At 63.9% G+C, this 110,201-nt stretch carries 110 protein-coding genes (2 of these 110 running past the window's edge); 45 read left to right on the top strand and 65 right to left on the bottom strand.

Features of this window, described 5'->3' with window-relative positions:
- Positions 1–718: the 3' portion of a geranylgeranyl diphosphate reductase gene (locus tag DSHI_RS17855; RefSeq protein ID WP_012180184.1), read on the top strand. It extends 467 nt beyond the left edge of the window; the window shows 718 of its 1,185 coding nt (coding positions 468–1,185); its start codon lies off the left edge, out of view; it ends in the stop codon at positions 716–718.
- On the top strand, positions 715–1,245 hold the full coding sequence (gene idi, locus DSHI_RS17850; protein WP_012180183.1) for an isopentenyl-diphosphate Delta-isomerase: 531 nt from the start codon (positions 715–717) through the stop codon (positions 1,243–1,245). The genes DSHI_RS17855 and idi overlap by 4 nt, the downstream gene beginning before the upstream one ends.
- 113 nt (positions 1,246–1,358) lie before the next feature.
- On the opposite strand, the gene dxs is transcribed toward idi, so the two are convergent.
- From dxs to DSHI_RS17785, 13 genes are all read right to left on the bottom strand, one after another.
- The gene (gene dxs / locus DSHI_RS17845; protein ID WP_044029151.1) at positions 1,359–3,287 is read right to left on the bottom strand and encodes a 1-deoxy-D-xylulose-5-phosphate synthase; all 1,929 of its coding nucleotides are present in this window, start codon (positions 3,285–3,287) and stop codon (positions 1,359–1,361) included.
- Between the two features lie 180 nt (positions 3,288–3,467).
- Positions 3,468–4,550 (bottom strand): photosynthetic reaction center cytochrome PufC, encoded by a 1,083-nt coding sequence (gene pufC / locus DSHI_RS17840; protein ID WP_012180181.1) that lies wholly within the window; start codon positions 4,548–4,550, stop codon positions 3,468–3,470.
- A complete protein-coding gene (pufM, locus tag DSHI_RS17835) occupies positions 4,550–5,542 on the bottom strand; it encodes a photosynthetic reaction center subunit M (protein ID WP_012180180.1) in 993 nt (330 codons plus the stop codon). Before pufM ends, pufC begins: the two co-directional genes overlap by 1 nt.
- Positions 5,543–5,545: 3 nt before the next feature.
- Entirely contained in the window at positions 5,546–6,385 is an 840-nt protein-coding gene (gene pufL / locus DSHI_RS17830; protein ID WP_012180179.1) for a photosynthetic reaction center subunit L, read from the bottom strand.
- A gap of 148 nt (positions 6,386–6,533) precedes the next feature.
- Positions 6,534–6,695 (bottom strand): light-harvesting antenna LH1, alpha subunit, encoded by a 162-nt coding sequence (gene pufA, locus DSHI_RS17825; RefSeq protein WP_012180178.1) that lies wholly within the window; start codon positions 6,693–6,695, stop codon positions 6,534–6,536.
- 13 nt (positions 6,696–6,708) lie between these two features.
- Entirely contained in the window at positions 6,709–6,858 is a 150-nt protein-coding gene (gene pufB, locus DSHI_RS17820; protein WP_012180177.1) for a light-harvesting antenna LH1, beta subunit, read from the bottom strand.
- A gap of 123 nt (positions 6,859–6,981) precedes the next feature.
- Positions 6,982–7,206, bottom strand: a complete 225-nt coding sequence (gene pufQ, locus DSHI_RS17815) for a cytochrome PufQ (protein WP_012180176.1) — start codon at positions 7,204–7,206, stop codon at positions 6,982–6,984.
- 18 nt (positions 7,207–7,224) lie between these two features.
- Positions 7,225–8,691, bottom strand: a complete 1,467-nt coding sequence (bchZ, locus tag DSHI_RS17810; RefSeq protein WP_012180175.1) for a chlorophyllide a reductase subunit Z — start codon at positions 8,689–8,691, stop codon at positions 7,225–7,227.
- Between the two features lie 217 nt (positions 8,692–8,908).
- Complete coding sequence (bchY, locus tag DSHI_RS17805) at positions 8,909–10,408, bottom strand: chlorophyllide a reductase subunit Y (RefSeq protein WP_044029148.1); 1,500 nt, start codon at positions 10,406–10,408, stop codon at positions 8,909–8,911.
- A gap of 140 nt (positions 10,409–10,548) precedes the next feature.
- Complete coding sequence (locus DSHI_RS17800; RefSeq protein ID WP_012180173.1) at positions 10,549–11,556, bottom strand: chlorophyllide a reductase iron protein subunit X; 1,008 nt, start codon at positions 11,554–11,556, stop codon at positions 10,549–10,551.
- The gene (gene bchC / locus DSHI_RS17795) at positions 11,553–12,491 is read right to left on the bottom strand and encodes a chlorophyll synthesis pathway protein BchC (protein WP_012180172.1); all 939 of its coding nucleotides are present in this window, start codon (positions 12,489–12,491) and stop codon (positions 11,553–11,555) included. Before bchC ends, DSHI_RS17800 begins: the two co-directional genes overlap by 4 nt.
- 123 nt (positions 12,492–12,614) lie before the next feature.
- Complete coding sequence (locus tag DSHI_RS17790) at positions 12,615–13,739, bottom strand: methyltransferase (RefSeq protein WP_157865435.1); 1,125 nt, start codon at positions 13,737–13,739, stop codon at positions 12,615–12,617.
- A 9-nt stretch (positions 13,740–13,748) separates the two neighbouring features.
- A complete protein-coding gene (locus tag DSHI_RS17785) occupies positions 13,749–14,627 on the bottom strand; it encodes a polyprenyl synthetase family protein (RefSeq protein WP_012180170.1) in 879 nt (292 codons plus the stop codon).
- A gap of 113 nt (positions 14,628–14,740) precedes the next feature.
- Between DSHI_RS17785 and crtD the strand changes: the two genes are divergently transcribed.
- Genes crtD through DSHI_RS17770 form a run of 3 tightly spaced genes read left to right on the top strand, consistent with a single transcriptional unit; the run spans position 14,741 to position 17,349 of the window.
- Complete coding sequence (crtD, locus tag DSHI_RS17780; protein ID WP_044029145.1) at positions 14,741–16,324, top strand: 1-hydroxycarotenoid 3,4-desaturase CrtD; 1,584 nt, start codon at positions 14,741–14,743, stop codon at positions 16,322–16,324.
- Entirely contained in the window at positions 16,279–17,151 is an 873-nt protein-coding gene (crtC, locus tag DSHI_RS17775) for a carotenoid 1,2-hydratase (RefSeq protein ID WP_044029143.1), read from the top strand. Before crtD ends, crtC begins: the two co-directional genes overlap by 46 nt.
- A 12-nt stretch (positions 17,152–17,163) precedes the next feature.
- A complete protein-coding gene (locus DSHI_RS17770) occupies positions 17,164–17,349 on the top strand; it encodes a PLD nuclease N-terminal domain-containing protein (protein WP_012180167.1) in 186 nt (61 codons plus the stop codon).
- Here DSHI_RS17770 and tspO read toward each other — a convergent pair.
- From tspO to DSHI_RS17755, 3 genes are read right to left on the bottom strand one after another with little or no spacing between them, the layout of a single operon-like run.
- Positions 17,346–17,828 carry a tryptophan-rich sensory protein TspO gene (tspO, locus tag DSHI_RS17765; RefSeq protein WP_012180166.1) on the bottom strand — a complete coding sequence of 161 codons (483 nt, stop codon included), beginning with the start codon at positions 17,826–17,828 and terminating at the stop codon, positions 17,346–17,348. The two genes, DSHI_RS17770 and tspO, sit on opposite strands and share 4 nt — an antisense overlap.
- Positions 17,829–17,834: 6 nt before the next feature.
- On the bottom strand, positions 17,835–18,920 hold the full coding sequence (gene crtB / locus DSHI_RS17760) for a 15-cis-phytoene synthase (protein ID WP_012180165.1): 1,086 nt from the start codon (positions 18,918–18,920) through the stop codon (positions 17,835–17,837).
- Positions 18,917–20,491 (bottom strand): phytoene desaturase, encoded by a 1,575-nt coding sequence (locus tag DSHI_RS17755; protein ID WP_012180164.1) that lies wholly within the window; start codon positions 20,489–20,491, stop codon positions 18,917–18,919. Before DSHI_RS17755 ends, crtB begins: the two co-directional genes overlap by 4 nt.
- A 115-nt stretch (positions 20,492–20,606) precedes the next feature.
- Between DSHI_RS17755 and grxC the strand changes: the two genes are divergently transcribed.
- The 3 genes from grxC to DSHI_RS17740 are packed head-to-tail and all read left to right on the top strand — an operon-like array spanning position 20,607 to position 22,146.
- A complete protein-coding gene (gene grxC / locus DSHI_RS17750) occupies positions 20,607–20,864 on the top strand; it encodes a glutaredoxin 3 (RefSeq protein WP_012180163.1) in 258 nt (85 codons plus the stop codon).
- Positions 20,864–21,697, top strand: a complete 834-nt coding sequence (locus DSHI_RS17745; protein WP_012180162.1) for a carbon-nitrogen hydrolase family protein — start codon at positions 20,864–20,866, stop codon at positions 21,695–21,697. Before grxC ends, DSHI_RS17745 begins: the two co-directional genes overlap by 1 nt.
- On the top strand, positions 21,694–22,146 hold the full coding sequence (locus DSHI_RS17740; protein ID WP_012180161.1) for a MarR family winged helix-turn-helix transcriptional regulator: 453 nt from the start codon (positions 21,694–21,696) through the stop codon (positions 22,144–22,146). The genes DSHI_RS17745 and DSHI_RS17740 overlap by 4 nt, the downstream gene beginning before the upstream one ends.
- Here DSHI_RS17740 and bchO read toward each other — a convergent pair.
- The 5 genes from bchO to DSHI_RS17715 are packed head-to-tail and all read right to left on the bottom strand — an operon-like array spanning position 22,143 to position 27,355.
- The gene (gene bchO / locus DSHI_RS17735) at positions 22,143–23,051 is read right to left on the bottom strand and encodes an alpha/beta fold hydrolase BchO (RefSeq protein ID WP_012180160.1); all 909 of its coding nucleotides are present in this window, start codon (positions 23,049–23,051) and stop codon (positions 22,143–22,145) included. The two genes, DSHI_RS17740 and bchO, sit on opposite strands and share 4 nt — an antisense overlap.
- Positions 23,048–24,751: a magnesium chelatase subunit D gene (locus DSHI_RS17730; protein ID WP_050757914.1), complete on the bottom strand. Its 1,704-nt coding sequence runs from the start codon at positions 24,749–24,751 to the stop codon at positions 23,048–23,050. The genes bchO and DSHI_RS17730 overlap by 4 nt, the downstream gene beginning before the upstream one ends.
- Positions 24,752–24,777: 26 nt before the next feature.
- On the bottom strand, positions 24,778–25,782 hold the full coding sequence (gene bchI / locus DSHI_RS17725) for a magnesium chelatase ATPase subunit I (RefSeq protein WP_012180158.1): 1,005 nt from the start codon (positions 25,780–25,782) through the stop codon (positions 24,778–24,780).
- Positions 25,779–26,525, bottom strand: coding sequence for a spheroidene monooxygenase (gene crtA / locus DSHI_RS17720; RefSeq protein WP_012180157.1), 747 nt, complete (start codon positions 26,523–26,525; stop codon positions 25,779–25,781). Before crtA ends, bchI begins: the two co-directional genes overlap by 4 nt.
- A 53-nt stretch (positions 26,526–26,578) precedes the next feature.
- The gene (locus tag DSHI_RS17715) at positions 26,579–27,355 is read right to left on the bottom strand and encodes a double zinc ribbon domain-containing protein (protein ID WP_012180156.1); all 777 of its coding nucleotides are present in this window, start codon (positions 27,353–27,355) and stop codon (positions 26,579–26,581) included.
- A 30-nt stretch (positions 27,356–27,385) separates the two neighbouring features.
- On the opposite strand from DSHI_RS17715, the gene DSHI_RS17710 reads away from it, so the two are divergent.
- Together DSHI_RS17710 and hemH are read left to right on the top strand one after the other, a co-directional pair.
- A complete protein-coding gene (locus DSHI_RS17710) occupies positions 27,386–28,255 on the top strand; it encodes a methyltransferase domain-containing protein (RefSeq protein WP_012180155.1) in 870 nt (289 codons plus the stop codon).
- Positions 28,248–29,336, top strand: coding sequence for a ferrochelatase (gene hemH, locus DSHI_RS17705; RefSeq protein WP_012180154.1), 1,089 nt, complete (start codon positions 28,248–28,250; stop codon positions 29,334–29,336). Before DSHI_RS17710 ends, hemH begins: the two co-directional genes overlap by 8 nt.
- A 113-nt stretch (positions 29,337–29,449) precedes the next feature.
- On the opposite strand, the gene DSHI_RS22640 is transcribed toward hemH, so the two are convergent.
- Both DSHI_RS22640 and DSHI_RS17695 read right to left on the bottom strand, forming a co-directional pair.
- Positions 29,450–29,626, bottom strand: coding sequence for a hypothetical protein (locus tag DSHI_RS22640; RefSeq protein ID WP_044028134.1), 177 nt, complete (start codon positions 29,624–29,626; stop codon positions 29,450–29,452).
- A gap of 379 nt (positions 29,627–30,005) precedes the next feature.
- The gene (locus tag DSHI_RS17695; protein ID WP_012180153.1) at positions 30,006–30,608 is read right to left on the bottom strand and encodes a L,D-transpeptidase; all 603 of its coding nucleotides are present in this window, start codon (positions 30,606–30,608) and stop codon (positions 30,006–30,008) included.
- A gap of 168 nt (positions 30,609–30,776) precedes the next feature.
- Between DSHI_RS17695 and dalA the strand changes: the two genes are divergently transcribed.
- Positions 30,777–31,307, top strand: a complete 531-nt coding sequence (dalA, locus tag DSHI_RS17690) for a divisome-associated lipoprotein DalA (protein WP_012180152.1) — start codon at positions 30,777–30,779, stop codon at positions 31,305–31,307.
- 4 nt (positions 31,308–31,311) lie between these two features.
- On the opposite strand, the gene DSHI_RS17685 is transcribed toward dalA, so the two are convergent.
- The 8 genes from DSHI_RS17685 to hslO all read right to left on the bottom strand — a co-directional run bounded on the left by DSHI_RS17685 (position 31,312) and on the right by hslO (position 40,454).
- Complete coding sequence (locus DSHI_RS17685; protein ID WP_012180151.1) at positions 31,312–31,812, bottom strand: L,D-transpeptidase family protein; 501 nt, start codon at positions 31,810–31,812, stop codon at positions 31,312–31,314.
- Between the two features lie 76 nt (positions 31,813–31,888).
- Positions 31,889–32,677: an ion transporter gene (locus tag DSHI_RS17680; protein ID WP_012180150.1), complete on the bottom strand. Its 789-nt coding sequence runs from the start codon at positions 32,675–32,677 to the stop codon at positions 31,889–31,891.
- A gap of 16 nt (positions 32,678–32,693) precedes the next feature.
- Positions 32,694–33,938: a class I SAM-dependent RNA methyltransferase gene (locus DSHI_RS17675; protein WP_012180149.1), complete on the bottom strand. Its 1,245-nt coding sequence runs from the start codon at positions 33,936–33,938 to the stop codon at positions 32,694–32,696.
- A gap of 40 nt (positions 33,939–33,978) precedes the next feature.
- Positions 33,979–35,823, bottom strand: a complete 1,845-nt coding sequence (locus tag DSHI_RS17670; RefSeq protein ID WP_012180148.1) for an ABC transporter ATP-binding protein — start codon at positions 35,821–35,823, stop codon at positions 33,979–33,981.
- The gene (locus DSHI_RS17665; RefSeq protein WP_012180147.1) at positions 35,820–37,664 is read right to left on the bottom strand and encodes an ABC transporter ATP-binding protein; all 1,845 of its coding nucleotides are present in this window, start codon (positions 37,662–37,664) and stop codon (positions 35,820–35,822) included. The genes DSHI_RS17670 and DSHI_RS17665 overlap by 4 nt, the downstream gene beginning before the upstream one ends.
- 60 nt (positions 37,665–37,724) lie before the next feature.
- Complete coding sequence (locus tag DSHI_RS17660) at positions 37,725–38,873, bottom strand: CCA tRNA nucleotidyltransferase (protein ID WP_012180146.1); 1,149 nt, start codon at positions 38,871–38,873, stop codon at positions 37,725–37,727.
- Entirely contained in the window at positions 38,870–39,469 is a 600-nt protein-coding gene (locus DSHI_RS17655) for a CoA pyrophosphatase (protein WP_012180145.1), read from the bottom strand. Before DSHI_RS17655 ends, DSHI_RS17660 begins: the two co-directional genes overlap by 4 nt.
- Positions 39,456–40,454, bottom strand: coding sequence for an Hsp33 family molecular chaperone HslO (gene hslO / locus DSHI_RS17650; RefSeq protein WP_012180144.1), 999 nt, complete (start codon positions 40,452–40,454; stop codon positions 39,456–39,458). The genes DSHI_RS17655 and hslO overlap by 14 nt, the downstream gene beginning before the upstream one ends.
- A 99-nt stretch (positions 40,455–40,553) precedes the next feature.
- Here hslO and DSHI_RS17645 point away from each other — a divergent pair, with 99 nt between their 5' ends.
- The gene (locus DSHI_RS17645) at positions 40,554–41,006 is read left to right on the top strand and encodes an NUDIX hydrolase (RefSeq protein ID WP_012180143.1); all 453 of its coding nucleotides are present in this window, start codon (positions 40,554–40,556) and stop codon (positions 41,004–41,006) included.
- A 28-nt stretch (positions 41,007–41,034) separates the two neighbouring features.
- Here the strand turns inward: DSHI_RS17645 and DSHI_RS17640 are convergent, their stop codons facing one another.
- A complete protein-coding gene (locus DSHI_RS17640; protein ID WP_245533028.1) occupies positions 41,035–42,291 on the bottom strand; it encodes a PP2C family protein-serine/threonine phosphatase in 1,257 nt (418 codons plus the stop codon).
- A 167-nt stretch (positions 42,292–42,458) separates the two neighbouring features.
- On the opposite strand from DSHI_RS17640, the gene DSHI_RS17635 reads away from it, so the two are divergent.
- Complete coding sequence (locus DSHI_RS17635; protein ID WP_012180141.1) at positions 42,459–42,791, top strand: Hpt domain-containing protein; 333 nt, start codon at positions 42,459–42,461, stop codon at positions 42,789–42,791.
- A gap of 30 nt (positions 42,792–42,821) precedes the next feature.
- Here DSHI_RS17635 and modC read toward each other — a convergent pair whose 3' ends face one another.
- From modC to DSHI_RS17615, 4 genes are read right to left on the bottom strand one after another with little or no spacing between them, the layout of a single operon-like run.
- A complete protein-coding gene (modC, locus tag DSHI_RS17630) occupies positions 42,822–43,904 on the bottom strand; it encodes a molybdenum ABC transporter ATP-binding protein (RefSeq protein WP_012180140.1) in 1,083 nt (360 codons plus the stop codon).
- Positions 43,901–44,599 carry a molybdate ABC transporter permease subunit gene (gene modB, locus DSHI_RS17625; RefSeq protein WP_012180139.1) on the bottom strand — a complete coding sequence of 233 codons (699 nt, stop codon included), beginning with the start codon at positions 44,597–44,599 and terminating at the stop codon, positions 43,901–43,903. Before modB ends, modC begins: the two co-directional genes overlap by 4 nt.
- Entirely contained in the window at positions 44,592–45,344 is a 753-nt protein-coding gene (gene modA / locus DSHI_RS17620) for a molybdate ABC transporter substrate-binding protein (protein ID WP_012180138.1), read from the bottom strand. The genes modB and modA overlap by 8 nt, the downstream gene beginning before the upstream one ends.
- A complete protein-coding gene (locus tag DSHI_RS17615) occupies positions 45,337–45,690 on the bottom strand; it encodes a winged helix-turn-helix domain-containing protein (RefSeq protein ID WP_012180137.1) in 354 nt (117 codons plus the stop codon). Before DSHI_RS17615 ends, modA begins: the two co-directional genes overlap by 8 nt.
- Positions 45,691–45,846: 156 nt before the next feature.
- Between DSHI_RS17615 and pobA the strand changes: the two genes are divergently transcribed.
- Genes pobA through DSHI_RS17590 form a run of 5 tightly spaced genes read left to right on the top strand, consistent with a single transcriptional unit; the run spans position 45,847 to position 49,612 of the window.
- Positions 45,847–47,016 (top strand): 4-hydroxybenzoate 3-monooxygenase, encoded by a 1,170-nt coding sequence (gene pobA / locus DSHI_RS17610; protein ID WP_012180136.1) that lies wholly within the window; start codon positions 45,847–45,849, stop codon positions 47,014–47,016.
- 9 nt (positions 47,017–47,025) lie between these two features.
- Entirely contained in the window at positions 47,026–47,412 is a 387-nt protein-coding gene (gene pcaC / locus DSHI_RS17605; protein WP_012180135.1) for a 4-carboxymuconolactone decarboxylase, read from the top strand.
- Positions 47,409–48,146 (top strand): protocatechuate 3,4-dioxygenase subunit beta, encoded by a 738-nt coding sequence (gene pcaH / locus DSHI_RS17600; RefSeq protein ID WP_012180134.1) that lies wholly within the window; start codon positions 47,409–47,411, stop codon positions 48,144–48,146. The genes pcaC and pcaH overlap by 4 nt, the downstream gene beginning before the upstream one ends.
- Positions 48,147–48,148: 2 nt before the next feature.
- Positions 48,149–48,763, top strand: a complete 615-nt coding sequence (gene pcaG, locus DSHI_RS17595; protein WP_012180133.1) for a protocatechuate 3,4-dioxygenase subunit alpha — start codon at positions 48,149–48,151, stop codon at positions 48,761–48,763.
- A 9-nt stretch (positions 48,764–48,772) separates the two neighbouring features.
- Positions 48,773–49,612 carry a 3-oxoadipate:acetyl-CoA acetyltransferase gene (locus DSHI_RS17590; RefSeq protein WP_012180132.1) on the top strand — a complete coding sequence of 280 codons (840 nt, stop codon included), beginning with the start codon at positions 48,773–48,775 and terminating at the stop codon, positions 49,610–49,612.
- Here DSHI_RS17590 and DSHI_RS17585 read toward each other — a convergent pair.
- Positions 49,609–50,655 (bottom strand): 3-carboxy-cis,cis-muconate cycloisomerase, encoded by a 1,047-nt coding sequence (locus tag DSHI_RS17585; protein ID WP_012180131.1) that lies wholly within the window; start codon positions 50,653–50,655, stop codon positions 49,609–49,611. The genes DSHI_RS17590 and DSHI_RS17585 overlap by 4 nt on opposite strands.
- Entirely contained in the window at positions 50,655–51,896 is a 1,242-nt protein-coding gene (ilvA, locus tag DSHI_RS17580; RefSeq protein ID WP_012180130.1) for a threonine ammonia-lyase IlvA, read from the bottom strand. Before ilvA ends, DSHI_RS17585 begins: the two co-directional genes overlap by 1 nt.
- Positions 51,897–52,003: 107 nt before the next feature.
- Here ilvA and DSHI_RS17575 point away from each other — a divergent pair, with 107 nt between their 5' ends.
- The 3 genes from DSHI_RS17575 to DSHI_RS17565 all read left to right on the top strand — a co-directional run bounded on the left by DSHI_RS17575 (position 52,004) and on the right by DSHI_RS17565 (position 55,378).
- Positions 52,004–53,224 (top strand): argininosuccinate synthase, encoded by a 1,221-nt coding sequence (locus DSHI_RS17575; protein WP_012180129.1) that lies wholly within the window; start codon positions 52,004–52,006, stop codon positions 53,222–53,224.
- Positions 53,225–53,302: 78 nt separating this feature from the next.
- Complete coding sequence (locus tag DSHI_RS17570; RefSeq protein WP_012180128.1) at positions 53,303–54,340, top strand: YjgN family protein; 1,038 nt, start codon at positions 53,303–53,305, stop codon at positions 54,338–54,340.
- Positions 54,341–54,346: 6 nt separating this feature from the next.
- Entirely contained in the window at positions 54,347–55,378 is a 1,032-nt protein-coding gene (locus DSHI_RS17565; RefSeq protein ID WP_012180127.1) for a M48 family metallopeptidase, read from the top strand.
- On the opposite strand, the gene DSHI_RS17560 is transcribed toward DSHI_RS17565, so the two are convergent.
- Positions 55,375–56,088, bottom strand: coding sequence for a sulfotransferase-like domain-containing protein (locus DSHI_RS17560; protein ID WP_012180126.1), 714 nt, complete (start codon positions 56,086–56,088; stop codon positions 55,375–55,377). The two genes, DSHI_RS17565 and DSHI_RS17560, sit on opposite strands and share 4 nt — an antisense overlap.
- Positions 56,089–56,296: 208 nt before the next feature.
- Between DSHI_RS17560 and msrA the strand changes: the two genes are divergently transcribed.
- On the top strand, positions 56,297–56,977 hold the full coding sequence (gene msrA, locus DSHI_RS17555; RefSeq protein WP_012180125.1) for a peptide-methionine (S)-S-oxide reductase MsrA: 681 nt from the start codon (positions 56,297–56,299) through the stop codon (positions 56,975–56,977).
- Between the two features lie 131 nt (positions 56,978–57,108).
- Here msrA and DSHI_RS17550 read toward each other — a convergent pair whose 3' ends face one another.
- Positions 57,109–59,367, bottom strand: coding sequence for an NADP-dependent malic enzyme (locus tag DSHI_RS17550; protein ID WP_012180124.1), 2,259 nt, complete (start codon positions 59,365–59,367; stop codon positions 57,109–57,111).
- Between the two features lie 132 nt (positions 59,368–59,499).
- Between DSHI_RS17550 and mutS the strand changes: the two genes are divergently transcribed.
- Positions 59,500–62,133 carry a DNA mismatch repair protein MutS gene (gene mutS, locus DSHI_RS17545; protein WP_012180123.1) on the top strand — a complete coding sequence of 878 codons (2,634 nt, stop codon included), beginning with the start codon at positions 59,500–59,502 and terminating at the stop codon, positions 62,131–62,133.
- 33 nt (positions 62,134–62,166) lie between these two features.
- On the opposite strand, the gene DSHI_RS17540 is transcribed toward mutS, so the two are convergent.
- Positions 62,167–62,760: a nucleotide exchange factor GrpE gene (locus tag DSHI_RS17540; protein WP_012180122.1), complete on the bottom strand. Its 594-nt coding sequence runs from the start codon at positions 62,758–62,760 to the stop codon at positions 62,167–62,169.
- Positions 62,761–62,772: 12 nt separating this feature from the next.
- The gene (hrcA, locus tag DSHI_RS17535) at positions 62,773–63,837 is read right to left on the bottom strand and encodes a heat-inducible transcriptional repressor HrcA (RefSeq protein WP_012180121.1); all 1,065 of its coding nucleotides are present in this window, start codon (positions 63,835–63,837) and stop codon (positions 62,773–62,775) included.
- A gap of 135 nt (positions 63,838–63,972) precedes the next feature.
- On the opposite strand from hrcA, the gene rph reads away from it, so the two are divergent.
- The 5 genes from rph to DSHI_RS21885 are packed head-to-tail and all read left to right on the top strand — an operon-like array spanning position 63,973 to position 67,193.
- The gene (gene rph / locus DSHI_RS17530; protein WP_012180120.1) at positions 63,973–64,686 is read left to right on the top strand and encodes a ribonuclease PH; all 714 of its coding nucleotides are present in this window, start codon (positions 63,973–63,975) and stop codon (positions 64,684–64,686) included.
- Entirely contained in the window at positions 64,686–65,300 is a 615-nt protein-coding gene (gene rdgB, locus DSHI_RS17525) for an RdgB/HAM1 family non-canonical purine NTP pyrophosphatase (protein WP_012180119.1), read from the top strand. The genes rph and rdgB overlap by 1 nt, the downstream gene beginning before the upstream one ends.
- Positions 65,300–65,677 (top strand): RidA family protein, encoded by a 378-nt coding sequence (locus tag DSHI_RS17520; protein ID WP_012180118.1) that lies wholly within the window; start codon positions 65,300–65,302, stop codon positions 65,675–65,677. Before rdgB ends, DSHI_RS17520 begins: the two co-directional genes overlap by 1 nt.
- Before the next feature lie 2 nt (positions 65,678–65,679).
- Positions 65,680–66,843, top strand: a complete 1,164-nt coding sequence (gene hemW, locus DSHI_RS17515; RefSeq protein WP_012180117.1) for a radical SAM family heme chaperone HemW — start codon at positions 65,680–65,682, stop codon at positions 66,841–66,843.
- On the top strand, positions 66,840–67,193 hold the full coding sequence (locus tag DSHI_RS21885) for a YbaN family protein (protein ID WP_012180116.1): 354 nt from the start codon (positions 66,840–66,842) through the stop codon (positions 67,191–67,193). The genes hemW and DSHI_RS21885 overlap by 4 nt, the downstream gene beginning before the upstream one ends.
- Here the strand turns inward: DSHI_RS21885 and DSHI_RS17510 are convergent.
- The 7 genes from DSHI_RS17510 to hemJ form a co-directional block, all read right to left on the bottom strand.
- The gene (locus tag DSHI_RS17510) at positions 67,190–68,089 is read right to left on the bottom strand and encodes a ParB/RepB/Spo0J family partition protein (RefSeq protein ID WP_012180115.1); all 900 of its coding nucleotides are present in this window, start codon (positions 68,087–68,089) and stop codon (positions 67,190–67,192) included. The two genes, DSHI_RS21885 and DSHI_RS17510, sit on opposite strands and share 4 nt — an antisense overlap.
- 17 nt (positions 68,090–68,106) lie before the next feature.
- Positions 68,107–68,913: a ParA family protein gene (locus DSHI_RS17505; protein WP_012180114.1), complete on the bottom strand. Its 807-nt coding sequence runs from the start codon at positions 68,911–68,913 to the stop codon at positions 68,107–68,109.
- On the bottom strand, positions 68,906–69,493 hold the full coding sequence (gene rsmG / locus DSHI_RS21880) for a 16S rRNA (guanine(527)-N(7))-methyltransferase RsmG (RefSeq protein WP_012180113.1): 588 nt from the start codon (positions 69,491–69,493) through the stop codon (positions 68,906–68,908). Before rsmG ends, DSHI_RS17505 begins: the two co-directional genes overlap by 8 nt.
- Before the next feature lie 10 nt (positions 69,494–69,503).
- A complete protein-coding gene (gene mnmG / locus DSHI_RS17500) occupies positions 69,504–71,363 on the bottom strand; it encodes a tRNA uridine-5-carboxymethylaminomethyl(34) synthesis enzyme MnmG (RefSeq protein WP_012180112.1) in 1,860 nt (619 codons plus the stop codon).
- A gap of 12 nt (positions 71,364–71,375) precedes the next feature.
- Positions 71,376–72,665, bottom strand: a complete 1,290-nt coding sequence (mnmE, locus tag DSHI_RS21875) for a tRNA uridine-5-carboxymethylaminomethyl(34) synthesis GTPase MnmE (protein ID WP_012180111.1) — start codon at positions 72,663–72,665, stop codon at positions 71,376–71,378.
- Between the two features lie 20 nt (positions 72,666–72,685).
- Complete coding sequence (rho, locus tag DSHI_RS17485; RefSeq protein ID WP_012180110.1) at positions 72,686–73,957, bottom strand: transcription termination factor Rho; 1,272 nt, start codon at positions 73,955–73,957, stop codon at positions 72,686–72,688.
- Positions 73,958–74,073: 116 nt separating this feature from the next.
- Entirely contained in the window at positions 74,074–74,511 is a 438-nt protein-coding gene (gene hemJ, locus DSHI_RS17480) for a protoporphyrinogen oxidase HemJ (RefSeq protein WP_012180109.1), read from the bottom strand.
- A 382-nt stretch (positions 74,512–74,893) separates the two neighbouring features.
- Here hemJ and DSHI_RS17475 point away from each other — a divergent pair, with 382 nt between their 5' ends.
- From DSHI_RS17475 to dnaQ, 4 genes are read left to right on the top strand one after another with little or no spacing between them, the layout of a single operon-like run.
- Positions 74,894–75,490 (top strand): Maf family protein, encoded by a 597-nt coding sequence (locus DSHI_RS17475; protein ID WP_012180108.1) that lies wholly within the window; start codon positions 74,894–74,896, stop codon positions 75,488–75,490.
- Entirely contained in the window at positions 75,487–76,323 is an 837-nt protein-coding gene (locus DSHI_RS17470; RefSeq protein ID WP_012180107.1) for a shikimate dehydrogenase, read from the top strand. The genes DSHI_RS17475 and DSHI_RS17470 overlap by 4 nt, the downstream gene beginning before the upstream one ends.
- Entirely contained in the window at positions 76,320–76,916 is a 597-nt protein-coding gene (coaE, locus tag DSHI_RS17465; RefSeq protein ID WP_012180106.1) for a dephospho-CoA kinase, read from the top strand. Before DSHI_RS17470 ends, coaE begins: the two co-directional genes overlap by 4 nt.
- Positions 76,909–77,601 carry a DNA polymerase III subunit epsilon gene (dnaQ, locus tag DSHI_RS17460; protein WP_012180105.1) on the top strand — a complete coding sequence of 231 codons (693 nt, stop codon included), beginning with the start codon at positions 76,909–76,911 and terminating at the stop codon, positions 77,599–77,601. The genes coaE and dnaQ overlap by 8 nt, the downstream gene beginning before the upstream one ends.
- 4 nt (positions 77,602–77,605) lie before the next feature.
- On the opposite strand, the gene secB is transcribed toward dnaQ, so the two are convergent.
- A complete protein-coding gene (gene secB / locus DSHI_RS17455) occupies positions 77,606–78,124 on the bottom strand; it encodes a protein-export chaperone SecB (RefSeq protein ID WP_012180104.1) in 519 nt (172 codons plus the stop codon).
- 57 nt (positions 78,125–78,181) lie between these two features.
- Complete coding sequence (locus tag DSHI_RS17450) at positions 78,182–78,673, bottom strand: FxsA family protein (protein WP_012180103.1); 492 nt, start codon at positions 78,671–78,673, stop codon at positions 78,182–78,184.
- A 106-nt stretch (positions 78,674–78,779) separates the two neighbouring features.
- On the opposite strand from DSHI_RS17450, the gene DSHI_RS17445 reads away from it, so the two are divergent.
- From DSHI_RS17445 to DSHI_RS17435, 3 genes are read left to right on the top strand one after another with little or no spacing between them, the layout of a single operon-like run.
- On the top strand, positions 78,780–79,445 hold the full coding sequence (locus DSHI_RS17445; protein WP_012180102.1) for a Tim44/TimA family putative adaptor protein: 666 nt from the start codon (positions 78,780–78,782) through the stop codon (positions 79,443–79,445).
- A complete protein-coding gene (gene mltA, locus DSHI_RS17440) occupies positions 79,442–80,470 on the top strand; it encodes a murein transglycosylase A (protein WP_012180101.1) in 1,029 nt (342 codons plus the stop codon). Before DSHI_RS17445 ends, mltA begins: the two co-directional genes overlap by 4 nt.
- A gap of 1 nt (position 80,471) precedes the next feature.
- Complete coding sequence (locus DSHI_RS17435; protein WP_012180100.1) at positions 80,472–81,065, top strand: Smr/MutS family protein; 594 nt, start codon at positions 80,472–80,474, stop codon at positions 81,063–81,065.
- Here DSHI_RS17435 and DSHI_RS17430 read toward each other — a convergent pair.
- From DSHI_RS17430 to regB, 11 genes are all read right to left on the bottom strand, one after another.
- On the bottom strand, positions 81,062–82,267 hold the full coding sequence (locus DSHI_RS17430) for an MFS transporter (RefSeq protein ID WP_012180099.1): 1,206 nt from the start codon (positions 82,265–82,267) through the stop codon (positions 81,062–81,064). The genes DSHI_RS17435 and DSHI_RS17430 overlap by 4 nt on opposite strands.
- Positions 82,268–82,304: 37 nt before the next feature.
- Positions 82,305–83,618, bottom strand: coding sequence for an ATP-dependent protease ATPase subunit HslU (gene hslU / locus DSHI_RS17425; protein ID WP_012180098.1), 1,314 nt, complete (start codon positions 83,616–83,618; stop codon positions 82,305–82,307).
- A 68-nt stretch (positions 83,619–83,686) separates the two neighbouring features.
- Positions 83,687–84,244, bottom strand: coding sequence for an ATP-dependent protease subunit HslV (gene hslV, locus DSHI_RS17420; RefSeq protein WP_012180097.1), 558 nt, complete (start codon positions 84,242–84,244; stop codon positions 83,687–83,689).
- Positions 84,245–84,350: 106 nt separating this feature from the next.
- Entirely contained in the window at positions 84,351–84,671 is a 321-nt protein-coding gene (gene trxA, locus DSHI_RS17415; protein WP_012180096.1) for a thioredoxin, read from the bottom strand.
- A gap of 65 nt (positions 84,672–84,736) precedes the next feature.
- On the bottom strand, positions 84,737–88,114 hold the full coding sequence (gene addA, locus DSHI_RS17410; RefSeq protein WP_012180095.1) for a double-strand break repair helicase AddA: 3,378 nt from the start codon (positions 88,112–88,114) through the stop codon (positions 84,737–84,739).
- Positions 88,111–91,077 carry a double-strand break repair protein AddB gene (addB, locus tag DSHI_RS17405; RefSeq protein ID WP_012180094.1) on the bottom strand — a complete coding sequence of 989 codons (2,967 nt, stop codon included), beginning with the start codon at positions 91,075–91,077 and terminating at the stop codon, positions 88,111–88,113. Before addB ends, addA begins: the two co-directional genes overlap by 4 nt.
- Positions 91,074–91,757 carry a nucleotidyltransferase family protein gene (locus tag DSHI_RS17400; protein ID WP_012180093.1) on the bottom strand — a complete coding sequence of 228 codons (684 nt, stop codon included), beginning with the start codon at positions 91,755–91,757 and terminating at the stop codon, positions 91,074–91,076. The genes addB and DSHI_RS17400 overlap by 4 nt, the downstream gene beginning before the upstream one ends.
- Positions 91,742–92,740, bottom strand: a complete 999-nt coding sequence (locus DSHI_RS17395) for an aminoglycoside phosphotransferase family protein (RefSeq protein ID WP_012180092.1) — start codon at positions 92,738–92,740, stop codon at positions 91,742–91,744. The genes DSHI_RS17400 and DSHI_RS17395 overlap by 16 nt, the downstream gene beginning before the upstream one ends.
- On the bottom strand, positions 92,737–93,234 hold the full coding sequence (gene tsaE, locus DSHI_RS17390) for a tRNA (adenosine(37)-N6)-threonylcarbamoyltransferase complex ATPase subunit type 1 TsaE (protein WP_012180091.1): 498 nt from the start codon (positions 93,232–93,234) through the stop codon (positions 92,737–92,739). Before tsaE ends, DSHI_RS17395 begins: the two co-directional genes overlap by 4 nt.
- A gap of 59 nt (positions 93,235–93,293) precedes the next feature.
- Positions 93,294–94,598 (bottom strand): PAS-domain containing protein, encoded by a 1,305-nt coding sequence (locus tag DSHI_RS17385; protein WP_012180090.1) that lies wholly within the window; start codon positions 94,596–94,598, stop codon positions 93,294–93,296.
- A 54-nt stretch (positions 94,599–94,652) separates the two neighbouring features.
- Complete coding sequence (gene regB / locus DSHI_RS17380; protein WP_012180089.1) at positions 94,653–96,044, bottom strand: sensor histidine kinase RegB; 1,392 nt, start codon at positions 96,042–96,044, stop codon at positions 94,653–94,655.
- Positions 96,045–96,146: 102 nt separating this feature from the next.
- Between regB and DSHI_RS17375 the strand changes: the two genes are divergently transcribed.
- Positions 96,147–96,767 carry an SCO family protein gene (locus DSHI_RS17375; protein WP_012180088.1) on the top strand — a complete coding sequence of 207 codons (621 nt, stop codon included), beginning with the start codon at positions 96,147–96,149 and terminating at the stop codon, positions 96,765–96,767.
- Between the two features lie 83 nt (positions 96,768–96,850).
- Complete coding sequence (locus DSHI_RS17370; protein ID WP_012180087.1) at positions 96,851–97,405, top strand: ActR/PrrA/RegA family redox response regulator transcription factor; 555 nt, start codon at positions 96,851–96,853, stop codon at positions 97,403–97,405.
- A gap of 116 nt (positions 97,406–97,521) precedes the next feature.
- On the opposite strand, the gene DSHI_RS17365 is transcribed toward DSHI_RS17370, so the two are convergent.
- Complete coding sequence (locus DSHI_RS17365) at positions 97,522–98,130, bottom strand: HD domain-containing protein (RefSeq protein WP_012180086.1); 609 nt, start codon at positions 98,128–98,130, stop codon at positions 97,522–97,524.
- Positions 98,131–98,387: 257 nt separating this feature from the next.
- On the opposite strand from DSHI_RS17365, the gene DSHI_RS17360 reads away from it, so the two are divergent.
- Positions 98,388–98,660, top strand: coding sequence for a hypothetical protein (locus DSHI_RS17360; RefSeq protein ID WP_245533026.1), 273 nt, complete (start codon positions 98,388–98,390; stop codon positions 98,658–98,660).
- A gap of 12 nt (positions 98,661–98,672) precedes the next feature.
- Here DSHI_RS17360 and DSHI_RS21870 read toward each other — a convergent pair whose 3' ends face one another.
- Positions 98,673–99,653 (bottom strand): glycosyltransferase family 8 protein, encoded by a 981-nt coding sequence (locus tag DSHI_RS21870; protein WP_044028122.1) that lies wholly within the window; start codon positions 99,651–99,653, stop codon positions 98,673–98,675.
- Between the two features lie 171 nt (positions 99,654–99,824).
- Here DSHI_RS21870 and ahcY point away from each other — a divergent pair, with 171 nt between their 5' ends.
- The 6 genes from ahcY (at position 99,825) to DSHI_RS21510 (ending at position 106,755) form a co-directional block, all read left to right on the top strand.
- A complete protein-coding gene (gene ahcY, locus DSHI_RS17350) occupies positions 99,825–101,213 on the top strand; it encodes an adenosylhomocysteinase (protein ID WP_012180083.1) in 1,389 nt (462 codons plus the stop codon).
- A gap of 212 nt (positions 101,214–101,425) precedes the next feature.
- The gene (locus tag DSHI_RS17345; RefSeq protein WP_012180082.1) at positions 101,426–101,767 is read left to right on the top strand and encodes a DUF2853 family protein; all 342 of its coding nucleotides are present in this window, start codon (positions 101,426–101,428) and stop codon (positions 101,765–101,767) included.
- Positions 101,768–102,207: 440 nt separating this feature from the next.
- Complete coding sequence (locus DSHI_RS17340) at positions 102,208–104,097, top strand: hypothetical protein (RefSeq protein ID WP_157865356.1); 1,890 nt, start codon at positions 102,208–102,210, stop codon at positions 104,095–104,097.
- Positions 104,097–104,672 (top strand): RNA polymerase sigma factor, encoded by a 576-nt coding sequence (locus DSHI_RS17335; protein ID WP_012180080.1) that lies wholly within the window; start codon positions 104,097–104,099, stop codon positions 104,670–104,672. Before DSHI_RS17340 ends, DSHI_RS17335 begins: the two co-directional genes overlap by 1 nt.
- Positions 104,672–105,268 carry a hypothetical protein gene (locus DSHI_RS17330; RefSeq protein ID WP_012180079.1) on the top strand — a complete coding sequence of 199 codons (597 nt, stop codon included), beginning with the start codon at positions 104,672–104,674 and terminating at the stop codon, positions 105,266–105,268. Before DSHI_RS17335 ends, DSHI_RS17330 begins: the two co-directional genes overlap by 1 nt.
- Positions 105,265–106,755 carry a S8 family serine peptidase gene (locus DSHI_RS21510; RefSeq protein ID WP_012180078.1) on the top strand — a complete coding sequence of 497 codons (1,491 nt, stop codon included), beginning with the start codon at positions 105,265–105,267 and terminating at the stop codon, positions 106,753–106,755. Before DSHI_RS17330 ends, DSHI_RS21510 begins: the two co-directional genes overlap by 4 nt.
- A 588-nt stretch (positions 106,756–107,343) precedes the next feature.
- Here the strand turns inward: DSHI_RS21510 and glpK are convergent.
- Complete coding sequence (glpK, locus tag DSHI_RS17320; protein ID WP_044028119.1) at positions 107,344–108,834, bottom strand: glycerol kinase GlpK; 1,491 nt, start codon at positions 108,832–108,834, stop codon at positions 107,344–107,346.
- 126 nt (positions 108,835–108,960) lie between these two features.
- Between glpK and DSHI_RS17315 the strand changes: the two genes are divergently transcribed.
- Positions 108,961–110,201 carry the 5' portion of an amidase gene (locus DSHI_RS17315; protein ID WP_012180076.1) on the top strand. It continues 85 nt past the right edge of the window, so the window shows 1,241 of its 1,326 coding nt (coding positions 1–1,241); its start codon is at positions 108,961–108,963; the stop codon falls past the right edge of the window.

Below are 110,201 nucleotides of genomic sequence, written 5' to 3'. Positions count from 1 at the left end.
CGAAGTGCCCGGCGGCAGCACCATCCCCTATGTCATCGCCTATCACGAGATCATCAAGGCGCCCGAGGGCGTGTCCGACAAATACGATCCGACCCGCTGCGACGTGATCTATGACGGCGTGGTCTCGCCGGATTTCTACGGCTGGGTTTTCCCGCACGGCAAATCCGCCAGTGTGGGCATGGGCACGGGCGTGGACGGCACCGACCTGAAGGCGGCAACCAAGCTCCTGCGCGACAGCGCGGGCCTGAGCGAATGCGAGACAATCCGCAAGGAGGGCGCGCCGATCCCCCTGAAACCGCTGGACAAATGGGACAATGGCCGGGACCTGGTTCTGGCCGGGGACGCCGCGGGCGTGGTCGCACCCTCCTCCGGGGAAGGGATCTATTACGCCATGGCCGGGGGTCGGGTCGCGGGCGAAGCCGCGCTCGAATGCCTGCGCACCGGGCAGGTCAAGGCGCTGGCCAAGGCCCGCAAACGCTTCCTCAAGGAGCATGGGACAGTTTTTCGCGTTCTGGGCGCGATGCAGGACGCCTATTATCGGTCGGATGAGCGACGGGAGCGGTTCGTGTCGCTCTGCCATGACGTCGATGTGCAGCGACTGACCTTCGAGGCCTACATGAACAAGAAACTGGTGCGGGCGCGCCCGATGGCGCACCTGAAGATCGGGGTGAAGAACCTCGCCCATCTCAGCGGGCTGATCTCGCCGGTGCGGGTATGAAGGATCTCGTCCCTGCCTGGATCGACGGCGCCCTCAGGCCCGTCGGCAAACTGGAGGCCCATCAAAGGGGCCTGCGGCACAAGGCCGTGTCGGTCTTCGTCATGCGAGGGCCGGAGACCCTGATCCAGAGGCGCGCGCTGGACAAGTACCACACGCCCGGGCTCTGGGCGAACACCTGCTGCACCCATCCCCTGTGGGACGAGAGCCCGGCCGATTGCGCCGTGCGCCGCCTGCGCGAAGAGTTGGGCATCACCGGGCTCTACCCTGCCCATCGCGACCGGATCGAGTACCGGGCCGATGTGGGCAACGGGCTGATCGAGCACGAGGTGGTGGACCTGTTCATCGCCGAGGCGCCCGCAAACCTGAAGGTCGCGCCCAATCCCGAGGAAGTGGCCGAGGTGAAATGGGTCGACCTTTACGAGTTGAATGCCCAGGTCAAGCGGCGGCCGGAGCGGTACACGCCCTGGCTGCGCATCTATCTCGCGGAACATTCGGAGCGGATTTTCGGCACGGTCGCCACGAGCTGACCTGGTCGCCCCCCGGCTGAGACCGAAAGCCCGGTGCGTCTTGCGACACACCGGGCTGATTTTTGCCTTCGGCGAGGATATTTGGAGACTTGAGCTTGAGGGGGACGCGCCCCTCAGGCCGTCGTCGCCTCCAGCAGCGCGGTCTCCGCCCCCATCAGGTGCAGCACCTGCCCCGCGATGTGACGCGCGGTGAGCCCCGCATCGTGGTACATATCCGCCGGGCTTGCCTGGTCGATGAAACGGTCCGGCAGGGTCATGGTGCGGATCTTGAGGGTCCCGTCGAGCCGCCCGGTCCGGGCCAGCCAGTGCAGGACCATGGCCCCGAAGCCGCCCTCGGCCCCCTGTTCGACGGTGATGAGCGCCTCGTGATTGGCGGTCAGCTGCGCGATCAGGTCGGTATCCAGCGGCTTGGCGAACCGCGCATCGGCGATGGTGACACCGATGCCGCGCGCCTCCAGATCCTCGGCGGCCTTGAGGCATTCCGACAGATGCGCGCCGAGCGACAGGATCGCGACCGACCCGCCCTCGCGGATGATGCGGCCCTTGCCGATCTCCAGCAGGCTGCCGCGCTCCGGCATCTCGATGCCCACGCCTTCGCCCCGCGGGTAGCGGAAGGCGATCGGCCCGTCGTCATAGGCCGCCGCGGTGGCGACCATATGCACAAGCTCCGCCTCGTCGGCGGCGGCCATGACGGTCATGTTGGGCAGGTTGGACAGATACGCGATGTCATAGGCGCCCGCATGGGTCGGCCCATCGGCCCCCACCAGCCCGGCGCGGTCGATGGCGAACCGCACCGGCAGTTTTTGCAGCGCCACGTCATGGACCACCTGGTCATAGCCGCGCTGCAGAAAACTGGAATAGATCGCGCAGAAGGGCTTCATCCCGCCCGCCGCAAGTCCGGCGGCGAAGGTCACCGCGTGCTGTTCGGCGATGCCCACATCGAAGACCCGCCCCGGAAACCGCTTGCCCATGATGTTGACGCCCGTGCCCCCGGGCATGGCGGCGGTCACCGCGCAGATGCGCGAGTCGCGCTCGGCCTCCGCCGTCAGGGTCGCGCCGAACACCTTGGTATAGGCCGGCGCGTTGGGGGCGGATTTCTGCTGCTTGCCCGTAGCCACGTCGAATTTGGCGACCCCGTGGTAGCAATCGTCGGACAGCTCGGCAGGGGAGTAGCCCTTGCCCTTGACGGTGCAGGCATGGATCAGGACCGGCCCGCTGGCCTTGGCCCGTGCGGCGCGCAGGACCTGCAACAGCTGCGGGATGTCATGCCCGTCGATCGGGCCGATATAGTCGAAGCCCAGCTCCTCGAACAGGGTCGCGGAGGAGCCATGCTCCCCGGTCACCAGGTTGCGCGCACGCTGCGCCCCTTCGCGCAAGGGGCCGGGCAGGCTGCGTTCCACGCCCTCGGCCAGTTCCTTCAAGGCATAGAGCGGGCCAGACGAGGCCAGATCGCTGAGATAGGTGGACATCGCGCCCGTGGGCGGGGCGATGGACATCTCGTTGTCGTTCAGGATCACGAAGAGGCGGCGCTTCTCGGAGCCCGCGTTGTTCATCGCCTCGTAGGCCATGCCGGCGCTGATCGAGCCGTCGCCGATCACCGCGATGGCGTCGCCGGTGGGCCCGCCCAGGTCGCGCGCCGTGGCAAAGCCCAGCGCGGCGGAAATCGACGTCGACGAATGGGCCGCGCCGAACGGGTCATAGATGCTCTCGCTGCGCTTGGTGAAGCCCGACAGGCCCCCCTTCTGGCGCAGGGTGCGGATGCGGTCGCGGCGCTCGGTCAGCACCTTGTGGGGATAGCATTGGTGGCCCACGTCCCAGACGAGCTTGTCGAAGGGCGTGTTGAACACTGCGTGGATCGCCACGGTCAGCTCGACCACGCCGAGCGAGGAGCCGAGATGCCCGCCCGTCTCGGACACGGCGGAGATCACTTCGGCGCGCAGTTCGGTGGCCAGGGTGGCAAGCTCCCGGTCGGTCAGCGCCTTGAGATCGGCGGGACAGGCGACGCGGTCGAGTGTCGGGGTTTTCGGGCGGGGGTTGGTCATGGTGGTCTCCTCCATCGCGGTCTGGTGCGAAATGCGGGCCCGGGGCACGCGCCGATCCCGTGTCGCGCTCATGCCGGTCAAGCGGCGCGAGGGGGTCGGGATGGACCGGCGGCAAGCCTGCGGGTCCGGAGCCCGGGCCCCCGCAGCAAGGCGGGGACCCGGAGGGGGAAGGCCAGTGGCCTAGTCGTAGAAGGGCCCTTCGGTCGTGGCCAGTTCCGGCCAGTCCGCGACCACGTTGAGCCCCTGCAGCGGCTGCTGGTAGCCCTTGTGGCAGGTCTTGCAGGCCAGCTTCGGCACGTCATTATAGACCGGGCCGAGCCGTTCGGGCGGCAGATGCGCCTCGCCGATGGGCACGATCCACTCGTTGTTCAACTCCTGCACCATCGAGATCCCGAGCATCGCGGTCGCCCATTGGGGCGTGTGCTGCGCGGGGTCATAGAAGGCCCGACTGTTGTGACAGAACACGCAGTTCCGACCCAGCGAGTTGGAGAAGTAGTTCATCAGGCTGTAGGTCCGCTCGGTGTTCTGCCAGGTGGGATCCCCCGGCAGGGTCTCGACCCGGGACTCCAGGTCGTGGACCGCGATCTGCTCGTAGTTGAGCAGGTACTGGTAGAGCGCGTCCGAAGGCAGCGAGGTGAACTGCGACAGCGAGGTCGCCCGGTTCTGCACCGAGGCCCAGCCGGAGGTGTTCTCCGTCACGGGATCGATACGGTACCAGACCTCGGACGGAACAGCCTGCCCGCGATGGCAGGTGAAGCATGTCACGCCGACCTCCGCATTGGCATAGACGTGGCCCGCCCATTCCTCGTTGATGGTCTGGTTCATCTGGATCATGTTGATCGCCACCTTGGACTGGTAGTGATCGGGATCCTCCAGCAGATCGGGAATACCGGTCCAGCTGCGCATCGCCGCGAGCAGACGGTCGTAGTTCTCGACCGTCAGATCGGCGAGCACCGGATCGACATTCTCATAGGCCTCGCCCGCCGTCTGCGCGCCCTCTTCCGGGATCACCGGGTCGGACGTGCTGGCGAGGAAGACCTCGATCGTGGGGTCGGGCGTGTCCAGGTCGCTGACGAACTCGGGCACACTCATGCCCGTGCCCCGCGGCCCGGTCTGCATGCTGTCGGTGGCCAGGGGTTGTCCCCAGCTCACCAGCAGCGCGGCTGCGAAGACGGCGCCACCCGCCACACCGACGACGATCGCCGGCTTGTAGATGTCCGTGGGATTCTTCGAATTCCACTCATCGAACCATTTGGGTAGCATCAGTTGCCCTCCTCTCGGCCAAGGAAGCCATCGTAGGTGGTGTAGGCTTCATACCCGTAGTCCTGGGTGTAATCGGGCGCGAAGTTGTGCTCGACGGCCCAGAGGAACCAGTTGTCCACCACGGTGCCGGTCAGCAGGATCCCTATCCCGCCGGTGATCGGCGTGAGCACGGCGAACCACCAGGCCCAGCGGTGAATACCCTCCATCGTGGCGTTGAAACCCATGGTCCAGCGCCAGAAGAGGCCCGCACGTTCCGAAGCGGTGCCGCGGTCATAGATCTGCTCCAGCTCCCGGTCGCCGCCGAAGCGGGTCACGGCGAGGATCGTGGCCCCGTGCATCGCGAACAACAGAACCGAACCGTAGAGGAACACGATCGAAAGCGCGTGGAACGGGTTGTAGTAGAGGTTGCCGTAGCGGATCGAGAAGGCCGTGGTCCAATCGAGGTGCGGGAAGATGCCGTAAGGCACAGCCTCGGACCAGGAGCCCATCAGGATGGGACGGAAGAGACCCAGCACGAGGAAGAGCCAGATGGCGGCGGCAAAGGCCCAGGCCACGTGCTTGCCCATCTTGTGCATCTCGGCCAGCTGATAGGACCGCAACCACCAGGAGATCACCGACACGAGCAGGAAGAAGCTCGCGATGATGAACCAGCCGCCGTCATCGAGCGGCGGCATGCGCAGCCCGTATTCCGGCGAGGGCGGCTCGAGGGCCAGCCAGAACAGCTGCCGGATGAATTCCGGAATGCTGTAGCCGACCTGGCTGAGCATGTTGAAGCCCACGATATTGAACCAGAGCGTGCCGGTCACGAGGCTGATGATGCCGAACCACCCCAGGTAGATCGGGCCCAGCTGGGCGTTGCCGATCCAACCGATGAGCTGGGAGAAACCGGTCCCCGTCGTGCGCTCCTCGGTGAGGTTGTTCTCGTTGTCCACGCCGAGCTCTGCCGGGCCCTGAACTTGGACTTGTGTGAATATGTTCTGATACTCAGGCATGGCTTACAATCCCACTTGGCTTGGCCAGATCGGCATTTCGAGCCACCAGTTCCACCATTCGGGCCATCCCTTGGTCCAGACCGGACCGGAGATGATGATGCAGACGGCGGACCAGAAGCCGGCGTTCAGCGCCAGGAGCAGACCCACGCGGTGGATGCCCAGGGTACCGATCGAGTAGCCGATGAAATCCCGGAAGAAGGTGTCTTCGTTGTCCGGACCCTTCACTTCCTCTCCCTTGGGCGGGTTTGCGGCGGACAGAACCAGCGCCCCGTGGAGAGCCAGCGCCAGGGTCGTGGTGAAGAAGAACGTCACCGCGATCATGTGGGCCGGGTTGTAGTGGAAGTGCAGGTAGGCGTATCCGGTGTTGGACACCCAGTCGAGGTGGCTCCAGATCCCGTAGGGGAATCCGTGCCCCCAGGCGCCCATCAGCAGCGGCCGGAAGACCACCAGCGTCACATAGGCGAAGATCGCCACGCTGAAAGCGAAGGGCACATGGTACCCCATGCCCAGCTTGCGGCAGATCTCGACCTCGCGCAGCGCCCAGCTGACGAAGGCGCCGATGGCGCAAATGGTGATGATCTGCCAAAGCCCGCCCTCCATGAGCGGTGCCATCCCGAGCCCGTAGCTCAGGTCCGGGGGCGCGATGTTGATGAGCCAGGGATTGAATGTCCCCTGCTGGGATGCGCCCCAGAAGATCAATATGGTGCCTAACAAGGCAAAGAAGGCGGTCGTAACCCCGAAGAAGCCCACGTAGAAAGGGCCCACCCAGAAGTCGAACAGATCGCCGCCGATCAGCGTCCCTCCACGGACGCGATACTTTCTCTCGAAGCTGAGCAAAGCCATCGTCTGTCTCCGCAAGTGGCGGCGGTACGTTTGTCGAGACCAGCCGTCAGTTGTCATGTTTGTGTTGGTACGCTGCGGCCGATCCGGGTGTCCGCCCGCAGCAGGGGTCGTAGGCCTGGTCCGGTCCCCGCATCACGCGGGGGACCGATCACATGGCAGCGTTTGCAGCCGCCAGTTCAAACCAGTTGAAGTGCTCGGTGCTGAGCAGGACGAGGTGAATCATCGCCGCCAGCAAGAAGAGGAACACGCCCTGGGCCACGAACACGCGGCGAGGGTCGAAGATCAGCCAGATCTTGTAGAATTTAGACATGTTTCAGTGCTCCTCAGAACCAAGGACGCCAGATGAACGTGGCGAGGTGAGCGACGACGGCGACGGCCGAAAACAGCCAGAGCCCGCTCATGTAAACCGAATGCAGCTCTTGAGCCTGCTCATCGGTAAGACCTGTGAAGGACAGGTCGGATTTATCAGCCATGTGCATTCCTCCGGAAAGTTATGCTGATACCGCGAACCCCGCGGCCGGGCCCCGACAAGGGCTCATCCCCTGCCGGCAATCCAACTCCCCACACGGGGGAGCCGAAATTCGGGATCTTTCCGCTCAGGCGGCGAAGATCATGGGCGTGATGATCCGGGCCTGGGACCAGGCGCGGGCGATCGGCCCTTTTTTCTGGAAGCTGCCGCTCTTGACCGTGGCCAGAAGCCAGCTCAGCGCCGCGACCGGCACGGCCGCGATGAAGATGATCGCGAAATACGTGTAGAACTCGGCCTTCGGCATCTTGTGGGCCCTGTGGGTCACGGGGCCGTTCGTTGTCTGATCTGCCATGATCATCGCTCCCTTTTTTTAATGCGTTTCTTCGAAACCTGCGGGTTGCAGGGTCCGGACTGTTTCGATCACGACCCGCTCGTCACCCTGTTCCAGCGCGGCCTTTTCGGCGGCATCGCGCAGGGTCTTGGCGGCGGAAATGCGGGTCAGAATGGGGTGTTCGGCGACGATCCGGTCCAGGAGCCGCTGGGCATCGTCGTCCCAGGGGAAATCGCGCCGGAGCGTGGTGGGGGTCGCCGCCGCACTGTCCATCTCGCTGCCCAAAGGCAGGATATGGAAAAGCGCGTCGAAGAGGGCGTTGCAGACCTCCTGGACCAGGTAGGTCGCGCCCGCATAGCCCATCATCGGCGTGCCCGTGGCGCGCCGGATGGCGGCACCGGGGAAGCTGGCCGGGATGAAGGCCGGTTTCGGGCCGAACCCGCTGGCCATCTCCGCGAGGTACATCTTCTCGTTGATCGACCCCATCAGCACCAGCGGGCGCTTGGTGTGGATCATCTGGCGGACCTCGTCATTGTCGGTCTTCTTGCCCGCCACCCGACCCACCGCGAAGGCGCAGGGCAGGCCCATGTCGACCTCGAGGAAGTTGCGGATGCCGCGGGCATAGGTCTCGTTCGCGACGATCCCGAAGGAGGCGGTCGCGAAGAAATCCTGGGTGACCGAGCGCCACAGATCCCAGACCGGCTTGATCGTGGAATGCTTCTCCGTGGCGATGAACGGCTCCGGGTCGAGACCCAGCAACTCCCCGAGTTTGCGCAGGAATTTCGTGGTGCTCTCGATGCCGATGGGGGCTTGCAGATAGGGCTTGTTCAGCACTTCGCAGAGCCCGCGCCCGAATTCGCGATACATGCAGATGTTCACATCCGCATTCACCAGGTTGCGCATCTCGGCGAGGTGCGCGCCCAGCGGGTGCACCATGTTGACCTCGGCGCCGATGCCTTCGACCAGGCGCCGGATCTCGGCGAGGTCGGAGGGCATGTTGAACGTGCCGTACATCGGCCCGAGGATGTTCACGCGGGGTTTCGCGCCCTCTTCGCGCTTCTTCTCGGGGGGCATCCGGCCCTTGGTCATGCCGAACTCGGTGAAGATCCAGGTCATCGCCCGGTCGGCGGCTTCCCATTGATCCTCGTCGATGGTGCGCGGCAAGAACCGTTGAATATTGGTGCCTTGCGGGGTCACGCCGCCGCCGATCATCTCGGCGATGGAGCCGGTGACAACAACCGCCGGCAGGGCCGGGTCGAGGGTCTTCCAGGCGCGCTTCATCGCGCCTTCGGTCCCGTCGCGGCCCAGCTCTTCCTCGGCCAGACCGGTGGTCACGATGGGCAACTCATGGGGCGGGAGGGCGTCGGTATAGTGCAGCACGGAGGTCACGGGCAGGTTCTCGCAGCCCACCGGGCCGTCGATCACCACCTGCAATCCCTTGACGGCGGTGAAGGCGTAAACCGCGCCCCAATACCCGCCCGCGCGGTCATGATCCTGGATCAGCATGGAACACCTCCAATCCGGGGAAGACAGGCGTCGGCAAAGCGTCGGACATCTGTCGGGCAGATGTCGGGCAAGTGTCGGGCACCTCCGCGCGCTGCGGTAACGCCCTGTTCACCAAGCTGCGACTTCTTTTGTGCAAAAATACTCCGGGGGAGGCCGAAGGCCGGGGGCAGAGCCCCCACCGAGTCGTGCCGCAGGCGCGAAACCTCGAAACGGGAAATCAACATTTCACACCCCCGTTCGCCGCGACGCGGGCCTTCTCGGCGCGCTCCAGCTTCTTGAGGTTCGTGGCGCGGAAGTCTTCGCGCACGTTCGGGTCGCCTTCCCACACGCCGGCGGTGTCGCCGTGGCCGACGCCTTCGAAGAATTCGCGCATATGGGTCATGCGGTCCTTGTTCGCCATGGCCGCGTTCACGACCTGCGCCAGGGAGCCCGCGCCCATCACGCCCATCAGGGGACGCGCGGAGATCAGGTTGGTGAAATAGAGGCTGGGAATGCCCAGCTCCTTGCCCTTCTGCACCACCGGGGTGGTGCCGATGGCGAGGTCGGGCTTGATCGCCTCCATGGCGGCGCAGTCGTCCTCCAGCGAGGCGCGGAACTTTACCTTGACGCCGCGGGCCTCCAGCCACTCGCGGTCCGGGTCGGACCACTTGGTGCGCGGGCAGGCCGAGCCGACATAGGGCACGTTCGCCCCGGATTCGATCAAGAGACGCGCCACCAGGAGCTCGGAGCCTTCATACCCCGAGAGCGTGATGGTGCCGTCGATGGGTGCGGCGGAAAGCGCGCCCTTGATCGCCGGGAGGAATGTGTTTTGCGCCTCGGCGATCTTGTCGGCGGAGATGCCGAAACTGTCGCCGATGGCAGCCAGCCAGGCGGCCGTGCCGTCATGGCCCACGGGGGCCGAGCCGACGATGGACCGTCCGGCGGCTTCGAACTCACGGACAGCGGCCGTGTAGAACGGGTGGATCGCGGCGGCCGTGCCGCAATCCAGTGCAGCATATAGCTCGCGCCACTCACGACAGGGAACGACCGGACCTGCCGCCAGACCGAGTGGCGCGAGCATTTGGCCAATCCCGATGGGATCAGCCGGGAACATCTCACCAAGCAGAGCTACGGTAGGACGATCCGTCTTGCCCGACGCAGGCGCCTGGACGGGGCCTGCCTCGATCTCTGCGCGGGCGTAATTCAGCATTGCGCCCGCGAGTATGTCTTTGGCTTCGGCATGGGTCGGCACCCCGAAACCGGGCACGTCGATGCCCACGATGCGCACGCCGTTGATCTCCGAAGGCAGCAGCCGCAGCGGCACCCCCGAAGCCGTCGGAACACAGAGGTTCGTGACGACGATGGCATCATATTGCTCCGGGTCGGCCATCTTGTGGACGGCCTCCCGGATGTCCTCGAACAACTTGCCGGTCACAAGCGTCTCGGAATTGAAGGGAACGTAGCCGACCGAGCGGCGCGCTCCGTAGAAATGGGACACGAAGGTCAGGCCATAGACGCAGCAGGCCGAGCCCGAGAGCATCGTGCCGACCCGGCGCATCCGCAGGCCCACGCGCAGCGACCCGAAGGCCGGGCACATGCTCTGCGGTTTGTCATGGGGGCCTTGCGGGTAGTCGGCGGCGTACTGGTCGAGGATCTCGCCCATGCCCGACGCGCGCGCAGCGGCCTCCATCTGCTCGCCCGGGGCGTGGCATCCCATGCCGTCGGGCTTGACGTTCATGCCGGCGGGGACCGGGTCGCGGTCCGCGCCTTCGTTGATTTCGACCTGGTCGGCGTCGTCGTAACGGGTCTCGCCGGTGGTGATCATGCTGCGGGGGTCATCCATGGGAACCTCCCCGCGCAGGTGTGGTGATTGCGCGCTCAGACATCGTCATAGACCACTTCGAGGGACTCGATGGGCTTGGCGTTCTTGCCGCGCATGTCTTCCATGGTGGCCGGTTCCAGCACCACGTCGCCGCCGGTGTCCTTGCTGTCGAAGAGCGCGAGCAGCTGGTCCTGATTGAGGGCCGCCGGGCGCATGGGCGGGGCTTCGGCGACATTGTCGCCCAGCGCGGCGAAGAGCTCGCCCCATTCGCTCTGGGCGGTGCCGACGATCTGGTAATTCGCGGATTTCTTGCGCAGGTCGTCGTTCTGCGGGATCGCCGCGAGGATCGGGATGTCGACGGATTTGGCGAAGGCCGCGGCCTCCCCGGTGCCGTCATCCTTGTTGATCACGAGGCCCGCGACACCGACATTTCCGCCGAGCTTGCGGAAGTATTCCACCGCCGAGCAGACGTTGTTGGCGACATAGAGCGACTGCAGGTCGTTGGAGGCTACGAGTATAACTTTCTGGGCCATATCCCGAGCGATAGGCAGGCCGAAACCGCCGCAGACCACATCGCCGAGGAAATCCAGGAGCACATAGTCAAAGTCCCAATCGTGGAACCCGAGTTTTTCCAGCAGTTCAAAGCCATGGATGATCCCCCGTCCGCCGCAGCCGCGACCCACCTCGGGCCCGCCGAGTTCCATTGCGAAGACGCCGCCGCGCTTGAAGCAGACATCGCCGATGGCGACTTCCTCGCCGGCGAGTTTCTTCTGGGTCGAGGTCTCGATGATTGTCGGGCACGCCTTGCCGCCGAACAGCAGCGAGGTCGTGTCGGATTTCGGGTCGCAGCCGATGAGCAGCACGCGCTTGCCCTGTTCGGCCATCATGTGGCTGAGATTGGCGAGCGTGAAGCTCTTGCCGATGCCGCCCTTGCCGTAGATCGCGATGATCTGGGTCTTCTTGGTCGGCTCGCCCTGGGGGACTTCCAGTGTGGGTTCTTCGGCGGCCTCGTCACGAAGGCGCTGGTCATAGTCGGATTTCAGGTTCGGGACATCGAGTGTCATGCGGTCGCGCTCCAATCCAGGATCATTTTCAGGCAGGACGGATCCTCGAACGCGGTCTGATATGCGTTCGCGCAGTCGGCGGCCTGAGTGGTGTGGGTGATGAGTTCCTCTAGCGAGAGCGCCCCGGAATCGATCAGGGCGCGGGTTGCGATGAGATCATCGCGGTCCCACTCTGCGGCGATGCGCAGGCGGGCTTCTTTCATGAAGGCGGGGGGGAAGGGGAAGGTGATCTGGTCGTAGAACCCGGCGAGCACGATCTCGCCACCCTTCTGGATCCGCATGATGAGGCTGGAGATGAGCTCGGCATTGCCGGACGCATCGTAGATCGAGCGGTAGTCGCGGCGCGTGTCGGCATCCGGATGGATGACCTGGTAGCCGGTCGCGCCCTTGGCGCGGTCCTCGGAGATTTCCCAGACCGTGGGCGCGGGGGCCCCGGCGGCGATGGTCAGGCGCGCCAGCAGGCGGCCGAGCACGCCGTGACCCACGATCAGGTCCGGCACGGATTTGTTCAGGCCCGCCATGGCGTGGCGCGCGGTGGCCGCCAGCGCCAGCAGGGCGCCTTCGGCTTTCAGGCTCTCGTCGATTCGCACGACGCGGTCGGCCTTGCTCACCAGCAGGTTCGACGCCCCGCCGAACAGGCCGCGCACGTCGCCGTAGCAGTTGGCCCCGGGCACGAAGACCCGGTCGCCGGGCTTGTAGGAGGTGTCGGCGCCGGCCTCGACCACTTCGCCCGCGGCCTCGTAGCCGGGCACGAGCGGGAAGGAGAAGCCGGGAAACGGAGGCATTTTGCCGGACCAGAAGAGCTTCTCGGTGCCGGTGGAGATGCCGGAGTGATCGATTCGCACCACGATGTCGGTGGCGGTGGGGTCCGAGACCGCCACGTCCTGGAGCCCCAAAGCCTTCGGACCGGTCAGAACAACGGCTGTCGCGTGCATGGATGTTCCCCTCAAAACTCTGGCCTGACATTCGTGACTCGATGTCGCGGCTGGTTGTTATCTGTAAGATTACTCTTACAGCATAATATGTCAACTAAATTAGACAGTCTGAAATGCGAGAAGTTACGCGGGCTTGCGCCCGGAAACCACGCCGGTGACGAAGGGGCGGTAGGTGGTGTGGCAAACCACGTCCACGAAGCCTGCCCGGGTCAGGTGATCGGCGATCTCCTGGGCCGAACGCGCGCGCCCGGTCTGCATCGCCATGGTGTAGAAGGCGAAATAGGCGTCGCCCGTGCGAGTGGGCTGGTCGCCCCCGGCCATGGGTTCGGAGACCACCACGCGCCCGTCCGCGGGCAGGGCCGCGAAGACCTTGCGCAGAAGGTCCGCGACCGTGGCGTCCGCGTGATCGTAAAGCACCCGCACGAGCGAGATCGCGTCCGCGCCCTTGGGCAGGGCAGGTGCGTCCCGGAAGGAGCCGCCGGTCTTGTCGGCGCCTGGGGGCAGTTCCGCCCCCTCGATCACCGCGGGCAGGTCGTAGAGACGCAGGCGCAGATCCGGGTGCTTTTCGCGCACGGCGCGCAGGAACGCCCCGGTTCCGCCGCCCACATCCATCAGCCGGTGCACCCCGTCGAAATCGATGGTGCGCAGGGTTTCCTCGGCCACGAGGCCCTGGCTGTCGGCCATCAGGCGGGAATACCGCTCGGCGATCTCGGGATCGTTGGTTCCGGCCTGCCCGAAGACATAGGGCCAGAATCGGGCCAGCTCGGTCTCCTGGGTGCCGCTGAGGAACTTCATCGGGTCCTGCAGGTCGCGGTAGAGCACGTCGTGATGGCGAATCATCTCGGCGAGGCCGGGCACACCGGGCAAGGCCGCGCCGAGGCGGCCCAACTGGTAGCTGCCATCGCGGCGGCGCTTGAGCAGTTTCAGGGAGGCGGCAGCCTGGCAGAGCACTTCCATCTGCCGCGGCTCCATCCGGGTGCGGGCAGCCAGACGCCAGGCCGGGAGTGGCTCCCTCGCCAGAAGGGCGGGCATGTCGAGGGTGACGAAGGCCTGGAGGACCTGACTGTACACGAAGCCCGACACCAGGTCGAACAGCGCCTCGCCATCCTTGCGCGCCAACCGCCGGGTGCCCGGCATGGCACTGGCCCAGGACTGGAACGCCGAAGAGCCCGCGAGGCGGACCCACCAGCGATAGAAGGCGTTTTTCTCGGGAAGAAAGGAGAACCGAAGGTAGGTGCCGGGCGACATGGACATGGCTCAGGCGGTCCGCACGCTCGCCAGGTTCGGTATCACCGGCGTCAGCCGCTCGGCGGTCTTGCGCACCATCTCGCAGAGCGCGGCCTCGCCGGGGCAGGAGGGGATCGAGGAAATCGCGCCCGACAGGATGTCGTCGAGCCGCTTGATCGCGCCCTGCACGCCCAGTTCGGAGACCGCGTTGGGACGGGCGTTGACCACGTCCTGCCCGGCGGGTTTGCCCAGGGTTTCCTCGTCATAAAGCGCGTCGCGCAGATCGTCGGCCACCTGGAACGCCTCGCCGATGCGGGCGCCCAGTTCGGTCCAGGCCTCGGGGTCGGCCCCGGCGGCGGCGGCCCCCATCCGGGTCGCGGCGGTAAAGAGCGCGCCGGTCTTGGCCCGGTGATAGGCCGAAAGGTCGACCTGCGCCTCGCTCTCCCATGCCTGGCCGGCGCAGATGCCGTGGGGCATGCCGGAGTAGCGGGCCAGTTCCAGCGTCAGGGTCGCGGCGCGCAGGGCGTCGGACCGGGCGGCGAGCGCGATCTGCTCGAATGCCATGATGATCAGGGTGTCGCCGGTCAGCACCGCGAGCGGTTCGGACCAGGCCTTGTGGACGGTCGGCTTGCCGCGCCGGACATCGGCATTGTCGAAGGCGGGCAGGTCGTCATGCACCAGGCTGCCGCAATGTATCAGCTCGATCGCGGCGCAGGCGGCGTCGGTCAGGCCGGGTGCATCGTCGCCACAGGCGCGGGCCACGTTGAGACAGATGGTCGGGCGGATTCGCGCGCCCCCGGGCTTGACCGCGTATTCGAGGGCCGAGGCCAGCTTCGGCGGGCAGGAGCCTGCGCGACTGCGGATCAGGGCGATGTCGAGGGCGGTTTCAATGCGCGTCTGGGGGGTCATGGGCCGCTCCGAAAGTGAGTGTGTCACGGTTTAATGACACGGTACTGTAAATTAGACTGGACAGTTTGCCCGCGCCTGTCAACAATCAAGGTCATGTTTTGGATCGGAATGTGATGACTCGCGCGCAAGACAAGGTCGTCGTGATCGGCGCGGGGATGGGCGGATTGGCGTCGGCCATCCGTCTGGCCCATGCCGGGTGCGATGTGACGGTGCTGGAGGCGCTGTCGGGGCCGGGGGGCAAGATGCGCACCCTGCCGAGCGCGGCGGGGCCGGTGGATGCGGGTCCGACGGTGATGACCCTGCGCCCGATATTCGAATCGCTGTTCGCCGATGTGGAGGCGGGTTTGTCGGACTACGTGACCCTGCACCGAGAGACGGTGCTGGCGCGGCACTGGTGGTCCGATGGCAGCACGCTGGACCTGTTTTCCGATGCAGAGGCGTCCGAGGCGGCGGTGCGCGCCTTCGCCGGCGCGCGGGAGGCGGCCGCCTTCGCCGCGTTCTCGGCTCAGGCGGCGAAGCTGTTCGCGGCCTTCGACGGGCCGATGATGCAGAACCCGGCGCCGGATCTGGCGGGGCTGACGCGGCACGTGTTGGCGCAGCCTTCGGTGATCCCGGCCATGGGGCCGCTGACCACGCTGGCGCGCAGCCTGGCCAAGCGGTTTCGCGACCCGCGGTTGCAGCAGCTTTTCGGGCGCTACGCCACCTATGTGGGCGGCTCGCCCTATGCGTCGCCCGCGGTGCTGGCCCTGATCTGGCAGGCCGAAGCGCAGGGCGTCTGGCGCGTGGAGGGCGGGATGCATGCGCTGGCGCAGGGGCTCGCGCGGCTCGCGGCGGAGAAGGGCGCGGATCTGCGCTATGATACCTGCGTTGCCCGGATCGAGACGCAAGGCGGGCGTGTGGCGGGCGTGCATCTGACCGATGGCGCCCGGATCGCGGCGGACACGGTGGTGTTCAACGGGGATCCGCGCGCGCTGCATCTCGGCTTGCTGGGCCCGGCGGCCAAGCCCGCCGTGGCGGCCCCGGGGGTCGCGGAGCGCTCGCTCTCGGCCTATGTGTGGTCCTTCGCGGGCCAACCCGAGGGGCGCGACCTGGTCCATCACAACGTGTTTTTCGCGGACGATCCGGCGCGGGAGTTCGACGATCTCGCGGCCGGGCGGATGCCCCGGGACGCGACCCTTTACCTTTGTGCCGAGGATCGGGGCGCGGGGCTGACCCCCGCCGGGCCCGAGCGATTCGAGGTCATCATGAACGGCCCCCCGGTCGCCGGTGCGGCCGGTTTGCGGGACGACCACGAGGAGTTTCACGCATGTCAGACGCAAGTCTTCACTCGCTTCGCAGCCATGGGGCTGCGATTCCCGGAACGCCCCGGACGGGAGGCGTTGACCATGCCGCGGGACTTCGCGCGCCTGTTTCCCGGGTCGGCCGGATCCCTCTACGGGCGGAGCCCGCACGGGTTGATGGCGGCGTTCCAGCGGCCCCAGGCGCGCACGAAGCTGCCGGGGCTGTACCTGGCGGGGGGCGGGGCGCATCCGGGGGCGGGCATTCCGATGGCGACCCTTTCCGGCAAGCACGCGGCCGCGGCGATCTTGAGCGACCGAACTTCAACCTCGACGTTCCGGCCGACGGCTACGCGTGGTGGTATATCGACGGGATCAGCGACTGCGGCACCCGCGCGATCTCGATCATCGCTTTCATAGGGTCGGTTTTCTCGCCCTGGTACCGCTGGTCCGGACGCAAGTCGCCGGACAACCATGTCTGCATCAACGTGGCGACCTATGGCCCCGGCGGGCGCTGGACCATGACCGACCGGGGCCGCAGCGCCCTGCGCCAGAGCCCGGAGCGTTTCGAGGTCGGGCCTTCGGTACTGCATTGGGACGGCGACCGGCTGGTGGTGGAGATCAACGAGATCTCGACGCCGCATGGGCAGAGGGTGCAGGGGACGGTCACGATCCATCCCAGCGCGCTGACCTCGGTGGAGGTGCCGCTGACCGCCGATGGCGCGCATGTCTGGCGGCCCTTCGCGCCGACGGCGGAGATCGAGGTGGATCTGGGCAAGGACGGCTGGAGCTGGCGCGGGCACGGGTATTTCGATGCGAATTTCGGCACGCGGGCGCTGGAGGAGGATTTCGGCTACTGGACCTGGGGGCGGTATCCGACACGGGTGGGCACGGCGTCGTTCTATGACGTGGCGCGGCGGGACGGGAGCGACCTGGCCGTGGCGCTGAGCTTTGGCCGCGACGGGTCGGTGGAAACGCTCGAAGCCCCGCCGAAGACCCGGTTTTCGCGGTCCCTCTGGGCGATCAAGCGCGAGACGCGGGCCGATCCGGGGACAAAGCCGAGGCAGGTCAAGCACATGCTGGATGCGCCGTTCTACAACCGCTGCGGGGTGGAGACGACGCTGCATGGCGAGCGGGTGACGGGTGTGTTCGAGGCGCTGGATCTTGACCGGTTCCGGGGGCCATGGTTGATGCCGATGCTGGCAGTGCGGGTGCCGCGCCGGTCGAAATGGGCCTTCAAGGACTGAAAGGGACGCAAGATGGGGATCGAGGTTGTCGGGATTGGCAGTTTCCTGCTGCTGGTGGCGATGCTGTGGGCGATCATTTCGACCATCGGCTCGACCGCGAGCACGGGCGCCAAGGTGATCTGGTGCCTGTTCATCCTGTTCTTGCCCCTGCTGGGCTTCATCATCTGGCTGTTCTTCGGGCCCCATGCGAAGCGTTAGGCGGTGGCGGGGCCGCCCGCCTTGTCGGGGTTGAGCCGCCAGACCGCCGCGTTCAGGGCCGCCGCGATCGACACCCAGACGAGATAGGGGGCCAGCAACAGGCCCGCAACCATGTCGATCTGCCAGGCGCTGACCATCGCGCCGCACACGGCGAGCCAGAGCGCGACGATGATGAACATCCCCGCCTTGATCCGGTTCAGACCGAAAAAGACCGGCGACCAGAGCGTATTGAGCGCGATTTGCAGGCCCCAGAAGGCCATGGCGAGCGCGTTACCATCGAGCACGGCGACCCGCGTGGCGGCCACGGCGATCACGATGTAGAGGATGGACCACACCACCGGGAACACCCAGTTGGGCGGGTTCCAGGACGGTTTGCGCAAGGCGTCGTACCACTTGTCGGGCGGAAACATGGAACCCGTTGCCGCCGCGGCGCAACAGGCACTGATGAAGACACCGAAGACGATCCAATCAAATTCCATGACAGGTTAAGTAGGGCGGCCTCCGTAAGGTTCCATACCGCGGGTCTCGCGGTCGCGGGCTTCGAGCTGCGCGAAGAGGCCAAGCAGGTTGCCGGAGCGCCCCGCGCCCCAGGCGGAGCGGTCCGCGATACGGGCGCCGGCCTCGACCAGGAAGGCGGTTTCGGGCAGCGGGTCGGCGTGAAGGACGGCGGAGCGCGGCATGACCATGCTGACCCCCGTGCGCAGGACCGACAGGCCGATCCAGCCGAGTTTCTGCCCGGCGCTGGTATGGGCGCGGCGGGTGATGTTGTCGAACGCGGCGCGGGTCACTTCATTGCCGATCCCGGCATAGATATGGCGCGCGGCGAAGATGCCGGGACGGGCGGCGCGCGGCAGGGCCGCGATCCCCGCCTCGGAACGGTAATAGAGCCGGGTCGCTTCGGCCAGCAGGCGGCGGGTGACGGTGGTCAGCGCCTCGGACGGGCGCGGGTCGGCGAGAAAGGCCTCCGGGTCGAGCCCTTCCTCGGCCATCATGGCGCGGGGCAGATACAGGCGGCCTTCGGCGGCGTCCTCGCCCACGTCGCGGCAGATATTGGTCAGCTGCATCGCCACGCCCAGATCACAGGCGCGGGCCAGCGCATCGGCATCGCGCACCCCCATGAGCACGGTCATCATCGCTCCGACGGCGGCGGCGACGCGCGCGGAATAGGCCCGCACATCCGACAGGGTATCGTATTGCCGTTCGATCGCGTCCCAGGCGAAGCCCTCGATCAGGGCCTCGGGCAGGGCGCGGGGCATGTCATGGGCCTCGATCATCGCAGTGAAGGCCCGGTCGGCGGGCGCGTTGCGGGGCTGGCCGCGATAGGCCAGGTCCAGCCGGTCGCGCAGATCGAGCACGGCGGCGGGCTTTTCATGGTGCAGATCCACCGCGTCGTCGGCCAGGCGGCAGAAGGCATAGAGCGCCAGCGCCGGGTCGCGCACCCGGTTCGGCAGAAGCCGGGAGGCCGCGTGGAACGACAGGGAGCCGTGGCGAATCGCCTCCTTGCAGTGGTCGAGATCGGCCTGGGTATAGGCCAGCGCGGTCGGGGCGAAAGGCGCGGCGTCGAGGCTCATTCCGCGGCCTGCGCGAGGGGGGCCGGGGTGGCGACGGGGGCGGCGTCGGGGACCATCTTGGCCAGCACCTCGGCCGAGCTGATCACGCCGGGCACGCCTGCGCCCGGATGGGTGCCCGCGCCGGCGAGGAACAGGCCCTCGGCCTCTTCGGAGACATTATGGGGTCGGAACCAGGCCGATTGCAGGATGCGCGGTTCGATGGAAAAGCCGGAGCCGTTGGGCGAGAGATACCTGTCGCGGAAGGTTTCCGGCGTGAACACCGTTTCGGTGGTGATGCGCCGCCCGATGCCGGGCATGGTCTTTTCCAGCTCGGCCAGCACCTTGGCCTTGTAGATCGGTTCCTCGGTCGCCCAGTCGACGCCATTGTCATGGCCCAGATGGGGGACCGGCGACAGGACGTAGAAGGTGTCGTCGCCCTTGGGTGCCACGCTGGGATCGGTGAGCGAGGGGCGGTGGACATAGAGGCTCATGTCGTCGGAGAGCCGCCCGTTGATGAAGATGTCGCGCAGCAGGCCCTCGTAGCGCGGGCCGCTGAGGATGGTGTGGTGGCCCACATCCTGCCACATGCCGGCGGTGCCCTTGGTGCCGAAATACCACACGAAAAGACCCATGGACCAGCGGCGGCTGTCGAGCTTGGCGTTGGTCCAGCGTTTCTTGGGGGCCTGACGCATGAGGTGTTTGTAGGTGTGGCCCGCATCGGCGTTGGAGACGACCACATCCGCATGCAGCACCTCGCCACTGGCGAGGCGGACGCCGCGGGTTTTGCGTTCGGTCACGAGGATTTCGTCTACGGTCTCGCCCAGGCGGACCCAGCCACCCTGGTCGGCCACGATCCGGGCCATGGCGTCGGCGATCGCCTGCACCCCGCCCATGGCGTAATGGACGCCGAATTCCTTTTCCAGGTGGCTGACGAGGGCATACATGGAGGTGACGTTCATCGGGTCGCCGCCGATGAAGAGCGGATGGAACGACAGCGCCATGCGCAGGCGGGCGTCCTTAACCCGTTTCTTGGCCAGTTTCAGGATCGACTGGTCGGCGCGCAGGAGGGCAAACTCGGGCAGGACCTTGATCGTGTCCCAGGCCTTGTGCATCGGCTCGGCCACCATGCCTTCGAACCCCACGACATAGCGGCGCTGGGAATCCTTGAGGAACTGGCGATAGCCTTTCAGGTCGCCGGGGGAGAGGCGGGTGATCTCGGCCTCCATCGCCTCGGTCGATTGGCGGGCGAAGAAGTTGGAGCCGTCAGGCCAGCGGATCTCGTAGAACGGGTCGAGCGGCTTGAGCGTAACATCGTCGTGGAAGTTGCGGCCGCAGGCCTCCCACAGGGCCTCGTAGACTTGGGGGACGGTGATGATCGTGGGGCCCAGGTCGAAGCGGTGCCCGTCCTGGGAGATCGAGGAGCCGCGCCCGCCGGTCCGGTCGAGCTTGTCCAGAACGGTGACGGCGTAGCCCTTGGCGCCGAGGCGCATGGCGGCGGCCAACCCCCCGAGACCGGCGCCGATCACGATGGCGCGTTGACGGGGGCCGGTGACGGCTTCGGCGGCGGAGATGGGGTCGACTCGTGTCATCATACTGAGACGATATAGGTGTCTAGTTTACTTGACAACATTTCTGTCACGTTTGCGCTGTCTTTTCCGCGCTGCCGGGGTTGCCTATATACCGGACAGACCCATCCCGGAGGCCAGAATGCAGCCCGTTGAAATCTATACCTCGCCGCTGTGCGGTTACTGCCATGCCGCCAAGAAGCTGCTGTCCCAGAAAGGCGTGAGCTTTGCCGAGACCGATGTCTGGCGCGCGCCGCAGAAGAAGCCCGAGATGATCGAACGGGCGGGCGGGCGCACGAGCGTGCCGCAGATCTTCATCGGCGCGACCCATGTGGGCGGCTGTGACGAGCTTTATGCGCTGGAGCGGGCGGGCAAGCTGGACGCGCTGCTGGCGGGCTGATGCGCGCCGCTCTGGTGCAGATGACTTCCGGCGACGATCCGGAGGCGAACCTGGCGCAACTGCAGGGGTTGGCGGCGCAGGCCGTGGCGGAGGGCGCGGGATTTGTCCTGAGCCCGGAGGTGAGTAATTGCCTGTCCACCAGCCGGACCCGGCAGCGTGCGGTGCTGCGGCGCGAAGCGGACGATCCGATGCTGGCGGCGATGCGGGAGTTCGCGGCGCGGCGGGGGGTTTGGGTGCTGCTCGGCTCGCTGGCGGTGACCACGGAGGATGCGGAGGGGCGGTTCGCCAACCGGTCGATCCTGATCGATGCCGGGGGCGGGATCGCGGCGCGGTATGACAAGATCCACATGTTCGACGTGGCCGTGTCGGAGGCCGAGACCTATCGCGAGAGCGACGGATACCGGCCCGGGGATCGTGCGGTGCTGGCCGACACGCCGTTTGGCAAGATCGGGATGACCGTGTGCTATGACCTGCGATTTCCGCATCTTTTCAGGGATCTGGCCCGAGCGGGGGCAGAGATCCTGACGGTGCCCTCGGCCTTCTCGCCGGTCACCGGGGCGGCCCATTGGGAGCCGCTGCTGCGGGCGCGCGCGATCGAATGCGGGGCCTGGGTTCTGGCGCCGGCCCAGACCGGCACGCACCCGGCGACCCGGGGCAAGGCGCGCAGCACTCATGGGCACAGCCTGGCCGTGGACCCCTGGGGGCGGGTGCTGGCCGATGGGGGGACCGCGCCGGGGGTGTGTTTCGTCGATCTGGACCGGACGGAAATTGCCGCAGCGCGGCGAAAAATACCTTCCCTCACGGCGGATGCCCCCTATGCTGACCCGGTATGAACACGGTCAATGACGCCCTTGCGATTTCCCTTCTGTCGGAACTGATCACCACCGATCAGCTGGCCCGCGCGCGGCTGTCCAAGGCCCTGCCGAAGGGGATGGAGCTGAGCCATTTCTCGGTGCTGAACCATCTGGCGAACACCTCGGCCGAGCGGACCCCGGCACAGCTGGCGCGGAGTTTCCACGTCACCAAGGGGGCGATGACCAACACGCTGGGCAAGCTGGAGGCGGCGGGGCATGTGCATATCCGGCCCGACTGGGACGATGCGCGGCGCAAGCTGGTGGCGGTCAGCCCGGCGGGGCGGGCGGCGCGGGATGCGGCCTTGCAGGTGATCACGCCGATCATCGCCGAGATGACCTCCAGCCTGGGGGCGGAGAAGGTGCGCGCGGTCTTGCCGATCCTGCGGGAGTTGCGGGTGCGGCTGGAGCAGGACGACACCAAGCCCTAGGCGGAGCGGGACGTCTGCGATCGTGCCGGATGCAGGTCGAGACCGGCCAGGAACCCTTCGATTTCCGCCGCGATCAGGTCGGGGCGTTCCTCGTGCATCAGGTGGCCGAGGGCCGGCAGGGTGCGGGTCGTGGCGTTGGGCAGCTTGCGCGCGGCGTCGATCGAGACCTGGGGGGCCACGGCTTTGTCGCGCGCGCCGGTCAGCAACAGCGCGGGGGTGTCGATATTCGGCATCTTGCGGTTGAGGGGGCGCAGGTCCCAGCGGGACATCATCGCCAGCGCGCCGGAGACATGGGCGCGGTCCCGCACCAGCCGGAAGTAGAGGCCGAGTTGCGCCTCGGTCAGCTCGGAGCCGGTCGCCTCGATCAGTTGGCGAACGCTGCGCGGGGTGGTGGTGTTGGCGAAGACCAGCGCGGTGAACGGGTTCAGCGCCAGCATCTTGGCCAGCATCGGAAAGAGCCAGCCCGCGACCCCGTCGAATTCCGCGAAGGCGCCGTTCAGGGCGACGAGGCCCCGGGGCGGGGTCGGCAGGCGCGTCGTCAGCTCCAGCCCAACGGCGGCCCCGGCGGAATGGCCGATGATCGCGTCTGGCAGAAGGTCCTGTTTCACGAGCAGCTTGGTCAGATCCTCCGCCACCGCGTCGAGGCTGGATCGCATGGAGCTGCCCTTGGTGGTGAAGCCGTGTCCGGGCAGGTCGACGGCCACCAGCCGGAAGCGCGGCGCGAGCCGGTCCATCAGGTCGGCGAAGGAGTGCAGCGAGGCCCCCGCCCCGTGCAGCAGCAACAGCGTCGGCGCCTGGCCCTTGTCTGGCCCCATCACCTGCACATGCCATTGGTGCGGGCTGACACGCAGGAAGCGACTGGCCCAGGCATGGGGCCAGTGGGCCTTCTCCAGGTTCCAGTTCATGAGTCGAGCGCCGCAGTCACCGCGGTGGAGAGACGCTGGCTGTCGGCGCGGGGCATGGGGATGTAGGGGGCGGCCAGATCGCCCGCGAGATCGCGCAGCTGCGCCTGGGGCCGGTTGCCCATGTCGATGACGATTGAGGGTGTCGCCTGGGCGCGCAGGGCGCGGGCCATGGCGCGGGCGTCCTCGGCGGCGGCAGGCCGGTTGGCGGTGCCGTCGAGCGCGATATTGGCCCGCCCGTCGGTCAGGAGCGCGATGGTGGGGCTGAGGCCGCGACCCTTGCTGAGTGCGGCGAGGTCCAGCGAGGCGCGCAGGCCCGCGGCGAGCGGTGTGCCGCCCCCGCCGGGAAGCGCGGCGAGGCGGCGCTTGGTCTGGACCAGCGACCGGGTCGGCGGCAGCAGAAGGTCCGCGCCGGTGCCCCGGAAGGCGATGAGGGCGACGTGGTCGCGGCGCGCGTAAGCCTCCGCCAGCATCAGCTCGACCGCGCCCTTGGCCTCGGCCAGGCGCGCAAGGGCAGCGGAGCCGGAGGCGTCCACGGCGAAGATCAGCAGGCGGTCGGATTTTTCCTCGAACCGGCGCAGGCGGATATCCTCGGACCGGACCAGCACCTTTTGCGGGGCGTCGGGGGTCAGCTTGCGGCGGATGGTCTGCCAGGGTGCTGCGGCGCGCAGGGTGGCGACGAGGTCGATGCGGGACTGCCCGTCGATCCGGCCCGGGCGGGACGGCAGGGGGCGGCCCCGGCGGTTGCCTTTCTTCGCGGCCCCGGCCCCGGCCCCGGATTTGGCGGTCTTAGGGGCCTTCGCGGCGGCAAGCCTGGCCAGCAGGTCCGGCGGCAGGACGGCCTTGGCGGCCTGCAGCAGGATCTCTTCCGGCAGGCGCTGGGGCGGGTCGGTCTCGTCCAGTTCGTCCTCGGGCGCGGCGTCGGTTTCGGGCGGGGGTTCGGGGGCGTCCTGGGGCGGCTCGGCCTCGTCGGTGTCCTCCTCGGGGAAACGGGTCGCGCGGGGGGCGAGCACCAGTTCCGTGGCGGTCACGAGGTCGTCCTCGTCCGCGGTGTCGCGGCCATCGAGCGCGGCAAGCGCCCGGGCGGCGCGGGCCGCGAGCAGGGGGGCGCGCAGGCTGTCGATGCCGAGGCGCAGGGCGGCGACGGTGAGGGCGGCATGGGCGTCAGGGCCGAGGCGCACATGGGGCAGGTAGGTGCGCGCGCGGGCGATCTCCTCCGCGTCGAAGGCGGGGGGCGGGCAGTCGGCCAGCGCCAGCCCGTCGAGGTCGATATGCAGCGCGAGCCTGTCGGCGAGAGAGGCGGCGAGGCGTTCGTCGGGCTCGGCCCCTTCGTCCAGGGCGATGAGGCAATGGCCCTGGGATGCATCGAGGGTTTGGGCGAGGCGGGCGGCAAGGCCCGGCGTCATCCGTTCCGCCATGGGGGCGATCAGGGCGACGGGGCCGCTGCCGAGCAGGCCGGGGGCGCGCACGAGTTGGCCCGCAGACAGGGTCGCGGCGAGGTCCACGCCGCCGAAAAGCTGCGCGTCGGCGATGCCGGGGGGCATGCGGCGCGGGGCGGTGAGCAGCCCGCGCAGGCCCGCGAGCAGCCGGTCGCGCGCCGGGCCTGAGCGCGCGCGGAGCCACAGCCCGCCGAGCCCCTCGGGGTCGATGGCCAGCAGGGCGGCGGCGGTGGCCGCCTGGGCCCAGCGTTCGACCGGGTCCATATGGGTGGGCGGGATCACGCGGCCCCTCAGGCCAGGACGCTGTCGACCACGCGGGCGACGCGGGTGGTGGACCCGGCCTCGTCCAGCGGGTCGCGGCGCAGGCGGTGGCGCAGGGCCGAGGCGGCGATGGTGCGCAGGTGCTCGCGCCCCACGGTTTCGGCCCCGGAATAGGCGGCCACGGCGCGGGCGGCCTTCAGCAGCGTCAACTCCCCGCGCAGACCGTCGGCGCCGAGGGCCACGCAGAGCTCGGCGCAGTCGCGCAGGGTGGCGTCGGGGGTTTCGATGGCGCGGAGGATCTTGCGCGCTTCGAGGATGCGCTTGCGGAGCGAGGCATCCTCCCCCTGCCAATGGGCCATGAAGGCGTCGTAATCCATCTCGTAGGCGTCGCGGCGGCGGATCACCTCGATCCGGTCATCGATGTTGTTGGGGGAGGCGACCTCGACACTGAGCCCGAACCGGTCGAGCAACTGCGGGCGCAGCTCGCCTTCCTCGGGGTTGCCGGAGCCGACGAGGACGAAGCGCGCGGGGTGGCGGATCGACAGGCCTTCGCGTTCGATCACGTTTTCGCCGGAGACCGCCACGTCGAGCAGCAGGTCGACGATGTGATCCTCCAGCAGGTTGACCTCGTCGATATAGAGATAGCCGCGATTGGCGCGGGCCAGCAGGCCGGGCTCGAACGCCTTCTCGCCCCGGGTCAGCGCCCGTTCGATGTCGAGCGCGCCGACCACGCGGTCTTCGGTGGCACCGAGGGGCAGGTCGATCACGGGGGTGGGTTTCGAGACGATCTCGGTGCCGACGCCCTCGGCCCAGTCCGGCACGGCCGCAGGCGTGGCGGAGTTGCAGGGGCAGCCCGCGACCACGTCGATCTCGGGCAGAAGGGCGGCGAGCGCGCGGACGGAGGTGGATTTGCCGGTGCCGCGATCCCCGAAAACCAGCACCCCGCCGATGGAGGGGTCGATGGCCGTGAGCACCATCGCCTGTTTCATTTCGGACTGGCCCACGATGGCGGAGAACGGGAAGGGATGGGTCATGCGTATTCCTCGGCGGGCGTATCGGTGGGCGTGGGGGCGGTAAGGCTGGCGAGAGGGCGGCGCCCCTCCCACGAGCCGTGATCGCCCAGGACGGTGAAGCGGGCATAGAGCTCTTCGGCGAAGAGGCCGCCGTCGCGGACGGCGCGGATCGCCTCGGCATGGGGGCCGCCCTTGCGGGCGAAGGCGCACATGCTGGTGGCATCGGGCCAGATCGAGAAGGTGACCTGCTGCATCAGGGGGACCTCGCCGATGCCGATCTTGAAGATGACATTGGGGTCGCGCCCGATCATGTCGCTGATCGCGGGCTCGTGTTTCCAGAATTTCAGTGCCCGGCTGGGTTTGACCGTGGCGCGTGTGAGCGCGGCCAGGGGGCCCGGGGTCGCGGGGGCGGTCACCTCGAACGGGGTCTGGCCCGACCACGCGCCGCGCACGGAGGTGGGGGCGAGGAATATCGTCCAGTCCTCGGCCGCGCGGGCGCGGTAGCGCGCCCAGACCGGGGCCTCGCGAGTACGGGCCCGGGCGGTGGCCGCGTCGGGCCAGGTCGCGAGGATGGCGTAGACGGAGGTGTTGGGAACGGGTGTGAAGCCTTCGCCCGAGCCGGAGCCGCAGAGCTTCCAGAACCCGATATCGGGTGTTCTGGGCAAGCTGAACCGGGCCGCGCCCATCTGGGCGAGCGCCCAGAGGCGGTCAAGTGCGCTGTCGAAGCGAAAGAGGCTGAGACTGACGGTCTGAATCGGACTCACTCCAATGTGTAAACTTAGTCTGACACATTATGTGTAAATCCGAAAGTCTTATTTCAGGGCGCAGCATCCGGGGAGGCGCGCGGGCGACCGACGAATTCCTCGCGGTGGACGCGGGCCAGAACGGCGATGTCCACCTCCTCCGCGCCGGCCTCGAGACAGGCGGCTGCACAGGCCGCCAGGGTCGCGCCACTTGTCATCACGTCGTCGATCAGCAGCACGTGCCGCCCGGCGATCCCGGCACTGCGCGCGCGGGCGCCGCAGACCGACACCGCACCGTCGAGATTGGCAAAGCGTTCCTCGAAGCTGCGCTGGTCCTGCATCGGCGTGCGCCGGGTCCGGGTCAGAAGGTCTGGCACCATCTGCCGTTCGAGATGCCGGGCCGCGACCCGCGCCAGCAGCACCGCCTGGTTATAGGTGCGCCGCAGAAGTCGCGTGCGATGCATCGGCACCGGCAGCACCAGCGTGTTGCCCTGAACGAGCGGCCGCGCCGCCCTGGCCAGCCAGGCCCCGGCGGGCCGTGCGAGATCGGTGCGGTCGCTATGCTTGAGCTGCAGCACGAGCGTGCGGCCCATATCCTGGTAGGTCATCACTGCGCGGCCCCGGGACCAGGGGCGCGGAATGTTCAGACAGTCTTCGCAGATGTCGGTTTCGGTCTCGGACAGCCCCGCAACGGGCACCCCGCAGGTATTGCAAATCCCCCCGGCGATGAAGGGTGTCTGGCGCAGGCATTCGCCGCAAAGGCCGAAATCGCTGGCCACCGGCGCGCGGCACGTGATGCAACTTGGCGGATAGACCGTCCGCAAGGCGGTTTGCAATTGCCCGTGAAACACTTAAATACGCCTCTCAATTGAAGGTTCATCATGAGCGTACCGCCCCGACTTGCAGATCGTGCCGCCCTGGAGGCGCACCGTGCCCGGGCCCGCAAGGGGGCGGGGCCCGAGTCGTTTCTGCATGTCGAAGCTCTTCATGAGGTTCAGGAAAGACTGGACGAGGTTAACAGGAGCTTTACCAAGCCCGCGATCGTGACCGGTTTTCCCGAATTCTGGGCAGATGCCGTACCGGAAGCCGTGGTCGTGCCCGACACGGAAGTTCTGGACCTGCGCGAAGGCGCCCATGACTTGGTGATCCACGCCATGGCGCTGCATTGGGCCGACGATCCGGTCGGCCAGCTGGTGCAGGCGCGCCGGGCGCTGAAACCTGACGGGCTGTTCCTGGCCGTGGCCTTTGCGGGCGAGACATTGCGCGAGCTGCGCGTGGCCCTGGCCGAAGCCGAGACCCGACAACGCGGCGGGCTCAGCCCGCGGGTGGCGCCGATGGGCGACCTGAGGGACATGGGCGGGCTTTTGCAGCGGGCGGGCTTTGCCCTGCCGGTGGCCGACCTGTCCCCGCGCGCGGTGGAATATGCCACGCCGCTGCACCTGATGCGGGAGCTGCGCGCCATGGGCGAGACCAATGCCCTGGCCCAGCGCGAGCGCCGGTTTCTGCGCCGCGACGTGCTGGCCCGGGCGGTGGAAATCTATGCCCGTGAATTTCCGGGGGACAATGGGCGCGTGCGCGCTACGTTCCAGTTTGCTTTTTTGACCGGATGGGCGCCTGCGGCGTCGCAACCGCAACCGCTAAAACCGGGCTCCGCGTCCCACAGGCTTGCCGAAGCCCTTGGATCCGTGGAATTCGACCGAGATATGAACCCAGTGACCGACCCGACCCCACGCAGGGACGGCGATGGCTGACAGAGGCACAGAACCGATGAACATGATGTCCAAGACGACCTCGTCCCACCTGCCCGGTGATCACCCGCCGGTCAATTTCGGCAAGGTCGGCGTACTGCTGGCCAATCTCGGGACGCCGGACAATTATGACTATTGGTCGATGCGGCGGTATCTGAATGAATTCCTGTCCGACAAGCGGGTGATCGATTACAGCCCCTGGATCTGGCAACCGCTGTTGCAGCTGGTGATCCTGACCAAGCGGCCCTTCAGCTCGGGTGCGGCCTACAAGTCGATCTGGAACGAAGAGGCGGGGGAGAGCCCGCTGATGACCATCACCAAGGATCAGACCGCCAAGATGAAGGCGGCGATGCAGGCTCGGTTCGGCGATGACGTGGTGGTGGATTTCTGCATGCGCTACGGCAATCCGTCCACCAAGTCGAAGGTGGAGGAATTGCAGAAGCAGGGCTGCCAGAAGATCCTGTTCTTCCCGCTCTATCCGCAATATGCGGGCGCGACCTCGGCCACGGCCTGCGACCAGTTCTTCCGGTCGCTGGAGCATATCAAGTGGCAGCCGATCGTGCGCACGGTGGAGCCGTATTTCGAGCATCCGATGTATATCGAGGCGCTGGCCCAGTCCGTGGAGCGCGCCTATGCGGACATGGAAACCCGCCCCGACGTGCTGGTCGCGTCCTATCACGGGGTGCCGAAGCGGTACCTGATGGAGGGTGACCCGTACCACTGCCAGTGTCAGAAGACCTCGCGCCTGCTCAAGGAACGGCTGGGCTGGCCGGAGGGCGAGATCGTGACCACCTTCCAGAGCCGGTTCGGCCCGGAGGAATGGCTCAAGCCCTACACGGTCGAAGAGGTCGCGCGCCTGGCCGAGACCGGCAAGAAGAAGATCGCGGTGATCGCGCCGGCATTTTCCGCCGACTGCATCGAAACGCTCGAAGAGATCAACGAAGAGATCAAGGAGAGCTTCGAGGAGGCGGGCGGCGAAGAGTTCACCTATATCCCCTGCCTGAATGACGACGACGCCCATATCGCGGCGCTGGCCAAGGTCGTGGAAGAAAACCTTGCGGGCTGGATCGCGCCGAAGGGCTGATCCACGGACCTGCGGGCCGCGGCGCGGCCCTCAGGTGGTCACAGCCGGATGATCACACGAAAAGAGGCGGCCCAAGGGCCGCCTCGATCCATAACTAGGTCGGTGCGAAGCGATTAGCTTGCGACAGCCGCCAGAACCGCGACCAGCAGGAGCGGAACAACCCAACCGGTTGCGCTGGTGTTGGTTTCTTCGACGATCACCGGCATTTCCATCATGGGCTCTTCCATGGAGCCTGCGGTTGCGGTGGTTGCTGCTGCGGCCAGAGCGGCGGCAAGGACGAGCTTTTTCATGGTTCCCTCCAAAGAGATGCTCACAATTACGACTTGGACACGCCAGAAGACGCTGGTGAGCGTTCTAGACTGTACCTCGTACACTTTTTTTAAGCAGGAGAACCTGCAGAATGCAATCGGGCCAATATCAAGGGCCTTTCGGACAGGTAAATGTCGTCAAAATAGCAACACTCTTGCGCAGTCTCGGGCCATCGACGGGCGGAATTGATCGGTCTGGCGCATGCGCGCCCGGTTATCTCAGAAAATTCCGGGGATTGTGACAGGTTCTTGAAGCGCTTTCCGGTGCCTTCCGGCGGCGGCACGTCGAGGCGGCCTGCGCTGAAAACGAACGCGGCGCCACAGGGCGCCGCGGGGAGAGTCGGGGACCGGATCCTCCGGGTCAGATCAACAGGACCTGGGTGCCCACCTTGCACTTGGAATACAGCTCCGCGATATCCTCGTTGAACAATCCGATGCAGCCATTCGACGAGCGGCGCCCGATCTTGCGCGTGTCGTGGGTGCCGTGGATCCGGTAATAGGTCCAGGTCAGGTGCATGGCATGGGTGCCCATCGGGTTATCGGGCCCGGGCGGGATGAACTCGGGCCATTCCGGATTACGCTGCCGCATCGCCGGGGTCGGACGCCAGCTGGGGCCTTCGACCTTCTTGGTGATGCTCGTGCGCCCGGTGCGGGTCAGGTCCTCGGTCAGGGGCACGGAGGTCGGGTAGAGCTTGTACTCGGTCTGATCCTCGGACCAGAAATGCAGCGCCCGGGACGAGATATCGACCAGAACCGCGCCGTTGCGGGTGTTCGAGAAATAGGGCCGCCAGTCCAGCGCGCGGAAGCTGGAGACGTTGCGGCGCACGGTCTGGGTGACGTCCTGCTCGAGCTCGGTGGTGCCGGTCATCTGCGCAAGCGCCGGGCTTGCCAGCAGGGTCGACGCAGCACCGCTTGCCGCCAGGAACCGGCGGCGGGACAAGGGAGAACGATGGTCCTTGGACATGGTCTGACTGCTCCTCAGATGTCACATTGTTGTGCGGAAGATACGAATATCACCGGAAAAGTGCAATTCACACGGCTGTCATGGCCAAAGGGCGGCGAGCCCCCTTGGATCGGGTAGCCAATTTCGCATAGGACAGGGGGAACGACGTAAAAAACCGGGATTGGGGCCATGTTTCGCGTTCTTTTGAGCCTTGTGCTGCTTGCGCTGGCCGCTTGTTCACCGCCGCCGCCCACTTTGGGCGCAGACGGCAAACCCCTGCCGCAGGTCTACAACATCCGCGCCGCAGACACCGGGCGCATCCAGTTCGCCATGCTTGATTCGGTCAACGTGCTGCGCCAGGCGGCGGGTTTGCCGCAGCTGGCCCTGAACGCGGAGCTGACCGCCGCCGCGGCGACCCATGCGCGCGACATGGCCGTGCAGAACCGGCCTTGGCATTTCGGTTCGGACGGATCCTCGCCCCTGGAGCGGGCCGCCCGTGCCGGCTATCCGGGCCAGTTTCGCGGGGAGTTGATCTCGGAAACCTTCGAGACCGAGCTGGAAACCCTGGCCGCGTGGATGGCAGAGCCCGCCACCCGCGACGTGATCCTGGACCCGGCCGCCCGCGACATGGGGTTTGCCTGGTACCAGGAACCCAGCGGCAAACTGTGGTGGACGCTGGTTCTGGGTGGCGCCGGGCCACGGATCGTCCCCAACGCCTGATCCGTCAGGGGTAGATGTCGATCACCGTGCCGTCCTCGACCATGGCATAGATCTCTTCCATCTCGGCGTTGGTGACGGCGATGCAGCCGGCCGTCCAGTTTTCCTCGGTCTGGGGGCCCAGCAGGTTCGGCTGGCCATGGATGAAGATATTGCCTCCGGGGCTTTGACCCATGGCCCGCGCCCGCGCCACGTCCGCCGTGTTGGGGTACGAGATGCCGAGCGACAGATGGAAACTGCTGTTGGGGTTGCGCCGGTCGATGCGGTAGCGCCCCTCGGGCGTCTTGCCGTCACCTTCGACCTGTTTGTGGCCTTCGGGCGCGAAACCCAGATCGATGTCGAAGCCGCGCAGGACCCTGTCCTCGTTCATCAGGTACATGCGGCGCTCGCCCTTGAAGACGACGATGCGCGTCACCTCCGGGCCTTCATAGTCCAGGAATTTCGAGGATCCGCAGCCGGACAGCCCCAAGGCGAGGCCCAGCAGCAGGACGCGGCGGGAAAGGGTCATTATGGAAGCCTGCTCGAGAGAGATTACAATTTTATTATTGTCATGCAGGATGCCAGATTTTCCGCCGCCGGGCCAATCACGAATTTGGCGGGGGACGTTTCGCGAGGGCCTCTTCGATGGCCTTGAGGCGGGCCATCACCTCATCCCGGTAGGCATCGGTGGCGGCGACCTCTTCGGCGGAATGGGCCTCCTGCATGGAGTTCACGATCAGACCGACCAGCAGGTTCACCACGGCGAAGGTGGTGACCATGATGAACGGGACAAAGAACATCCAGGCATAGGGGTAGACCTCCATCACCGGGCGGACGATGCCCATGGACCACGACTCCAGCGTCATGATCTGGAACAGCGAATAGCCCGAGCGGCCGAGATCGCCGAACCACTGGGGGAAGCTGGCCGAGAAGAGCTTGGTCGCCATGACCGCGCCGATATAGAAGATGATCGCCATCAAGAGGAACACCGACCCCATCCCCGGCAGGGCGGTCACGAAGCCCTCGACCACCCGGCGCAGGCGCGGAGCGACCGAGATCACGCGCAGCACCCGCAGGATGCGGAGCGCGCGGAGGACCGAGAAGCCCTGCGCGCCGGGCACGATGGCGACCCCGACGATCAGGAAGTCGAAGATGTTCCAGCCGGAGCGGAAGAAGCGCCCGCCCAGCGCGAAGAGCTTGATCGCCAGTTCCACCACGAAGATGCCGAGGCAGATCTTGTCCAGCGTGACGATCAGCCCGCCCGCCGCCGCCATGAGCGCAGGCGAGGTTTCCATGCCCAGGAGCACTGCGTTCACGATGATCACGGTGATGATGAAGTTTCGGATGCGGGGGGACTCGATCCAGTCCGCCAGCCGCGCGCGCAGGTCCGTCATGGGGATTTCCTCTTGGTCAGGGCTGGATATGGGGCGCGGTGAAGGCGGCCGCAAGCTCCACATGCGGGGACCAGCGGAACTGGTCCACCACTTGCACCCAGCGCAGGGCGTAGCCCGCGTCACAAAGTGTTTTGGCGTCACGGGCGAAGGTAACCGGATTGCAGGACACGGCAGCGATGCGGTCGGGTTGGGCGGAGGCCAAGGCCGCGGTCTGCGCCTCGGCGCCGGCGCGGGGCGGGTCGATGACCACGGCGCCGAAGCGCGCGAGGTCGTCGGGCAGGAGCGGGCGGCGGAAGAGGTCGCGCGCCTCGGTGGTGACCTTGGACAGACCCGGGGTCTTGCGCCAGCCCGCGTCGAGCGCCGCGAGCATGTCGGCATCGCCCTCGACCGCGTGAACCTCGGCCCGGGTTGCCAGCGGCAGGGCGAAGGTGCCGCAACCTGCGAAGAGGTCGGCGATGCGCCTGGCGGGGCCGACGGCCTCGGTCACCGCGGCCAGCAGGGCGGCCTCGCCCGGGGCGGTGGCCTGCAAGAAGGCGCCCGGCGGCGGTGTGACACTGGCGGGGCCGAAGTGTTGGGCGGGCGGGCGAAGGGTGAGAAACACCTTGCCATCGAGGCTGAGCCGCGCGAGGTCGAGCCGCTGGGTCAGCGCGGTGAGCGACAGGCGCAGAGCGGGGTCAAGCGGTTTGCCGCCGCGGATGTCCACGTCCAGCCCGGCCTCGGAGACGGTGACGGCGAGGGCCAATTCCCCTTTGCGAGAGCCTAGCAGGGGCAGGAATTCGGCGAGGCTTGGGAGGGCTTCGGTGATCGCGGGGGCGAGCACCTCGCAGCCGGGGATGTCCACGATCGTGTCGCTGGCGCGGGTGTGGAAGCCCAGGAGTGTGCCCTTTTTCAGCCGTCGGCCCGATAGGGTCGCACGGCGGCGGGTGCGCGGCGGCGAGGTCCGGATCGGGCGCATCGGCGCGCTGAGACCGTGGGCGGAGAGCGCGTCGATCACCACCTGAACCTTCCAGTCGGCCACGAACGGGTCGGCGGCGTGTTGCAAGGCACAACCGCCACAGCGGGCGTAGTGCGGGCACGGCGGCTTTACCCGGTTCGGGCAGGGCGTGACGATCTTGGGCGCGGCGATACGGTCGCCGGTGATCTCACCGCGGATCTCCTCGCCCGGCAGGGTGCGGGCGGCATAGACCGGGCCGGGGGCGATCCCGTCGCCGTGCAGGCCGAGGCGGGTGATGGTCAGCGTATCGGGTTGTGTCTCGGACATGCCCGGGCTTTAGCGGCCGCGCGGGCGTCGGGCAACGGGGTTATTCGGCAGCCTCGGTCAGGCCGATGAACCCGCCCGACTGCCGGTTCCAGTAGCGCGCGTAGAGCCCGCCCTGGGCCAGCAGGTCGGTATGGGTGCCGTCCTCGACCACGCGGCCCTGGTCCAGCACGACGATGCGGTCCATCTGCGCGATGGTCGAGAGGCGGTGGGCGATGGCGATGACGGTCTTTCCCTCCATCACCCGGTCGAGCGCGTCCTGGATCGACGCCTCCACTTCGCTGTCGAGCGCCGAGGTCGCCTCGTCCAGCACGAGGATCGGCGCGTCCTTGAGGAAGGCACGGGCCAGCGCGATGCGCTGCCGCTGACCGCCCGAGAGCTTCACGCCGCGCTCGCCCAGATGGGCATCGTACCCCTTGCGGCCCGCATGATCCTGCATGTCCATGATGAAGTCATGGGCCTCCGCGCGCTTGGCCGCGGCGATCATCTCGGCCTCGGTCGCGTCGGGGCGGCCATAGAGGATGTTGTCCCGCGCGGAGCGATTGAACATGGCGGTTTCCTGGGTGACCATGGCGATCTGCTGGCGCAGGCTGTCTTGCGTCACGTCGCGCACATCGACCCCGTCGATGGTCACGCGCCCCTCTTCGGTGTCGTAGAGCCGCAAGAGCAGCCCGGTCAGGGTCGATTTCCCGGCCCCCGACGCGCCCACCAGGCCCAGTTTCTGCCCCGGCGCCACGGTCAGGGAGATCCCGTCGATCCCGCCCACGTCGCGGCCATACATGAAGGTCACGTTCTCGAAGGTGATGCGGCCGCGCCGGGCCTCCATCTCGCTGGCGTCGTCGGCATCGGTCAGGGCATGGGGCACGGTCAGGGTGCGCATCCCGTCCTCCACCTCGCCCACATTCGCGTAGATTGCCATGAGCGTGAAGCTGACCCAGCCGGTCATCTGGGCGATGCGGATGGCGATGGCCCCGGCGGCGGCGATGTCGCCTGGCGTGGCAGTGCCTTGTGTCCACAGGATCAGCGTCCCGCCGATCAGCAGCACCGGCAGCACCCCGGCGATGGCCATGAGCCAGAACCGGAAGCTCGACGAGATATAGCCGAAATCGAGCGCCTTGCGCCGGTAGCTGCCCATGGCGTCGAGGGCGGCCTGGTCTTCATGTTCGGAATGGCCGAACAGCTTGACCGTCTTGATGTTGGTGACTGTGTCGACCACCTGGCCCGTCACGTTGGCGCGGGCCCCGGCGCGGGCGGCGGAGCGTTTGCGCACGCGCGGCAGGAAAGCCCGGATCAGCGCCATGTAGGCCACGAACCAGACGCCGAGCGCCAGCGCGACCCAGGGGTCGATGGTCAGCAGCAGGATCACCGAGCCGAGGATCGAGGCCAGCGCGAAGGCGACCACGTTGATCACCTCGGCGGTGATGTCGGTGACGGCGCGGGCGGTCTGCATCTGCTTCTGCGCGATGCGACCGGCGAAGTCGTTATCGAAGAAGCTGACCGACTGGCCCATGGTCCAGCGGTGCAGGCGCGACAGCACCAGCGGGTTGAGATTGGGTTGTACCACGATCGCATTGGCCGCCGAGGACAGTCCGAAAATCACCGGGCGGATCAGGATGAAGAAGGCCGCGAACAGAAGAACCGTGGGCCATTCACTTGCAAAGAAGCCCTCCGGGCCGGCGGTGAGCGCGGTGTCGATCACGAGGCCCAGAAGGGTGGCGGACAACACCTCCAGCGTGCCGGCGAAGGCCGAGAGCGCGGCGGCGATCCAGAGCACCGGCATCGATCCGCTCAGGCACCATCGCAGGAACGCCCACAGGGTCTGGGGCGGCGGCCCTTCGGCGGGTTGGAAACCGTCGATCAGGTTCTCGATCCGGGACAGGAGCGTCATTCCGCGGCCTCCGCCGTGTTGATGAACCCGCCGGATTGGCGGGCCCAGAAGCTTGCATATAGCCCGCCCGCCGCGAGCAGCCCGGCATGGGTGCCGTCCTCAATGACGCGGCCCTCGTCAAGCACGAGAATGCGGTCCATCTGCGCGATGGTGGACAGGCGGTGGGCGATGGCGATGACGGTCTTGCCCTCCATCACGCCGTAGAGCGTGTTCTGGATGGCGGCTTCCACCTCGCTGTCGAGTGCGGAGGTGGCTTCGTCCAGGATCAGGATCGGCGCGTCCTTGAGGATGACGCGGGCGAGCGTGATCCGCTGCCGCTGCCCGCCGGACAGCTTCACGCCCCGTTCGCCCACATGGGCGTCGTAACCGGTGCGGCCCTGGGGGTCGCGCAGGGTCTGGATGAAGTCATGGGCCTCGGCGCGCTTGGCGGCGGCGATCATCTCGGCCTCGGTCGCCTCGGGGCGGCCATAGAGGATGTTGTCCCGGACAGAGCGGTGCAGGAGCGCGCTGTCCTGCTGCACCATGCCGATCCGGGCGCGCAGGCTGTCCTGGGTGACGGTGGCGATGTCCTGCCCGTCGATCAGAACGCGGCCCCCATCGGGGTCGTAGAACCGCAAGAGCAGCTTGACGAGGGTCGATTTTCCGGCGCCGGAGCGGCCCACGAGGCCGACCTTTTCCCCGGGTTTCAGGGTCAGGGAAATGGCATCGAGCCCGCCTGCGCCCTGCCCGTAATGGTGGCTGAGCCGGTCGAGGGTGATCTCGCCCTTTGTCAGGGACAGGGGCCCGGCGTTCGGTGCATCCACGAGGGTGATGGGTTGGGCGATGGTTTCCATCCCTTCGGCGATCACGCCGAGGTTCTGGAAGAAGGTCGAGACCGCCCACATGATCCAGCCGGTCATGGCATTCAGCCGCAGGGTCAGGGCGGTCGCGGCGGCCACCACGCCGACCGAGGCCGTGCCTTGCACCCACATCAGGATCGCCCAGCCGACCACGCCGACGATAAGCAGGCCGTTCAGGATCACCAGAACAATGTCCATGGTGGTGAAGATCCGCATCTCGCGGGCGAAGGTGGTGCGGGTCTTCTCGATCGCGTCCTTGGCGTAGGCGAGCTCCCGGTCGTGATGGGCGAAAAGCTTGACCGCGTGAATGTTGGTATAGGCATCGACCACCCGGCCCGTGGTCTCGGACCGGGCGTCGGAGCTGGCCTTGGAGGCGGGGCCCACGTTGATGATGGTCCAGCGCACCAGCGCGCCGTAGAGCACGAACCATACGATCAGCGGGATCGCGAGGCGCGGATCGGCTCCGGCGAGCAGGATCGCCGCCCCGATCAGGTAAGCCAGCGCGAAGCTGATCGCGTCGAAGACCTGGAACACCGCCTCGCCCGCGGCGGGCGGGGTCTGCATGATCCGGTTGGCGATGCGGCCGGCGAAGTCGTTCTCGAACCAGCCGACCGACTGTCGCAGCACCTGGCGATGAGCGCGCCACCGGAAGAGCGTGCCGTAATTCGGCAGGATCGCGTTGTTCAGGAGCAACACGTCGAGCGCCTGCAGCGCGGGCCGGAAGAGCAGGATGAACAGGGCCACGAAGATCAGCTCGGTGCCGTGGTCGGCCCAGACGGTTGCCGGGCTGCTGGTCGAGAGCAGGTCGACCACCCGGCCCATGTAGTAGATCAGCGCGATCTCCACCGCCGCCACCAGCAGCGACATGACCCCGGCCACGACAAAGAGGCCGCGAAACGGGCGCGACCAGGAAAGCATGAAGGGCCAGAGGCGCGTGGGTGGGCAATCCGTCTCGGGGTACGCCACATAGGGGTCCACGAGACGTTCGAAAAAGCGGAACATGGGGGCAGTCCTTGGGCTGTCCCTGCAATATAGGGGCCGCGCGTGCAAAAGCCACCGGTGTCACAAGCGCGCGAGCAGGGCCTCCCGGTCGAGGCGGAAGTCCGACGCGCGCCAGGCCGCTTCGAGTATGCCCAGGGCCGCGCCGATGGCCGGGCCTTCGAGATCGGCGGGAAGATCGGCCGCCCGCACCGGGAAGGTCGCCGCGGCCCCCCGGGCGATGTCGGAGCGGGCATTCGGCGGGATCGGCTGGCCAAGGGATGCGGCGCGCAAGGCCAGCACCTCCGCCGCGGTCTCGGGCCCGAGCCGCTGGCCAAGGTGCAGCGCGGTATCATTGCCGCCGCTCTCGGACCGGAGCGTGGCGAGATGTCGGGCCTGTACCTTGGAGAGGCGCAGACCGCCCGCATCCCCGCCCAGCGCGGCAAGGCGGCGGAGGCCGTCGGGCGCAAGATCGAGCGTTGGTTCAAGATGAACGAGCGGTGCCAGCGCGGTATCGGCGGCCCCCGGCAACACCCGGGAGAGGATGCCGCTCTGGCCCATGGAGGCCACGGCCGGGGCCGGATCGGGGGCGGCCAGCAGCTTCAACAGTTCGGCGGTCACCCGCTCCGTCGACAGGGTTTGCAGGCCGTCGGCAAGGGCCGCGCAGGCCGTCAGCCCCTCGGCGTCGATCCCCTTGGCCGGGTCGCCATACCAGGCGGTGAAGCGGAAGAAGCGCAGGATCCGCAGGTAATCCTCGCGGATCCGGGCCTCGGGATCGTCGATGAAACGAACCTTCCGCGCCTCGAGATCCGGCAGCCCGCCCAAGGGGTCGACCACCTCCCCCGCCGCCGTGGCATAGAGCGCGTTCATGGTGAAATCGCGGCGTCGCGCATCCTCGGCCACGTCCTTGGCAAAGGCCACGGTGGCGCGGCGGCCATCGGTGGCGACATCGCGGCGGAAGGTGGTGACCTCGAACGGGGTCTTGTCGAGCACGAGGGTCAGGGTGCCATGGTCGATCCCGGTGGCCACGACCTTGATCCCTGCATCCTCGGCCAGGGTTTGCACCTGCTGCGGCAGGGCGGCGGTGGCGATGTCGAAATCGGTGACCGGCGCCCCGATCAGGGCGTTGCGCACGGTGCCGCCCACGAAATAGGCCGCGTGGCCCGCCCCGGTCAGCACGCCCAGCACGTGCTGCGCGCCCGGATGGGACAGTCGGCTGGCGAGAACGCTCATTGCAGCGCGTCGGCAAACCCCCGCAGGATCCGCGCGGTCGCCCCCCAGATGTAATAGGGACCGTAAGGCACCGTGTAGAAATGCCGCCACTTGCCCTGCCAGAGCCGACGTTCGACCCGGAACCGGGCCGGATCGGTGACATGGGAGAGAGGGACGCGGAACACCTCGGCCACCTCCCCGGCTTCGGGCACAAGCTCTACCGGGTCGGTCACAAGGCCCACATAGGGGTGCATGTTGAAGCTGGTCACGGTCTCATGGCAGGGCAACGCGCCGAGGATGCGCACGGCCTCCGGCGGCAGGGCGATCTCTTCCCAGGCTTCGCGCAGGGCCGCGGCGGTGGGGGAGGCATCGCTTTTCTCGACCTTGCCACCGGGAAAGGCGATCTGGCCCGGATGATGCTTCAGCCGCGACGACCGTTTGGTCAGTACCAGCTCCACGCCGTTCGGCCCCTCGATCAGCGGGACCAGCACCGCGGCCGGACGAAGCTTGCGCTCCTGGGTGAGCCGGAAATCCGGGTTCAGGTCGAAATCGGAGGAGCCGCCGCGCGGGGTGCGCAGGGCCAGATCGACCCGCCGGACAAGATCATCCAGAGGCATCTGGTCCCTCCACCGCCTCGAACCCGAGAGTTTCCGGACGGAATTCGTAATGGGCGCCGCAGAATTGGCAATCGGCGGTGACGATACCCTCGTCCGTGGTCATGTGGCCGATATCCTTGGCGGAATAGATCGACAGGCTTTGCCGCACCCGCGCCTCGGAACAGGTGCAGCCGAACTGCACCGGCAGGGCTTCGTAGACCCGCGGCCCTTCCTCGTGAAAGAGCCGCACGAGCAGCTCGGCGGGGGACACGTGGGGGCCGATCAGCTCCATCTCCTCGACAGTGTCGAGCAGCACATTGGCCCGGGTCCAGTCCTCGTTCTCCGCCCCGTCGAGCAGATCGCCATGGTGCAGCAGGCCTTCTTCCCCGCTGCCTTCGCGCGCGGCCTCGGCGGCGGATTTGGGCATGTGTTGCAACATCACGCCCCCGGCGCGCCAATGCTCGTCCTCGCCCGGCGCGGCACTGCGCCCGAAGGAAAGCGAGAACCGGGTGGGCAGTTGCTCCGACTGGGCGAAATAGGTCTCGGCACAGGCCGAGAGGCTGCCCCCGGCGATCGGCGTGATGCCCTGGTACGGCTCCATATCCTTGCCCTGGTCGATCAGGATGGCGAAATAGCCCTTGCCGATGGCGGCAAAGCCGTCGGTTTCGCGGGCGAGCCGGTCGGCGTCATAGCTGGCATAGGCGCGAATGCGGGCCGGCGCGCCGGGCTCGGCCGGAGCGTAGAAGTCGGTCGCGATCAGGCGCGCCGGGCCGTCGCCGCGGATCTGCAAAGAGAGCTTCCAGCGCAGCTTGATGGATTGGCCGATCAGGGCCGTCAGCACCGCGGCCTCGGCCACCATGGCCTCGATCATCGGGGGATAGTCATGCTGCGCCAGAACGGCGTCGAGCGTGCCGTCGAGCCGTGCCACCCGACCCCGGATATCGGGACGGTCGAGCTGGAACGGCAGGACGGTATCATCCCAGGCGAGTTTTGACGCAAGTGTCATGGAGGGGCCTTCCTTGGGCAGTGCGCGGCTGGCATAGGGGTCAATATAGAGAGGGCCGGTGTGAGGTCCAAGTGCAGGGACACGAGGCTGGAGGCGGGTATGATCAGGCGGTATGGCGAAGCGGTGCGCGCGGGGCAAGCCTACAGGCGGCGGCCGGGGGCCTATGCGCTGCTGGTGCGGGGCGACCAGGTGCTGACCACGGTGCAGTTCGGGCAGGAGACGGAAATCCAGCTGCCCGGCGGCGGGATAGACCCGGGCGAGGCGCCGCTGCCAGCGTTGCATCGCGAGGTTCTGGAAGAGACCGGCTGGACCATGCGACTGGAACGGAAGCTGGGGGTGTTCCGGCGGTTCACCTTCATGCCCGAATACCGGATCTGGGCAGAGAAGCTGTGCCATATCTATCTTGGGCGGCCCGGCTTGCGGGTGGGCCCGCCACTGGAGGAAAACCACCTGCCGCTCTGGCTACCGATCTCTGAGGCGGCGCAGGAACTGGCAAGCGCGGGCGACCGGGCGACCGTCGCGGCCTATGGCCGAAGCGTCGGGCGGATCTGAAGCGGTATGCCGGGGTCGGATGCTCGGCTCAGCCCCTGCCGAAATCGAGCACCAAGGCGGAGATGTCATCTCCGAAATCAGTGCTCTGCGCGAACCGCTCCAGGTCGCGCGGCAGGATGTCCATCAAGGCCGGGCCGTCGAGATCCCGGTGCTGCGCGAACCAGGCGGCCAGGCCTTCGTCATCGAGCATGTTTCCCGCCGGATCGGTGCATTCGGTGAACCCGTCGGAGACAAGCAGCACCCGGTCGCCCGGCGCGAGCGTCGCGGTGAAGCTGGTATAGTCGGCGGCATCCAGCAGACCGATCGGCAGGCCCCCTTCACCCAGAAGATCGGACCCCGCCCCGTTGCGCAGCAAGTGCCCGTGGGGATGACCGGCCTGCACCATGCGCAACACACCGGTATCGATGTTCAGGATGCCCAGCATGATCGTGAAGTAATGCTCGGTCTCCATCTCTTCGAGGAGCAAACGGTTGAGGTCAGCGGCCACGGCACCGGGGTCGCGCCCCACCGGTTGGCCCGCCCCGTCAGCCTCGATCGCGATGTTCTTGCCGGGCATGGACCCCGAAAGCACCCCGGCAAGGCGCGCGGTCATCAGTGCCGAACTGACCCCGTGGCCGGAGACATCGAGGGAATAGAGGCCCACCTCAAAATCGTTGATCGGGAAGAACCCCACGAGGTCACCCCCCACGTGACCGCTGGACTTAAGCATCAGGGCAAGATCGGCCCGTCCGAACGTGCCCGTCTTGTCCCGCACCAGCGACTGCTGCAGCTTCTTGGCCTCGATCAGATCACTGTCGAGCGCATGATAGAGCGTCTTCAGCTCCGCGAGGGTTTCGGAGATCAGGTGGTTCTTCGTGGTCAGTTCCCGTTCCATCCGCATGACCCGCTCACCAGCCGTGATTCGCGCCATGAGTTCGACCGCATGAACCGGTTTGGACAGGAAATCGTCGGCCCCGGCATCGAAGCCCTGCGCGATCTCATCCTTCTCCGACTTGGTGGTGAGCAAGATGATGTAGACGTAGTGCTCCGACTCGACAGCGCGGAGTTTGCGACACAGGTCCGGACCGGACAGGCCGGGCATCATCCAGTCGCTTATCACGATATCGATATGATTCTGGCTGAATATCTCGAAACCGTGATTGCCATCCTCGGCCTCGAAGACATCGTAGCCTTTCTTCTTCAGGGCCATCGACAGGATGCGCCGCTGCAATCGGCTGTCATCCACCACGAGAACCTGCAACCGGCGCCCTGCGCTGGTCTCCGGCGGGTGGGTTGGGCTTTGCACGTTGGGAATCATACAGTCTCGCTCACTACGCTTGGCCAAGCTCTAGAGCCTCGCGCTTAACAGAGCGTGAAATCTAAAATGCCGCTCAAAATCCCTGTCCCGGTCAGGAAACCTTAACGGGATAGGCCTAACCAGAAGATGTATTTGGCGGTGCATGAGGTGATGACATGATCGACTGGGCAAGAGTGCGCGAGTTGCAGGACGAAATCGGCGCCGATGACTTCGGCGAAATCGTCGAGGTTTTCATGGAAGAGGTGGAGGCCGCGATCGGGGCGCTGCCGGATGCGGACAAGGGGTCGGAACTGGAAGAGTTGATGCATCTGATCAAGGGCTGTGCCTGGAACCTTGGCTTTCGCGAACTCGGCAAGCTCTGCGCGGCGGGCGAGGCGGCCGCCGAAGCCGGAAATGGCGGGTCCGTGGATATCGATGCCGTCATGCAAGCTTTCGAAGCAGCGCAGAAGGTCTTCACCGAAGGCTTGCAGGAGCAGCGGGTGGCCTGATCCGGGGGCGCAGCAGGCTCGTGCCCTCGCCTACCCGATATCCTGCTTGGCCACGGATACCGTTTTGAGAACCGCATAGCAGCTCTGCCCAACCGCGAGCCCCATGCGGTTTGCCGACCGACGGGTCACGCGACTGAGGACCAGGTCGGTCCCGATCCGCAGTTGCACCAGAACCCCCGGGCCGTCGCCCTGACGCAGCTTTTCAATCCGGGCGGGAAAGATGTTCAGGGCCGACAGGCCCGTGGGCGCCTCGGTGGCCAGCAACACGTCCTTTGCCTCGATCCGCACGCGCAGGTCGGCCCCAACCGGATCCCTTTGCAGCGGCAGGTACAGGGTGCCGCCGCTGAAGGCCAAGGCGGTGACACCATCTTCCGCGTGTTCGCGGACAATACCCGAAAGCAAGGCGCCGGCCTCCCGGATGCCCAGCGCGGGTGCCACATCCGGATCGGCCAGAACCGCTTGCGCGGGACCGCTGCGCAGCACCCGGCCCGCCTCCAGCGCGACCACGGTGGTGGCGATGCGGGCGACCTCCGGCACGGAATGGCTGACATAGAGGATGGGCGTGTCGGTCTCGTCGCGCAGCCGCTGGATATAGGGCAGGATCTCGGCCTTGCGGGCGCTGTCCAGCGCAGCAAGAGGTTCGTCCATCAACAGCAGCTCCGGCTCGGACAGGAGCGCCCGCCCGATCGCCACCCTCTGCTTTTCCCCGCCCGAAAGCGCGCCCGGCTGCCGGTCCAGCAGGGGACCGATGCCCAGCAATTCGACAATCCGGTCGATCGGATCTGACCCTGCCCGCCCCTTGGCGAACCACCGCCCGTAGCACAGGTTCTGCCGCACCGTCAGGTGGGGAAAAAGGCGCCCTTCCTGGAAAACATAGCCAAGCCGCCGCCGATGCGTCGGCACGCAGATGCGCCGCTCCGCATCGAACAGGAGCCTGTCCGCGACCCGGATCGTGCCGGCATCGGGGCGCAACAACCCGGCGACTGCGTTCACCACGGATGTCTTGCCCGAGCCCGATTTTCCGAACAGGGCGGTGATTCCGGGCGGCGCGTCGAAGGCCACGTCGAGCGCGAAGCCCGGGAAGCCGTGATTGATGCGCACCGAGAGCGTCATTGACCCGCGATCCGTCTCGCCACCGCCCGCGAGACGACCTCGGACAACAAGAGCGCAGCCATGGCAATGGCGACCGAAACGAGGACGAGGCGCAGCGCGGTGCTTTCTTCGCCCGGCACCTGCAGGAAGGCATAGATGGCGGACGGCACGGTCTGGGTCTGGCCGGGAATGTTCGAGACGAAGGTGATCGTGGCGCCGAACTCCCCCATCGCCTTGGCGAAGGCGAGGATCGCACCCACGAGAATCCCCGGCAGGATCAGGGGCAAGGTGATCGTGGCGAACACCCAGGCGCGGGGGGCGCCCAGGGTGGCAGCGGCCTGTTCGAGCTTGGGGTCCACTGCGTCGATGGCGAGCCGGATCGCGCGGACCATGAGCGGGAAAGCCATGACCGCCGCGGCCAGCGCCGCCCCGGTCCAGCGAAAGGCGAGAACGAAGCCGAAAGTTTCTTCGAGAAAGCTGCCCACCGGCCCGCGTCGTCCGAAGGCGAGCAGCAGAAGATACCCCGTGACCACCGGCGGAAGGATCAGCGGCAGGTGGACAAGCCCGTTGAGCAACTGTCGCCCCGGAAAATTCCAGCGGGACAGCGCGTAGGCGACGAAAATGCCCAGCGGAAGGCTGAGCAGCGTCGCCCAGAACGACACTTGCAAGGACAGGGCCACGGCGGCCCAGGCCTCCGGGCCGAGCCAGTCAGTCATGGATGACAAACCCGTGGGACCGGAATACCGAAGCGGCCTCGGGCGATTGCAGGAAAGACAGGAAGGCGGCAGCCTCGGGCCGCGCCTCGACGGTGAGCGCGGCGGGATAGGTGATGGTCGGATGGCTCTCGGCGGGAAACCGGCCGAGCACATGCACGCGCGGCTCGGCCTGTGCATCGCTGGCGTACACGATGCCGAGGGGCGCTTCGCCGCTGGCGACCAGGGCGAGCGCGGTGCGGGCATTGTCGGTCTGCGCAACATGGTCGGCGACCGTGTCCCAGACACCGAGGTTCGTCAGCGCCGCCTTGCCATAGATCCCCACGGGCACCGCAGAGACCAGCGCCATGGCGAGAAAGTCATCGCCCAGACGCTCGGCCAGGGGAAAACCGGGCGCCGGGTCCAGTGGCGGGGCCGCTTGGGATCCGATCAGGACCAGCGTGTTTCCCAGGAGCGCCACGCGGCTTCCCGCCCGCAGAAGGTCGCGCGCGGCGAGCCAGTCCATCCAGTCGGCGCTGGCAAGCAGGACCAGATCCGCCGGTGCGCCCTGATCCACTTGCCGGGCGATGGTGGAGCTGGCCGCGAAGGTCAGGGTCGCGGCATGCCCGGTCTCGTCGCGCCAGTCGGCGGCGATTTCTTCCAGGGCGGTTTTCAGGCTGGCGGCGGCGAAGACCGACACGTCGCGTGCACTGACGGGCTGGGCCCAGAGCAAGGCGGCCGCACAGAGCCCCTGCCAGAGCCTAGTCATCGTGGGCCCCCTTGCGCAGCGCCTCGATCGCGGCGATCTGCGGCGCGCCGGCCGTCGCGGCGGCGGCTTCGAGTTGCCGGTAATGGGTCAGCACGGCGGTCCCCGCCTCGGTCAGCTGCGCCCCCCCGCCCTTGGCGCCCCCGCGGGCACTGCTGACAAGGGGTTCGGCAAAAGTGTCATTCATCTGCTCGACCAAGGCCCAGGCGCGGGTATAGCTCATCTTCATGGCGCGGCCCGCGGCGGAGATGGACCCGGTGGCCCCGATATGCTCCAGCAGATCGGCCTTGCCCGGACCGAGCCGGGCGCCTTCTTCGAATTGCAGCCGCAAGCGCAGGCGGGGTGACATGGGGCGGTCCATCCTGATCCGATTGCCGGATACTAGGGGCGATATAGTCCGCGGGCAATAACGAAACCACGCGCCCAGAGCGCGGAATTCTCCGTTTTACTTGACGGGGGCCTGCGCCTACGGTTCCGGCCGAGGCGACTTATCGGGAGGAGGCGCATGCGGACCCAGGTTGCGATCATCGGCGGCGGGCCTTCGGGGCTGTTGCTGTCGCAGCTATTGCACAGACGCGGGATCGACACGGTCGTGCTGGAGCGTCAGAGCCGCGCCCATGTGCTCGGCCGCATCCGCGCTGGCGTGTTGGAACGCGGACTCGTGGACCTGATGATCGAGGCCGGGGTCGGGGATCGGGTGCAACGCGAGGGCATTCCCCATGACGGCACGGTGATCTCCCATGGCGACGAGATGTTTCGCATCGACTTCACCGCGCTGACCGGTCAGCCGGTGACGGTCTATGGTCAGACCGAGGTGACCCGTGACCTCTATACCGCGCGGGAGGCGGCGGGCGGAATCCTCCTGCACGGGGTCGAGGGCGTGGAGATCCAAGGGGCAGATACCGATACACCATCCGTCAGCTACACCTTGGACGGGCAGCGGCAGCACCTTTCCTGCGATTTCGTGGCAGGCTGTGACGGGTTCCACGGAATCAGCCGCAAGACCATCCCCGAAACCGCACGGCGGGAGTTCGAGAAGGTCTATCCTTTCGGTTGGCTCGGGGTTCTGTCCGAAACCCCGCCCGTCCATGAAGAGCTGATTTACGCCAATTCCGAGCGTGGCTTTGCGCTCTGTTCGATGCGGAACGCCAATCTCAGCCGGTACTACATCCAGTGTCGCCTCGACGACCGGCCCGAGGACTGGAGCGACAGCGCCTTCTGGGACGAATTGCGCCGCCGCATCCCGAAACCCCAGGCAGAGAGCCTGATCACCGGGCCTTCCATCGAGAAATCCATCGCACCGCTGCGCAGCTTCGTGACCGAGCCGATGCGCTGGGGTCGCCTGTTCCTGTGTGGCGACGCCGCCCATATCGTACCGCCAACCGGGGCGAAGGGGCTCAACACCGCCGCCTCGGACGTGCATTACCTTTATAACGGCCTGCGCCAGTTCTACGAGGACGGGGATAGCGAGGGGATCAACAGGTATTCCGAGAAGGCGCTGGCACGGGTCTGGAAAACCGAGCGGTTCAGCTGGTGGTTCAGCAAGCTGATGCATCGCTTCCCCGACCAGTCGGAGTTCGAGCACAAGATCCAGCTTGCAGAGATCGACTTCTTGCGCAGCAATACGGCCGCCCAGACCGCCATGGCGCAGAACTATGTCGGATTGCCTTATTGAGAGACGGATATGAGCGACAAGTCACGCTACGAGATCGGGATGGAAGTGCGGCGCGCAGTGCTGGGTGATGCCCATGTGGACCGGGCCGAAGCGGCGAAGAATCCGTTGGATGCGCCGTTCCAGTCGCTGATCACCGAGGCCGCCTGGGGCACCGTCTGGGCCTCCGACGCGATCAGCCGGCGCGAACGCTCCATGCTGACGCTTGCGCTGCTGGCCGCCACCGGGAATTTCGACGAGATTCCGATGCATGTCCGGGCCTGCGTCAATACCGGGGCCAGCAAGACCGACGTGATGGAGGTGTTCCAACACGTGGCGATCTATGCCGGGGTGCCGCGGGCCAATCACGCGATCAAACTTGCCAAGGCCACCTTTGCCGAGATGGAGGCAAGGTCATGACAGATGCACCGAAACCCGGCGGGTACTTCCCGCGCGACCGGGGCTGGCATCCGCCCGCGCTCAGCCCCGCGTACAAGACCACGGTGAAACGGGCGCCCAGCTTGGCGCCCCTGTCTTTCCCCACCAGCCTCGGCGAAGAGACCGGTCCGGTATTCGGGCATGAGACGCTCGGCCCGCTCGACGGCGATCTGATCCACAACTTCGCGGGTCTTGAGAATCCCGCCATCGGGCCGCGCATCGTGGTTCATGGCCGGGTGCTGGACGAGCGCGCGCGCCCGGTGCCTGGGGCGCTGATCGAGATCTGGCAGGCCAATGCAGGCGGACGCTACCGCCACCGGAACGAAAGCTACCTCGCCCCGTTGGACCCGCATTTCGGCGGATGTGGGCGCGTGATTTCGCGCGAGGATGGGTCCTACGAGTTTCGGACGGTGATGCCCGGACCCTACCCTTGGCCCAATGGTATGAACGACTGGCGCCCGGCCCATATCCATCTGTCGATCTTCGGGCCCGCATTCGCCCAGCGGCTGGTGACACAGATGTATTTCGAGGGCGATCCGCTGATCTGGCTGTGCCCGATCGTGGGTGCCATTCCCTCGCGGGCAGCGATCGAGAGCCTGATCGCGCCGGTCGACAGCGCCCGGAACATCCCCATGGACGCGCGCGCCTACAAGTTCGACATCGTGCTGCGCGGGCGACGCCAGACCATGTTCGAAAACCGGAAGGACGGGATGTGACCATGGTGCAAGCCCTCTCATATCTGAAGGAAACCCCGTCCCAGACCGCAGGCCCATATGTGCATATCGGCTGCACCCCGAACCATGCCGGGCTGACCGGGTTTTATGATACTGATCCCGGCGCAGTGCTGAAAACAGGCTCTGTCAAAGGGCAAGAGATCACTTTGCGGGGCACGATCTTCGACGGGGCGGGCGCGCCGCTGCGTGATGCGATGGTCGAGATCTGGCAGGCCGACGCGGCAGGTCGCTTCGCCTCTGGCGACCCGCGCGGCGGGGCCGATCCGCATTTCACCGGCTGGGGGCGCTGCGCTTGCGATGCCGATACCGGAGAGTTTGGCTTCGAGACCGTCAAACCGGGGCGCGTGCCCTTCATCGACGGGCGGTTGCAGGCACCCCATATCAGCCTGTGGATCGTGGCCCGAGGGATCAACCTCGGGCTGCAGACCCGAGCCTATTTCGCCGATGAGGTGACTGCCAATACCGAAGACCCGATCCTGAGCCGGATCGAGCATCGCCACCGCATCCCCACCCTGCTGGTCCTGCCCGAAGCTTCGGGCGTTTACCGGTTCGACATCCACCTGCAAGGGGATCGCGAGACGATCTTCTTCGACTTCTGAGAGGCTGCCATGACCGGCAAACCCTGCATCATCTGCGTCGCCATCACTGGCTCCGTCGCCACGAAATCCGCCAACCCCGCGGTGCCGATTACCGTGGCCGAACAGGTCGAGAGCACGCACGAAGCCTTCGAGGCGGGCGCCAGCATCTGCCACGCCCATGTGCGCAACGACGATGAAACGCCGTCCAGTGACCCGGAGAAATTCGCGCGTCTGCAGGAAGGGCTGCAGAAGCACTGCCCGGGCATGATCATTCAGTTCTCCACCGGCGGTCGGTCCGGCGCTGGGCGGGAACGGGGCGGGATGCTGCCCCTGCGCCCGGACATGGCGTCGCTGACAGTGGGGTCGAACAACTTCCCCACGCGGGTCTACGAGAACCCGCCCGACCTGGTGGACTGGCTGGCGTCGGAAATGCGGGCCCATGAGGTGATCCCAGAAATCGAAGCCTTCGATCTGAGCCATATTCACCATGCGGCCCTGATGCATCGGGACGGGCGGTTGGCGACCCGTCCCTATATCCAGTTCGTGATGGGGGTGAAGAACGCGATGCCGGTGGATCGCGAGACATTCGATTTCTATCGCGCGACAGTGGAGCGGCTCTTGCCCGGGGCGGAGTGGTGCGGGGCGGCAATCGGGGCGAGCCAGATCGTCATGAACGAATGGTGCGTGGCCGAAGGTGGGCATGCGCGTACGGGGCTCGAAGACAACGTGCGGCTGGACCGCGAGACCCTGGCGCCGTCCAATGCGGCACTGGTGCGGCGGGTGGTCGAGTTGTGTAATCAGTACGAGCGCCCGGTGGCCGACCCGGCGCAAGCGCGCGAGATCCTGGGGCTGCGACCCGTGGCGGCTTAAACAGGCTTTTTCCCAAGGGTTTCGATACTGTCAAGCAGGGCCGCCGCATGGCGCAAGGCCGCGCCGGTGGCCTCGCATATCTGCGGCAGGATCATCCATTCCAGCGCCCACGCTGCGCCGGAGCGTTCCTGTTCATGCACCATAGCCTGATGCAGGCCGCCGATCTGCACCGCGTTGAACCGCGCAAGGGTGACAAGGGTTTCCGCGGCAATCGGGTTCTGCTTGTGTGGCATGGCAGAACTGGTCCCACCGCCGGAGAGCCGCGCATCGTCCAATCCCTGCTGGGACATGAGCGCGATATCCTGCCCCATCTTGCCGAGGCTTCCGGTCACCAGCGCGAGCCAGGTGCCGTAGCCCACAACGCCGTCCCTTGTGCTGTGCCAGACCGGGCCCGGCGGCGGCAGATCGAGTGCCTTGGCCAGCCTTTCGGCAATGGCTGCCATCTGGGGGGACCGTTGCCCCACCGGGCCGCCGAACTGCAACTGTTCGACCCCGGCGCGCGCCTCCGGAAATCGGTCCCGGGCACGTAGGAGCGGTGTCTGCCAAGCCTCCAGCCGTGTTGCGACCGGGATCGGCAGGGCGGCCTGCATCCGGGTGCGGCCCATCAGGGTCCGCGCACCTTGGGCCGCTTGCAGTCCGTCCAGCGCGACGATCACCCGATCAAGCCGCGCTGCCAGCACCTCGCTCAGCCTGCGCAAGCTCAGCGCGAGGCTCGTGTCCATCAGGTCCTGCGACGTGGCGTCGAGATGCACCGCCGCAGCATCCACGCCCAGCGCCGCTTCCAACGCCGCGACATAGGCCGGCACGGGCACACCGTCTTGCGTTACGCGATCCGAGATAGCGTCGGGCGCGATCTCGAACTTCGCAATTCGGGCTGCGATGCGGGCGGCATCTTTCACCCGCCCCACCGCACCTTGGGCCTCGGTCAGAGCCATTTCGTAGTGCCGAAAATGCGCGAACATCGTCTCTGCCGAGAACAGCGCCGCGATCTCTGGGTCGGCAAAAAGCCCGTCAAAGAGCCTGTTTTGGCCCCCAGCCGCCATCAGATGAGGAACTCCGCCAAGAGCGCATCTTCGGTGATATCGCGGAACGGAAAGCCCGCTGCATCGAGCCGGGCGAAGAGTTGCTCGAAAGCGCCGGCATCCTTGGTTTCGATCCCGATCAGGACCGATCCGAAGTTGCGTGCGGATTTCTTCAGGTACTCGAACCGGGCGATGTCATCGTCGGGTCCGAGAAAACCCAGGAATTCCTTCAGCGCGCCGGGACGCTGGGGCAGGCGCAAGATGAAGTATTTCTTCAGCCCCGCATAGCGCAGGCTGCGCTCCTTCACCTCGGGCAGGCGCTCGAAATCGAAATTTCCACCGGAGGTGACGCAGACCACGCGCTTGCCCGTGATGCTGTCGCGCAGAGTGTCGAGGACATCGACCGCCAGCGCCCCGGCGGGTTCCAGAACGATGCCTTCCACGTTCAGCATTTCGAGCATAGTGTGGCAGATCCGGTCCTCGGGCGCACCGAGCACGTGATCGGGCGGCACGTCGCGCAAGATCTCGAACGGGCGGGCGCCGATCCGCGCGACCGCAGCCCCGTCCACGAAGTTGTCGACCTTGGACAGGGTCTGCGGCGCGCCGGTTTCAAGGGCCTTTGCAAGGCTGCGCGCCCCGCAAGGTTCCACCAGGCGCAGATCGACCTGCACGCCGCATACCTCGAAATAACGCTTCATGCCCGAGGATAGCCCCCCGCCCCCAACGGGCAGGATCACCATGTCCGGGGGGCCCTCCAGCTGCTCCAGCAGCTCGACCGCGACGGTCGATTGGCCCTCAATCACATCTGCATCATCGAAGGGCGACAGGAAGGTCGCGCTCGCCTCGGTACAGTAACGTTGCGCCGCCGCCAGCGTGTCGTCGAAATAGTCGCCCACCAGTTCGATATCGATGGCCGTCCCACCGAAGATACGTGTCTTGTCGATCTTCTGGCGCGGAGTCGTCACGGGCATGAAGATCACCCCATGCACCCCGAAATGCTGGCAGGCATAGGCCACGCCCTGGGCGTGATTGCCGGCACTGGCGCAGGCGAATTGCGTCTGACCCTCCGCCACCCGTTTCGAGATCGCGTTGAACGCACCACGGATCTTGTAGGACCGCACGGGCGACAGATCCTCGCGCTTGAGCCAGATCTCCGCCCCGTACCGCTCGGACAGGTGGATGTTCATCTGCAACGGGGTTGCGGGGAACAGGGGGCGCATCGCGCTGGCCGCCCGGTGGGCATTATCGGCAAATTCGGTCATGGGCCGACAGTTTCAGCATCCGACACCGCGCGCAAGCCGGGGTCCGCTTGCCCTGCCCCGCAAAAGCCGCTATCCGCCCGGGCGAACCAGCCCAAGGAGCCCCGCCAATGTCCGCGCCCAAGAAAGTCGTTCTCGCCTATTCCGGTGGTCTGGATACGTCGATCATCCTCAAGTGGCTGCAGACGGAATATGACTGCGAGGTGGTGACCTTCACCGCCGATCTGGGCCAGGGCGAAGAGCTCGAGCCCGCACGCGCCAAGGCCGAAATGATGGGCGCATCGGCGATCTATATCGAAGACCTGCGCGAGGAGTTCGTGCGCGATTTTGTCTTTCCGATGTTCCGGGCGAACGCAGTCTACGAGGGGCTTTACCTTCTGGGCACGTCCATCGCGCGGCCGCTGATCTCAAAGCGGCTGGTGGAGATTGCCGAGGCGGAAGGTGCCGATGCCGTGGCCCATGGCGCGACCGGCAAGGGCAACGACCAGGTCCGGTTCGAGCTGGCCGCCTATGCCCTGAACCCCGACATCAAGGTGATCGCGCCCTGGCGGGAATGGGACCTGTCGAGCCGCACCAAGCTGATCGACTTCGCCGAGAAGCACCAGATCCCGATCGCGAAAGACAAGCGGGGAGAAGCGCCGTTTTCGGTGGATGCGAACCTGTTGCACACCTCTTCAGAGGGCAAGGTTCTGGAGGATCCGGCGGAGGACGCGCCCGACTACGTCTATCAGCGCACGGTGAATCCCGAGGATGCACCGAATACGCCGGAATACATCGAGGTCGGGTTCGAGCGCGGCGACGCGGTGTCGATCAACGGCGAAGCGATGTCCCCGGCAACGGTTCTGACCAAGCTGAACGAGCTGGGTGGGGCGCACGGGATCGGGCGTCTCGACCTTGTAGAGGGTCGGTTTGTCGGCATGAAGTCCCGGGGCATCTATGAGACGCCGGGGGGCACGATCCTGCTGGAGGCCCATCGCGGGATCGAGCAGATCACGCTCGACCGGGGGGCTGCGCACCTCAAGGACGAGCTGATGCCGCGCTACGCGGAGCTGATCTATAACGGCTTCTGGTTCTCGCCGGAGCGGGAGATGCTGCAGGCCGCCATCGATGCGAGCCAGGCGCATGTGACCGGCACCGTGCGGCTGAAGCTCTACAAGGGATCCGTGCGCACCGTGGGTCGCTGGTCGGATCACAGCCTCTATTCCGAGGCCCACGTGACCTTCGAGGACGACGCAGGCGCCTACGACCAGAAAGACGCGGCGGGTTTCATCCAGCTCAACGCCCTGCGCCTGAAACTGCTGGCCGCGCGCAACAAGCGTCTCGGGAAATAACGTCGCGGTCCGCCTGCGCGCCTTGGTATCGCCGCTTTCACCAGACTAGGCTCGTCTCGGACGTTCGAGAGGCATGAGATGAGCGAACAGGTTGAGTTCAAGGGCGATACCGGCGAGTGGTTCGGGATCTGGATCGTCAACATCGTCCTGACGATCCTGACCATCGGGATCTACTCGGCCTGGGCCAAGGTCCGGACCAAGCAATATTTTTATCGCAACACGATCATTGGCGGGCGCAGCTTCGACTACCACGCCACAGGTTTGCAAATCCTGATCGGGCGAGTCATCGTGATCGTCGGGCTGATCGCCTATTCGTTGCTTGCCGCGATCCCGGTGCTCGCGATCCTGCTGCCCCTCGGGTTTCTGGCGCTCTTTCCGTTCCTGATGTACCGCTCCTTTCGCTTCAACGCGCGGGTCAGCAGCTGGTCCGGCGTGCGGTTCAACTTCGCGGGCACCTATGGCGGGGCGTTCAAGGCCTATTTGCTGGCGCCGTTCCTGACGGCGCTCACCGCCTATCTCGCCTGGCCTTTCGCTGAACGTGCCCAGCGGCGCTATGTCGTCAACGGGCATCGGCTAGGGCGGACGCCGTTTACCTTTGACGCGCCCATCGGGCCCTTTTACAGAGCCTTTTTCGCCGCCATCGGCTGGTTCTTCGCGGTGCTGATCTGCGGCGCGCTGCTCAGCAGCATGATCCCGGACGCCCTGCCGAGACCGCAGAACATGACCGCGCAGGACATGCGGATCCTGGCCCTGGTTCTGTCCATCCTACCCTTCGCGGTCTTCGGCTTTTTCACCGCCTTGGTGCTGTTCCGGGCCATGGTCCGCAATATCGTCTACAACGCGGTCTTACTGGACCGGAAGCACCGCTTCGTGTCCACCGTGTCACCCTTGCAGGTGCTGTGGATCGCGGTAACCAATGGCGTGGCGGTGATATTGACGCTCGGGCTGGCCCTGCCCTGGGCGCAGATCCGGCTGGCGCGCTACTTCGCGGCGGAAACCCGGTTCGTTCCCGACGGCTCCCTCGACAACTTCATCGCCCATTTCGAGCAGGAGAAGGGTGCCTTCGGCGATGCCTTCACCGATATCGAAGGGCTCGATTTCGGGATCAACCTCTAGGAGCCCATGGCGCATCCGGAACAGGTCATCCTCGGTACCGCGGTCAGCGGTGGCACCTCTCTCCAGGTCGCGGCGCGTCTTCTGGTGCGCGGGGATATGGCCAAGTTAATCGCGGTGGAGACCGGTGGAACCATGGCCGAGGCCCGGCTGGACGCGGTGAGGTTCGATCCGCCGCTGGGGTCGCTGCCACGCAAGCTGCGCTTCCCGGACGGTGCCGAGTTCGAAACGGGGGACCGCGAGGCGATTGCCGCGTTGGAGCCGCGCGGCTTCTGGACCCGGCTGCACGGATGGGAACGGCTGCATCCGCGCCTGATCCTGTTCGTGGTTGGCGGATTCGCGGGCGGCTGGCTGGTCTATTCCGTGGCCCTCACCGCACTGGTTGCCATGGCTGTCGCCCTGACACCGGAGCCCCTCGTGCGGGCGATGGATCGCAGTACCCTCTCCGCCCTCGACCGCGTCATTGCCTCCGAAACAGCGCTGAGTACAGCAGATCAAGCCGAGGCTCGCGCGATTTTCGAGGACCTGCGCGCGGTTCTGCCGGACCGCGACCTCGCGGAAGCCGTGAGCCTGGAGTTTCGGGCGCTCCGGGGTTTGGGACCGAATGCGCTGGCCCTGCCCGGGGGCACCGTGGTGTTGTCGGATGCCTTGGTTAAGCAGTTCGATGCTGATGTCGTCGCCTCGGTGCTCGGCCATGAGATCGCCCATGTGATGGAGGAACACTCCCTCAAGCGGCTCTATCGGTCGCTGGGCATCTACGTGATGGTCGCCCTGATCGCCGGGGAAACCGGGCCTTTGCTCGAGGATCTTCTGCTGGAGGGGAATGTGCTGCTGTCGCTGTCCTACTCCCGCGGGCAGGAGGCGGAGGCGGATCAGATCGGCCTGCGGCTCGCCGACGCCGCAGGGTATGATCCGACCGGGTTGAAGGTATTTTTTGAAACGCTCGCGGCCGAGGTCGGAGACGGCGGTGGCTGGCTGTCCACCCATCCGGGCAATGACGACCGCATCGAGGCAATCGATGCCTATCTGGAGGCGCGCTAGGCCTTGGGCAGAACCAGCTTGCGGGCCTGCATCTCGGAATAGGTCTCCATCGCGGCCTTATAGAGGGACTGATATCCGTCCGGGACATCCGGCAAGGGGCCTTCGGGGCCAGCGAACCCGGTGGAGCGATGCACAGCCCCGTACCAATGCCGGGCCCAGACCCCGTCTTCCGGCCGACCGCCCGCCGACCATCGCAGCATGCCGGGATCGAAAGGCAACGCGATCTCCGCACAGAGCAGTCCCAGCATTCCGGCAGGGTCGGCCCGAATATCCGCACTGTCCACGACCAGCCCGCCGAGCCGGTCGAACAACGCGGCCTGCTGCGGAAAACCGATATCGGCGAGCGTCATTTCCTCTCGCTTCGCACCGTAACTGGCGATCACACGGGCGGGATGGCGGATCAGGTGGATATTCACGCAAGGCTCCGCCCAATCCAGAGGAAAATCCGGCAACATGTGGTGCGGCATGTGTTTCATGTAGAAATGCGCCTTGCCCCCCGGGATCGGCCCGCAGCACCGGGCCGCGACCCTTTCCGGATCGGCTTCGTGCGCCGCAACGATCTCGGCCGCCATGGGATGGTCCGCACCGGTGCGGTCAAGATAAGCGGCATAAAACGGCTCGTCCCAGACCGCGCAATCACCCCGCGCGCCGAAGCTGTACATCATGGCCGTCGACAGGTTGCGCGGCCCACTCCACATGGCGATCCGCATCAAGACGCCTCGAATTTCCCGAGGATCACCACCTCGTCACATGCCTGCATTGAAACAACTCCCCTCTCGTTTCGGAGTTTTCGTGTCCTGGTCAGCGCTATCCTGAAACAATCGCGCGCGCCCTGTCACCAAGCCGTGACCTCACGGGCCGGTGATTTGAGTGTGGCGAAAGATGCGGGGCAGTCTGGGTACGTTACAGGAGGATATCATGACCCGCTCCCCATCTTTCTTTCCCGGTCTGGCCCGGATGAAACCGGTACTTCTCGCGGTGACCATTCTGCTCGGAATTGCGGTGGAATGCCAGCAGGCCAAGGCTGCTGGCACGGAAAAAGTCGTCGTCGCCGGCGGCTGCTTCTGGTGCGTCGAGAGCGATTTCGAAGGCGTGCCGGGGGTGATTGAGGCGGTATCGGGCTTTGCGGGTGGCACCACGCCCAACCCCGAATACAAAGAGGTCACCAAGGGCGGGACAGGTCACTTGGAGGTGGTGGAGATCGAGTTCGACCCGCGCAAGATTTCCACGCGGGAAATCTATGACCTGTTTCTGCGGTCGATCGATCCGCTCGATGCAGGAGGTCAGTTCTGCGATCGCGGCGAGAGTTATACCACCGCGATCTTCGCCACCGACGCCCAGCGCGCAGATGCTTTGGCCGCCGTTGCCCAAGCCGAGGCGGATCTGGGGCGCAGCATCGTGACACCGGTGCGGAAGTCTGCACCGTTTTATGAAGCGGACGCCTATCATCAGGATTTCTACAAGTCGACGACCCGGGTGCTGACCCGGTTCGGACCCAAGACCAAGGCCGAGGCCTACAAGCGGTATCGCACGAGCTGCGGGCGCGATGCGCGGGTCAAAGCTGTCTGGGGTGCCGCTGCACCCTTCGCCGGGAGCTGAGCGCAGCCAAGGCGCTTCGAAGCGCCTTGCCACCGAAGGCGCACGGACGCCACGAACAGGGTTGCCGCACGTGACGAGGTTTTTCGAAGGTCCCGGTCGGGGCCTTTCAAGGCTCTTCGAAGGGCCTTGGCTCAGCCCACACGGCAGGCCGCAAGCACCGCCATGTTGAGAATATCGTTGGCCGTGGATGTCGCGGAGCACAGCTGTATCGGTTTGCCGACACCCGACAGGATCGGGCCGATCACCGTGGCATCACCCAGCTGCTGCATCAGCTTGACCGAGATCGAGGCCGAGTGCCGGGCCGGAACGACGAGCACATTCGCCGGGCCCGACAAGCGACAGAACGGGTATTGCGCCATGATCTCCGGGTCGAGCGCCACATCCACGGTCATCTCGCCATCATACTCGAAATCGACCCCGCGCGCATCGAGCACCCGGGGCGCCCTGTGCATCTTGGTCGCCCGTTCCGACACCGGATAGCCGAAGGTCGAGAAGCTCACGAAGGCGACGCGCGGCTCCAGCCCCAGGGACCGCGCGGTCCCCGCCGCCCTGGTCGCGATATCCGCGAGGTCCTCTTCATCGGGCCATTCATGGACCAGCGTGTCCGCAATCAAAACGATCCGGCCCTTCACCAGCAGGGCTGTCACCCCGACCGCGCCATCCTCCGCACCGGCATCGAACACCGTATTGATCAGCCCCAGCACATGGGCCGACTTTCGCGTCGCCCCGGTCACGAGGCCATCTCCATGACCATGGGCCAGCATCAGGGCCGAGAACGCGTGCCGGTCGCGCGCCGCAAGCCGATGGATGTCGGAGGTATCGTACCCTTTGCGCTGCAACCGCCCGTAGAGGAACTCCTTGTAGGTCTCCAAGTGCCGCGTGTTCCCGGCATTGACGATCTCCAGCTCGCGGAAGGCGTCGCCGATCCCCGCCGCTTCCAACCGTGTCTTCACATCGTCCTGACGCCCCACCACCAGTGCCTTTCCCAACCCGGACCGCTGATAGGTCACGGCGGCCCGCAGCACGCGAATGTCGTCCCCTTCGGCGAAGATCATGCGCGCCTGGGTGCCCTTGGCCCGGGCGAACATGCCTTGCAGCATCGAGGCGGTCGGATCCATCCGCGCCCGCAGGGATTGCTCGTAGCCGTCCATGTCCACGATGGGTCGCCGCGCCACGCCCGTATCCATCCCCGCCTTGGCCACCGCGAGCGGGACCGTATGGATCAGACGCGGATCGAAGGGCGTGGGAATGATGTAGTCGCGGCCAAAGCTCAGCTTGCGGCCATAGGCCAGCGCCACCTCGTCCGGAACGTCCTCGCGCGCGAGATCGGCCAGCGCCTCGGCGCAGGCGATCTTCATCTCGTCATTGATCGCACGGGCCCGGATATCCAGCGCCCCGCGAAAGAGATAGGGAAAACCCAGCACGTTGTTGACCTGGTTGGGGTAGTCGGACCGCCCGGTGGCGACGATCGCATCGGGCCGGATCGCGTGCGCCTCTTCCGGCGTGATCTCGGGGTCGGGATTGGCCATGGCGAAGATAACCGGGTCGTCGGCCATCGATTCCAGCATCGCTTGCGTCACCGCACCCTTGACAGAGACACCGAGGAACACGTCCGCGCCTTTCATGGCGTCGTCGAGTGTGCGCATCTCGGTCTTGACTGCATGGGCCGATTTCCACTGGTTCATGCCCTCGGTCCGGCCCTGGAAGATCACCCCCTTGGTATCACAGACGATGCAGTTCTGCGGCTTGGCCCCCATGGCCTTGATCAACTCGATGCAGGCGATGCCTGCCGCCCCGGCCCCGTTCAACACGATCTTGCAGTCCTCGATCGCCTTGCCGGTCAGCCGCAGCGCATTCAAAAGCCCCGCCGCCGTGATTACAGCGGTCCCGTGCTGGTCATCATGAAACACCGGGATGTCGAGCTGTTCCTTCAGCGTCTGTTCAATTATGAAACATTCGGGCGCCTTGATGTCTTCGAGATTGACACCCCCGAAGGTCGGCGCCATCAGCTTCACCGCCTGGATGATCGCATCCGGGTCCTCGGTATCGAGCTCGATGTCGATGGAATTGACGTCGGCGAACCGTTTGAAGAGAACCGATTTGCCTTCCATCACGGGCTTGGAGGCAAGTGCGCCGAGGTTTCCCAGGCCCAGAACGGCCGATCCGTTGGTGATCACCGCCACCAGGTTCCCCTTGGTCGTGTAATCATATGCCGTCTCGGGGTTTTCCGCGATGGCCTCGCAGGGCACCGCGACACCGGGCGAGTAAGCAAGGCTGAGATCCCGCTGGGTGCTCATGGGCGTCGAGGCCGACACCTCGAGCTTGCCCGGCGTTGGCTCCAGATGATAGGCCAGCGCCTCTTCGCGGGTGATCTTGTTATTGCCGGACATGCGTGCTCCTCCCAAACGGTCTTGAGGTTGTAGCGGGGTTGAGAAAGCGTCTCAACAGGTGCCGCGCAGGACCAATTGCGACTTTCGCCCGGGGTCGCACGTGCTTAACCTGCGCGGCAAAGGGGGCACCGGGTGAGCAGCAAGACCGTGACGCCGATGATGGCGCAGTACCTGGAGATCAAGCAGGATCATGCGGATGCCCTGCTTTTCTACCGGATGGGCGACTTCTACGAGATGTTCTTCGACGACGCGGTGGAGGCCGCGGCGGCACTGGACATCGCGCTTACCAAGCGTGGCAAGCATGACGATGCGGACATTCCCATGTGCGGCGTGCCCGTGCATGCGGCGGAGGGTTATTTGCTCACACTGATCCGCAAGGGGTTTCGCGTCGCCGTCTGCGAACAGATGGAGGATCCGGCCGAAGCGAAAAAGCGCGGCTCCAAGTCCGTCGTGCGGCGGGAGGTCGTTCGGCTTGTGACCCCGGGCACCCTGACCGAGGCGAGCCTGCTGGAGGCGCGGCGGCACAATTATCTGGCTGCCTTTGCCAAGGTGAGAGACGACTCCGCGCTGGCTTGGGTCGATATCTCCACTGGCGAGTTCCGGGTCATGGCCTGCCCCGCGGCCCGGCTGTCGGTGGACCTTGCGCGCCTCGCGCCGCGCGAGGTCTTGCTGGCCGAGGGCAACGACCTGCGGTCGCTCGTCGAAGAACACGAGGCGGCGGCGACGGAGCTTGGGCGCGCCAGTTTCGACAGTACGGCCGCGGTGGACCGGCTGTGCCGGCTTTACGGCGTTGCCGACCTCGAGGCTTTTGGGAGTTTCGAACGCGCGGACCTATCCGCGATGGGTGCAATCGTCGGCTATCTGGAGTTGACCCAAAAGGGCAAGCTGCCGCTACTGCGCAAACCGGTGAAGGAACGGGCGCAGCATGGTTTGCAGATCGACGCGGCGACTCGGCGAAATCTGGAGTTGACGCAATCACTGTCTGGGGGGCGGGAAGGTGCGCTGTTGACTGTGATCGACCGCACCGTCACGGCACAAGGCGCAAGGCTCCTGGCGCGGCGACTGGCGAGCCCCTCTGCCGATCTGTCGATCATCCGGACACGGCACGAGGGTGTCCGCTATGCGCTCGAGGCGCCCGAGATCCTCGACACCGTGCGCACCGCACTGCGGCAGGTGCCGGATATGGATCGGGCACTGTCCCGGTTGGCGCTCGACCGCGGCGGGCCACGGGATCTGGCGGCGATCCGAAACGGTCTCGCCCAGGCCGCAACGCTCGCCGAGGCTCTGCCGGACGACGCCTTGCCCCCCCTCTGGGCCCAATCGAAGAGCCGGTTTTTCGGACATGACGCCCTGCGCGACCTGTTGGAGAAAGCCCTGATTGCCGAACCCCCGCTGCTAACGCGAGATGGTGGGTTCGTTGCCTCTGGCTACAATGTCGACCTGGATGAAGCCCGGCAGCTGCGCGACGAGGGGCGCGGCGTGATTGCCGGAATGCAGGCGGAATATGCCGAGGCAACCGGGATCGCCTCCCTCAAGGTGAAGCACAACAACGTGCTGGGCTATTTCATTGAAACGACCGCCACCCACGCGGACAAGATGCTGTCCCCGCCCCTGTCGGACCGGTTCATCCACCGCCAGACCACCGCCAACGCCGTGCGCTTCACCACCGTGGAGTTGTCCGAGATGGAGACCCGCATTCTCAATGCCGGTGGCCGGGCGCTGGCGCTGGAAAAGTCGATCTTCGAAGAGTTGCGTCAGGCCGTGATCGTTGCGGCCGCCGAGCTGTCGGATTGCGCGCGGGCATTGGCGGAACTGGATGTGGTGACGGCCCTTGCGGTGCTGGCCCGCGACGAGGACTGGTGCGCGCCCAAGGTCGATGACAGCCGTGCCTTCGAAATCAGCGGCGGACGGCACCCGGTAGTCGAGGCCGCGCTGCGCGCCAGTGGTACACCCTTCATCCGCAACGATTGCGACTTGAGCGAAGGTGCTGCGCCGATCTGGTTGCTCACCGGGCCGAACATGGCGGGCAAATCGACCTTCCTGCGCCAGAACGCCCTGATCGCGATCCTAGCGCAGATGGGCAGCTACGTGCCCGCAACCGCGGCACGGATCGGGTTGGTCGCACAGGTTTTCTCCCGTGTTGGTGCGTCGGATGATTTGGCGCGGGGGCGCTCGACCTTCATGGTGGAAATGGTGGAAACCGCCGCGATTCTGAACCAGGCCGGGGACCGAGCATTGGTCATCCTTGACGAGATCGGGCGCGGAACGGCCACCTATGACGGGCTGTCGATTGCCTGGGCGACGCTCGAACACCTGCACGGGGTGAACCGGTGTCGCGCCCTGTTCGCCACCCATTACCACGAAATGACCGGCCTTGCTGCGCAACTGTCCGGCGTGGAAAACGCCACCGTGGCGGTCAAGGAGCATGATGGCGACGTGATCTTTCTGCACGAGGTGCGGCGCGGTGCGGCGGATCGATCCTACGGTGTGCAGGTCGCCAAGCTCGCGGGCCTGCCGCCTTCGGTCGTGGCCCGTGCGCGCGAAGTGCTGAAGACGCTCGAATCCGGTGAACGCAGCGGCGGAAACCCGGCAAAGGCGCTGTTGGAGGATCTGCCGCTATTCGCCAACGCTGCCCCTCCGCCACCGCCAGCGGCCCCGACATCGGCATTGGAGGCGCGTCTTGCCGACATATCCCCGGATGCGCTGAGCCCGCGCGAGGCATTGGACTTGGTCTATGAGTTGAAAAGCCTCGCGGATCGCGACTGATCCCCGAGGCTTTGACCTTGTAGAGAACCAGTCTCAGCTCGCCGGGGTCGAAGACACCCCGACATGGGCCGGACGCAGCAGACGGTCATGGAGCAGGAAGCCCTCGGACATCACCTGAATGATCCCACCCGCGGGCACATTCGGGACCGGCGCCTCGAACATGGCCTGGTGGAGCTGCGGATCGAACGGATCGCCGACCTCCGGCGCGATCGGCGTGATGCCATGCTTGCCGAACACATTCAGGATCTCGCGCAGGGTCAATTCGACCCCTTCGATCAGGCCGCCTGCGATCTCGCGCTGATTGTCATCGACCACGTCGAGCGCACGCCGCAGGTTGTCGAACACCGGCAGCATGTCACGCGCCAGTTTCGATCCGCCGAATTGCTCCGCCTCGCGGCGATCCCGTTCACCGCGTTTGCGGATGTTTTCCGCCTCCGCCAGGGCGCGGATCAGGCGGTCCTTCAACTCGTCCCGTTCCGCGATGATCGCCTCGACGGCGGCACCCGGGGCTTCGGGGCCTTCCTCGCCCAGGGCCTCTTCCATCTCGGCCGCGGCCGCTTCTTCTTCCGCGGCGATCTCTGCATCTACCTCTGCGAAGATGTCTTCTTCGGTTTTGGGGTCTGCCATCTCTCGTTTCCTCTATGCCCGGTCGCCCAAGATCTTGCCGACCAGTTGCGCCGTGTATTCGACCACCGGCACAACCCGCCCGTAGTTGAGGCGAGTCGGCCCGATCACACCCACGGCTCCGATGATCTTCCGGTCCGCGTTCATATAAGGACTGACAACCAGAGAGGAACCCGAAAGTGAGAAAAGCTTGTTCTCCGAACCGATAAAAATGCGCACACCTTCCCCGGCCTCGGCCAGATCCAGGAAGGCCGCGATGTCGCGTTTGCGTTCCAGATCATCGAAAAGCTTGCGCACCCGTTCCAGGTCCTCCGATGGCGGTCCATCGCCCAAAAGATTGGCACGTCCCCGCACGATCAGTCGTTCGTTCGATTCGCCCGGATCCTGCCAGACGGCCGTGCCAGCCTCCACCATGTCCGCGGCCAGCCGGTCCAGTTCGGACCGCCGCGACGCGATCTCTCGACGAATGACATCCGCCAGTTCCGACAGACTGCGCCCCTCTGCCACTGCGTTGAGGAAATTCGCCGCCTCCCGCATGGAGGACGGGGTTTGCCCCGCGGGCGGCGTAAACACCCTGTTTTCAACCTGCCCATCGGCAAATACCAGCACGGCCAGGGCCCGGCCCGGCGCAAGGCTGACGAATTCGACATGCTTGATGGGGGCGCTTTCGTTCTTGGGCGCAAGCACAAGGCTGGCCCCCTGCGTGATACCCGACAGGGCCGAACCGACCCGGTCCAACAGGCCGCCAACGCTGTCATTCTCGCCCGCGGAGGATTCGATGACCTCCCGGTCTTCGCTGGACAGGTTGCCGATTTCGAGAAGGCCATCCACGAACATCCGCAGGCCCATCTGGGTCGGAATACGGCCGCTGGAGACGTGGGGCGAATCGAGCAGGCCCAGAAATTCCAGGTCCTGCATCACGTTACGGATCGTCGCTGCCGAAACCTTCTCGCTCATGGACCGGGTCAAGGTCCGGCTGCCGACCGGGTCGCCGGTCTGCAAATACCCCTCCACCACCCGGCGAAACACCTCGCGGGAGCGGTCGCTCATCTCCGATATGACCTTGCTTGCCTCGTCCATGATCTCTCGGGCTCCTGCCGCGCCGCGCCAATCCGAGAACGGCGCACTCTTTTATTTCACGCTGCGCGATTGCGTCAACGGCTTGCCATTTAGATAAGGGCGCGCCTATCTGGCGCAAATAGCGAAAGGATCGTCATGCGACCGTCAGGACGTCAAACCCATGAGATGCGCGGCGTCTCGATCGAAACTGGCTTCACCAGGCACGCCGAAGGATCCTGCCTGATCTCAATGGGTGAAACACGCGTGTTGTGCACCGCCTCCGTTGAGGAGCGCGTGCCGCCGTTTCTGCGTAACACCGGTCTTGGCTGGGTGACGGCGGAATATGGAATGTTGCCCCGCGCAACCCATACCCGCGGGCGCCGGGAAGCTGCCGCTGGGAAGCAATCGGGGCGCACCCAGGAGATCCAGCGCCTAATCGGACGGAGCCTCCGCGCGGGGGTCGACCGCGTGGCGCTGGGAGAGCGGCAGATCACCATCGATTGCGATGTGATCCAGGCCGATGGCGGCACACGCTGCGCGTCGATCACCGGGGCCTGGGTCGCGCTGAGGCTTGCCGTCAACAAGCTGATGAAGGCGGGCGATATCATTACGGACCCGCTGACAGATCACGTAGCCGCGGTGTCCTGTGGTCTCTACGCCGGGCAACCCGTACTGGATCTGGATTATGCGGAGGATTCCGAGGCCGGGACCGACGCGAATTTCGTGATGACCGGCTCCGGCGGTCTGATCGAGGTGCAAGGTTCGGCCGAGGGTGCGCCGTTCTCGCGCAATGCCCTCAACACGCTGATGGACCTTGCCGAGGTCGGTGTTGCCGAGCTGGTCGCCGCACAGAAGGCCGCCACCAGCTGATGTCCCGGTTCAAGGACAAAACCCTGCTCGTCGCAAGTCACAACAAGGGCAAAATCGAAGAGATCGCGCATCTGTTGGAGCCTTACGGCGTGCGGGTTACCTCCGCCGCCGCGCACGGTTTGTCCGAGCCGGAAGAGACGGAAACCACTTTCGTCGGCAATGCTCGCATCAAGGCGCATTATGCCGCAAAAGAGACTGGGTTGCCTGCACTGGCCGATGACAGCGGCCTGGAGGTTCTCGCACTCGATGGTGCACCCGGTGTCTACACGGCGGACTGGGCCGAGACACCGACCGGGCGGGATTTCGAGATGGCCATGGTCAAGGTCCATGACGCCCTGATTGCGAAAGGTGCGGAACGGCCGTGGCGTGCGCGGTTCTGCTGCACTCTGGTGCTGGCATGGCCCGACGGCACCGACATGGTTTTTCCCGGGACGATGAAGGGACAACTGGTTTGGCCCATGCGTGGCTCGCAAGGCCATGGATATGATCCGATGTTCCAACCGGATGGCTACGCGCAGACCTTCGGGGAAATGGACCGTTGGGAAAAGAACAAGGTCAGCCACCGGGCAGATGCGTTCCGGAAACTGACCGTAGCCTGTTTCTCAGAAGACTGATGAGACGCCTGATTTCCACGGGTTCCCCCTTCGAGGCCACCATGGGATATTCCCGAGCCGTGGTTCAGGGCGATTGGTGTTTCCTGTCGGGCGTCACCGGGTACGATTATGCGGCAATGACTCTGCCGAACGTTTTCGAAGACCAGGTAAATAATTGTTTTAAAACAATTTTTGAAGTATTGAGGGAAGCGGATTTCCCAAAAGACAGCATCTGCAAGGTCCAGTATATCCTTGCGGATCGCGGTCTCGTCCAAACAGTTGCGCCCCTACTCGGTCGGCATCTCGGTGAGGTCCGTCCCGCGGCCACCATGATCATTGCCGGTTTAATCGAACCCCAGATGTTGATCGAAATCGACGTGACCGCATTCAAGGGTTGAGCATGGAGGATTGGCAACACGGGGGCTTCGGGCTGTACCTTCATTGGCCTTTCTGCGCTGCCAAGTGCCCCTATTGCGACTTCAACAGCCATGTCAGGGCACGCGTGGATCAAGCAGCGTGGGAAAACGCCTTCTTGTCGGAAATCGGCCGTGCCGGAATAGAAACGGAAGGTCGCCGCCTCGATACGGTTTTTTTCGGCGGAGGCACCCCTTCATTGATGGAACCGGACCTCGTGGCTTCCATCATCGACAGGATCCGGCGAACTTGGCCCACCTCCAACAGTCTTGAAATCACACTGGAGGCAAACCCCACATCCGTCGAGGCCGGGCGGTTTCGCGCCTATCGGGATGCAGGGGTGAACCGGGTTTCGATGGGTATCCAGGCCCTGAACGACGCGGACCTGAAGGCTTTGGGACGATTGCACTCGGTCAAGGAGGCGCAAAGCGCATTTGAGGTCGCGCAAGCGCATTTCGAGCGCGTGAGCTTCGATCTGATCTACGCACGACAAGGTCAAACGCTGGAAGCCTGGATTGCAGAGCTTAGGGCAGCTCTCTCCATGGCGATTGATCATCTTTCTCTCTATCAGTTGACCGTGGAGCCAGGCACCGCGTTTGGAGATCGCGCTGCTCGGGGCATGTTGCGCGGATTGCCGGATGGTGACTTGGGCGCCGACATGTTCGAAGCAACCCAAGACCTGTGTTCCGATGCGGGAATGCCGGCCTACGAAGTGTCGAACCACGCAGCTGAGGGCTGCGAATCCCGCCATAACCTGATCTATTGGCGGTATGGGGATTACGTTGGCATCGGCCCGGGCGCCCATGGGCGCCTTACCCTATCCGGACAGAAATGGGCCACCTCCACCCCGTTGCACCCCGAAGCTTGGCTGGCTCAAGTTCAGGATAGCGGGCATGGCGAAACTCCAAGGCAGCTTCTGACACCGAATGAGATCTCCGAAGAGCTCCTGCTCATGGGCTTACGGCTGTCGGAGGGTGTGTCTCTGAACCGGATCACCGCTATCGCCGGAGCACCTCTGCCGGAACGAAAACTCTCCGAACTCCAGGAAGCGCAACTCATACGGGTGGACGGCGACCGGTTGCGCACCACTTTACAAGGGCGCATGGTGCTGAACGCCATTCTGCGGGAACTTCTGAGCGAGGACAGATGAGAGCTATTTGGGTGATCTCGGGCAGCACAGCGCTTGGCATGGGCGTGATCGGCATTGCCTTGCCACTTCTGCCGACTGTACCCTTCCTGCTCCTTGCTGCCTTCTGTTATGCACGAGGATCTGATCGCCTTCACGCCTGGCTTCTGGATCATCCAAGATTGGGTGCCCCCATTCTGGGCTGGCAGGAACGGGGCTCTATCAGCTTGCGTGCCAAAGGTTTAGCCTCACTTTCGATCCTTGGGGCCTTTTCACTCTCACTTGTACTTGGCGTCTCAACCACAGTTCTGACCGTCCAGGCAGCCGTACTCAGCATCGTGGCCGTATTTATCTGGACGCGTCCGAGCAGCTAGGAGCTGAGGCGGCGGCAAAGATCGTCCAACTGGTCGAGAGACGTATAGCGGATCGTCAATGCGCCCGTCTCCCCCCCCGGGGTGTGGTCTATCGAAATCTGCATTCCAAGCGTCGCCGCCAAATCAAGTTCTAACGCGCGTGTGTCTGCATCCTTCTCGGATTTCTTTGGCGGCTTCTTTGTACTCCCTGGCGAGGTATCGGCCTTCTTTGCCAACCTCTCGGTTTCCCGTACAGACAATCCCTTGGCGATGACCTTCTTGGCAAGAGCGACCGGATCATCTGCTGTAATCAAGGCGCGCGCATGTCCAACGGCCAGTGTACCGTCCTGTAAATACGAAAGAACTTCCGCCGGTAGCGACATGAGCCGAAGCATGTTGGCAATGTGGCTCCGGCTTTTGCCCAAGGCCTGTGCGAGCCGCTCCTGAGTATGGCCGAAGCGGTCCATGAGTTGTCGATAGCCCTGCGCCTCTTCTACCGGATTGAGGTCGGCACGCTGAATATTCTCGATAATCGCAATTTCGAGCGACTCCGTGTCAGAAAGTTCGCGTACGAGAACAGGTATCTCGTGCAACTGCGCCATCTGCGCGGCACGCCAGCGACGTTCCCCCGCAACGATCTGATAGAGATCCTCGTCAGAGGGGTCGGGACGAACGATTAATGGTTGCAGAATACCCTTTTCGCGAATGGATTCCGAAAGGCTGTCGAGGTCTTCCTGTTGAAACATGCGCCGAGGCTGGTCTGGATTTGGGCGCACGGATTCAATCGGGACCAGTCGATCCGGGTTGGCCTGGCTGGCCTCGTTCCCAACGCTCGCCGTCTCGGACCCAATATTGACATCAGCCATGAGAGCTGACAGCCCCCGCCCCAGGCCTCGGCGTTCAGGTTTCTTTTCCATGAAAAATTAGATCCCTTTCATGCCACCAACTCGTGACGTTCGAGAATTTCATCGGCTAGGCCAAGATAGGCCTGAGACCCTTGAGAGCTTGGATCATACCGCAAAACAGGCATCGCAAAGGACGGAGCCTCACTGACCCTGACGTTCCTCGGTATGATCGTCTTGAAAACCAGTTCCCCAAGGTTCGCCCGCGCGTCCTCCTCAACCTGACGCGACAGATTGTTCCTCCGATCATACATCGTCAGGACAATCCCCTCGATCCTGAGTTTTGGATTGGCGGTTTCGCGCACTTCCCGGACCGACAACAAGAGCTGGGAAAGGCCTTCCAACGCAAAAAACTCGCTTTGGAGCGGAACGAGCACGGAATCTGCGGCCACCATCGCGTTAACTGTCAGCAAATTCAGGCTTGGCGGGCAATCCACCAAGACATAATCAACCCTCTTGGGCAGCGCGTTGAGCTGAGTGAGCGCCGCCCGCAGTCGGAAAACACGTCGACTATTCGACATCAACTCGATGTCCGCAGAGCTTAGATCCGTGGTTGCAGGCGCAAGGAACAGGTTTTCTACGGATGTTTCACGTGAAACATCTGCAATCGCCGCATTCTCGACGAGCAGATCATAGGTGGTAAGGCTTCGTGTTTCGGGCGCCATCCCTAGACCAGTAGACGCATTCCCTTGCGGGTCCAGGTCGATGATCAGGACGGTTTTTCCCCGCATCGTCAATGCCGTCCCGAGATTAATTGTCGTTGTCGTTTTACCCACGCCGCCCTTTTGGTTCGCAATCGCGATCACACGTGCTTTGGAGGTTGGCGTAAACTCAGGCACGATAAAACTCTCCAATCTCCAAGATAGCGCTCTTTTCGGATGTCACGCTTGGATAGTACTTCGCCTCAAATTGCCATGAGTTCTTCGCTTCGGACACCTCATTCTGCACGTTTTCGCCTTTTAAAAAGAGGCAAGTCCCTCCCGCAACACGCAAAGGTTCGGCAAACTCCAGAAGCTTGGACACAGGCGCCAGGGCGCGCGCAGTTATGACATTCCCAGGCTCCACATTTGCAGCTTCGATACGACTCGTGATGACACTCAAATTTATCTGTAACTCACGAGCTGCGGTTCGGAGAAAGGCACACTTGCGCGCGTCAGATTCGATAGCTGTAAACTTGATACGGCAGCCCCGGTGCTTCGCAAGAACTCCAAGCACAACCACAGGAAGCCCTCCGCCACTTCCGAGATCTATTACCTTGTCCGCCGTCGAGGGCAGAAAATCGTAAAGCTGCGCGGAATCAAGGATATGCCGCTCCCACGTTTGATCATATGTGGAGGGCGCCACCAGATTAATCCGAGGTGACCATTTGCGGATAAGGCGCTCGAAAACCTTTAGATCACAACGGGATGCGGCGTCCATTCGATTGATCCTACGCGCTACGCCGTTTTTCTGCCTTCCGCAAAGACGCCAGCAAGAGTGTCAGAGCAGCCGGAGTCATGCCTTCTATTCTTGCGGCCTGACCCAAAGTCGAAGGGCGCACCGCTGTCAGCTTGGATTTCAACTCGTTCGACAGACCTGAAAGACCGGAAAAGTCAAAGCGGGGTGGAAACTCGATCTCTTCATCCTTCTTCAAAGCCATGACATCGCGTTGCTGTCGCTCAATGTAATTCGCATAAGTGGCTTCAATTTTTGCTTGCTTGGCGATCTCTGTCGATGCCTGTAGCTCTGGCCAGGTCGCAGCCAGGGACTCGTAGCTGACATTGGAGAGCGACAGCAGATCGAGGCCACTTCGACGGCGACCGTCTTCGTTTACACGTATGCCAGCCTCGTTCGCTTGTTTGGGCGTCACTTCGAAAGACTTCAGCTTCTTCAGGGTTTCGTCCAAAAGGCCCATCTTCTTTTCGAACTTTATCCTGCGTTCTTTGCCCACGCACCCAAGAACAAGACCCTCTGGTGTCAAGCGCTGATCGGCATTATCGCAGCGTAAAGACAGCCTGTACTCTGCACGCGATGTGAACATACGATAAGGCTCAGCGACCCCTTGCGTAATCAAGTCGTCAATCATCACACCAATGTAAGACGTCATTCGGCTGGGCAGAAACTTACCCTTACCCTCAAGGGCGGCGTTCAAGCCTGCAACCAAGCCTTGTGCGGCCGCTTCCTCATATCCTGTTGTACCGTTGATTTGCCCCGCAAGGTATAGGCCGTCAAATCCCTTGACCCGCAAGGCCGCATCAAGGGCGCGTGGATCCACATAGTCGTATTCTATCGCATAACCGGGCTGAGTGATCTTCGCGTTTTCCAATCCGGATATGCTGCGGACATACGCCTCTTGTACATCTTCCGGCAACGAGGTCGAAATTCCGTTGGGATAGATTGTGGTACTGTCAAGACCCTCAGGCTCTAGAAAGATCTGATGTGAGGTTTTGTCGGAGAACCGAACCACTTTATCCTCGATGGACGGGCAGTACCGCGGCCCAACACCTTCAATGGATCCGCCATACATCGCAGATCGCGAGAGGTTTTTCCGGATTATTTCGTGGGTGCGTTCGTTGGTGTGAGTGACAGCGCAGTGTACTTGCCGCAAGTGTGGGCCAGCCGACAGGAAAGAGAAAAGCGTCGGATCCTCGTCGCCGGGCTGAGGTTCCAGTTTATCCCAGGCAATGCTGCGTTTATCCAGCCGCGGCGGAGTACCTGTCTTCAATCGCCCAAGGGGCAAACCGAAACTGTCAAACCTTTCAGCAAGACGAACGGAAGGAGCGGCCCCCATTCTGCCACCCTGAAAGCTTCGATTCCCTATGTGGATGATACCGCGGAGAAACGTTCCGGTTGTAACAACGACCGCTCGAGCGGTAACCTCGCTCCCATCGGCCAAACACACACCCTCGATCCTGGTCCCCGACGTAATCAGGTCAGCGACTTCACCCTCCAAGATACGCAAGTTGGGCAACGATTCCATCTCGGCAAGCATCTCGGAACGGTAAACATCGCGATCCGATTGAGACCGCGGCCCCTGCACGGCCGGCCCTTTCCGACGATTGAGAAGCCTGAACTGGATGCCGGCCTTGTCCGCGACCCGTCCCATGACTCCATCCATCGCGTCAATTTCTCGAACCAGGTGTCCTTTCCCAAGGCCTCCGATCGCCGGATTGCAAGACATCACACCGATGCCCGATCTTTCGAGTGTGATCAGGGCAACCTGCACACCAAGGCGGGCAGCTGCGGCTGCGGCCTCGGTACCTGCATGGCCCCCTCCAATGACGATGACATCAAAAGCCTGTTGTTTCACGTGAAACACTCCTCACTTGCCGAGGCAAAAGTTCGCAAAGATTTCATCCAGGACTTGCTCAACGCCTACGCGACCAATCAACGATTCGAGATCGACCAAGGCTTGCCGAAGGTCTTCTATCACCAATTCGACCGGGAAGCCTTCGGAAATCTTTGTTTTGGCGAGATCGAGCGACTCAACGGCGGATGAAATCGCTAGACGGTGTCGAACATGGGTGGCCGTGCCTGCACTAGCAGCACGAAGTGACAGCCTATGTGAAACTGCTTTCACCAATCTGTCTATCCCCCGCCCCGTGACGGATGAAATTGCAAACTCGCTACTACTCGGAAGAATATCCGACTTTGCCTGCACCAGGATATCATCGTCAGCCACCCCAAGACCCGAGGGCAAACGGCCATCTTCAATGAGGATGATACGCAGATCGGCAGACTCGGCTCGCGCCATAGCACGGCTAATACCAATCTGTTCAATCTCATCCTGGGTTTCCCGCAAACCGGCTGTATCCAGCACCGTGACCGGCAGCCCATCAAGGTCCAAGCGCACCTCGACCACATCACGCGTTGTGCCTGCGATACTCGATGTAATTGCTGCTTCGCGACCAGCTAATCTATTGAGAAGGCTTGATTTTCCAACGTTCGGCGCACCCAGGATTGCAACCTCGAACCCATGTCTTATGCGTTCCGCAGCATGGGTACCGGCACTCTCTGCGGCCAGGTTTTGAGACACGCGCCCAAGCAATTCCTGAACCTCGGGATACACATCTTCCGGCACTTCTTCGTCAGCAAAATCAATGGTCACCTCGAGCAACGCCATCGCACGCACCAGATCCTTGCGCCAGAGTTCTACTTTCTGGCCGAGTTCGCCGGAAAAAGTTCGCAATGCCTGTTTGCGCTGCGCCTCGGTCTCTGCCTCGATCAAATCGGCCAAACCTTCAACCTGGGCCAGATCCATCCGATTGTTTTCGAGGGCACGACGCGTGAACTCCCCCGGTTGCGCCAAGCGGAGGCCAGGCAGCGCCGACAATTCATTCATCAATGCTGCAATGATCGCCGGCGAGCCATGGGTCTGAAACTCAACACAATCTTCACCCGTGAAACTGTTGGGGCTTTCAAACGCGAGGACGAGCGCCTCATCGATCACACTTCCATCGGAGTCACGCAGTTTTCGCAAGCTGGTCCGCTGGGCATCAGGTAGCCCACCGGCCAGCACCCTACCCGCATGAAATGCCCTCGATCCGCTAATACGCAGCACGGCAACACCGGATTTCCCCGGTGCGGAAGCAAGCGCAAATATGGTGTCCATGACCGGTACCGTATCGCCGGTCAGGTGTTCATCGAATCGAAGAACTCGGAATTGGTCTTCGTCTGCTTCAGCTTCGAGATCAGGAACTCGATGGCATCCGTGGTCCCCATGGGATTCAGAATGCGACGCAGCACAAAGGTCTTCTGAAGATCCTTGGCATCGACAAGGAGATCCTCTTTGCGCGTGCCGGATTTGAGGATGTCCATCGCCGGGAAGACCCGCTTGTCGGCCACCTTGCGGTCAAGCACGATCTCGGAGTTGCCCGTACCCTTGAACTCTTCAAAGATCACTTCGTCCATACGGGAGCCTGTATCGATCAATGCGGTTGCGATGATTGTCAGCGACCCGCCTTCTTCGATGTTTCGGGCCGCACCGAAGAACCGCTTCGGCCGCTGCAACGCATTGGCATCCACACCCCCGGTCAGCACCTTGCCCGAAGACGGAACGACCGTGTTGAAAGCCCGACCAAGACGAGTGATCGAATCCAGCAAGATAACCACGTCCCGCTTGTGCTCCACCAGGCGCTTGGCCTTCTCGATCACCATCTCGGACACTGCCACGTGGCGCGAGGCCGGCTCATCGAAAGTGGAGGAAATCACCTCCCCTTTCACCGAACGCTGCATGTCCGTGACTTCTTCTGGACGTTCATCGATCAGCAGCACCATCAGATAGCATTCAGGATGATTGGCTGCGATGCTCTTGGCGATATTCTGCAACAGGACCGTCTTGCCCGTCCGCGGCGGAGCCACGATCAGCGACCGCTGCCCCTTCCCGATCGGTGCCACCAGGTCGATGATCCGGGCAGACCGATCCTTGATCGTCGGATCCTCGATCTCCATCTTCAGCCGCTCGTCCGGATAAAGAGGCGTCAAGTTATCAAAGCTCACCTTGTGACGTGCCATCTCCGGGTCTTCGAAGTTTACCAGGCTGACGGAGGTGATCGCGAAATAGCGTTCGTTCTCCCGCGGGGCCTGGATCACCCCTTCGACGGTATCGCCAGTGCGCAGGGAGTGCTGCCGAATTTTCTCGGGAGAAACATAGATGTCGTCCGGGCCCGGCAGATAGTTCGCCTCGGGGGAGCGGAGAAACCCGAACCCGTCCTGCATGACTTCCAGAACGCCATCGCCAGAAATTTCCCATCCATCCTCTGCACGCTCCTTGAGGATGGCGAACATCATGTCGCCTTTCCGCATGGTGGATGCGTTTTCAACCTCCAGCTCCTCGGCCAGGGGCAGAAGATCAGCAGGGCTCATAGCTTTGAGATCGGCAAGGGCGAGACGCTCTTGGGTCATCGAAAAATCCCGTTTGGGCGCCGTCGCGGGCGCGAAACTGTCATACGTGAGAGAGCGATTCCGGACGGAACGCTGACAGAGCCTTAGATAATCATGTTGCGCGAGTCAATCGAGCCTCAGAATGGGCGTGCAATCACTGAGAACACGATGACCAGGAGCAGAAGTGTGGGCACCTCGTTCATCATGCGGTACCTTCGACCGGTGGTCGTCGATGTCCCAGCAAGCAATTCCTTGCGTTGTCCGGCGCACCACATGTGAAACCATGTCATGCCAAGGATCGCCGCGAGTTTCGTATAGGGCCAGAACGCCGACCAATCGACAATCCCGGGGGTCATCACGAGCCAAAGCCCGAAGATCCAGCTTGAGATCATTGCCGGGTTCATGATCGCGCGGAGCAAACGCCTCTCCATCGTCTGGAACAGCGCCTCGGTTTCACCCGACACGGCGTTCGACTCGACATGGTATACGAACAGTCGAGGTAGATAGAACAACCCGGCCATCCATGCGATCACGGAAATCACATGCAAGGATTTGATCCAAACGTACAGGTCCATGCTTTGTCCTTCTCTGTCTTCCTTCTATTCATAAAATAGAAAGAAAAGAAAAGATGGTGTTGTTGTAGGTCTTGGGGATATGTCGAACTCTTGCGTTGTTCGAGCGGTTATTCTTGTCCACATACTGCGATCCAGGATTTACCTGAACCTTTTTTAATAATTATTTAACAGTCACTTGGTGTCTAAGAACACTGTGAGTAAACTGTGCAAAAGAGTATGTCGCCCGAGATACCCACAGTCTTGTGAAACACAAGCGCACATGGGATGAAACAGGAGCGACTTGGCAGTTGTTCACCGGAACCTCTTGTGTCGCCGCTTCGTGGGCCTCGTGCCCAAAACGGCCAAAATTGTGCACAGGCATATCCACACAGGTACCCTCAGGATGACCCACATCATTCTCGCCTCTGGATCGGAGATCCGTCGACAGCTGTTGGAAAACGCAGGGGTATCCGTACGCGTGATCAAGGCCAAGATCGATGAGGAAACGATAACCCAGTCTCTGCGTGCCGAGGGCGCAAAAGCGCGGGACGTGGCCGATGCACTTGCGGAGTTCAAAGCGGAGAAAGTGGCAAGGCTCGAACCAGAGGCGCTGGTCATCGGGTCTGACCAGGTGCTGGATCTGCAGGGGGAGCTTTTGGCCAAGCCCGAGACGCCGGAGCATGCCATCGCGCAAATCACGGCGATGTCTGGCAAGACCCACCAATTGCTGTCGGCAGCGGTGATCTATGGCGAAGGCAAGCCGCTTTGGCGTCATGTCGGCGCCGTGCGAATGACCGTCAGATCGCTGAGTCCTTCCTACATCGAGAGCTATGTTGCGCGAAACTGGGACAGCATTCGACACTCGGTGGGGGGCTATAAGCTCGAGGAAGAGGGCGTCCGGCTCTTCAGCCAGGTCCAAGGTGACTATTTCACGGTTTTGGGGCTCCCGCTGCTGGAATTGCTGAGCTATCTCACCCTGAGGGGAGAGATCGACGGATGACAGAAATAAAAGTGCCCATAGCCGGGGTGATCGGAAACCCCATCACACATTCCCGGTCGCCACATCTGCATCGACATTGGCTGCACGTCTATGGGATCGAGGGGTATTACGTGCCGCTCCATGTGCAGGGTCAGGACCTTGCCGAGGTGTTCCACGCTCTGCCGAAGTTGGGGTTCAAGGGTGTCAATGTCACCCTACCCTTCAAAGAACGCGCCATCGAGCTGGCGGACCGAGTGTCCGACCGGGCTGCGTTGATCGGGGCGGCGAACACGATCACCTTTCAACCTGATGGGACGATTCATGCTGACAATACAGATGGTTATGGGTTTATCGAAAATCTGAGGAACGGGGCACCCGGCTGGTCGCCGCGCGCAGCAGCCATCGTGGTACTGGGGGCTGGCGGAGCAGCGCGGGGGGTTTTATCAGCACTCCTCGAAGCGGGCGCACCGGAAGTTCGCCTGGCCAATCGGACCCGCGCCAAGGCAGAGGCTTTGCGCAGTGATTTTGGGCCAAGGGTGACCGTTGTCGACTGGCACGGCGTATCTGGCACCATGGAAGACGCAGAGACCCTCGTCAATACCACATCATTGGGAATGACCGGCCAGCCTGATCTCGAGCTGAACCTCGATGCGTTGCCCCGTTCTGCGGTGGTGACGGATATTGTGTATCGTCCCCTGATGACACCTTTGCTGGAACAGGCGGTTGCCCGCGGAAACCCTGTAGTCGATGGCCTGGGCATGTTGCTCTTTCAGGCAGCGCCGGGTTTTGAGCGGTGGTTTGGCGTGCGGCCAGAGATTACCCCTGAGCTGCGGGCGGCCGCATTGGCAGAATGATCATTATTGGACTGACAGGCTCCATCGGCATGGGCAAATCAACCACCGCCGAGATGTTCGCTGCGCGTGGTCTCCCGGTCTGGGATGCGGATGCTGCCGTGCACAGGCTGTATGGTCCCAAGGGTGCGGCGATCGCACCGATACGCGCTCTTTTTTCTGAAGCGGTCAGCGAAGCTGGTGTCGACCGGACCGTTTTGAAGAGACTGATTTCCGAAGATCCCGATGTTTTGCGCGTGATTGAACAAGTGGTGCATCCCCTCGTGGCAGCAGACCGCACGGCTTTCGTAGACCAGGCACGCCTGGAGGGTCGGAAGGCCGTGCTTCTGGACATTCCGCTTCTTTTTGAGACTGGCGCAGCAAAAGACATGGATCTGGTGGTTGTCGTCTCGACCGATCCTGACACCCAACGTGCACGCGTTCTCGAAAGACCAGGCATGACCGAGGCGCAGTTTCAAGCCATCCTTGCCAAACAGCTGGCCGATGCAGAGAAGCGTACACGGGCAGATTTGGTGATCGATACGACAACTCTGGACACCGCCCGGCAAGGCGTCGAAACTGTCCTGCAACGGGCAGAGGAGATGGGACATGCGTGAGATCGTGCTCGACACGGAGACGACCGGATTCGAGCCTTCGGAAGGCGATCGGTTGGTTGAAATCGGCGGAGTGGAGCTTTTCAACCATGTGCCTACGGGCCGGGTCTATCACCAGTACATAAACCCCCAACGGAGCATGCCCCAATCCGCCTTTGAAGTGCATGGGCTTGGTGACGACTTTCTTGCGGACAAGCCGCTCTTTGCCGAGGTTGCCGAGGCCTTCCTGGATTTCATCGGGGATGCGAAACTGGTCATTCACAACGCCGCGTTCGACATGAAGTTTCTGAACGCAGAGCTGGGTTGGCTGGGCAAACCGCTTCTGCCGATGGAACAAGCGATTGATACATTGGCTATCGCAAGGCGAAAGTTTCCGGGATCGCCTGCATCTCTCGACGCATTGTGCCGTCGGTTTGGTGTCGACAACTCGGCACGTGAGAAACACGGGGCGCTGCTGGATTCCGAGATCCTGGCCGAAGTGTACCTGGAGCTCATCGGCGGGCAGCAACCGGGGCTGGAGCTGTCGAGTGTACAGACCCCGTCCACACAAAATGTGGATAACGGGCATCTCCGTGCCCGCCCTCGGCCCGCGCCCTTGCCGTCCCGGGTGTCGGAAAAGGAAAAGGCGGCACATGCCGCCTTTGTCGAATCTCTTGGGCAGTCCGCGCTTTGGCGCACGGTGACCTGAGGTCTCAGACCTCGGCGCTCGGTGCTGCCTGCTGCGCGGCGGCGCGCCGCGCGATTTCCTGACGATACAGCGCCACGAAATCGATCTGATCCAGGTTGAGCGGCGGGAAGCCTCCATCGCGGGTCACATCGGAGACAATTCGGCGCACGAACGGGAAAATCATGCGCGGGCACTCGATCAGCAGGAAAGGATGCATCTGCTCGTCCGGCACATTGTCGATGAAAAAGATGCCGGCATAGTCCAGTTCCAGACCAAAGATCATATCGCCAGATTCTTTGGTTTTGGCATTGATGTTCAGCTTGATGGCAACTTCAAACTGCTTTTCAACCGTGCGCTTCTTGGCGTCCAGGTTCACCTGAACCTGAATGTCCGGTTGTCCTTCGCCCTGCACACCCTTCTGGGCAGCAATGTTTTCAAAAGACATGTCGCGGATGAACTGCGCCATGATCTTCAAGGTGGGCATTACCGGCTGTTGCTGCTGGTCCGCTGGAGCGGCAGCGCCGTTGGTTGTTTCGTCGGCCATGAAATCCTCGTCCAAAAACTGGTCTGGGCTCGCTCCTATCAGGATGCGCTGCGCCCCTCAATCCCGGGTGGGATCTTTCGTCCAGCCGGAAGGCCCGTTTGACCGGGGTGGTGTCTCATCGAGGTCAGCATATTCCGTCTCGATGATATCTGCGGTGGAAGTGCGTCGGTTTTGCGGCGCCCGCCCCATCTCGAACTGCTGCACCTTGATCCGGGCGCGCACGTAACGAATGATCGCAAGTCGAACCGGCGGCATCAGTAGCGAAAAGCCCACCGCATCGGTGAAAAACCCGGGTGTCAGTAGAAGTGCGCCTGAAAAGAGGATCATCGCGCCATGGGCCAATGCCTCGGTCGGATCGCGCAGATCCGCGAAGGATCCGCGTAAATCCGCCATCGCTCGCAGACCTTGCGAGCGGACCAGCGCCGTTCCCAGTAGGGCGGTCACGACAACGATTGCCAGTGTTGGCCATAGCCCTATCCAACCGCCGACCTGTATGAACAGGGCGATCTCGATCAGGGGCACAGCCACGAACAGGGCAAACAACCACATTTTCCGCTCCTTCAAATACAGGGGGATGGTGGACTTGCCCCCCTGTCGACCTTACATATGCAACCTGACCGGAGATACCATACATGCAGCGCTGCGCGAGGATCCTATGAATTCCAACATGCTCCAAATTCTTGTACTGCTTGGGGTCGCCGTTTTCCTGATCCTGCGCCTGCGCAGCGTGCTTGGCACGCGCGAGGGCTTCGAAAAGAAACCTGTCCCGCTGGACGGGCCGGAACGTGACGTCACGCCGCGTCGTGATTTCGAAGTGATCGAAGGCGGCCCGGATACGGACATCACTGATCACGTTCCCGATGGCAGCGACAGCGCCAAAGCGCTCGCCGCCATGAAGATGGCGGAGCCGGGCTTCAACGTGACTGAATTCCTCGGCGGAGCAAAAGGCGCCTACGAGTGGATCCTCATGTCCTTCGAAAACGGCGATATGGACGACGTCCAGGGCTTCCTGTCCGAAGAGCTGTCCGAAGCGTTTTCGGAGGTGATCGAGCAGCGCAATGAACAGGGCCTGACTGTCGAGGCCGAGTTCGTCGGTGTGCGCGAGACTACGCTCGTGGAAGCAGCGTTCGACCGCGATACTCGAGAGGGTGAAGTGACCGTGCGGTTCGTGGGCGAGCTGACCTTTGTTGTGCGGAATGCCGAAGGCGAGATCGTCGAAGGCGATCCGACGGAGATTAAGCGTCAGAAGGACGTTTGGACCTTCGCGCGGGTCATGGGGTCGGATGATCCCAACTGGCGGCTTGTCGCAACCGGGGAATGATCCCGCTCCGCGCGGCGGTGCTGGGCGTTGGACTGATGGCTGGCGCTACGCCCGCACATGCATCTGTTGAACTTCTTGGTTTCGGTGACCTCAAAGGCTGGGCCGAGGATTCTCATACAGAGGCGCTGGAAGCCTTCCGGACAACTTGCGTCGATCTGAAGGATCCAGCTTGGGGTCCCATCTGCGCAATTGCCCGCGCGACGAATGATGCGCGCGGGTTCTTCGAGAGCTTGTTCCTCCCGATCCTGATCAAGGGCGATGACGAGGCGCTCTTCACCGGCTACTACGAGCCCGAGCTGCGCGCATCGCGCACGCGCGGTGGCGCGTATCAGTACCCGATTTACCAAGTGCCACCCGAATTGCCCCGCGATCGGCCCTGGTATACCCGAGGCGAGCTGGAAGACCGCGGGATCCTGAACGGGCGCGGACTTGAGCTGGCTTACGCCACCGATCCGGTGGAGGTTTTTTTCCTTCAGGTTCAGGGCTCCGGCCGTCTGCGCTTGACCGACGGGACAGTGATGCGCGTGGGGTTCGCGGCGAAAAACGGCCATGACTATAGCTCTGTCGGGCGCGAAATGGTCCGGCGTGGGCTGTACCAGCCGCACCAGGTTTCCGCCGATCGGATCAAGGCCTGGGTGCGGGCCAATGGCGCCGCCGGCAAGCGGCTGCTGCACCACAACAAATCCTTTGTGTTCTTTCGTGAAGTATCCACCGTACCTGCCCATCTGGGGCCTTTGGGGGCGATGAACCGGTCAATCACGCCGATGCGGACCATCGCGGTGGATCCGACCTATACCCCCCTAGGGGCGCCGGTCTGGATCGAGAAGGGCGGGGCAGACCCCTTGCGCCGCTTGATGGTGGCGCAGGATACCGGCTCTGCGATCAAGGGGGCCCAGCGCGCGGACGTGTTCTACGGCTCAGGCGAGGCGGCGGGTGACAAGGCCGGGCGTATCCGCGATCCGGGGCGCATGGTTGTACTGCTACCGGTGGAGTTGGCGTTGTCCTACGTGGAAAGTGGGATGTGAAATGTCCAAGCGACCCCCGAGACGCCTGCGCCCCGACGAGGAGGAAATCTGGAAGCGTGTTGCCGAAACCGCCACGCCCTTGAGCAAGCCGCGGTTTCCGATGCCGCAGGATGTGACCCCAAGCCCGCGCAAGGCTCGATCCCCTGAAAAAGAGCCTATCTCGCCGTTCAGCATCGGGAGTGGCGCGGGTTTGTCCGAGACTCACGATCTGGCGCCTGGACTCGGTGAGCGGATCGCCGCCGCGCCGGTGACCATGGATCGCAAGGCCTTCGGCAAGCTCAAACGGGGCAAGTTGAAGCCCGAGGGGCGGCTGGATCTGCATGGCATGACGCTGTCTCAGGCGCATCCTGCGCTCAACCGGTTCATCCTCGGGGCGCATTCCCAGGGCAAGCGCCTGGTTCTGGTGATCACCGGAAAGGGCAAGGACCGCGATCAGGGCGGTCCGATCCCCGAACGTCTCGGCGTTCTGCGCCACCAGGTGCCCCATTGGCTGTCGATTCCACCACTGTCCAGCGTCGTGTTGCAGGTTACAACGGCCCATTTGCGCCACGGTGGTGGTGGGGCATATTACGTGTATCTCAAGAGGCCGCGTTAGGCTCCCGTACGCCACAGAGCGGCGGCGAGCAGCCCGGCTGAGAGGGCGATATAGAGACTGATCAAGGGCATTTGCGCAGGGAAGGACGCCCCTGCATCGATGGCCAGACCGGTAATCAGCGGCCCTATCGCGGAACTCAAAACCATAAGGGCCATGGCGACCGATTTGATCGCGCCGAGATGGCGGGTCCCGAACATGTCCGCCCAAAAGGCCGCGGGCAGTGTGTTATTCGCGCCGACCGTAACCGCCAGAAGGCTTAGCCCGACCGCGAGGCCCAAGAGGGTTTCGGTGCCTGATATGACGATGAAGCTCAGTGCCAAGGGTAGGGTGAACAGGCACATCAGGAGACGTGTGCCGAACCGGTCCACGAGAAATCCCGTGCCCAGCATCGCGAGAACCGAGACCACCGAATAGAGCGGAAAAAGCGCGACAAGATCGAGATGGGCGATATCCTTTTCCGCCGCCAGATGGACTTGTTGAAAAAAGAATGCGGTCACGAAGGCGGGCGTCGACAGAAGTGCGGGTACAATCGCCCAGAAGAAAGGTGCTCGCACGACCTCTGCCCGGGTCCAGTGGCGGCCGCCCGAACCAGTACTCTGACTGTCTTCGGCATAGCTTTGCGGTTGGCGTTCGCGGTGCAAAAGGGCCAGAAGCACCGGGATGGCCGCGAGGCTCAGCAAGGCTGCAAGACCCCAGAGCGCGCGCCACTCGACGACGGTCAAAAGCGCCACGAACAGGATCGGAAGAAACGCTTCGCCCACCGAATACCCAAGCGAAGACACGGATATCGCCTTTCCGCGATTGGCTGAGAACCAGCGCGCCATAGCCACGCGGCCCACATGGGTCACCATACCCTGACCGCCGAGACGCAAGCCGAACACCACCAGTGGAAGGGCCCAGACCCAAGGGTTGACCGCCATGGCCAGGCAGGCCGCAGCAAGGCCTGCAAGCGCCCAGGGCCCAAGGCGGCGGACGCGATAATGGTCGGTCAGGGTGCCGAGCCAGACCATGACCGCAGCAGAGCCCAGTGTGCCCAGTGCATAGATGGCGCCCCACGCGCCGTGGCTCAGCCCGAAACTCTCTTGGATGTCGCCGGCGAAGATGGCGATGAAAAAGGTCTGCCCATAGCTGCCGGAGAACGCCAGTAGCCCCCCGGCGCCTAGCCAACGGGCGTTTTGACGAAGGAATCCGGAAGTAGTCATTCCACGCTTCTATGCGCGACGCAGGGCGCGTGGCAGATCAGAGTACGTAGCGGCTGAGATCGGTATCGCGGGTCAGCGCGCCGAGATTGGCTTCGACAAACTCCGCATCCACGGTGATCTCGTCGCCGGAGCGGTCCGGAGCGGCGAAGCTGAGTTCCTCGAACACCCGTTCCATCACTGTATAGAGCCGCCGCGCGCCGATGTTCTCCACCGATTGGTTCACCTCCGCTGCGATGCGCGCAAGCGCTGCGATGCCATCCTCGGCGAAGGTGACAGTGACGGATTCCGTGCCCATCAGCGCGGTGTATTGCAGTGTCAGAGCATTGTCGGTCTCGGTCAGGATACGGACGAAATCCTGTTCGGTCAGGGGGCGCAACTCGACCCGGATGGGCAGGCGCCCCTGAAGTTCCGGCAGCAGGTCCGAAGGTTTGGCGATGTGGAACGCGCCGGAGGCGATGAACAGCACATGATCGGTTTTCACTGGGCCGTACTTCGTGCTGACGGTTGTGCCCTCGATCAGGGGCAACAGGTCACGCTGTACGCCTTCGCGGCTGACATCGGCGCCACGGGCGTCGGAGCGAGCGCAGACCTTGTCGATCTCGTCGAGGAAGACAATGCCGTTCTGTTCCACCGCTGTGACGGCACTGCGATTGACCGCTTCATCGTCCAGCAGTTTGTCTGCCTCTTCGCTGATCAAGACCTCGTAGCTCTGTGCCACAGTCAGCTTCTTGCGCACGGTGCGCCCACCAAACGCCTTGCCGAACAGCTCAACCAGATCCATGCCGCCGCCCATGGGGTTCATGCCGGGCTGGCCGGGAATTTCGAACATGCTCATCGGGTTGGAAGTATCTGCCACCTCCAGCTCGATCACCGTATCGTCCAGTTCCCCGGCTTTCAGCTTCTTGCGGAACATCTCGCGGGTGGCTTCACGGGCGTCTGAACCCGCGATGGCTTCGATCACACGCTCTTCAGCGGCCTGATGGGCGTTGGCCTTCACCTCTTCGCGCATGTGATCGCGAGTCATGGTGATGGCGTTCTCGACGAGGTCGCGGATGATCTGTTCCACGTCACGGCCGACATAGCCGACTTCGGTGAACTTGGTGGCTTCGACCTTGATGAACGGCGCGCGTGCCAGTTTCGCCAAGCGACGGCTGATCTCGGTCTTGCCGACGCCGGTCGGGCCGATCATCAGGATATTCTTGGGATAAACCTCTTCGCGCAGGTCATCCGACAGCTGTTTGCGGCGCCAGCGGTTGCGCAGGGCAACGGCCACAGCCCGTTTGGCATCCTTCTGCCCGATGATGAACCGATCCAGTTCGGACACGATTTCGCGGGGGGTCAGGTCGGTCACGGGCGGTCTCCTGCACTTGTCTTGGGGGCTAGGTAAAGGCGCGGCGTGGAAACAAGCCGCGTTGCGGGTCAGGCGTCGATCGCTTCGACAGTCAGGTTTCCGTTGGTGTAGACACAAATGTCTGCTGCGATCTGCATTGCCTTGCGGGCAATCGTTTCGGCGTCGAAATCCGCCTCCATCAGGCCACGGGCAGCCGCAAGGGCGAAATTTCCGCCAGAGCCGATGGCGGCGATGTCATGCTCTGGCTCCAGCACATCGCCCGCCCCTGTAATCACCAGAAGAAGGGAACCGTCCGTCACGATCAGCATCGCTTCGAGCTTTTGCAGGTACTTGTCGGTGCGCCAGTCCTTGGCCAGTTCCACCGCCGCGCGCTGCAACTGCCCGGGGGTCGCTTCGAGCTTGGCTTCCAGCCGTTCCAGCAGGGTGAAGGCATCGGCGGTCGAGCCTGCGAAACCCGCGACCACGTCATGTCCACCCGGGGTCAGGCGGCGCACCTTGCGGGCGGTTCCCTTGATGACGGTCTGGCCAAGGCTGACCTGCCCGTCGCCAGCGACCACAACCTTGCCGTTCTTCTTGACGCCGATGATGGTGGTGCCGTGCCAGCCGGGGAAGGATGTCTCAGTCATGGGGCCTCCGTAATCTGGGCCATATATGCGGGTCCGGGCGCGGTTTCGCAACGGGCCAAGCAAAAGGGCGCCCGAAGGCGCCCGTTCCGGTGCGTGTGAGGCAGAATCAGAGGGACTCTTCAATCCAGCTTTGCAGGGCGGCTTTCGGCGCGGCACCGACCTTATTCGACACAACCTCGCCGTTCTTGAACAGGAACAGCGCAGGAATACCGCGCACGCCCATCTGTGCGGGGGCGTTCGGGTTCTCGTCCACGTTGACCTTGGCGATCTTCACCTTGCCGTCGAAGGTCACGCTCAGTTCTTCGAGCGCCGGGCCGATCTGCTTGCAGGGGCCGCACCATTCTGCCCAGAAATCCACCACCACGGGGATGTCGGATTTCGTGACTTCGGTGTCGAAGGTTTCGTCGGTTACGGCAACGGTTGCCATGGCTATGGCCCTCCTTGGGGGATGCATGTGTCGGCCCCGGAACCTATGAACCGGGCCAGGAAAGGTCAAGCTGGCGGCGTCCTTTGTAACGCCGCAATCACCAAACCGTGGGGCAAGGGCATGAGAGTCGCGGTTCGGGTCCAGAGGATCGCTGTCTCGATGGACATATCCGGATAGATCGCGGCGAGAGCTTCGGCATAAGCGCCCATCTGGCGCAGCAGGCCTTCGGGGGTGTCTTCTGGGTGCGCAGGGACGGCCTGGTTGCTTTTGAAGTCGACGGCGACGATACGCTCCGGTCCAATGATGAGACGATCGACTGTCCCAAGGATCTGTGCGCCATTCAGGCCGGGTAGGGGCGCGGTCAGGCTGACCTCGGCAAGCGTGTCCGGAGCGAAAAGCGGCTCTAAAGCGGGGTTTTCGAGGACGCCGCGCGCTTCCGCCAGAAGGTCTGCGACAGTCTCGGGGTTGTCCTCCGCTCCCAGAAGGCGCGGCGCGAGGCTTGCCCAACTTTCCGGTGGATGATCCGGCAGATGCTCCAGAAGCAGGTGAATCTGCTTGCCACGTCGTTGGGCCGCATCCTTGTCGAGGCCCTCGATTGCGTTCTCGATCACTTTCGCCCCACCGAGATCGGAGGGTGCACGGGTGTTGCGCCGTTCAGGCATCGGAGGCATTGGTGCGAAGGCGGGCTGTTGTGGACTATGGGCCGTATGGAGGGGCATGGGGGAAGGGGCATCGGGGGGCCAGACCCCGTGCTCAAGCCGCAAGCCGGTCCCGGTCGGAAACTCCACCTCGTGGGGCGTCTGTGCCTCGATACCCTCGGTCACCATGGCGTGCCAGCTGTCCGTGCCGGTCCCGGTCTCCCCCGCGGCGGCCACGATCAGCCAGCTCTCGGCGCGGGTCATGGCGACATAAAGCAGGCGCATCCGCTCTTCGGTGTCGCGCAGTGCAATCTCCTCGGCGCGAGGCTTTATAACTTCGGGGCGCGTTTCCTTGTTTCCGGCCCACACCAAGGGGCCATCTTCAAGCGGGAGCAGCTTGCTGCGAGTGTTGGTATTGGACGGTTTTGCACAATCGGGCATGATGACGATAGGGGCTTCCAGTCCCTTGGCACCGTGGACTGTCATCACCCGGATCTCGTCCCGACGGGCGTCTATCTGACGTTTAATGCTCATGTCGTCCTGCCGGAACCATGCCACGAAGCCGCTCAGGCTGGGTATTTCGGTCTGCTCGTATTGCAGGGCTTGGTCGAGCAGGACGTCGATGCCTTCCTCGGCTTCCTCGCCCAGCCGCGCAATTAGCCGTTCGCGCCCGCCATGGCGGGTTAGCACCCGTTCAAGCAGGTCGTATGGGCGCAGGAAATCAGCCTGATCCCTGACATCCTGCAGGAAAGCGCGGGTTTCACCGTGCGCGTCGCTGTCGCGCAAAGCCGCCCAGAGGAAGCGGTTTCGGTTCGGCTGTGCGAGGACGTGCAGCTCGCGCTGGGTCCAGCCGCAGAGTGGGGAACGCAGCACGCAGGCCAACGCCATGCTATCCTCCGGCGTCGCGGCAAAGGCCAGCAGTGCCATCAAATCCTGCACCGCCAGTTCCGCCCCCACACGCAGCCGGTCCGAACCCGCGATTGGCAAGCGTTCGGTCTTGCAGGCGCGGATCAACTCGTGGAAGATCTCGGACCGTTTTTGCACCAGAACCAGAAAATCGCCGGGCGTGATCGGGCGAGTCTCGCCCTTGGCGGAGGTGATCTGCGTGCCGCTCTCAAGCAGGCGTCTGATCTCTGCCGCAATCTTGCGGGCCAGTACGTGACGCGGATCGTCCGCGGCGATCTTGTCCACCGGGTCGGTCCAGTTTTGGGGCGTCTGTTTTTCGGCCTTCGCCAACGCAGGCCACAGGTCGACCCGCCCCGGCAGGGCTTCGTGAAACGCGATGTGTTCCGACCCGCCGCCGAGGCCCTGGTGCTGGAACCGAGAGAAGGTCTCGTCCACATGACGCAGTACGGCCCTCGACGATCGGAACGAAAACAGGAGCAGCCGTTCCTGCAACGGCGTGCCGACCTGGGCCAGCTCGGTGCCGAAATGCTGGCGCATCCGGTCAAACCCGGCGGGATCGGCGCCTTGGAATGAATAGATCGATTGTTTCTGGTCTCCGACCACGAAAATGGTGCGCAAGACATTGGTGCGCGCGCCCTGACCGGCGGTGAATTCGCGCGTCAGCAGGCGAATGACATCCCATTGCACGGGCGAGGTGTCCTGCGCTTCGTCCACCAGCATATGGTCGATCCCGCCATCAAGTCGGAAGAGAACCCATTGCGCCACCCCCGGATCGGTCAGAAGCGTCTTGGCGCGCAGGATCAGATCGTCGAAATCCAACCAACCACGCGCGTCCTTGCCCGCCTGGTAGGCCTTCAGGAACACGTTGGCGAAGTTGTGGACGATCCGGGTCTGCGCCGCGATTTCCAACGCCAGACGAGGCTGTCGCGCTTCGGCGACACGACACATCAGGTCGTTCAGCGCGCCCATGTCGGCGCCAAGCGCGGTCCGCGTGGCTTTCGTTGGGAAGGCGTCGGTCTTGGGCGCGAAAGGGCCGGCCTTGGCCGTCGCACCATAGAGTAGCAAGCCCTCCAGAACCTCGAACCACGTTGTATCCGGCGCACGGTCTGCAAGTTCTTGCAGCTTTGCCGCGGCTTTGGCATCGGTTGAACTGCCGGTGGCGCAGGCTTTCGCGACACGCCCGATCAAGTCGCGATCCTTGGCTTGAAAGGTGCGGTCCGAGAGCGCTGTGATGCTATCCCCTGGAGCCAATCCAAGGGTCTTTTCGATAACGCCTTGGGCGGGCGGGCTTGTGAGCGCCTCGCGGTGGCTCAGAAGTTCTTTCATGAGCTCCGGCAAGTTCGTCTCGTCCACGCTCTGCGCGAGGGCAAAGAGGCTGTCGCGACCCGGTCCCTCGGCCATCTGGCGCAGCACAGCCCGTTGCAACTCGGCCTCGGCGCGACTGTCCATTTCGGTGAATTGCGGCGACACGCCAGCTTCCATCGGAAAACGGCGCAAAAGGCTGGCGCAGAAGGAGTGGATCGTCTGGATCTTCAGTCCGCCCGGGGTCTCGATCGCTCGGGCAAAGAGCGTGCGGGCGCTGCGGCAACGCGCTGCCGTGATCTCGACCTGCAGCAGGCCCAGCTCGGCCAGTCGCCGCCGCAGGTCGCCATCATCCAGCATCGACCAACCTCCGAGCGTGCGGAAGAGCCGGTTCTGCATCTCGCTCGCGGCGGCTTTCGTATAGGTCAGGCAGAGAATGCGTTCCGGAGGTACGTCTTCGAGCAGCAGTCGCGCCACCCGGTCGGTGAGAACCTTGGTCTTGCCCGAGCCCGCATTGGCCGACAGCCAAACCGACGAAGTCGGGTCCGCAGCGGCGATCTGCGCGCGCGTCGCGTCGTTCGGGGCCGGGGCAGTCATGGCATTTCCTCCGGAACGGGCGTGTCGCTCTGATCCCATTCGCCGAACCGGCTCAGGTGGTCGTAATCCGAGACGTATTTCATGTCGCGCGGCATCCGGCGCGCCGTGAAGCTGCGTTCTCCGGACAGAAAATCGTCCATGATTTTGGCGAACTCATCCCTTGCGCGCCCGACATCCCCGGGCTCGAAGGTAAGGGCGCGGATCTTGAGGTCCTTGTTGATCTGCAGATAGGCGATTTCGGAAACGGTCAGGGGCGGCAGGTCTTCGAACCCGCCTGCCTCGGCGATCACCGCTTCGAGGTGGAGCTGTTTGGTAAACGCCTCCACTTCTTTCTCACCAGGGACAGTTCCGGTCTTGTAGTCGTAGATGATGGCGGTCCCATCCGGGGCGATGTCGATCCGGTCCGCCTCGCAGGTGAGGCGTACACCGGAGGCCAGCGTCAACTCTCCGCGCCGTTCCAGGGCGGCGGGGGTCGCTCGCCTAAGGCGGGCGACTTCTGCCTCTGCCAGTTGGGTGGCATAGCTTTCGAACCGGGCGCGCCATTGGGTTCTGACCTCGGGCCAAGGGACGTGTTCATCCAGCACACGGGCCGCGATCTGCCGCAGCAGGGTCGCGGTCATCTCGGTGCCCGCCATCACCTGTGACAGAGCCGTTTCCAGTACTTTGTGCAGGACCGTGCCGCGTAGGGCCGCGTCGGCAGGGCGGTCCAGCGGATCGAGAGGGCGCAGGCCCAGAACCGTGCCACAATAGATCTCGAACGGGTCGCGGATGAGAGTTTCGACACGAGAGGCCGAAATGCGCGGCGGGAACTGCCCCGGCGCCGGGATCGGTGAAGGTCGCTTCGCAAGAGGCATCACGGCGGCGGGTCGGTCGAGGCCACGCGCCCGGGTGACGATGGCAGCACCCCGTGTGCGCATTCCCGCAAGGGCTGCGCGGCTCTCATCGCTCAACCCTTCGAGCAGATTGGTGATCCGGTTCAACCAGCGGGATGGCACGGTTTCCGCTTCGCTGTCGCGGGTGGCGCGCGTCAGAATCACTTCCCGTGCGCCCATCGCTTGCTGAAAGTCATGGGCCGACAAGCCGACCTGACGCTCAGGCACCAAGAGCCCCGCCTCGTGACGCATCTTGCGGTTCATCCAGGGGTCAGGATCGGGCCGCTTGGGCCAAATCCCGTCGTTGAGACCGGCGAGGATAACGACATCCGCGCCTTGAACGCGCGCCTCTAGCGTGCCCCATATCATGATCCGGGGGTCGGGCCGGACCGGATCGCGCACTTCTTCCTGCGCCAGCATGCGGGCCAGCAGGGCTGCGAAATCACCGGACGCGAACGAGCCCCCATGGGCCGCTTCGAGTGCCAGGGCATCCAGAACGGCTTTGGCTTTCTCCCCTGCGGTTTTGTCCCACAGGCCCCCGGCGCCTTCGGCGCCAGGTCCTGCCGCAAGCCGTTCTGATGCATTGCGATGAACCGTGGCCAGCGTGTCGAGCGGGGCGTCTTCGAGTGTGGTGAGGGGTCCCACCGTGGCGAGCACCCAGTCCATCCAGGCCGCGCGCGCGGGATCGGCGGGACTGTCCGTGCGAGACGGGGAGGATGCCGCCCAGGCCCGCAGGCGGGCCTCGGACAGTTCCACGAAGGGGGCTTTTCGCAGATGAAGCTCCAGATCGCGGCTGTGGCGCAGGTGGTCACCGCGGTCCGGGCGTTCGGAATGGGTCAGTGGATGCTTGAGCAGGATCAGAAGCGCGCTGGCAGACAGCTCCGCACCCATCATTGCCGCCACATGAGACAGGAAGCGCCCCGGCGCCGACAGGACCAGCGGGCGACCGGCGCTGTCATCTGGTTCGATCCGCCATCGGTCCAGTGCCGCGGTGACCTGGCGTGTCAGACCTCGGTCCGGTGTGATAAGGGCCGCGCGTTTGCCCGCAGCGGCCGAGTCGCGCAGAGCGACGGCGATGCTCAGTGCTTCCTCACGCTGAGAGGCGGCCTCGATCAATGTGGTATTTGCAAGCGCTTCGGGCAGGTCGCGCAAATCTGGCCCTTCGGCGCGCCATTGGTCTGTGACGGGTGCAGGCCGCAGCGCGAGGGAGACGAGGCGATTGCGTCCTGGTGCGGGAGGCGCGGTATCGGTCCAAAGGGGCAGACTTGCGGGGTCAAGATCGAGCGCCTGCAAAAGGCGGGCGAAGCGGAACTGCGGATGATCTTCGCCGATCAGCGCATCGCTCATCTCTGCCCAGACCTTTGGGGGCTGATCCGTGTCGAACCCGGGCAAAAGCAGCGCGCCTTGGGGCAGACGGGCCACCGCCGTCATCAACAGGGCCGTGGTGCCCCGCGATCCGGTGGACCCGGCGATCAGGATCGGATGCCGGGGCGGGGTATCCTGCCACTGAGCGATCTTGCGGAGGACCGCTGCCCGTTGCCGTCCCTCCGGTCCGACGGCGCCGCCGCTATCCTTGAGGAAGGGCCCGATGATGGAGATGAACGCAAGCGCCCGCTGCCAATGAGCCGACAGGTCCTCGACATCAAGCGCGGCCAATTGCTCGAGGGATACTCCCTCGCCCTCGCACTCTTCCAGAAGGCTGACGAGACTGATGGTCAGGTCGAGTGCCGCGCTCCGGGGGGCCAGGTCCGGTGTCGTTTCCAGTAGGCCCAGCACCAGCCTGCGCAGATCAAGCATACGCCGCAGCGGCGAAAGGGTCGCCGGGGCCGGGTCGGTCCCGGCTTCGGTCCCGAGGTCGGTGATCAGCCGGATCTTCGGCAAGAAGCCCGCGCGCCCGCGATCGCTCAGCACCTCTTGCAGCCGTCGCTGCATTCGTCCCGTGTTGACAAGGATTTCCACCTGAGCAAGGGCATGGGGTGGCTGCGACCCGAGCCGTTCGAGCAGTCCGGCCACAGTCTCTGCCGGGAAATCGAGTCCGATGGGTACACCGAACACACGGGGGCTGTCCTGGGCGGGGAAAAGTTGGATCATGTGTTTGTCTTCAACAGGATTTCGGCGGTCTCGATGCCCATGGGCGTGCCGACATCCGCCCAGTGACCGGAATAAACCGCACCGTACAAGCGGCCCTCCACGGCGTACTTGTCCCAGAGCAGGTTGAGGGAGAATGCCTTTTGCTTGATGTCAGACAGACCTGCGGGATCGATGATTTGCGCGCCGGAATAAACCCAAGGTCCTCCACGGCTCAGGCGCCCTTCGGGGCCGAGGGCAAAATTGCCTGGCCCGGTATAGCCGTGGGCGCGGGCGCGTGGCAGCAGCAGCAGAAGCGCGGCCATATCTTGCGGGCGCCAGGCGGCACTGAGCTGCCTTAGCGCACTGTGGTCGGTCCAGACCGCGTCGGAATTCAGGGTGAAGACCGGGCCTTCGCCGAGGAGGGGCAATGCCTTGCGCAGTCCGCCGCCGGTTTCAAGTAGCGCGGTACGCTCGTCACTGATGCGGATACCCGGGCGGTCGGCGAGATGGGCTGCGATCTGGTCGCCCAGATGGTGAATGTTCACTACCTTGCGGGGGATTTCTGCCGCCTCGGCGAGCGCGAGGGCGTGGTCGAGCAAGGGCTTTCCTGAGACTTCGATCAGTGGTTTGGGCCGCTTATCGGTCAGGGGCGCCATTCGGGTGCCGCGCCCGGCGGCGAACACCATCACAGCGCTGGGCATGAACCCGCCCGTGCCTTGAGATCGTCCAAATGGGCTGTGGATGGCTCGGGCAAAATCGCGTGGGTCGTATCCGCGAGCCTGCGCAGGGCCGGGTGGTCGAGGTTACCCTGCAACTGCCCCCAGACGCGGGGGATCAGGTCCACGTATCGCGGCTTGTCGAAATGCAGCGACAGCCGCGCGAACACGCCGAGGATGCGCAAGGCGCGCTGGGCGCCCAGAACCGCGAAGGCCTGTGTGAACGCGGCGCGATCCGCGGCGAACCAGGACCAGCAATCCGCGCTCAGCCGGGCCACCAGATCGGGATCGAGGTCACGGCGTGCGTCTTGGAGAAGGGAGGCCGCGTCATAGACAGGGTGGCCGAGGCCCGCGTCCTGGAAATCCAGAAGCCCCACGCGACGCAGGCCGGTCTCTTCCGGGCACCAGATCAGGTTTTCGGCATGATAGTCGCGCAGCACAGGCACGTGGCGTGACCAGTCCAGCGTCGCGAGCGCCTCTTCCATTACCTTACGAAGCCTGACTGCGGCGTCAGGATCGCCCGCATACCAGGTTGCAGCGAGGCCCGCCGCCTGCGCCATCTCGGCCCGCCCATAGCCCGGAAGCTCGGGGGCGGGGTGGTCGTGGAGTGTTTTCAGGGCTCGTAATGCCTCGGTATAACAGAGGTGTTGCAGGTCTGGATCGCGCTCGAATTCCCTTGCAAAGAGCCTGTCCCCGAGATCCTCCAGCAAGAGAAATCCCATGGAGCGATCTTCGCCTAGGATAGCGGGCGGGTGCAGGCCGATAACCGACAGGTGCCGGGCGATCCGCAGGAACGGATCTGTGCTTTCACCGTGGTCCGGTGGCGCATTCATCAGAACCGCGCGTTTGCCGTGTGTCTCCACCCGGTCATAACTGCGCAGAGACGCATCGCCCGCCAGTGGCGTCACCGTTGCCTGCGCCCAGCCGATCTGCGCTAGGAAGCGGTCCTTTTCCGCCTGCCGCCTCATGCGGCCAGATCCAGGCAGGGGTTGATGCGACGTGACCATTCTGCTCCGAAGGCGGTGAGGGTCATGTCGCGTTGCAACGGGGTCGCATCCGGGATGCGCAGGTCGATCACCAGCGCATTCGGCGGTATCTCGTCGCCCAATCGATCCGGCCACTCAATGAGAGTGATTGCATCACGGAAAGCTTCTTCCAGCCCGAGCGCTACGACCTCTTCGGGGTCCGTGAGGCGGTAGAGGTCACAATGCCACAGGTCCACGTTCCCAAGGGCATAGGTCTGCACAAGCGTGAACGTGGGAGAGGGTACGTCCTCCATAACACCGATAGCGGCAAGGCGTGTCTGGATGATGGCGCGGCTAAGCACAGTTTTGCCGGCGCCGATCTCCCCGACAAGCAGAAGTGCATCGCCCGGTTGCAAGACCGGCGCGAGACAGGCTCCGAAGGCGCGCAGACTGTCTTCGCTGGTCAGGGTCAGTCGGGCGAGGGCTTCGGGTTCCATGGCTCCGTTGTACCGGATGATGCAAGGCTCGCAAGCCTTTGCGCCGCAGGGCCCGGGGGTCACGCGGTTTGGGCGATCTCGGTCTTGGCGGGCTGGAACTCCGGCACGGCTTCGAGGGTCTTGAACCCTACCAGGGTCATGCCCTGGGCGAGCGGCGCCACCCGGCAGCGCAGGATCGTGCCGCCATCTTGAAGACGGGCGTAATCTTCCCAATCGGCGCGGCCCTGGCTTGTGGTGGCGAAGTCGCGAATGTCACCCCAGATCGGGTTGGGTTGGCACGATTGCTGCCAATGGCGCGTGGCATCCACGATACTTACCGGCATCAGTCCGTCATTCTCGGAGACATCCCAAAGCTCGGAATAGGCCTTGTTTGACAGCACAAGCGTGCCGTTTTCCGAGAACACCGCGATTGCCTCTTCCAGCGTGTCGAGCGCGGTCTGCCCCAGCTCGATCTCGGAACGGAATCGCCGTGTGAGGGAGACTTCCGAGGAAATATCCTCGAAGGTCAGGGCGATTCCGCCGTCGTGATGGGGGCGGCCGAGAATGCGGTAGTTCTGACCCGTGGGCAACGCCCAGGTTTCCTCGAACGTGCCGGAAGAGGCGGCCTTTTCCAGCCCGGTAAGCCGGTTGCGCCATTCCTTGTAGTCCTTCGGTTCGGGCAGCATGTTCTTGTCGCGCAGCCGGTCGAGCACTTCGGACAGTCCCGGCCGCGCGCTGAGCCATTCGGGCTCAAGGGTGGTCAGGTCGGTAAGTGCCGGGTTGAACAGCACCAGCTGGCGCCGTTTGTCGAAGATTGCGAGCCCCACCTGCAGATGGGCAAAGGTGCTGGTCAGGGTCTGGACGAAGTTGCGGAGTGAAACCTCGGCCTTCACGGTCATGTCGATCGGCGTGGCAGAATAGAGAATTTCGTCCTGAACGCGGAAGCCCTGCACCTCGAACCAGCGCTTCTCGCCATCCTCCATGTCGATGGAGATTCGGCGGTGTCCAGGGGTGTCCGGATGGGCGAGGGATTTCTGTTTGAACAGGTGGGGCATGGGCCAGCGCCCCGCGCGGTCCGGATGGAGCTTCTCGGTCAGGTCGATATAGGGTTTGTTGGCCCAGGTCAGGGCGCCATCGTTGTCCTGCCGCCAAAGGATCAGGGGAATGTGTTCGACCGTGGCGCGCAGCTGCGCGAGTTCTCGGCGCTGGGCTGTGATCTGGTCTGCGCTTGGCCCGTCGAGATCGGTCCGGACGGGCAGTGTAGGACCGGGCCCTTGGGCAAAGTCCCGGTTTGAAAGTGTGTTGAGCGCATACAGCGCCAGTGCCGCGGTCAGAAACGCAACCGCGAGAAGCGTCGCCAAGAGCGTGAAGTCCATGCCAGCCATTGCACAATCTGCTTATGTTTTTTCTCAAATTGGCCGGGAAAGGTTAATACCCGCTTAAACCTGGATGGGTTGGTTCAATCCGAGTGGCTGGCTTTCTTCGAGATCGGGCAGGGCGATCTGCTCCCGTGGCCAGATGGCCTCGACAATCGCGCCCCCGCGGACCGGACGTTCTTCGCGGGGCAGGAACGGGTCGGAGCCATTGGCGAAGCTGAGCTCGGCCCCGGTGCGTTCCAGCAGCGTCTTGGCGATGAACAGGCCCAGGCCCATGCCCTCGTATCCCGGACGTCGGCTGTCGGTTTGGGTTTTGCGCTTGCGCACGAACGGGTCACCTATTCGACCCAGCAAATGGGTGGGATAGCCTTCGCCATCGTCGATAATCCGTACAAGGATCACGTCGTCGGTCCAGTGAAGATCGATCCAGACATTGGCCTCGGCGAAATCCACGGCGTTCTGAACGAGGTTGCGGATACCGTGGATGATCTCAGGCTGGCGCTGGATGATGGGTTGCTGGTTGCTGCCGCCGGGGGCAGGGGAGATGTCGAAATGCAGGGTCTTGCCGCGTTGGGCGTGGGGGTCGGCGGCCTCCCGTACGACGGCGGCCAGCGGTGCGGTTTTAAGATGCAGGTCATCCTTTCCCGCCCGTCCCATGGACCGCAGGATGTCACGGCATCGATCTGCCTGATCGCGGATCAGCTCCGCGTCTTCGCGCAGGATCGGGTCTTCGAGTTCTTCGGCAAGCTCCTGGCTGACGAGTTTGATCGTGGCCAGTGGGGTTCCGAGCTCATGGGCGGCGGCGGCCACCACACCGCCGAGATCGGTCAGCTTCTGTTCCCGCGCCAGTGCCATCTGGGTAGCGAGCAGCGCTTCCGACATGGAGTTCGTCTCGCCGGTGACGCGGTAGGCATAAGCGCCGAGAAACATCACACCGATCACGATGGCGCACCAGAACCCGAAGACGAGCACATCGGGCATCCGCAAGATGAAGCCCTGCTCGGTGCGCAGGGGCACATGGAGGAAGGCGACCAGCGTGATCAGGACGATCGCGACTGCGCCCAGCAACATGGTAGAACGCAGGCGAAGGGTAGCCGCCGAAATGGTGACCGGGGCGAGGATCAGAAGGGCGAAGGGGTTGTTCAGCCCCCCAGTGAGGTAAAGCAGGAATGCCAGCTGCGAGACATCGAAGAGCAGGGTGAGCATCGCCTCGTTTTCGGATAGCCGCTTGTTCTCCGGATACACGAACATGGCGATCGTGTTGGCGATGAACGACGCACCGATCGCCAGATAAAGAAGGCCGTAGTTCAGTGTGAGATTCAGAATTTGGGAGGCCACGGCGATCGTCACGATCTGCCCGGTAATGGCCAACCAACGCAACAGGATCAGCGTCCGCAAGCGCACCCATGTGCTGCGGTCCTTCGGAACTACGGGCGGCGCAGCGCTGTCTGTCATGCTCTCGGTCGAAATGTCACAGGCATCTGGACTTCGACCATAGTGTGTCCCCACCTACAAATACAACCAGAGTCGATTGGATGGCATACAGGGAGAAGAGCCATGAAGCTGTACGGTGCCACGGCGATTGCGCTGGTCACGGCCATGATCGGCGGGACCGTTTACATGGCGTTTTTCAACTCGCCTGATGACCCGTTGGCGCAATGCCGCGGCGGTGTTGTCGCGACGGGCAGCGCGTCTATTGGGGGGCCGTTCGAGCTGGTCTCTGAAACCGGCGAGACCGTTACCGAAGCCGAGGTTCTGACGCGCCCATCCCTGGTCTATTTCGGCTACACCTTTTGTCCAGATGTGTGCCCGATGGACGTGGCGCGCAACGCCGAAGCCGTCGATTTGTTGCAGGAGCGGGGCTATGACGTGCAACCGGTCTTCATCTCAGTCGACCCGGACCGGGATACACCGGAGGTTGTGGAGTGGTTCACCGACGCCATGCATCCCGATATGCTGGGGCTGACCGGATCTCTGGAGCAGGTGGCGGCAGCGTCACGCGCCTACAAGACCTATTACCGCAAGCAGGAAGGCGACGAAGAGTACTATCTCGTCGACCACTCTACTTTCACGTATCTGATGCTTCCGGGCAGTGGATTTGCCGATTTTTTCAGGCGCGAAGACTCCCCCATGCAGATGGCAGAACGGGTCGCCTGCTTTCTGGAGCACTCAACCTGAGGTCGACATTTGACCACGGGACAAAATGCCACTACAGAAATATTAATTGACGCGATTGGTACGTTTGACGGTCAGGGGGACAGATGACTGAGCAACCCGCACGCGATATCGGCCCGGATGCATCACTGCTCCTTGTGGATGACGATGAACCGTTTCTGCGCCGCCTTGCGCGCGCCATGGAAAAGCGCGGCTTCGAGCCGGAAATGGCGGGATCCGTGGCGGCTGGGAAGGCCATCGCAACCGCCCGCCCGCCCGCCTACGCCGTGGTTGACCTGCGATTGGATGATGGAAATGGTCTCGATGTGGTCGAGGTACTTCGCGAAAGGCGCCCCGATGCGCGAATTGTTGTTCTGACCGGTTATGGGGCGATTGCGACTGCAGTGGCGGCCGTGAAGATCGGAGCGACGGACTACCTGTCCAAGCCCGCCGACGCCAATGACATCACGGCGGCCTTGCTCGCCCGTCCCGACGAGTTGCCGCCGCCGCCGGAGAACCCCATGAGTGCCGACCGGGTGCGGTGGGAGCATATTCAGCGGGTCTATGAATTGTGCGACCGAAACGTTTCCGAAACGGCGCGTCGGCTCAACATGCATCGCCGGACACTGCAACGTATCCTGGCAAAGCGATCCCCGCGCTGAAATTTTCTTGTTAAGACGGACAGGGCCCGCTGCAGCGGGCCTTTTTCGTTCTTGGTGCCGTCATGTGTCTTGGTCCGCTGATCTCATGACAAGAGGAAGGCATATTCAGGCGCGGGTTATCCGGTCTGCGCGAGAAGCGTCTCATGACGCTGCGTATACGCACGCCGTACTTCAACTGGTGGCCGGAGATGCAAGGCGAGGCCGTCCAGCACACCTTCTTTCGGTTTGCCGAAGAACTTCGTGGCTTCACTCTCCGAAAACCCCGCGATCTTGACCGCTTCCAGCCAGGCGCTGACTCGATCCGCCCGCTTGATCGCGGCCTTCACCGTTTTCGGCAAGAGCGCGGGCAGGCCGAAGCGCAGATGGATCGCTGCGGTCAAACGCTCGTCCAGCGCGCCGTAGCCCGGGCCGACAGCCGCCTTCACCGGTGAGATCATGTCACCAATGACGTATTCCGGTGCGTCGTGCAGCAGCGCAGCCAAGCGCCACTTTGCCGGCGCATCAGGCACCAGTCGCCCGTAGAGCGTTTCTACCAGAAGCGAATGCTCCGCTACCGAATAGGGGTACTCGCCCCAGGTCTGCCCGTTCCAGCGGGCTACGAAGGCAAGCCCATGGGCGATATCGTCGATCTCGATATCCATCGGTGTGGGGTCGAGCAGGTCGAGCCTGCGTCCCGAAAGCATCCGCTGCCAAGCGCGTGGAGGTTTTGCCATTTTGATCGCCATTCCAGTGGCCGTTTCGCGCCCGTCCTACGGTGCAAATCGGACAAGCTCAATCGTGGGTTCGGGCAAAGAGGGTCATCCTTGTGGATACAATCACATCTCAAAGTTCTGCATTGTTCCTATCAATACAGGGAAATTAATGAGTTTTTGATATAAATTTCAATGATCTGTGCATCCCTTGCGCACTCCCTGCAATCTGGAACCGGTGTTTGGGCGCATGCGTTATCGGCCCGGAGGGTGTGATGGTTCGATCTTGTATCTTGTTCCTTTTTCTTTCGGTGTCGGCGGCTGCTCAAACACCGCCGTCCTGCATGTTTGCCGAGGAACTCGATGCCAGCCTGATCGACTGGTATGGCGAACGAGCCGTCTCGGAGTCCGGGGATGGGACTTGGGTTCTCTGGCGCAATTTCGTCAGCGAGACCTGGACGCTCGTGAAATACCTCGACAACAATCTCGCTTGCGTTGCAGCGCATGGGACGTCGTCGCGCGATCTGGGCGCAGCGCCCGAGGCGCTCGCGCTCGATCTGCGTTGAGCGGTGCCGGGATCAGCTTGGGTCGATCAGGGTAAAGTCATCTGCGAAGCGTGCGAGATATGCGCTCATCTTCTTGCGGGACAAGCCATGCTTGATCAGCGATTTGATAAGCCTGCGCGGATCATTGATGGGCGAGTTTGCAGCTCGTTCAACGGTCCTTTCCGGAAACTGTTCTGCGAGAAAATCCCCGTAGGCCCGGGTGATGGACTTCGGAAACCGTCCGGAAGTGTCTGCCCAAGGCTTGTTCGGACCAATGAAGTGCAGGATGCGCGCGTCTTCGGACAGTGCGAAAATCCATGAAGCCCAAGTGAATTGCCAGTTCCAGCGCGGGGACATTTCGGCCCAATTGCCGCTCGTCACCGCGTTCAGAAGGGTTTGGTCATGGCGTGCCAGCCGCCCCGCTTGGCTAGTGCCCAGATCCAGCGCCTTCGCAAGTATGTCCTGTTCGTTCAAGCGGGCAGTATCCATCAGCAGAACACCGGCATTAAAATACGGCCTCGCAGGTAAATTCAGGGTGACGAGATCGTCGGGCTTGCGTCCAGATGTGCGCCATTGAGAGTTGTCACGCACTGCAGCAAGGGGCTTGCCCCGCATATCCGTAAAGAGAAGGACATGCAGGCCATCGCGCAAGGCAAATACATCTGAGTCCATGTAGAGAATGCGCTGGTAATCGTGGCCCAAAGCCCCGGACAGGGCCAGCCGAAGATATGTGCTGCCGGTTCGGCGCGCGTCGAGCGCCAATCTCTCGAAGCATCCCCCCGTGTCGATCTCAACATACCGAATTCCGATCCCTGGAAAGCCGTGTGGCACGGACAAGGGACCTGTGTGTGCAATCACCAGATCGAAGCATCGGTCTGGATGCAGCCGGTGAATCTGGAGCGCAGCGAAGAGCGCGAAAGGCAGATAGCCTTCATCGCTGCAAAAGCAGACAGCATGTTCATGCCGGGCGCATTGGCTTGATGCGGTTACTCGCGGGCCGGGTATCGCGTTCATGCCTCGTAACGGTTTTGCCAATGACCTCTCAGCCCCATAGCCTGTCACCCAAAGCACCTGCAATATCACTCGGTCGTAGTCAATCTGCGCTATCTGCGGCGTGCTTGCCCGTTGTTTGAGGTCTGCGGACCTGCTACGCGCTCGTCCAACATGTGAAAGGAACGATTACCGATGGCAAAAGACTATATCGTCAAGGACATCGCGCTCGCGGATTATGGGCGCAAGGAACTGGATATCGCGGAAACTGAGATGCCAGGCCTCATGGCGCTGCGCGAGCAGTATGGCGAAAGCAAGCCACTGTCCGGGGCCCGGATCGTCGGCTCGCTGCATATGACAATCCAGACTGCGGTTCTGATCGAGACTCTTACGGCGCTGGGCGCGGATGTGCGCTGGGCATCTTGCAACATCTATTCTACGCAAGATCACGCCGCAGCCGCGATCGCCGCGGGCGGCACACCGGTCTTCGCGATCAAGGGACAGACCCTCGAAGAGCATTGGGATTACCTCGACAAGTCCTTCATGTTCCCGGATGGCCCGAACATGATCCTCGACGATGGTGGGGATGCGACGCTCTATGTCTTGCTTGGTGCACGGGCGGAGGCCGGGGAAGACATCATCCCCGTGCCGAGTTCGGAAGAGGAGGAAGTGATCAAGGCGCAGATCGCCAAGCGCATGTCCGCGAGCCCCGGCTGGTTCACCAAGACCCGAGACCAGATCAAGGGCGTGTCCGAAGAGACCACGACCGGTGTGCATCGCCTTTATGAACTCATGCGCGACGGGCAACTGCCTTTCCCCGCGATCAATGTCAACGACAGCGTGACCAAGTCGAAGTTCGACAACAAGTATGGTTGCAAGGAATCGCTTGTCGACGGCATCCGCCGTGCCACAGACACGATGATGGCCGGCAAGGTCGCGGTCGTCTGTGGCTATGGCGATGTGGGCAAGGGATCCGCCGCGTCCCTACGCGGGGCGGGGGCGCGGGTGAAAGTTACCGAGATCGATCCGATCTGCGCGCTCCAGGCGGCAATGGATGGGTTCGAGGTTGTTACGCTCGAAGATACCGTGAAGGATGCGGATATCTTCATTACCACCACCGGCAACAAGGACGTGATCCGGATCGAGCATATGCGCGAGATGAAGGATATGGCGATTGTCGGGAATATCGGTCACTTCGACAACGAGATTCAGGTCGCCGCGCTCAAGAATCACAAATGGACCAACATCAAGGACCAAGTGGACATGATCGAGATGCCCTCGGGCAACCGTATGATCCTGCTGTCTCAGGGCCGTTTGCTGAACCTCGGGAATGCAACCGGGCATCCGTCCTTCGTGATGTCAGCGTCTTTCACCAACCAGGTGCTGGCGCAGATCGAGTTGTGGACCAAGGGCGACCAATACGGCAACGAGGTCTATGTCCTGCCCAAGCACCTAGATGAGATGGTCGCCAAGCTGCACCTGGCCAAGGTCGGTGCGAAGCTGACCGAGCTTGCGAAGGAGCAAGCGGACTATATTGGCGTGTCGCAGGACGGCCCCTACAAGCCTGAGCATTACCGCTACTGACATTCCTTGTCGGGGCTTCTGATGACTAGGTCGCGCGGGTATGTGCCTGCGCGGCCTTCGATGTGTCGACCAGACCGAAGCGCCAGCAGGCTTGCGGCGGTTCCCCGCGGTTTTGGGCCCCTGCTTCGTTTGGGGCTTTATTTATGCGTCTTCAAAAGTCAGGGTTTCAAACGGCGGTAGCATCGCACCGTCGGATGTATTTGGAGAAGAGTATGGGTAAGCGAGACGACCTGATTGCGCAGTATGCGGACGACTTGAAAAACAAATGTGGCATGACGCCGGACATGGATCTGCTGACAAAGGTTACGATCGGTTGCGGGCCGTCGATCTACGATGCAGACGCGTCCACGGTGGCAAGTTCTCAGCCGGGTGAGCTGGAGACGGTCAAGCAGAACTTCCTGATCAAGAAGCTCGGTCTGGCGGATGGCCCGGAACTGGATGAAGGCATTGCAAAGGTGATCGAGACCTATGGCAAGTCCGAGCGCAACAAGCACCGCGCGGTGGTCTACTACATGCTGACCAAACACTTCGGCAAGGAATCCTTCTACGCCTGAGCAAGTGCATTTGAGTCAAAGCTGGCTCAAATGCAGTCTACTAAGCATTAGGCGAAATGCGAAACCTCGCGTATCACAACGAAGTCCCGCCAGGAGGCAGGACCCGAAAATCAGATACACGTGTGGTGCGCTCGTCAGAGACACATGTGGGTAAGATGGGGGGTCCTGAGGGGTTGGGGCCCCCCATTTTTTGTTGGGATAACCGTCAAACTACCCGCGCCAAACGGGATAAGCACCGTCGTGACAACTGGGGTTCGCATCCGGCGGACCTCAGGTGATGCGGTTGTGTATCTTTTGCGCTGCTTCGTGCCGATCGTTCCGTATTATGGACGCTCGTGGGCACGGCGGACTTGTGTTTCAAAACCAAAACGCGGCAACTTGGACCCGATCTGGATATCGTCGGCTTTGGGGCTGATCCGAACACGTGATCAGGGGTGCAGGTGAGCGGTTCTTCCCGCATACGCGAGAATATTGCGGTCGCAGCGCTTGCTTTGGTCCTTTCTCAGCCAGTGACTGCGCAGGAGCGTGTGGCCGCAACACCGCTCGGCACCCTGGAACGTGGCGGGTTCGCGGTTCTAGAATTGGATCAGGTCTTCCCGCTCTCGCGCCTTCTGGTGGAGATCGATGGCGACGAGGTTCTGGAACCCCTGTCGCTCGACCGGGAGTTCCTGATCGTCCCGATTCCGGAGAACCTTCGAGGGACACGCCATGAGCTCGTACTGTTTCGCACTGTCCCGGGGACCCAGGTCGAGATCGAACGGTGGAGCTTTCAGACCTTCGCGCAAGGCCAGGTCGATTTCGGATCGACGGTAGATCTCGATGCGGGGGTTCGCAGAACCGAAGACGGAGAGACGGATCAGTTCGCCACTCTGAACGGCGCCCTGGATTTCGACCTCGGGCTTGGGGCCTTCACCGGTGAGTTGAATTTTCTTTGGGACAGGAACGCCTTCGGTGACGATGAGAGCGAGCTTTTCGTCGACAGCTATTTCCTGCAGTTCCGCCAACAGCTCGATTTTGCGGATCTATTTCTTAAGGTGGGTACACATTTCATCGAGAATGACACCTTGGTGATGGACGAGTCGCAGCGCCGGGGTGTGTCGGTGACACTCGGTGATCCGACGGAAACCCAGCGCGCCCGGGTCTTCGCCTTGCAAGCCAGTTCGTCTGTCGATGATCAGAACATCAGTGGTCTGGAGGATCCGGATGATCTGGTCTTCGGCGCCGAAGCCGCGTTCTTTCCGGTGCCGGGCAGCATCTTCAAGCTTTCGCTGGCCGCACAAGAGGGCAAGGCACTGCTCGGCCCTTCGGCGTTCCCCGGTGAGGGATCGGCCGCTGGCGTCGCGGTCAGTGGAGGGATCGGGCCCAGCCCGTTGACCTACGAAATCCTGGCACGCACATCGGAATGGACAGATGTGTTCGGCCGGATCACCGGCACATCTTATCAGGCCGAGCTGAGCTATACGCTTCTGCCCGTGGATGATCCCCGGGCCCTCGAGGTCTCGATCCGGCACTTTCGAACCAGCGCGGACTATTTTTCGGCACTCGATCCGGAGTTCATACCCGGTTTGCAGGGCAATGGCGTGACGGTGAGCTGGTTTGGCCCGGCTGTGCAATGGTCCCTGGAGGCCAGCCGGGCCAAGACCAACACCGACGGCCTGCGCACCCGGGAGCGGGACAAGATCACCGCAGTGAGTTTCGATGCCGTCTACGATCCTGGCGTCTTCACCGGCGGCTTCCTGCTGGGCACCACGTTCGGGTTTTCGGCCGCTTATTCCCAGCAAGAGCGTATACGCTCCCCTTTCTCGGGAGCAGCCCCACAGGACAACCAGCAGGTCTCCCTGCAATTCAACATTGATCAGCAGCGCGCGCGCACCGCTTGGGGCGTTGCCTACAGCTATGAGATTTATGACGATGAAACGCCGACGGATTTCGACGAGGAATTACAGCGTATCGATGCCATCTACGCCTATACGCCTAGTGAAGAGGTCACCGCGATTGCTGCTGCGGGCTACCAGTATATTGACGCCTTCGGCGATATATCCGAGTCCGCCGAGCTTGTGCTCTCGCTGGACTACGAGTTTGTCCCGAACCAGTGGAGCGTGGTCCTGGAAGCCGGACTGACCGAGAGCGATGGGCCGATCGGTGCGGATGGCCAATTCGGCCGTGCGGAAGTGGCCTATGAATTCGCTCCTGAGAATGAGATCTATCTCGGAATGCTGTATGGCGCGGGTACGACCGTGTTGCCCTTTGCGGAAAACGATGGGTGGGCAGTCGTGGCGGGCATTCGGCTCGAGTTTGACCTTTTCTCGAGATACCGGGATCAGTTCTGATGACACATGGGCAAAGTGCCGAGAATACGCGGCTCGCAGACTTGCTTGTGCGGATCGCGAACGAGGACCGCGCCGCTTTCGATGCGCTGTACCGCGCGCTGGAAACTCCGGTCTACCGATTTATTCGGTCAAAATTGAACGATCCCTTCGAGTCAGCCGACATACTCCATGACGTCTTTCTGGAAGTGTGGCGCAGTGCAGGCCGCTTTGAGGGGCGAAGTTCAGTGAAATCCTGGGTGTTCGGGATTGCCTACCGGAAAGTGATTGATGTGTTCAGAAAGTCAGCGCGTACCGACTTGACCGACAGCTTTGAGGAGGAGGCCGATACCGACCCGAACCCCGAGCAGTGTCTGGCCACGGCCGAGAACAGTGCCCATCTGCTCTTTTGCATGGAAACGTTGAAGCTCGACCAGCGCGCCGCGATCCAACTCGCATTCTTCGAAGATCAGGGATACCGCGAGATTGCGGCGGCCCTGGACGTTCCCGAAGGCACGGTGAAAACCCGCATTTTCCACGCCAAGAAGCTCTTGATGCGGTGCCTCGAGGGGCGGCGTGTAACGATGGGGGACGTCTGATGTCGGACGCGACGAATACCGAACTACAGGAACTTCTCCCGTTCTGGGTCAACGGCTCCCTCGATGAGGCCGACAGCGCTCGGGTGGCAGAGGCCGTCGCGCGCGATCCCGCGTTGCAGCAGGAGGCTGCGCTTTTGCGTGCCATGAGGGCGAGCCTGAAGCAAACCCACGAGGCTCATACCGGGCCAGGGGAATTCGGGCTGGCGCGACTGCATCGGTCGCTGGATGCAGATGCATCCGTACCCCAGAAAGCCAATCCGCCCCAGCGCGCGCTCGCCTGGGGGGTAGGGTCCGCGCTTGCCGCCAGTCTCGCGACCGTCTTGGTTCTGGGACTGCAAGGCGGCTCCGGGCCCGAGCCCTTGTATGAACAGGCGTCTGGCGAGCCAGCCGCCATGGTTGTCACGTTCTCACCGGAGGCGTCCGTGGCCGAGATTTCGGCGCTTGTCCGCGACAGTGGGCTGACGATCATTGACGGGCCGTCCTCCTTGGGGCTTTTTCGTATGATCCTCCTGCCGGGGGAGGATGTCTCGCTCGCCGGATTGGCGGCAGAATTGGAAGAGGATGAGCGCGTCCTGCGCGTTGATATAGAGGAATGAAGCCATTCAAGGCGCTTCTGGCGCTGGTTCTTGTCGGGCTCTTATGGTCGTCGCCGTCACAGGTGGCGGCCCAAACTGCGCCTGCATTGCCTGAATGCGTCAATCCCGGCGACCTGATCACGATACCGCGGGTGCGCAACCCCCCGCCGATCCGGGCGACCTTGTTCCTCGATTTCGGCGATTTCCGGGTGCGCGTGCTGATCCGGAACGTGACCGCGTCCAGTTTCAGTTTCCGCATGCCCCGCCTGCAGCGCACTCCCCGAAACGGAGAGTTCGAACTGGTCGTTCGGCTGCTGCTGGGGGTGGAACGGACGCTGCGCACGGGCCGCATTTGTCAGGGCAGGCTCTTGGAAGAGGCCTTGGACCGTATTCCGGATGTTCCAATTCGCCCCGCCACCGGCAACGAGGTGGCCGCTCCCAGTGGGGGTCCGGAATATGTCCTCGCGGGTACGGACCAGGAGATCGCCCGGGCGCGTGTCGTGCTGCGTGGGGCGCGGGCGCAGATCTTGCGCTCCCAGCGGCTGGGCTCTCTTGGTCAGAGCCTTCTCTTTGTGGATCTCGCCGGGGCACTCACCGAAGCGCAGGCTCGCGCGCTGCTTGCTCGCGAAGGCATACGTTCGGCCATCGGGACGCATACGGTCTACAGTTTGTCTCAGTCCAGTGGCGGGCGCGCCGGACTACGCCTGTTCGCGACAGCCCTGGTGCGGCCCGATCCGGGGCGCAACTGTACCCTGACCCGCCCCGTGCGGGTCGGTCTGATTGACGGACCCCTCGATCTGCGCACGCCGTCCCTGACCAATGTACGGGTGACCAGCCTGTCGGTTCTCAGACCGCGGGAGCGGCCCGGTTCTACCGCCCATGGCACGGGGATTGCCGCCCTGATCGCGGGCCAGGCCACCACGCAAGGTCCGGCGGGTCTCGCACCTGGGGCGGAGTTACTCTCGGTGGTGGCGTTTGCACGGGCGGGGGGGCGCGACCTCGCCCGGCTCGAAAATATCGCACTCGGTCTCGATTGGCTGGTCGAGCGGGGTGCAGACGTGGTCAACATGTCGCTTGCTGGCCCCCCGAACGAGGCGTTGGCTGCCCTGGTGGAGATCGCCGATCAGCAGGGACTGATCATGGTGGCCGCCGCCGGCAACCGGGGCGAGCCGTCCCTGGGATATCCTGCCGCCGATCCGCGCGTTCTTGCGATTACGGCGATCGATGCGGACAAACGGATCTACCGCCGGGCCAGTTTCGGGGCGGGTATGGATTTCTCGGCGCCGGGCGTCGATATCGCGGTGCCGGATCGGCGTGGCTGGTCCTATCGCTCGGGCACGTCCTACGCCGCGGCAGTCGCCACCGGGCTTGTGGCGCAGAAGCTGGCGCAGCAGCGGCTGACTACGGATCAGTTGCGTGCAAGCTTTCGGCGCAGTGCCGAGGACCTCGGGCCTTCGGGATATGACCCCCGATTTGGTTGGGGTCTCATGCGCGGCGACCCCTGCTAAAAAAAGATCAAAAAATTTGAGTCATGTTTGAACCATTCATGGGGCTGGCACGACTTACGAATGTCCCGGTTGCAACGGGACATCTTTCGGAGGGCCGGAGGCGCAGATCGTTTGTTTAGATTTCTGTAAATCGCCCTTTCCCCAACTGGCGACGCGATTTCTGCCCCGCCCTCCGAAAGATCTTGGTGTGTGTTTTTGATGTGTGTGTGTCTTGAGTACGAGTTTGTGTGTGTGTGTAACGAGTGATCACGATGTTCGTGGACCAGAGGAACAGATGGCCCTTTCAAGCCGATAGCGCGTTTGAAAGGGCCTCGTTCCAGAGAATTTTCGGCGGCTTCGGCGGCTGACAGAGATCCCGGGTGCATGTGTGCACGGGTAAGACATGGGCGCCGATCCTGCATTGCCTTGGGACGCCACTCCCCCAAGCGGCGGGATCGCATCACGGCCCAAACGTTGGTCCGACGCGTGACAGTGCGTAGGTGACGAGTGAGTGAAGAGTGTTTGGGTGCGAGTAATGTCGGACCAGTTTGGCGACCGGCGCCAGGGTGAAAGCCTTGGTCGTCCGGTCGCCATTCTTGTTTTCAGGGTTCAGGCTTGTTGCACGGCGGCGACGGCGCGTTTCCAGGCTGCGTATTTCGTATCGCGTGTGGTGGCGTCCATCTTGGGCTCGAACCGCTGATCCAGAGCCCAGTTGGCTGCAAAGCCCGCGCGATCCGGGTACAGCCCGGCCTTCTGCCCGGCGAGCCAGGCGACACCCAGCGCGGTGGTTTCCGTGATCTTCGGACGGTCGACTGGCGCGTCGATGATGTCGGCGAGGAATTGCATGGTCCAGTCGCTTGCGGTCATGCCACCATCCACCCGCAGGGTCGGTTGCCCTTCGCGGGCATCGGACCAGTCCTTATGCATGGCTTCCAGCAGGTCGCGGGTCTGATAACCGACGCTTTCTAGGGCGGCGCGGGCGAACTCTTCCGGACCCGACCCGCGCGAGAGGCCAAAGACCGCCCCGCGACACTCCGCATTCCAGTAGGGCGCCCCGAGGCCGGTGAAGGCTGGCACGAGGATCACGGGATCATGGGGATCGGCGGCCTCGGCCAGCGGCTGCGTCTCGGACGCGTTGGCGATCAATTTCAGCCCGTCGCGGAGCCATTGCACCACCGCACCGGCCACGAAAATCGAGCCTTCGAGCGCATAGGTTGGTTTTCCGTCGAGCTGGTAGGCGATTGTCGTGAGAAGCCGGTTGGTCGAGGTGACCGGTGCTTCGCCCGTGTTCAAAAGCGCAAAGCACCCCGTTCCATAAGTCGACTTCAGCATCCCCGGCTCAAAGCAGGCCTGCCCTATGGTGGCGGCTTGTTGGTCCCCGGCCACGCCGAGGATCGGAACCGCGCCGCCCAGATGCTCGGGTGTGCAGGTCCCGAACTCTGCATCGCAGTCATGCACCTGCGGCAGCATCCCGAGGGGGATATCGAACAGCGTGCAGATCTCTGCGCTCCAAGCGCCCTTGTGGATGTCGTAGAGCATGGTGCGCGCCGCGTTGGTTGCGTCGGTGACATGGGCGGCCCCATTCGTCAGCCGCCAGATGAGGAAACTGTCGACGGTCCCGAACAAAAGCTCCCCTGCCTTGGCACGGTCGCGCGCGCCCTCCACGGTATCGAGAATGTATTTCAGCTTGGTGCCTGAGAAATACGGGTCTGCCAGAAGGCCGGTCTGCGCCGTGATCAGTGCATCATGCCCAGCCTTGCGCAATTCGGCGCAGAAGGGGGCAGTGCGCCTGTCTTGCCAGACGATCGCGTTGTGGATGGGTTTGCCGGTGGACTTGTCCCAAACCACGGTCGTCTCGCGCTGGTTGGTGATCCCGATCCCGGCGAGGTCCGTAGCAGCCAGCCCGGTCCTTTCGAGCACATTCCGACAGGTCCGCAATACCGTATCCCACAAGTCCTCGGGATCGTGTTCCACCCAGCCGCTATCGGGATAATGCTGCGCAAATTCTTCCTGCGCGATCGAGACGATGTTCATATCCGCGTCAAAGACGATGGCGCGGCTCGAAGTTGTGCCTTGGTCAATGGCGAGCACGTGGCGCACGGTTCCCTCCCCCGGTCGTGGCTTCAGCGCCCTCAGGTTTAGGAGGAACTGCCCGCGCTGTCGATCCAATGCGCAGGCTAAACCCGCCTCTTTTCAATCCGCGTCAAATCGCATCAACTGCAGCGTATGAGTGACCGATCCGACCTCCCCGACCTGAGCCTGCAACAGATGTCCGCCGCCCTCCGCACCGGGGAGGTCACGGCCCTGGCCCTTCTCGATGCGCATCTCGACAGGATCGCAGCGCGGGATCCGTCGGTGAAGGCCTGGGCGTGGCTCGATCCGGACCAGGCGCGGGCACAGGCAATCGCGCTGGATGCCGCGCAGGCAGAGGGCAAGGCGCTGGGACCCTTGCATGGCATTCCGGTAGGGTTGAAGGACGTGATCGACACGGCCGACATGCCGACCGAGAACGGCACCCCTCCGGATGCGGGCCGCCAACCTGATCAGGATGCCTGGATCACGGCACGGTTGCGGGCGGTGGGGGCCGTGATCGTGGGAAAGACTACGACCACCGAGCTTGCCTTCCTCAACCCGACGGAGACCCTGAATCCGCATAATCCGAACCATACTCCGGGTGGTTCGTCCGCGGGGTCCGCGGCCAGTGTCGCCGCGGGAATGGTGCCTCTTGCTGTTGGTACGCAGACCGGAGGCTCGGTAATACGGCCCGCGGCCTTCTGTGGGGTGGTGGGTGTGAAACCGACTTTTGGCGCGATCCCTCGGCAGGGGGTGACGATGCAGTCTCATACTCTGGACACCTTGGGCGTTTTCACGCGGGATGCCGAGGATGCCGCCTTTGCTCTGACCTGCATGATGGATACGGAGGATTCCGATCCGGCCACGCTCCCCCCACAGGATGCGCATCCGGCGATTGCCGGGGCTACGCGCCCGCCGGTCTTCGGCTTCGTGCGCCCCCCGGAATGGGACCGGGCCTCGGCAGAAACCAAGGCTGCGCTGGAGAAACTGGCACAGGCGCTTGGCGCGATCCCGCTATCTCTGCCCGAGAGTTTCGAGCAGGTCGCGGACCTGCGCGCACGGATCAATTTCGCCGAGATGGCATGGCATTATAGTCGGTATCGCACGGCTGGTTGGGATGCACTCAGCGCTGCGACACGGGACGCGATGGAGGCCGGAGCAGCATGCGCGGCCGTGGACTATCTCGCGGCGCTGATGCAGCGAGAGCCGCTCTACGCCTCGCTCGATCCGCTTTTCTCGCAGGTTGACTGCCTGCTGTGCCCCTCGGCGCTGGGCGCGGCGCCGGAAGGCTTGTCGAGCACCGGGGACGCAATTTTCAACGGGCTGTGGACCTTCATGGGCACGCCTTGCGTGACGCTGCCCCTGCCCGAGACAGAGAAGGGCTTGCCTATTGG

Source organism: Dinoroseobacter shibae DFL 12 = DSM 16493, assembly GCF_000018145.1.
Lineage (GTDB): Bacteria > Pseudomonadota > Alphaproteobacteria > Rhodobacterales > Rhodobacteraceae > Dinoroseobacter > Dinoroseobacter shibae.
Note: the sequence above shows the minus strand (reverse complement) of the source record. Positions and strands in the feature narration are given on the sequence as shown.

What these genes read in the sequence shown, in the direction of transcription:
- pobA (WP_012180136.1), top strand. Translation starts at nt 45,847, where the DNA reads ATGCGGACCCAGGTTGCGATCATCGGCGGCGGGCCTTCGGGGCTGTTG.
- DSHI_RS17570 (WP_012180128.1), top strand. Translation starts at nt 53,303, where the DNA reads ATGAGCGAACAGGTTGAGTTCAAGGGCGATACCGGCGAGTGGTTCGGG.
- DSHI_RS17470 (WP_012180107.1), top strand. Translation starts at nt 75,487, where the DNA reads ATGACAGAAATAAAAGTGCCCATAGCCGGGGTGATCGGAAACCCCATC.
- hemH (WP_012180154.1), top strand. Translation starts at nt 28,248, where the DNA reads ATGGCTGACAGAGGCACAGAACCGATGAACATGATGTCCAAGACGACC.
- DSHI_RS17450 (WP_012180103.1), bottom strand. Translation starts at nt 78,673, where the DNA reads ATGTGGTTGTTTGCCCTGTTCGTGGCTGTGCCCCTGATCGAGATCGCC.
- DSHI_RS17375 (WP_012180088.1), top strand. Translation starts at nt 96,147, where the DNA reads ATGAAGCTGTACGGTGCCACGGCGATTGCGCTGGTCACGGCCATGATC.
- DSHI_RS21510 (WP_012180078.1), top strand. Translation starts at nt 105,265, where the DNA reads ATGAAGCCATTCAAGGCGCTTCTGGCGCTGGTTCTTGTCGGGCTCTTA.
- DSHI_RS17755 (WP_012180164.1), bottom strand. Translation starts at nt 20,491, where the DNA reads ATGATGACACGAGTCGACCCCATCTCCGCCGCCGAAGCCGTCACCGGC.
- DSHI_RS17590 (WP_012180132.1), top strand. Translation starts at nt 48,773, where the DNA reads ATGACCGGCAAACCCTGCATCATCTGCGTCGCCATCACTGGCTCCGTC.
- DSHI_RS17685 (WP_012180151.1), bottom strand. Translation starts at nt 31,812, where the DNA reads ATGACCCTTTCCCGCCGCGTCCTGCTGCTGGGCCTCGCCTTGGGGCTG.
- pufB (WP_012180177.1), bottom strand. Translation starts at nt 6,858, where the DNA reads ATGGCTGATAAATCCGACCTGTCCTTCACAGGTCTTACCGATGAGCAG.
- DSHI_RS17615 (WP_012180137.1), bottom strand. Translation starts at nt 45,690, where the DNA reads ATGTCACCCCGCCTGCGCTTGCGGCTGCAATTCGAAGAAGGCGCCCGG.
- DSHI_RS21885 (WP_012180116.1), top strand. Translation starts at nt 66,840, where the DNA reads ATGAGAGCTATTTGGGTGATCTCGGGCAGCACAGCGCTTGGCATGGGC.
- bchY (WP_044029148.1), bottom strand. Translation starts at nt 10,408, where the DNA reads ATGAACGTCAAGCCCGACGGCATGGGATGCCACGCCCCGGGCGAGCAG.
- DSHI_RS17665 (WP_012180147.1), bottom strand. Translation starts at nt 37,664, where the DNA reads ATGTTCCGCTTTTTCGAACGTCTCGTGGACCCCTATGTGGCGTACCCC.
- pufQ (WP_012180176.1), bottom strand. Translation starts at nt 7,206, where the DNA reads ATGGCAGATCAGACAACGAACGGCCCCGTGACCCACAGGGCCCACAAG.
- rho (WP_012180110.1), bottom strand. Translation starts at nt 73,957, where the DNA reads ATGACCCAAGAGCGTCTCGCCCTTGCCGATCTCAAAGCTATGAGCCCT.
- rdgB (WP_012180119.1), top strand. Translation starts at nt 64,686, where the DNA reads ATGTCCCGGTTCAAGGACAAAACCCTGCTCGTCGCAAGTCACAACAAG.
- mltA (WP_012180101.1), top strand. Translation starts at nt 79,442, where the DNA reads ATGATCCCGCTCCGCGCGGCGGTGCTGGGCGTTGGACTGATGGCTGGC.
- DSHI_RS17365 (WP_012180086.1), bottom strand. Translation starts at nt 98,130, where the DNA reads ATGGCGATCAAAATGGCAAAACCTCCACGCGCTTGGCAGCGGATGCTT.
- DSHI_RS17385 (WP_012180090.1), bottom strand. Translation starts at nt 94,598, where the DNA reads ATGGCTGGCATGGACTTCACGCTCTTGGCGACGCTTCTCGCGGTTGCG.
- msrA (WP_012180125.1), top strand. Translation starts at nt 56,297, where the DNA reads ATGACCCGCTCCCCATCTTTCTTTCCCGGTCTGGCCCGGATGAAACCG.
- coaE (WP_012180106.1), top strand. Translation starts at nt 76,320, where the DNA reads ATGATCATTATTGGACTGACAGGCTCCATCGGCATGGGCAAATCAACC.
- DSHI_RS17695 (WP_012180153.1), bottom strand. Translation starts at nt 30,608, where the DNA reads ATGTCCAAGGACCATCGTTCTCCCTTGTCCCGCCGCCGGTTCCTGGCG.
- DSHI_RS17675 (WP_012180149.1), bottom strand. Translation starts at nt 33,938, where the DNA reads ATGTCCGAGACACAACCCGATACGCTGACCATCACCCGCCTCGGCCTG.
- pcaH (WP_012180134.1), top strand. Translation starts at nt 47,409, where the DNA reads ATGACAGATGCACCGAAACCCGGCGGGTACTTCCCGCGCGACCGGGGC.
- DSHI_RS17655 (WP_012180145.1), bottom strand. Translation starts at nt 39,469, where the DNA reads ATGCCTCTGGATGATCTTGTCCGGCGGGTCGATCTGGCCCTGCGCACC.
- hemW (WP_012180117.1), top strand. Translation starts at nt 65,680, where the DNA reads ATGGAGGATTGGCAACACGGGGGCTTCGGGCTGTACCTTCATTGGCCT.
- DSHI_RS17585 (WP_012180131.1), bottom strand. Translation starts at nt 50,655, where the DNA reads ATGGCGGCTGGGGGCCAAAACAGGCTCTTTGACGGGCTTTTTGCCGAC.
- rph (WP_012180120.1), top strand. Translation starts at nt 63,973, where the DNA reads ATGCGACCGTCAGGACGTCAAACCCATGAGATGCGCGGCGTCTCGATC.
- DSHI_RS17330 (WP_012180079.1), top strand. Translation starts at nt 104,672, where the DNA reads ATGTCGGACGCGACGAATACCGAACTACAGGAACTTCTCCCGTTCTGG.
- pufA (WP_012180178.1), bottom strand. Translation starts at nt 6,695, where the DNA reads ATGTCTAAATTCTACAAGATCTGGCTGATCTTCGACCCTCGCCGCGTG.
- DSHI_RS22640 (WP_044028134.1), bottom strand. Translation starts at nt 29,626, where the DNA reads ATGAAAAAGCTCGTCCTTGCCGCCGCTCTGGCCGCAGCAGCAACCACC.
- addB (WP_012180094.1), bottom strand. Translation starts at nt 91,077, where the DNA reads ATGATCCAACTTTTCCCCGCCCAGGACAGCCCCCGTGTGTTCGGTGTA.
- modC (WP_012180140.1), bottom strand. Translation starts at nt 43,904, where the DNA reads ATGACGCTCTCGGTGCGCATCAATCACGGCTTCCCGGGCTTCGCGCTC.
- DSHI_RS21870 (WP_044028122.1), bottom strand. Translation starts at nt 99,653, where the DNA reads ATGAACGCGATACCCGGCCCGCGAGTAACCGCATCAAGCCAATGCGCC.
- DSHI_RS17395 (WP_012180092.1), bottom strand. Translation starts at nt 92,740, where the DNA reads ATGAGGCGGCAGGCGGAAAAGGACCGCTTCCTAGCGCAGATCGGCTGG.
- DSHI_RS17730 (WP_050757914.1), bottom strand. Translation starts at nt 24,751, where the DNA reads ATGGACCCGGTCGAACGCTGGGCCCAGGCGGCCACCGCCGCCGCCCTG.
- bchO (WP_012180160.1), bottom strand. Translation starts at nt 23,051, where the DNA reads ATGAACTGGAACCTGGAGAAGGCCCACTGGCCCCATGCCTGGGCCAGT.
- idi (WP_012180183.1), top strand. Translation starts at nt 715, where the DNA reads ATGAAGGATCTCGTCCCTGCCTGGATCGACGGCGCCCTCAGGCCCGTC.
- pcaG (WP_012180133.1), top strand. Translation starts at nt 48,149, where the DNA reads ATGGTGCAAGCCCTCTCATATCTGAAGGAAACCCCGTCCCAGACCGCA.
- DSHI_RS17635 (WP_012180141.1), top strand. Translation starts at nt 42,459, where the DNA reads ATGATCGACTGGGCAAGAGTGCGCGAGTTGCAGGACGAAATCGGCGCC.
- DSHI_RS17510 (WP_012180115.1), bottom strand. Translation starts at nt 68,089, where the DNA reads ATGGAAAAGAAACCTGAACGCCGAGGCCTGGGGCGGGGGCTGTCAGCT.
- mnmE (WP_012180111.1), bottom strand. Translation starts at nt 72,665, where the DNA reads ATGGACACCATATTTGCGCTTGCTTCCGCACCGGGGAAATCCGGTGTT.
- DSHI_RS17435 (WP_012180100.1), top strand. Translation starts at nt 80,472, where the DNA reads ATGTCCAAGCGACCCCCGAGACGCCTGCGCCCCGACGAGGAGGAAATC.
- DSHI_RS17565 (WP_012180127.1), top strand. Translation starts at nt 54,347, where the DNA reads ATGGCGCATCCGGAACAGGTCATCCTCGGTACCGCGGTCAGCGGTGGC.
- dnaQ (WP_012180105.1), top strand. Translation starts at nt 76,909, where the DNA reads ATGCGTGAGATCGTGCTCGACACGGAGACGACCGGATTCGAGCCTTCG.
- dxs (WP_044029151.1), bottom strand. Translation starts at nt 3,287, where the DNA reads ATGACCAACCCCCGCCCGAAAACCCCGACACTCGACCGCGTCGCCTGT.
- DSHI_RS17540 (WP_012180122.1), bottom strand. Translation starts at nt 62,760, where the DNA reads ATGGCAGACCCCAAAACCGAAGAAGACATCTTCGCAGAGGTAGATGCA.
- tsaE (WP_012180091.1), bottom strand. Translation starts at nt 93,234, where the DNA reads ATGGAACCCGAAGCCCTCGCCCGACTGACCCTGACCAGCGAAGACAGT.
- DSHI_RS17660 (WP_012180146.1), bottom strand. Translation starts at nt 38,873, where the DNA reads ATGAGCGTTCTCGCCAGCCGACTGTCCCATCCGGGCGCGCAGCACGTG.
- hrcA (WP_012180121.1), bottom strand. Translation starts at nt 63,837, where the DNA reads ATGGACGAGGCAAGCAAGGTCATATCGGAGATGAGCGACCGCTCCCGC.
- DSHI_RS17790 (WP_157865435.1), bottom strand. Translation starts at nt 13,739, where the DNA reads ATGTCGCCCGGCACCTACCTTCGGTTCTCCTTTCTTCCCGAGAAAAAC.
- regB (WP_012180089.1), bottom strand. Translation starts at nt 96,044, where the DNA reads ATGACAGACAGCGCTGCGCCGCCCGTAGTTCCGAAGGACCGCAGCACA.
- pufL (WP_012180179.1), bottom strand. Translation starts at nt 6,385, where the DNA reads ATGGCTTTGCTCAGCTTCGAGAGAAAGTATCGCGTCCGTGGAGGGACG.
- bchC (WP_012180172.1), bottom strand. Translation starts at nt 12,491, where the DNA reads ATGCACGCGACAGCCGTTGTTCTGACCGGTCCGAAGGCTTTGGGGCTC.
- DSHI_RS17785 (WP_012180170.1), bottom strand. Translation starts at nt 14,627, where the DNA reads ATGACCCCCCAGACGCGCATTGAAACCGCCCTCGACATCGCCCTGATC.
- pufC (WP_012180181.1), bottom strand. Translation starts at nt 4,550, where the DNA reads ATGCTACCCAAATGGTTCGATGAGTGGAATTCGAAGAATCCCACGGAC.
- DSHI_RS17560 (WP_012180126.1), bottom strand. Translation starts at nt 56,088, where the DNA reads ATGCGGATCGCCATGTGGAGTGGGCCGCGCAACCTGTCGACGGCCATG.
- DSHI_RS17800 (WP_012180173.1), bottom strand. Translation starts at nt 11,556, where the DNA reads ATGACACTCGATGTCCCGAACCTGAAATCCGACTATGACCAGCGCCTT.
- DSHI_RS17710 (WP_012180155.1), top strand. Translation starts at nt 27,386, where the DNA reads ATGAGCGTACCGCCCCGACTTGCAGATCGTGCCGCCCTGGAGGCGCAC.
- pcaC (WP_012180135.1), top strand. Translation starts at nt 47,026, where the DNA reads ATGAGCGACAAGTCACGCTACGAGATCGGGATGGAAGTGCGGCGCGCA.
- hslO (WP_012180144.1), bottom strand. Translation starts at nt 40,454, where the DNA reads ATGACACTTGCGTCAAAACTCGCCTGGGATGATACCGTCCTGCCGTTC.
- DSHI_RS17430 (WP_012180099.1), bottom strand. Translation starts at nt 82,267, where the DNA reads ATGACTACTTCCGGATTCCTTCGTCAAAACGCCCGTTGGCTAGGCGCC.
- ilvA (WP_012180130.1), bottom strand. Translation starts at nt 51,896, where the DNA reads ATGACCGAATTTGCCGATAATGCCCACCGGGCGGCCAGCGCGATGCGC.
- DSHI_RS17550 (WP_012180124.1), bottom strand. Translation starts at nt 59,367, where the DNA reads ATGTCCGGCAATAACAAGATCACCCGCGAAGAGGCGCTGGCCTATCAT.
- hslV (WP_012180097.1), bottom strand. Translation starts at nt 84,244, where the DNA reads ATGACTGAGACATCCTTCCCCGGCTGGCACGGCACCACCATCATCGGC.
- rsmG (WP_012180113.1), bottom strand. Translation starts at nt 69,493, where the DNA reads ATGGACGCCGCATCCCGTTGTGATCTAAAGGTTTTCGAGCGCCTTATC.
- DSHI_RS17745 (WP_012180162.1), top strand. Translation starts at nt 20,864, where the DNA reads ATGCGCGCCGCTCTGGTGCAGATGACTTCCGGCGACGATCCGGAGGCG.
- crtB (WP_012180165.1), bottom strand. Translation starts at nt 18,920, where the DNA reads ATGAGCCTCGACGCCGCGCCTTTCGCCCCGACCGCGCTGGCCTATACC.
- DSHI_RS17520 (WP_012180118.1), top strand. Translation starts at nt 65,300, where the DNA reads ATGAGACGCCTGATTTCCACGGGTTCCCCCTTCGAGGCCACCATGGGA.
- modB (WP_012180139.1), bottom strand. Translation starts at nt 44,599, where the DNA reads ATGACTGACTGGCTCGGCCCGGAGGCCTGGGCCGCCGTGGCCCTGTCC.
- grxC (WP_012180163.1), top strand. Translation starts at nt 20,607, where the DNA reads ATGCAGCCCGTTGAAATCTATACCTCGCCGCTGTGCGGTTACTGCCAT.
- trxA (WP_012180096.1), bottom strand. Translation starts at nt 84,671, where the DNA reads ATGGCAACCGTTGCCGTAACCGACGAAACCTTCGACACCGAAGTCACG.
- tspO (WP_012180166.1), bottom strand. Translation starts at nt 17,828, where the DNA reads ATGGAATTTGATTGGATCGTCTTCGGTGTCTTCATCAGTGCCTGTTGC.
- DSHI_RS17680 (WP_012180150.1), bottom strand. Translation starts at nt 32,677, where the DNA reads ATGACGGACCTGCGCGCGCGGCTGGCGGACTGGATCGAGTCCCCCCGC.
- DSHI_RS17770 (WP_012180167.1), top strand. Translation starts at nt 17,164, where the DNA reads ATGGGGATCGAGGTTGTCGGGATTGGCAGTTTCCTGCTGCTGGTGGCG.
- DSHI_RS17400 (WP_012180093.1), bottom strand. Translation starts at nt 91,757, where the DNA reads ATGCCCAGCGCTGTGATGGTGTTCGCCGCCGGGCGCGGCACCCGAATG.
- pufM (WP_012180180.1), bottom strand. Translation starts at nt 5,542, where the DNA reads ATGCCTGAGTATCAGAACATATTCACACAAGTCCAAGTTCAGGGCCCG.
- DSHI_RS17645 (WP_012180143.1), top strand. Translation starts at nt 40,554, where the DNA reads ATGATCAGGCGGTATGGCGAAGCGGTGCGCGCGGGGCAAGCCTACAGG.
- DSHI_RS17740 (WP_012180161.1), top strand. Translation starts at nt 21,694, where the DNA reads ATGAACACGGTCAATGACGCCCTTGCGATTTCCCTTCTGTCGGAACTG.
- bchI (WP_012180158.1), bottom strand. Translation starts at nt 25,782, where the DNA reads ATGACCCATCCCTTCCCGTTCTCCGCCATCGTGGGCCAGTCCGAAATG.
- secB (WP_012180104.1), bottom strand. Translation starts at nt 78,124, where the DNA reads ATGGCCGACGAAACAACCAACGGCGCTGCCGCTCCAGCGGACCAGCAG.
- DSHI_RS17370 (WP_012180087.1), top strand. Translation starts at nt 96,851, where the DNA reads ATGACTGAGCAACCCGCACGCGATATCGGCCCGGATGCATCACTGCTC.
- addA (WP_012180095.1), bottom strand. Translation starts at nt 88,114, where the DNA reads ATGACTGCCCCGGCCCCGAACGACGCGACGCGCGCGCAGATCGCCGCT.
- hemJ (WP_012180109.1), bottom strand. Translation starts at nt 74,511, where the DNA reads ATGGACCTGTACGTTTGGATCAAATCCTTGCATGTGATTTCCGTGATC.
- DSHI_RS17475 (WP_012180108.1), top strand. Translation starts at nt 74,894, where the DNA reads ATGACCCACATCATTCTCGCCTCTGGATCGGAGATCCGTCGACAGCTG.
- DSHI_RS17335 (WP_012180080.1), top strand. Translation starts at nt 104,097, where the DNA reads ATGACACATGGGCAAAGTGCCGAGAATACGCGGCTCGCAGACTTGCTT.
- bchZ (WP_012180175.1), bottom strand. Translation starts at nt 8,691, where the DNA reads ATGCTGATCCAGGATCATGACCGCGCGGGCGGGTATTGGGGCGCGGTT.
- ahcY (WP_012180083.1), top strand. Translation starts at nt 99,825, where the DNA reads ATGGCAAAAGACTATATCGTCAAGGACATCGCGCTCGCGGATTATGGG.
- DSHI_RS17670 (WP_012180148.1), bottom strand. Translation starts at nt 35,823, where the DNA reads ATGACGCTCCTGTCCCGGATCGAGAACCTGATCGACGGTTTCCAACCC.
- DSHI_RS17445 (WP_012180102.1), top strand. Translation starts at nt 78,780, where the DNA reads ATGAATTCCAACATGCTCCAAATTCTTGTACTGCTTGGGGTCGCCGTT.
- modA (WP_012180138.1), bottom strand. Translation starts at nt 45,344, where the DNA reads ATGACTAGGCTCTGGCAGGGGCTCTGTGCGGCCGCCTTGCTCTGGGCC.
- crtD (WP_044029145.1), top strand. Translation starts at nt 14,741, where the DNA reads ATGACTCGCGCGCAAGACAAGGTCGTCGTGATCGGCGCGGGGATGGGC.
- DSHI_RS17345 (WP_012180082.1), top strand. Translation starts at nt 101,426, where the DNA reads ATGGGTAAGCGAGACGACCTGATTGCGCAGTATGCGGACGACTTGAAA.
- DSHI_RS17575 (WP_012180129.1), top strand. Translation starts at nt 52,004, where the DNA reads ATGTCCGCGCCCAAGAAAGTCGTTCTCGCCTATTCCGGTGGTCTGGAT.
- dalA (WP_012180152.1), top strand. Translation starts at nt 30,777, where the DNA reads ATGTTTCGCGTTCTTTTGAGCCTTGTGCTGCTTGCGCTGGCCGCTTGT.